The organism is Siccibacter turicensis LMG 23730, from assembly GCF_000463155.2.
Classification (GTDB): Bacteria; Pseudomonadota; Gammaproteobacteria; order Enterobacterales; family Enterobacteriaceae; genus Siccibacter; species Siccibacter turicensis.
Genome location: NZ_AWFZ01000030.1, coordinates 96098 through 197585 on the forward strand (window position 1 = coordinate 96098; position 101488 = coordinate 197585).

91 protein-coding genes, 1 tRNA gene, 2 pseudogenes and 1 riboswitch are annotated in these 101488 nt (G+C 59.5%); of the genes and pseudogenes, 42 read left to right on the forward strand and 52 right to left on the reverse strand.

Annotated features, from left to right (window positions below):
• Window positions 1-111: 111 nt before the first annotated feature.
• The 10 genes from DW58_RS10075 to thiM all read right to left on the reverse strand — a co-directional run bounded on the left by DW58_RS10075 (window position 112) and on the right by thiM (window position 10836).
• A complete protein-coding gene (locus tag DW58_RS10075; protein ID WP_024547720.1) occupies window positions 112-885 on the reverse strand; it encodes an ABC transporter ATP-binding protein in 774 nt (257 codons plus the stop codon).
• Between the two features lie 18 nt (window positions 886-903).
• Entirely contained in the window at window positions 904-1767 is an 864-nt protein-coding gene (locus DW58_RS10080) for an ABC transporter ATP-binding protein (protein WP_035885583.1), read from the reverse strand.
• Window positions 1739-2644, reverse strand: a complete 906-nt coding sequence (locus DW58_RS10085; protein ID WP_024547718.1) for an ABC transporter permease — start codon at window positions 2642-2644, stop codon at window positions 1739-1741. Before DW58_RS10085 ends, DW58_RS10080 begins: the two co-directional genes overlap by 29 nt.
• Complete coding sequence (locus DW58_RS10090; protein WP_024547717.1) at window positions 2641-3678, reverse strand: ABC transporter permease; 1038 nt, start codon at window positions 3676-3678, stop codon at window positions 2641-2643. The genes DW58_RS10085 and DW58_RS10090 overlap by 4 nt, the downstream gene beginning before the upstream one ends.
• Window positions 3675-5306 (reverse strand): ABC transporter substrate-binding protein, encoded by a 1632-nt coding sequence (locus DW58_RS10095; RefSeq protein ID WP_024547716.1) that lies wholly within the window; start codon window positions 5304-5306, stop codon window positions 3675-3677. The genes DW58_RS10090 and DW58_RS10095 overlap by 4 nt, the downstream gene beginning before the upstream one ends.
• A 67-nt stretch (window positions 5307-5373) precedes the next feature.
• A complete protein-coding gene (locus tag DW58_RS10100) occupies window positions 5374-6528 on the reverse strand; it encodes a mandelate racemase family protein (protein ID WP_024547715.1) in 1155 nt (384 codons plus the stop codon).
• Between the two features lie 296 nt (window positions 6529-6824).
• A complete protein-coding gene (fbaB, locus tag DW58_RS10105) occupies window positions 6825-7877 on the reverse strand; it encodes a class I fructose-bisphosphate aldolase (RefSeq protein WP_024547714.1) in 1053 nt (350 codons plus the stop codon).
• A 244-nt stretch (window positions 7878-8121) separates the two neighbouring features.
• A complete protein-coding gene (gene mscS / locus DW58_RS10110; protein ID WP_024547713.1) occupies window positions 8122-9009 on the reverse strand; it encodes a small-conductance mechanosensitive channel MscS in 888 nt (295 codons plus the stop codon).
• Between the two features lie 241 nt (window positions 9010-9250).
• Complete coding sequence (thiD, locus tag DW58_RS10115) at window positions 9251-10051, reverse strand: bifunctional hydroxymethylpyrimidine kinase/phosphomethylpyrimidine kinase (RefSeq protein ID WP_024547712.1); 801 nt, start codon at window positions 10049-10051, stop codon at window positions 9251-9253.
• A complete protein-coding gene (gene thiM, locus DW58_RS10120; protein WP_024547711.1) occupies window positions 10048-10836 on the reverse strand; it encodes a hydroxyethylthiazole kinase in 789 nt (262 codons plus the stop codon). Before thiM ends, thiD begins: the two co-directional genes overlap by 4 nt.
• Window positions 10837-10869: 33 nt before the next feature.
• A riboswitch (TPP riboswitch) is annotated at window positions 10870-10967 on the reverse strand.
• Between the two features lie 526 nt (window positions 10968-11493).
• On the opposite strand from thiM, the gene DW58_RS10125 reads away from it, so the two are divergent.
• On the forward strand, window positions 11494-12885 hold the full coding sequence (locus tag DW58_RS10125; RefSeq protein WP_024547710.1) for a PAAR domain-containing protein: 1392 nt from the start codon (window positions 11494-11496) through the stop codon (window positions 12883-12885).
• A 497-nt stretch (window positions 12886-13382) separates the two neighbouring features.
• Here DW58_RS10125 and DW58_RS20905 read toward each other — a convergent pair.
• Window positions 13383-14146, reverse strand: a pseudogene (locus DW58_RS20905) (integrase core domain-containing protein).
• A gap of 276 nt (window positions 14147-14422) precedes the next feature.
• On the opposite strand from DW58_RS20905, the gene DW58_RS10135 reads away from it, so the two are divergent.
• The 3 genes from DW58_RS10135 to DW58_RS10140 are packed head-to-tail and all read left to right on the forward strand — an operon-like array spanning window position 14423 to window position 15722.
• A complete protein-coding gene (locus tag DW58_RS10135; protein ID WP_024547707.1) occupies window positions 14423-14917 on the forward strand; it encodes an Hcp family type VI secretion system effector in 495 nt (164 codons plus the stop codon).
• Window positions 14917-15285 (forward strand): tlde1 domain-containing protein, encoded by a 369-nt coding sequence (locus DW58_RS20095; protein ID WP_071789219.1) that lies wholly within the window; start codon window positions 14917-14919, stop codon window positions 15283-15285. Before DW58_RS10135 ends, DW58_RS20095 begins: the two co-directional genes overlap by 1 nt.
• Window positions 15286-15287: 2 nt before the next feature.
• Window positions 15288-15722 carry a hypothetical protein gene (locus DW58_RS10140; RefSeq protein ID WP_035885503.1) on the forward strand — a complete coding sequence of 145 codons (435 nt, stop codon included), beginning with the start codon at window positions 15288-15290 and terminating at the stop codon, window positions 15720-15722.
• A 133-nt stretch (window positions 15723-15855) separates the two neighbouring features.
• Here the strand turns inward: DW58_RS10140 and DW58_RS10145 are convergent, their stop codons facing one another.
• On the reverse strand, window positions 15856-17091 hold the full coding sequence (locus DW58_RS10145) for an MFS transporter (protein WP_024562486.1): 1236 nt from the start codon (window positions 17089-17091) through the stop codon (window positions 15856-15858).
• A gap of 557 nt (window positions 17092-17648) precedes the next feature.
• On the opposite strand from DW58_RS10145, the gene DW58_RS10150 reads away from it, so the two are divergent.
• A complete protein-coding gene (locus DW58_RS10150; RefSeq protein ID WP_024550022.1) occupies window positions 17649-17978 on the forward strand; it encodes an RcnB family protein in 330 nt (109 codons plus the stop codon).
• Between the two features lie 25 nt (window positions 17979-18003).
• Here DW58_RS10150 and DW58_RS10155 read toward each other — a convergent pair whose 3' ends face one another.
• From DW58_RS10155 to DW58_RS10165, 3 genes are read right to left on the reverse strand one after another with little or no spacing between them, the layout of a single operon-like run.
• Window positions 18004-20169 (reverse strand): helix-hairpin-helix domain-containing protein, encoded by a 2166-nt coding sequence (locus DW58_RS10155; RefSeq protein WP_024550023.1) that lies wholly within the window; start codon window positions 20167-20169, stop codon window positions 18004-18006.
• On the reverse strand, window positions 20166-20930 hold the full coding sequence (locus DW58_RS10160; protein WP_024550024.1) for a PP2C family serine/threonine-protein phosphatase: 765 nt from the start codon (window positions 20928-20930) through the stop codon (window positions 20166-20168). The genes DW58_RS10155 and DW58_RS10160 overlap by 4 nt, the downstream gene beginning before the upstream one ends.
• Window positions 20931-20934: 4 nt before the next feature.
• Complete coding sequence (locus tag DW58_RS10165; RefSeq protein ID WP_024550025.1) at window positions 20935-21612, reverse strand: vWA domain-containing protein; 678 nt, start codon at window positions 21610-21612, stop codon at window positions 20935-20937.
• Window positions 21613-21965: 353 nt separating this feature from the next.
• Here DW58_RS10165 and DW58_RS10170 point away from each other — a divergent pair, with 353 nt between their 5' ends.
• Window positions 21966-22391, forward strand: a complete 426-nt coding sequence (locus tag DW58_RS10170) for a GNAT family N-acetyltransferase (RefSeq protein WP_024550026.1) — start codon at window positions 21966-21968, stop codon at window positions 22389-22391.
• A gap of 66 nt (window positions 22392-22457) precedes the next feature.
• On the opposite strand, the gene DW58_RS10175 is transcribed toward DW58_RS10170, so the two are convergent.
• The 6 genes from DW58_RS10175 to DW58_RS10200 form a co-directional block, all read right to left on the reverse strand.
• Window positions 22458-24257, reverse strand: coding sequence for a carbon starvation CstA family protein (locus DW58_RS10175; protein ID WP_024550027.1), 1800 nt, complete (start codon window positions 24255-24257; stop codon window positions 22458-22460).
• Between the two features lie 144 nt (window positions 24258-24401).
• Entirely contained in the window at window positions 24402-25121 is a 720-nt protein-coding gene (gene btsR, locus DW58_RS10180) for a two-component system response regulator BtsR (protein WP_024550028.1), read from the reverse strand.
• Window positions 25115-26803, reverse strand: a complete 1689-nt coding sequence (locus tag DW58_RS10185; RefSeq protein WP_024550029.1) for a sensor histidine kinase — start codon at window positions 26801-26803, stop codon at window positions 25115-25117. The genes btsR and DW58_RS10185 overlap by 7 nt, the downstream gene beginning before the upstream one ends.
• Window positions 26804-26992: 189 nt before the next feature.
• Window positions 26993-28102: an iron-sulfur cluster carrier protein ApbC gene (gene apbC, locus DW58_RS10190; RefSeq protein ID WP_024550030.1), complete on the reverse strand. Its 1110-nt coding sequence runs from the start codon at window positions 28100-28102 to the stop codon at window positions 26993-26995.
• A 133-nt stretch (window positions 28103-28235) separates the two neighbouring features.
• The gene (locus DW58_RS10195; protein WP_024550031.1) at window positions 28236-28574 is read right to left on the reverse strand and encodes a putative T6SS immunity periplasmic lipoprotein; all 339 of its coding nucleotides are present in this window, start codon (window positions 28572-28574) and stop codon (window positions 28236-28238) included.
• Window positions 28534-29046, reverse strand: a complete 513-nt coding sequence (locus DW58_RS10200) for a hypothetical protein (RefSeq protein ID WP_024550032.1) — start codon at window positions 29044-29046, stop codon at window positions 28534-28536. The genes DW58_RS10195 and DW58_RS10200 overlap by 41 nt, the downstream gene beginning before the upstream one ends.
• A 280-nt stretch (window positions 29047-29326) precedes the next feature.
• On the opposite strand from DW58_RS10200, the gene metG reads away from it, so the two are divergent.
• Window positions 29327-31360 carry a methionine--tRNA ligase gene (gene metG / locus DW58_RS10205; RefSeq protein WP_024550033.1) on the forward strand — a complete coding sequence of 678 codons (2034 nt, stop codon included), beginning with the start codon at window positions 29327-29329 and terminating at the stop codon, window positions 31358-31360.
• A 54-nt stretch (window positions 31361-31414) separates the two neighbouring features.
• Here the strand turns inward: metG and DW58_RS10210 are convergent, their stop codons facing one another.
• Window positions 31415-31891 carry a YehS family protein gene (locus DW58_RS10210; protein ID WP_024550034.1) on the reverse strand — a complete coding sequence of 159 codons (477 nt, stop codon included), beginning with the start codon at window positions 31889-31891 and terminating at the stop codon, window positions 31415-31417.
• 152 nt (window positions 31892-32043) lie between these two features.
• Between DW58_RS10210 and DW58_RS10215 the strand changes: the two genes are divergently transcribed.
• Both DW58_RS10215 and DW58_RS20910 read left to right on the forward strand, forming a co-directional pair.
• Window positions 32044-32772 (forward strand): MerR family transcriptional regulator, encoded by a 729-nt coding sequence (locus DW58_RS10215; RefSeq protein WP_024550035.1) that lies wholly within the window; start codon window positions 32044-32046, stop codon window positions 32770-32772.
• A 59-nt stretch (window positions 32773-32831) separates the two neighbouring features.
• Window positions 32832-32942, forward strand: a complete 111-nt coding sequence (locus DW58_RS20910) for a protein YohO (protein WP_024550036.1) — start codon at window positions 32832-32834, stop codon at window positions 32940-32942.
• Here the strand turns inward: DW58_RS20910 and DW58_RS10220 are convergent.
• The 5 genes from DW58_RS10220 to bglX form a co-directional block, all read right to left on the reverse strand.
• A complete protein-coding gene (locus tag DW58_RS10220) occupies window positions 32920-33651 on the reverse strand; it encodes an ABC transporter permease (RefSeq protein WP_024550037.1) in 732 nt (243 codons plus the stop codon). The genes DW58_RS20910 and DW58_RS10220 overlap by 23 nt on opposite strands.
• A complete protein-coding gene (locus DW58_RS10225) occupies window positions 33635-34591 on the reverse strand; it encodes an ABC transporter ATP-binding protein (RefSeq protein ID WP_024562503.1) in 957 nt (318 codons plus the stop codon). The genes DW58_RS10220 and DW58_RS10225 overlap by 17 nt, the downstream gene beginning before the upstream one ends.
• Complete coding sequence (locus tag DW58_RS10230; RefSeq protein WP_024562504.1) at window positions 34584-35741, reverse strand: ABC transporter permease; 1158 nt, start codon at window positions 35739-35741, stop codon at window positions 34584-34586. The genes DW58_RS10225 and DW58_RS10230 overlap by 8 nt, the downstream gene beginning before the upstream one ends.
• Window positions 35742-35757: 16 nt before the next feature.
• Complete coding sequence (gene osmF / locus DW58_RS10235; RefSeq protein WP_024550977.1) at window positions 35758-36669, reverse strand: glycine betaine ABC transporter substrate-binding protein OsmF; 912 nt, start codon at window positions 36667-36669, stop codon at window positions 35758-35760.
• A gap of 193 nt (window positions 36670-36862) precedes the next feature.
• Window positions 36863-39160, reverse strand: coding sequence for a beta-glucosidase BglX (gene bglX, locus DW58_RS10240; protein ID WP_024562505.1), 2298 nt, complete (start codon window positions 39158-39160; stop codon window positions 36863-36865).
• Between the two features lie 207 nt (window positions 39161-39367).
• On the opposite strand from bglX, the gene dld reads away from it, so the two are divergent.
• Entirely contained in the window at window positions 39368-41113 is a 1746-nt protein-coding gene (dld, locus tag DW58_RS10245) for a D-lactate dehydrogenase (RefSeq protein WP_024550474.1), read from the forward strand.
• A 110-nt stretch (window positions 41114-41223) separates the two neighbouring features.
• Window positions 41224-41778, forward strand: a complete 555-nt coding sequence (locus DW58_RS10250) for a GNAT family N-acetyltransferase (protein ID WP_024550475.1) — start codon at window positions 41224-41226, stop codon at window positions 41776-41778.
• 60 nt (window positions 41779-41838) lie between these two features.
• Here the strand turns inward: DW58_RS10250 and pbpG are convergent, their stop codons facing one another.
• Together pbpG and DW58_RS10260 are read right to left on the reverse strand one after the other, a co-directional pair.
• Window positions 41839-42756: a D-alanyl-D-alanine endopeptidase gene (pbpG, locus tag DW58_RS10255; RefSeq protein WP_024550476.1), complete on the reverse strand. Its 918-nt coding sequence runs from the start codon at window positions 42754-42756 to the stop codon at window positions 41839-41841.
• 171 nt (window positions 42757-42927) lie between these two features.
• The gene (locus tag DW58_RS10260) at window positions 42928-43515 is read right to left on the reverse strand and encodes a Yip1 family protein (RefSeq protein ID WP_024550477.1); all 588 of its coding nucleotides are present in this window, start codon (window positions 43513-43515) and stop codon (window positions 42928-42930) included.
• Window positions 43516-43693: 178 nt separating this feature from the next.
• On the opposite strand from DW58_RS10260, the gene DW58_RS10265 reads away from it, so the two are divergent.
• The gene (locus DW58_RS10265) at window positions 43694-44269 is read left to right on the forward strand and encodes a DedA family protein (protein WP_024550478.1); all 576 of its coding nucleotides are present in this window, start codon (window positions 43694-43696) and stop codon (window positions 44267-44269) included.
• A 14-nt stretch (window positions 44270-44283) separates the two neighbouring features.
• Here the strand turns inward: DW58_RS10265 and DW58_RS10270 are convergent, their stop codons facing one another.
• Window positions 44284-45057, reverse strand: coding sequence for an SDR family oxidoreductase (locus tag DW58_RS10270; protein ID WP_024550479.1), 774 nt, complete (start codon window positions 45055-45057; stop codon window positions 44284-44286).
• 203 nt (window positions 45058-45260) lie between these two features.
• Here DW58_RS10270 and yohP point away from each other — a divergent pair, with 203 nt between their 5' ends.
• Entirely contained in the window at window positions 45261-45344 is an 84-nt protein-coding gene (gene yohP / locus DW58_RS20100) for a small membrane protein YohP (protein WP_000698460.1), read from the forward strand.
• A gap of 14 nt (window positions 45345-45358) precedes the next feature.
• Here yohP and DW58_RS10275 read toward each other — a convergent pair whose 3' ends face one another.
• Window positions 45359-46297 (reverse strand): MBL fold metallo-hydrolase, encoded by a 939-nt coding sequence (locus tag DW58_RS10275; RefSeq protein ID WP_024550480.1) that lies wholly within the window; start codon window positions 46295-46297, stop codon window positions 45359-45361.
• Between the two features lie 75 nt (window positions 46298-46372).
• On the opposite strand from DW58_RS10275, the gene DW58_RS10280 reads away from it, so the two are divergent.
• The gene (locus DW58_RS10280) at window positions 46373-47335 is read left to right on the forward strand and encodes a LysR family transcriptional regulator (RefSeq protein WP_024562507.1); all 963 of its coding nucleotides are present in this window, start codon (window positions 46373-46375) and stop codon (window positions 47333-47335) included.
• Here the strand turns inward: DW58_RS10280 and dusC are convergent.
• Window positions 47293-48234, reverse strand: a complete 942-nt coding sequence (gene dusC, locus DW58_RS10285; RefSeq protein WP_024551038.1) for a tRNA dihydrouridine(16) synthase DusC — start codon at window positions 48232-48234, stop codon at window positions 47293-47295. The two genes, DW58_RS10280 and dusC, sit on opposite strands and share 43 nt — an antisense overlap.
• 198 nt (window positions 48235-48432) lie before the next feature.
• Here dusC and DW58_RS10290 point away from each other — a divergent pair, with 198 nt between their 5' ends.
• From DW58_RS10290 to DW58_RS10320, 7 genes are all read left to right on the forward strand, one after another.
• Window positions 48433-48834, forward strand: coding sequence for a CidA/LrgA family protein (locus tag DW58_RS10290; protein ID WP_024551037.1), 402 nt, complete (start codon window positions 48433-48435; stop codon window positions 48832-48834).
• Window positions 48831-49523, forward strand: coding sequence for a CidB/LrgB family autolysis modulator (locus DW58_RS10295; protein WP_024551036.1), 693 nt, complete (start codon window positions 48831-48833; stop codon window positions 49521-49523). Before DW58_RS10290 ends, DW58_RS10295 begins: the two co-directional genes overlap by 4 nt.
• Before the next feature lie 223 nt (window positions 49524-49746).
• Window positions 49747-50631, forward strand: a complete 885-nt coding sequence (gene cdd, locus DW58_RS10300) for a cytidine deaminase (protein WP_024562508.1) — start codon at window positions 49747-49749, stop codon at window positions 50629-50631.
• A 103-nt stretch (window positions 50632-50734) separates the two neighbouring features.
• Window positions 50735-51448, forward strand: coding sequence for an outer membrane permeability protein SanA (gene sanA, locus DW58_RS10305; protein ID WP_024550929.1), 714 nt, complete (start codon window positions 50735-50737; stop codon window positions 51446-51448).
• 88 nt (window positions 51449-51536) lie between these two features.
• Entirely contained in the window at window positions 51537-52652 is a 1116-nt protein-coding gene (locus tag DW58_RS10310) for an AI-2E family transporter (protein WP_024550928.1), read from the forward strand.
• Between the two features lie 130 nt (window positions 52653-52782).
• Window positions 52783-52977 (forward strand): hypothetical protein, encoded by a 195-nt coding sequence (locus DW58_RS10315; RefSeq protein WP_024550927.1) that lies wholly within the window; start codon window positions 52783-52785, stop codon window positions 52975-52977.
• Between the two features lies 1 nt (window position 52978).
• Window positions 52979-53740: a hypothetical protein gene (locus DW58_RS10320; RefSeq protein ID WP_024550926.1), complete on the forward strand. Its 762-nt coding sequence runs from the start codon at window positions 52979-52981 to the stop codon at window positions 53738-53740.
• Between the two features lie 45 nt (window positions 53741-53785).
• Here the strand turns inward: DW58_RS10320 and mglC are convergent, their stop codons facing one another.
• The 7 genes from mglC to DW58_RS10355 all read right to left on the reverse strand — a co-directional run bounded on the left by mglC (window position 53786) and on the right by DW58_RS10355 (window position 61985).
• Window positions 53786-54796, reverse strand: a complete 1011-nt coding sequence (gene mglC, locus DW58_RS10325) for a galactose/methyl galactoside ABC transporter permease MglC (protein ID WP_024550925.1) — start codon at window positions 54794-54796, stop codon at window positions 53786-53788.
• Between the two features lie 15 nt (window positions 54797-54811).
• Window positions 54812-56332 (reverse strand): galactose/methyl galactoside ABC transporter ATP-binding protein MglA, encoded by a 1521-nt coding sequence (mglA, locus tag DW58_RS10330; protein ID WP_024550924.1) that lies wholly within the window; start codon window positions 56330-56332, stop codon window positions 54812-54814.
• An 85-nt stretch (window positions 56333-56417) separates the two neighbouring features.
• Complete coding sequence (gene mglB / locus DW58_RS10335) at window positions 56418-57416, reverse strand: galactose/glucose ABC transporter substrate-binding protein MglB (RefSeq protein ID WP_024550923.1); 999 nt, start codon at window positions 57414-57416, stop codon at window positions 56418-56420.
• 295 nt (window positions 57417-57711) lie between these two features.
• Entirely contained in the window at window positions 57712-58734 is a 1023-nt protein-coding gene (galS, locus tag DW58_RS10340; protein WP_024550922.1) for an HTH-type transcriptional regulator GalS, read from the reverse strand.
• Between the two features lie 152 nt (window positions 58735-58886).
• Window positions 58887-60044 carry a DUF418 domain-containing protein YeiB gene (gene yeiB / locus DW58_RS10345; RefSeq protein ID WP_024550921.1) on the reverse strand — a complete coding sequence of 386 codons (1158 nt, stop codon included), beginning with the start codon at window positions 60042-60044 and terminating at the stop codon, window positions 58887-58889.
• A gap of 15 nt (window positions 60045-60059) precedes the next feature.
• The gene (folE, locus tag DW58_RS10350) at window positions 60060-60731 is read right to left on the reverse strand and encodes a GTP cyclohydrolase I FolE (RefSeq protein WP_024550920.1); all 672 of its coding nucleotides are present in this window, start codon (window positions 60729-60731) and stop codon (window positions 60060-60062) included.
• A 126-nt stretch (window positions 60732-60857) separates the two neighbouring features.
• Window positions 60858-61985 carry a YbfB/YjiJ family MFS transporter gene (locus tag DW58_RS10355; protein ID WP_024550919.1) on the reverse strand — a complete coding sequence of 376 codons (1128 nt, stop codon included), beginning with the start codon at window positions 61983-61985 and terminating at the stop codon, window positions 60858-60860.
• Window positions 61986-62138: 153 nt separating this feature from the next.
• On the opposite strand from DW58_RS10355, the gene fghA reads away from it, so the two are divergent.
• Entirely contained in the window at window positions 62139-62972 is an 834-nt protein-coding gene (gene fghA, locus DW58_RS10360; protein ID WP_024550918.1) for an S-formylglutathione hydrolase, read from the forward strand.
• Between the two features lie 131 nt (window positions 62973-63103).
• Here the strand turns inward: fghA and cirA are convergent, their stop codons facing one another.
• The 3 genes from cirA to yieE form a co-directional block, all read right to left on the reverse strand.
• On the reverse strand, window positions 63104-65077 hold the full coding sequence (gene cirA / locus DW58_RS10365; RefSeq protein WP_024550917.1) for a catecholate siderophore receptor CirA: 1974 nt from the start codon (window positions 65075-65077) through the stop codon (window positions 63104-63106).
• Between the two features lie 327 nt (window positions 65078-65404).
• On the reverse strand, window positions 65405-66874 hold the full coding sequence (locus DW58_RS10370; RefSeq protein WP_024550916.1) for an amino acid permease: 1470 nt from the start codon (window positions 66872-66874) through the stop codon (window positions 65405-65407).
• Between the two features lie 162 nt (window positions 66875-67036).
• Complete coding sequence (gene yieE, locus DW58_RS10375) at window positions 67037-67903, reverse strand: DNA-binding transcriptional regulator YeiE (protein ID WP_024550915.1); 867 nt, start codon at window positions 67901-67903, stop codon at window positions 67037-67039.
• Window positions 67904-68024: 121 nt separating this feature from the next.
• On the opposite strand from yieE, the gene DW58_RS10380 reads away from it, so the two are divergent.
• On the forward strand, window positions 68025-69074 hold the full coding sequence (locus DW58_RS10380) for a YeiH family putative sulfate export transporter (protein ID WP_024550914.1): 1050 nt from the start codon (window positions 68025-68027) through the stop codon (window positions 69072-69074).
• A gap of 77 nt (window positions 69075-69151) precedes the next feature.
• Entirely contained in the window at window positions 69152-70009 is an 858-nt protein-coding gene (nfo, locus tag DW58_RS10385) for a deoxyribonuclease IV (RefSeq protein ID WP_024550913.1), read from the forward strand.
• A gap of 480 nt (window positions 70010-70489) precedes the next feature.
• On the opposite strand, the gene fruA is transcribed toward nfo, so the two are convergent.
• The 4 genes from fruA to DW58_RS10405 all read right to left on the reverse strand — a co-directional run bounded on the left by fruA (window position 70490) and on the right by DW58_RS10405 (window position 74794).
• Window positions 70490-72184, reverse strand: coding sequence for a PTS fructose transporter subunit IIBC (fruA, locus tag DW58_RS10390; protein ID WP_024547538.1), 1695 nt, complete (start codon window positions 72182-72184; stop codon window positions 70490-70492).
• Between the two features lie 16 nt (window positions 72185-72200).
• Window positions 72201-73139: a 1-phosphofructokinase gene (fruK, locus tag DW58_RS10395; protein WP_024547537.1), complete on the reverse strand. Its 939-nt coding sequence runs from the start codon at window positions 73137-73139 to the stop codon at window positions 72201-72203.
• Entirely contained in the window at window positions 73136-74269 is a 1134-nt protein-coding gene (gene fruB, locus DW58_RS10400; protein WP_024547536.1) for a fused PTS fructose transporter subunit IIA/HPr protein, read from the reverse strand. The genes fruK and fruB overlap by 4 nt, the downstream gene beginning before the upstream one ends.
• A gap of 270 nt (window positions 74270-74539) precedes the next feature.
• On the reverse strand, window positions 74540-74794 hold the full coding sequence (locus DW58_RS10405; RefSeq protein WP_024547535.1) for a YkgJ family cysteine cluster protein: 255 nt from the start codon (window positions 74792-74794) through the stop codon (window positions 74540-74542).
• Window positions 74795-74958: 164 nt separating this feature from the next.
• Between DW58_RS10405 and yeiP the strand changes: the two genes are divergently transcribed.
• Window positions 74959-75531, forward strand: a complete 573-nt coding sequence (yeiP, locus tag DW58_RS10410) for an elongation factor P-like protein YeiP (RefSeq protein WP_024547534.1) — start codon at window positions 74959-74961, stop codon at window positions 75529-75531.
• 46 nt (window positions 75532-75577) lie between these two features.
• Here the strand turns inward: yeiP and uxuA are convergent, their stop codons facing one another.
• A complete protein-coding gene (gene uxuA / locus DW58_RS10415) occupies window positions 75578-76768 on the reverse strand; it encodes a mannonate dehydratase (RefSeq protein WP_024547533.1) in 1191 nt (396 codons plus the stop codon).
• Between the two features lie 206 nt (window positions 76769-76974).
• Here uxuA and DW58_RS10420 point away from each other — a divergent pair, with 206 nt between their 5' ends.
• The 9 genes and pseudogenes from DW58_RS10420 (at window position 76975) to yejF (ending at window position 88671) form a co-directional block, all read left to right on the forward strand.
• Window positions 76975-78438, forward strand: coding sequence for a mannitol dehydrogenase family protein (locus DW58_RS10420; protein ID WP_024547532.1), 1464 nt, complete (start codon window positions 76975-76977; stop codon window positions 78436-78438).
• A gap of 131 nt (window positions 78439-78569) precedes the next feature.
• Complete coding sequence (locus DW58_RS10425) at window positions 78570-79553, forward strand: CobW family GTP-binding protein (RefSeq protein WP_024547531.1); 984 nt, start codon at window positions 78570-78572, stop codon at window positions 79551-79553.
• Between the two features lie 33 nt (window positions 79554-79586).
• Window positions 79587-80306 carry a phosphatase PAP2 family protein gene (locus DW58_RS10430; RefSeq protein ID WP_024547530.1) on the forward strand — a complete coding sequence of 240 codons (720 nt, stop codon included), beginning with the start codon at window positions 79587-79589 and terminating at the stop codon, window positions 80304-80306.
• 421 nt (window positions 80307-80727) lie between these two features.
• Window positions 80728-81297, forward strand: a complete 570-nt coding sequence (gene mepS, locus DW58_RS10435; protein WP_024547529.1) for a bifunctional murein DD-endopeptidase/murein LD-carboxypeptidase — start codon at window positions 80728-80730, stop codon at window positions 81295-81297.
• Window positions 81298-81480: 183 nt separating this feature from the next.
• Entirely contained in the window at window positions 81481-83037 is a 1557-nt protein-coding gene (locus DW58_RS10440; RefSeq protein WP_024547528.1) for a cyclic di-GMP phosphodiesterase, read from the forward strand.
• A gap of 106 nt (window positions 83038-83143) precedes the next feature.
• Window positions 83144-84949: an extracellular solute-binding protein gene (locus tag DW58_RS10445; protein ID WP_024547527.1), complete on the forward strand. Its 1806-nt coding sequence runs from the start codon at window positions 83144-83146 to the stop codon at window positions 84947-84949.
• A gap of 9 nt (window positions 84950-84958) precedes the next feature.
• Entirely contained in the window at window positions 84959-86059 is a 1101-nt protein-coding gene (locus DW58_RS10450; protein ID WP_024547526.1) for a microcin C ABC transporter permease YejB, read from the forward strand.
• Window positions 86056-87081, forward strand: a complete 1026-nt coding sequence (locus DW58_RS10455; protein ID WP_024547525.1) for a microcin C ABC transporter permease — start codon at window positions 86056-86058, stop codon at window positions 87079-87081. The genes DW58_RS10450 and DW58_RS10455 overlap by 4 nt, the downstream gene beginning before the upstream one ends.
• A gap of 1 nt (window position 87082) precedes the next feature.
• Window positions 87083-88671, forward strand: a pseudogene (yejF, locus tag DW58_RS10460) (microcin C ABC transporter ATP-binding protein YejF).
• A 1-nt stretch (window position 88672) separates the two neighbouring features.
• Here yejF and DW58_RS10465 read toward each other — a convergent pair.
• From DW58_RS10465 to rsuA, 3 genes are all read right to left on the reverse strand, one after another.
• Complete coding sequence (locus DW58_RS10465) at window positions 88673-89017, reverse strand: YejG family protein (RefSeq protein ID WP_024547524.1); 345 nt, start codon at window positions 89015-89017, stop codon at window positions 88673-88675.
• Between the two features lie 339 nt (window positions 89018-89356).
• Complete coding sequence (locus DW58_RS10470) at window positions 89357-90550, reverse strand: Bcr/CflA family multidrug efflux MFS transporter (protein WP_024547523.1); 1194 nt, start codon at window positions 90548-90550, stop codon at window positions 89357-89359.
• 15 nt (window positions 90551-90565) lie between these two features.
• Window positions 90566-91273: a 16S rRNA pseudouridine(516) synthase RsuA gene (gene rsuA / locus DW58_RS10475; RefSeq protein WP_024547522.1), complete on the reverse strand. Its 708-nt coding sequence runs from the start codon at window positions 91271-91273 to the stop codon at window positions 90566-90568.
• 181 nt (window positions 91274-91454) lie between these two features.
• Here rsuA and DW58_RS10480 point away from each other — a divergent pair, with 181 nt between their 5' ends.
• Both DW58_RS10480 and rplY read left to right on the forward strand, forming a co-directional pair.
• A complete protein-coding gene (locus DW58_RS10480; protein WP_024547521.1) occupies window positions 91455-93215 on the forward strand; it encodes a DEAD/DEAH box helicase in 1761 nt (586 codons plus the stop codon).
• A gap of 126 nt (window positions 93216-93341) precedes the next feature.
• Window positions 93342-93626 (forward strand): 50S ribosomal protein L25, encoded by a 285-nt coding sequence (gene rplY / locus DW58_RS10485; RefSeq protein WP_024547520.1) that lies wholly within the window; start codon window positions 93342-93344, stop codon window positions 93624-93626.
• A gap of 77 nt (window positions 93627-93703) precedes the next feature.
• Here the strand turns inward: rplY and yejK are convergent, their stop codons facing one another.
• Complete coding sequence (gene yejK / locus DW58_RS10490) at window positions 93704-94708, reverse strand: nucleoid-associated protein YejK (RefSeq protein WP_024547519.1); 1005 nt, start codon at window positions 94706-94708, stop codon at window positions 93704-93706.
• 133 nt (window positions 94709-94841) lie between these two features.
• Between yejK and DW58_RS10495 the strand changes: the two genes are divergently transcribed.
• The 5 genes from DW58_RS10495 to eco all read left to right on the forward strand — a co-directional run bounded on the left by DW58_RS10495 (window position 94842) and on the right by eco (window position 98137).
• Window positions 94842-95069: a YejL family protein gene (locus tag DW58_RS10495; protein WP_024547518.1), complete on the forward strand. Its 228-nt coding sequence runs from the start codon at window positions 94842-94844 to the stop codon at window positions 95067-95069.
• Window positions 95070-95088: 19 nt separating this feature from the next.
• Window positions 95089-96852: an LPS biosynthesis-modulating metalloenzyme YejM gene (yejM, locus tag DW58_RS10500; protein WP_024547517.1), complete on the forward strand. Its 1764-nt coding sequence runs from the start codon at window positions 95089-95091 to the stop codon at window positions 96850-96852.
• 77 nt (window positions 96853-96929) lie between these two features.
• Window positions 96930-97006, forward strand: a tRNA-Pro gene (locus DW58_RS10505).
• A gap of 214 nt (window positions 97007-97220) precedes the next feature.
• A complete protein-coding gene (locus tag DW58_RS10510) occupies window positions 97221-97448 on the forward strand; it encodes a YgdI/YgdR family lipoprotein (RefSeq protein WP_024547516.1) in 228 nt (75 codons plus the stop codon).
• A 194-nt stretch (window positions 97449-97642) separates the two neighbouring features.
• A complete protein-coding gene (eco, locus tag DW58_RS10515) occupies window positions 97643-98137 on the forward strand; it encodes a serine protease inhibitor ecotin (RefSeq protein ID WP_024547515.1) in 495 nt (164 codons plus the stop codon).
• 36 nt (window positions 98138-98173) lie between these two features.
• On the opposite strand, the gene mqo is transcribed toward eco, so the two are convergent.
• On the reverse strand, window positions 98174-99820 hold the full coding sequence (mqo, locus tag DW58_RS10520) for a malate dehydrogenase (quinone) (protein WP_024547661.1): 1647 nt from the start codon (window positions 99818-99820) through the stop codon (window positions 98174-98176).
• Between the two features lie 452 nt (window positions 99821-100272).
• Here mqo and DW58_RS10525 point away from each other — a divergent pair.
• Window positions 100273-101488 (forward strand): SulP family inorganic anion transporter (locus DW58_RS10525; protein ID WP_235810694.1); only part of this gene is annotated, 1216 nt, incomplete at its 3' end.

Consider the following 101488-nt stretch of genomic DNA (forward strand, 5'->3'; position numbering starts at 1 on the left):
TCAAGCGTTCTATGGAAGTACGGTGCCAGAGTGAACGGAACCCTCACCGCAATAACATAAACGCCATACCTTACGCTGCACTCCTCCAGCCCCCTACAGGCAGCACCACAATCAATACGCCGCCACCTCCCTCGCCATCTCCCGGGAGTACTGCTGGCTGGCGTTCACCAGCATCCGCGTATAGTCCGACTCGGCTGCATCATTCACCAGCGCATCGGTGGTGAGGGTTTCGAGGATCTTCCCGTACTGCATCACCGCCACCTTCTGGCACAGATGCGCAATCACCCCGAGATCGTGGGTCACCATCAGATAGGTGAGCTTCGACTCCTTTTGCAGATCCCCCAGCAGATTGAGGATCTCCGCCTGCACCGAGACATCCAGCGCCGAGGTGGGCTCATCGAGCAACAGCACCTGGGGTTCGAGGATCAGCGCTCTGGCAATCGCCACGCGCTGGCGCTGGCCGCCCGACAGCTGATGGGGATAGCGGTCGCGGAAGGCGCGGTTCAGCCCCACCTTATCCAGCCAGGCGTTGATGCGCTGGTCGCGCTGGGGCAGACCGTGAATGTGCAGCGGCTCTTCGAGAATATCGCCGATGGTGTGCCGCGGATGCAGCGACCCGTAAGGGTCCTGAAACACCATCTGCACCAGCCGGCAGCGCTCCCGGCCAATGCGGTGCTCAAGCGGCGTGCCGTTGATGGCCAGCTCCCCCTGCCAGTGGGTAAACAGCCCGGCCAGGCATTTCAGCACCGTGGTTTTCCCGGAGCCGGACTCCCCCACCAGCCCGAAAATTTCCCCCTGCTGCACCGCGAAATCGACGTCGTACAGCACCTGGTTGCGCTTCTCCCCTTCCCCGAAGGCCAGGTTGAGGTTACGAACTTCAATCATATTTCCCATGGTCGCTCCCTAGTCATTCATCCAGCTGGCCTGGCGTTGCAGTACCGGCAGGTGCTCCCGGCGGTGATGAATATCCGGTAGCGCGTTAATCAGCCCTTGGGTATAGGGGTGCTGCGCCTTATCCAGGTCGCGGGCGGCAATGGACTCCACCACGCGCCCGGCGTACATCACCAGCACCCGGTCGCAGAAGCTGCGCACCAGATTGATATCGTGGCTGATAAAGATCAGCCCCAGCCCGCGCTCGCGCACCAGGTCATCGAGCAGGCCGAGCACCTGCAGGCGCACCGACACATCCAGCGCCGAGGTCGGTTCATCGGCGATCACCAGTTCCGGGTCGGTGATAAGCATCATGGCAATCATGATGCGCTGCCCCTGACCGCCGGAGATCTCATGGGGATAGAGCTGATAAACCCGCTCCGGCTGGCGGATGCGCACCACGTTGAGCATCTCCATCACCTTCGCTTTCGCCTCGGCTTTTTTACCGGGGTGATGGGTGAGCCAGGCTTCGGCAATCTGGTCCCCGACGCACACCACCGGGTTCAGCGAGTATTTCGGGTCCTGCATGATCATCGAGATACGCTTCCCGCGAATGCCGCGCATCTGCGCCTCGCTGACGGCCCGGAGGTCGACGTCGCCAAACTGCATGCGCGTCGCGGTAATACGCGCCTTTTTCGGGTGCAGGCGCAGCAGCGCGCGCCCGACGGTGGATTTCCCGGAACCGGATTCGCCAACGATGGCGAGCTTCTCACGCCCGAGTTCGAAGGAGACGCCGCGCACCGCGTTGGTCACCGCGCGTCCGTTGATAAAGTCGACGTGCAGGTCGCGCACGTCGAGCAGCGGCGCACTATTCACTGCGAGGATCGAGGATGTCACGTAGGCCGTCTCCTAAGAAGTTGAACGCCAGGCTGTTGATCAAAATCGCCAGCCCCGGAATGGTCACCACCCACCAGCACTCCATCATGTAGGTGCGGCCGCTGGAGATCATCGCTCCCCACTCCGGCTGCGGTGGCTGCGCGCCGAGGCCGAGAAAGCCCAGCCCGGCGGCGGTGAGAATAATGCCCGCCATGTTCATGGTGATGCGGATAATCACCGACGGCAGGCAGAGCGGTACGATATGACGCCACAGCACCCGCGCCGAGGAGGCGCCCTGCAGCCGCACCGCCGAGATAAAGTCGGCCTGGCGCAGCGACAGGGTTTCGGCACGCGCCAGACGCGCAATCGGCGGCCAGGCGGTGATGGCGATGGCGATCACCACGTGCTCCAGCCCCGGCCCGAGGGCGGCGACGAACGCCAGCGCCAGCACCAGGCTCGGGAAGGAGATGAAGATATCGGTGACGCGCATCAGCACGGTGTCAATCTTGCCGCCGAAGTAGCCTGCGGTAACGCCGAGCAGCAGCCCAAGCGGCCCGACGGTTATCGACACCAGCAGCACGATGTAGAGCGTGATGCGCGAGCCGTACACCAGGCGGCTGAAGATATCGCGCCCGAACTCGTCGGTGCCGAACCAGTGCGTGGCATCCGGCGGTTGCAGGGCGTTGTTGAGATCCTGCACCAGCGGATGGTAGGGCGCGATCCACGGGGCAAAGACCGCCACGATGAGCAGCAGCAGAACAATGCCGCCGCCGATGGCGGTCAGCGGGTTGCGCGCCATGCGGCCCAGAAAACCAAACGAGCGGGTGGCCATGCGGCGCAGTCGCTGGCGGCGTTCGCCCGCCGCCACGCGCACCGGAGAATCGAGGGATACCGTCATGATTTCGTCCTCGGGTCAAAGAATTGATACAGCATGTCGGAGAGCAGGTTGAGCATCACGAAGATCACCCCCACCAGCAGTACGCAGCCCATCACCGCGTTCATGTCGCCCAGCAGCAGGCTGCCGGTGAGGTAGGAGCCAAAGCCGGGCCACGAAAAGACGGTTTCAATCAGCACCGCCCCCTCCAGCAGCGAGCCGTAGGCCAGCGCTACCACGGTCAGCAGCTGCACCAGAATATTGCGGAACGCGTGGTTCCAGATCACCTGTCGCTCGGTCAGCCCCTTCACCCGGGCGGTGATGATGAACTCCTGGGAGAGCTGGGCCAGCATAAAGCTGCGCGTCATGCGGCTGATGTACGCCAGGGAGTGGAAGCCAAGCAGCGACGCCGGGAGCACCAGATGGTTGATGGCGTTCCAGAACACCGTGCCGTTACCCGCCAGCAGCGCATCCACGGTCATTAACCCGGTACGACGCGGCACCACGCCGTCAAGGCCAAGATCCAGCCGCCCGGCGCCGCCCACCCAGCCAAGCCAGGCGTAAAACAGCAGCAGCCCCATCATCCCGACCCAGAAAATAGGGGTGGAGTAGCCGGCCAGGCTGATGATGCGCACCACGTAATCCGCCACGCTGTTGCGCCGCGCCGCGGCCAGCACGCCGAGCGGAATCCCGAGGCCGGCACCCACGATAATCGCCATGGTTGCCAGCTCAAGGGTGGCCGGGAAGACGCGGATGATGTCATCCATCACCGGTTTACCGGTGAGCAGCGCATTGCCGAGATCGCCATGCAGCAGCGCGTTCAGGTAGATCCAGAACTGGGTCAGCAGGGATTTATCAAACCCAAGCTGCTGGTACACCTGGTCATAGGTGCTCTGATCGGCATCCGGCCCGACAATCGCCAGCACCGGGTCGATGGGCATGACGCGGCCAATAAAGAAGGTCAGCAGCAGCAGACCGAACAGCGTGACCGCGACCTGCATCAGCCGTTTTGAGAAGCGTCGGGCGCGGGAGCCCGGGGCGAGAATGGCGGTGGTCATCCTTTGTCTCCTCCTGCATCAGCGGGCTGCTTGTAGACCTCGCGCAGCCAGGTGGTGGCCGACGGATGCGGCTGGTAGTGTTTCACCTCGTTACGCACCACCACTGAATCCACCATCTGCGACAGCGGGATCATGGCCGGGATCAGCTGGTCGTAGCGCGTCTGCACTGCCTGGTAGAGGGCCACCTGCCTGGTCGGGTCCTGTTCCAGCAGCGCGTTATCAATCATCTTATTCAGCGGGGCGTCGTAGAAGCTGGTGCGCCAGCCCTGGAAATTGGTCAGCCGCGCCTGGTCGCTGTTGTCAGGGTTGTACACCAGCGCGCGCAGGCTGGAGTGCGGATGCGGCTCCACGCCGCTGCCACCGCGCCCCACCAGCATGTCGAACTTACGCTCGCGCATCGCGCCGTAGATCTGGTTCCCGGTGCCGGTGATGATTTTGGCGTTAATCCCGCCCTGCATCAGGGTGGACTGCACCGCAATGGCGATATTCATAAACGGCTGATCCGCCAGCACGCGCAGCGTGGTATCAAACCCGTTCGGGTAGCCCGCTTCCGCCAGCAGCTTTTTCGCACGCGGGATATCCAGCCGGTAGCCGGGGTCCGGCAGCGTGGCCGCCATGCCGGACTGAATCGGCCGCTGGTGCAGTACGCCGTAGCCCGGCATCAGCGCCTTGTTGATGCCCTGATAGTCGATCAGGTAACGCACCGCTTCGCGCACTTTCGGGTTGGCGAAGTGCGCCTCCTTCATGCTCATTGCCACGTAGTAGATGGTGCCCTTTTTCACCGCGTCCACCGTGACGTTCGGGTCGTCGCGCAGGGCGTTAACGTCGGACACCGCCATATTGCTGGCCACGTCCAGATCGCCTTTGGCAATCATCAGGCGCAGGGTCTGGGACTCCTGAAAATGACGCAGCACCACGCGGTCAAGCTTCGGTGCGCCGCGCCAGTAGGTCGGGTTACGCTTCAGGCGCAGCACGTCCTTGGCCTGCCACACCTCCAGGGTGAACGGCCCGGACCCGGCAGCATGGGTGGTCAGCCAGCGGTTGCCCCAGTCGTTGTTCACCTCGTGGGTCTGCACCGTTTTGCGGTCCAGCACCCCGAGATTGCCGAGCGCCGCCAGGGAGTAAACGACCAGTTTCGGGTCGTTGGGCTTAGGCAGACGCAGCGTCACGGTGTACGCGTCCGGGGCAGCGATCTGCTGGTCGATATTGGTTTTGCTGAAGCCGTAGGATTTCCACACCGAGGCCTGAGCAAGGTTCAGGTGCAGCAGGCGACGCATCGACCACACCACATCCTCGGCGGTCAACGGGTTGCCGGAGTGGAAGGTCACGTCCTTGCGCAGATGAAAGGTGATGGTGCTGCGGTCCGGGCTGATATCCCAGGATTCGGCCAGCGCCGGACGCACGTTGGTCAGCCGGTTGGGGTCCAGCTCCACCAGCGAATCGTAGAGATTCACCACGATGCCAACCACTTCGTTGCCGGTCATCGCCGCCGGGTCGAGGGTAAGCAGGTTGTTCATGTTCATGCCCATGATGAGCTGGTCGGGCGGGGTTTTCGCCTGCGCCACACCGCTCCCCATCATGAGCGAGAGCGTCAGCAGGCACGCCCCCGCAACGGAGAATGTTTTCATCGCTATACCGCCGTGTAGGGTAAACCCCGTCTTCGCCGCAGCGAATCGGGGTTGAGGTTTTTATGGGTCAGTCGTGGCTGAGGGTATTGGCGTCGATATACGCAAAGTTAATGTCTTCCCCGAGGCCCGGACGCGTGGGCAGATGCACCATGCCGTCGCTGTCCATCGGATCAACGATGCTGTTGAGGTAGGCCGCCGGTTCGTCGTAGTCGAGGAACGGGTGCAGCAGGCCGCGCTCGTACCAGCGGCAGTTGCGGATCGCCCCCACCACCGCCAGGCTTGCGGCGCCGTTGCCGTGTACTTCACAGTCCATGCCGAACGCTTCGGCCAGATGCGCCACCTTCAGGGTCGGGGCAATGCCGCCCACGCCGTTGGCCCCGGCGCGCAGAATGTCGCAGGCGCCCGCCTTCACCCAGTCGGCGCGGCTGTGGTGTTTTCCACCGAGGCTTTCCGGCCCGATCACCGGAATCGACAGGTTCTCCGCCAGCCAGGCGTAAGAGGACATGCTCTCCTCCTCCATCGGCTCCTCGAACCAGGCGAAGTTGAGTTTTTCCAGCTCCTTGCCGATGTACAGGGCTTCGGTGCGGCTGTACCAGTGGTAGCCGTCAATCATCAGGTCGATATCCGGTCCCACCGCTTCGCGAACCGCCGCGCAGGCCTTAACGTCCATTTTCGGGTTCGGCGCAAAGGCCACCGGCGGCATCCAGGTGTGCAGCTTGATGGCTTTATAGCCGCGCGCCACTAACGTTTCGGCAAACTGGGCGTACTCGTCCGGCGTCGACAGCCCGCCCTTGAGTTCGTCCCCGCACATGGTGCTGCCGTAAGCGGGCACCCGGTCGCGGTAGCCGCCGATAAGCTTCCACACCGGCAGATTGAGTTTGCGTCCCGCCAGATCCCACAGCGCCTGCTCCACGAACGACAGCGCGCGCTCGGTCAGCTGATGGGCGCTCCCGCGCTGCCAGTGCACCAGATCCTGCCAGATGCGCTCCCGGTCAAAGGCGTCCTGGCCCACCAGCACTTTGCGGAAAAAGGCATTGACCACAAAGGGGCGCACCACTTCCGGCGGCGCGAAGGAATAGCCTTTGCTGCCGTCTTCGGCGGTGATGGTCAGCATCGCCATCTTTGCGAGGCTCTCCTCGCCGGGGTGAGAGTGGCCCGCGCTGTCCGAGACGCGGCGCGTGGGATAAGTAAAGACGGTGACGTTCACTGATTCGATCTTCATTACGGGTCCTTAACGACAACAGAGAGAGCAGGTCAGGCCGTTACCTGATAGCGCAATACATTTCCGTAACAGCTGAACAACTACGGTGGGCAAGGTATATATTTTGAAAAAGCGTTTCAGAACTAAATCTAAGCACAAAAAGTATTCGTTGCCTCGGACAAAGCGCGTGAATGAAACACCGTTTTTCGGGCATATGCACAGCGGGGAGTGAGCCTTTTCACAAAAGGGAGGCTAACTGTGAAGGCGATCGGTTTGTTAAAAAAGGGGAAAAACGCCTCCGCAGAGGCGTAAGGGGATCAAGCGATGGTGATGCTGTTATCGAGATAGACATCCTGTACGGCGTTAATTAGCTTCACGCCGTCGGCCATCGATTTTTTGAACGCTTTACGGCCGAGGATCAGGCCCATGCCGCCGGCACGCTTGTTGATGACCGCCGTGCGTACCGCGTCGCCCATGTCGGTGTCGCCGCCGTCTGCGCCGCCGGAGTTGATAAGGCCGGCGCGGCCCATGTAGCAGTTGGCCAGCTGGTAGCGCACCAGGTCGATGGGGTTATCGCTGGTGAGTTTGCTGTAGACCCGCTCGTCGGTATAGCCGAACTTCAGCGCGGTGTAGCCGCCGTTGTTTTCCGCCATTTTCTGCTTCACTATATCGGCCCCAATGGTGGCGGCCAGGTGGTTGGCCTGCCCGGTCAGGTCGGCGGAGGCATGATAGTCCACGCCGTCTTTCTTGAAGGCGCTGTTACGCAGGTAGGCCCACAGCACCGTCACCATACCCAGCTCGTGGGCGCGCTCGAAGGCGGCGGCGATCTCCTCAATCTGGCGGCGCGACTGCTCGGAACCGAAGTAAATGGTCGCCCCGACCGCCACCGCGCCCATGTTGAACGCCTGCTCTACGCTGGCGTACAGCGTCTGGTCGTACTGGGTCGGATAGCTCAGCGTCTCGTTATGGTTGATCTTCACCAGGAACGGAATGCGGTGCGCGTAACGGCGGGCCACCGAGGCCAGCACCCCGTAGGTCGAGGCCACACAGTTGCAGCCTGACTCTAGCGCCAGCTCCACGATGTTTTTGGGATCGAAGTACATGGGGTTGGCGGCGAACGACGCGCCTGCCGAGTGTTCCACCCCCTGATCCACAGGCAGAATAGAGAGATAGCCTGTCCCTGCCAGCCGCCCGGTGTTGTACAGCGTCTGCATATTGCGCAGCACGGCCGGTGGGCGGTTGTTATCCACCATGACGCGATCGACGTAGTCATGGCCCGGTAAATAAAGCTGCTCTGCTGGAATCGTCATACAGCGATGCTGTAACAGGCTGTCGGCATCTTTGCCCAGCAACTGCACGATATCTGTCATAATAAGCTCCCGAAAGTTACGCCTTGCATGATGCGCGGCGAACATGGATTGTCCTCGCCCGTGACATTACGGGCACAGGTAATCCTGGCCCTGACCATGCAGAAATACCATCCACCTGCGCATTTTTTGGCCCTTTTCACTGTCAGGTTGCCTTAACGCCCTGTAATGAGGGGCTCAACGGGAAACGGGAAAGGGTTGTCCGCCGCGACACACTGCGGCGGAGCGGGATCGGGGAAAGAAGAGCTTAACCGGCCCGGGCTATGTCGGGCTGCACCGCTTCAGGACGCGGTACGGCGGCGTGATGCATATGCACATCCATCTGCGGGAACGGCATGTCGATACCGTGCTCGTCGAGGGCGTTTTTAATATTTTCCATCAGATCGAAATAGACGTCCCAGTAGGCCGCGTTTTCAGTCCAGACCCGCACCACGAAGTTCAGCGACGAGGGCGCGAACTCATTCAGCCGGATGGTGTGACCTTTGCTGTGAATAATGCGCGGGTCGCTTTTCACCACCGCGTCGAGCACCTGTTTCACCTCGGCAATCGCCGACCGGTAGGAGACGCCGACGGTAATATCCACGCGCCGCTGGCTCTGGCGGGAGTAGTTAATAATCTCACCGGCGATGATTTTGCCGTTGGGGATAATTACCATTTTATTATCTGAGGTGCGCAGGGTGGTGGAGAAAATATGCACTTCCTCAATGACCCCGGCGACGGACCCGACGCTGGCGTACTCTCCTGCGCGCACCGGACGCAGCGTTACCAGCAGCACCCCGGCGGCGAAGTTCGCCAGGGAGCCCTGGAGCGCCAGGCCAATCGCCAGCCCGGCGGCACCGATAATGGCAATGATCGAGGAGGTTTCCACCCCGATACGCCCCAGCGCGGCGATAAGCGCAAAGGCCAGCAAGGCATAGCGCAGCAGCGTGGTGCAGAACTGGGTAATGGTTTTATCGACGTTGCGCTTCAGCAATAGCTGCTTGAATCCACCGCTGGTGACGCGCGAAATAAATACGCCTACGGAAAAAATAATTAACGCGCCAATAAGATTAAACGCGCCCTGAATTATCGCCGCCTGATTATTAACGACCCAGTGCAGCAAATGGCGAATGCCGGGAAAGGCAATAATATCCATATATCAACTCCCTGTTTGTTTGAGCGCTACAGGGTAATCAGGCGCAGGATGCCAGGCAATTATAAGCCGCTCAATATTTGTAACAATCTGTCGCAATAATAACCCAAACAAATAATAAATTTAATTCGATATTAAATTTATATTGATTAACGCGCTTATTCGCCATTCCGCCGAAACATTATCTCTGTGCCCTGCCAGCAATACGGCTGGCAGGGTTCCCTGTTTATTTGCTTCCGGGCGCTTACCACCAGGCGTGGAAGTGATGCACCGGCCCGATACCTGCGCCCACCTCCAGCGTATCGGCCTTAGCCAGGGCCTGGGTCAGATAGTGCTTCGCGGCCGCCACGGTGCTCTCCCAGTCGTGATGGCGCGGACGCAGCGCAGCGAGCGCCGCGGAGAGTGTGCATCCGGTACCGTGCGTATTGCGGGTCACGATGCGCGGCGTGGTAAAGCGGACTTCCCGGTCGCGGGTAATCAGCCAGTCCGGGCTTTCCTCATCATCCAGATGCCCGCCCTTCATCAGCACCGCCCCGCAGCCATACTCCAGCAGCGCCCTGCCCTGCCTCAGCATCTCCTGCTCGCTGTCGGCAGGCCGGGTGTCCAGCAGCGCGGCCGCTTCGGGAAGATTGGGAGTGATAAGCGCGACCTGCGGCAGAAGCAGCCTGCGCAGGCTTTCTACCGCATCGGGCATCAGCAGCGGATCGCCGCTTTTCGCCAGCATCACGGTGTCGAGCACCACGTGAGTGATGCCTGCGCGCTGCAGGCGGCCAGCCACGGTTTCAACGATGGCGGCGTTGTCCAGCATGCCGATTTTTACCGCGTCGATGCGCACATCGCTCAGCACCGAATCGATCTGCTCCCCGACAAACCCCGGCTCAAGGTGATACACCGACTGCACGCCGCGGGTGTTCTGTGCCACCAGCGCGGTAATCACCGAGGTGCCGTACGCCGCCAGCGCCGAGAAGGTTTTCAGATCCGCCTGGATACCGGCCCCACCGCTCGGATCGGTACCGGCAATGGTCAGGGCGTTAATGCGCGTCATGCTGCCACCTCCCGATGCAAACCATACAGCGCATCGAGAAACGCGCTGGCAAAGCTCCCCGGCCCCGTCGCGCGCGACATGGCCTGTGAACCAGCGCGCTTCATGATCCAGCAGGCGCCCGCCACGTTCTTCAGTCGGTCGCCGGGCAAGGCGCAGCAGGCGGCCACTACCGCCGAGAGCGCGCAGCCGGTGCCCACTACCCGGGTCATCAGCGCATCCCCGCCGCTTACCGCCAGAGTATGGGTGCCGTCGGTGATGTAATCCACCTCTCCCGTGACGGCCACCACCGCGCCGCTTTGCCGCGCCAGCGCGACGGCCGCGTTCAGCGCGTCGTGTACGCTGTCGGTGGTATCGACCCCGCGCCCGCCGGTGCTTTCCCCAGCGAGGGCGCGGATTTCCGAGGCGTTACCGCGAATCGCCGCCGGGCTGAGCGCGACGATCTCGTGGGCGAAATCGGTGCGCAGACTGAGCGCGCCGACCGCCACCGGGTCGAGCGTCCAGGGCGTGGCGTGCTGGCGTGCGCTGTGGATCGCCGCCCGCATCGCCTCGCGCTGAGGGTGCGTCAGGGTACCGAGATTGATCAGCAGCGCATCGGCCACGGCGCTGAACTGCGCGGCCTCGTCGGGATCGACCACCATCGCGGGCGACGCGTTGAGCGCCAGCAGCACGTTAGCGGTAAAGGTTGTCACCACGTCATTGGTCAGGCAGTGCACCAGCGGTGAGCGGGTGTGGAGGTGGTCGAGTACGCGCAGGGCAACGGCGTCACTCAGCAGGTCAGGTTGCATAGCAGGCTCCTGTCCGGCGCGAAGAAGGGATACCGGACAGGCATCTGACTTCCCTACGCTGGCATTATCCAGATCAGGTGGTACGGGTATTTCTCAGCCTTCAACGAAGAAGGGCACCCCGAGTCATTTACTACAAATTAGCTTACTTTCTGGAAGCTTAGGGGAAGTGACTTGCTGTTGCAAGGTCGTCTATCCGGTTATCGCTTCTTCACGCAGTACCCCACCTCGTACCTCAGTTTGTACCCCACTACATTCACAACCATTGATCAAATACCGACCAATAAAACCAGTGTTATCACCTATGAGTTAAGTAAACGAAGTCACTTGAGTAGCATAAAATTACGCTAATGATGCAGCCCGCCGTACTGCGTGTGGGGGATGCCGTCGCGTTACGTTTCGACGAAGCGATCAATGGTGAGATTGACATTGAAGAACAGAAGACACGAAGATTTGCATCTACAGCAATGCCAACTTTACGGAGACGGTGACGATCGGACCGTCCGAACAGTGCAAATACACCAGAACATTTGAGGAGGAGTATCTCCTTTACCTGTTGTTACGAAAAGCAGTTTTACTTAAGTCTAATACTTGTTGCGCAGGTGGTCATTGTTTATAAAATGACCGCTGTGATTATTTCAATAACACGTAGAGGGACTTATGGCGACAGGCATTGTGCTTTGTCAGGGTGACAGAACAACATGCGGAGGCAGAATCATTGTGGGCTCCGCTTTAGGTATTGCTTTTGGTAAACCGATAGCGAAAGAAGGCGACCTCGTAACCTGCGGCAAAGATGGCAAGAAATACAAGATTATTGGCGGGATCTCGATTATTAGGGATGGCGAAGATAACAGACGTGTAGCGGGTTCGCTTGATAGCTACAGCTCATGCCCCTGCAAGGCAAAAATACTTCCCTCTAACGCTTACCCTATGTATGAGCAGGGAGAACCACGGACCTTTGGAAACGCGGGCTTAGCATCAGCAGCTCCACTTCCCGTTTCAGTCGTGCCAAACGTTTATTCAGAATCTGAGCCAGAACAACACGCCCAGACAGCGAAGAAGAAAACTGGCATTGACGCAGGTTTTGCCGTTCTCCCCTATGGCGGCACTACAGAAGCGTGGCAACGTCTGCTATTCACTGGAAACCCGCCAGCAGGAGCCAAGAAGCTATTCTCTACGCTGAACGGTGCAGACGAAAGGTATAAGGCCGGTTCGATTATGCTTCTGGTTGATCCTGAGAAGCAGGACGACGAACAGATTGCCCACATGAAAGCAGCTAAACAGCGCATTGATACAGCACTGGAACCGCTGACGCATGAAGAGGCTAACTTACTGCATAAGCACTATGCAACCATAGCTAATTTCACCAGCTACGCTGATACAGGGATTGGTCTTGCTGCTGATCCTGTTGGAAAATACTTTGAGAGCATTGAAAAAATACTCAAGGAGATCCAAGAGACGTATAAAAACACCTACATAACACGCGGTGCATTAATTGGTGAACAATTTTATGTCCGACGTAGCCAGTTGTTTAAAGAGCTTAAATCCATACTCAAAGTCAACTTCCTGAATAAGACTATGAAATTCGGAGAGTATACCAAAATAAAAAATGCACTCGGCCTGTCCAGCAGTTCTATTACCCACAAATGGAATGAAACGGGGATCAGTGACATTGAAGGTTATGCTACCCACATCGAACGGGCAGCTAAATACGTAAAAGCCATGCGTTACACTGGTTATTTAGGCATTGGTTTTAGCGGACTCCATTCTCTTAACGAAATCCATGAGGCATGTTCTGTTGGTCGCGAAGCTGAGTGTACCAAGAAAAAGTATACTGAGATTGGTAGCTTTTCTGTAGGTACGGGGGTTGGTGTTGCTGGTGGCTATTTAGCAATACCTCTTTGTATCGCTATCGGTATTGGTGCTGCTGGTGTCGGAGGGCTTGCTTGCTCTGTGATCGCTGGGGCTGGTTTAGGCTATGTCGGTAGTAGTGCAGGTGGCGCATTCGGTGAATGGGGTGGAGAACAGCTGTATGAAATTTTCGGTAATTAATTTTATAATTATGCATCGAAACTCGATTGGATTGGTATTGTGTCTGTGCCTAATACTTACGGGTATTATTTCAATTATTTACGATCGTATTTCGAAAAATAAATTCATTACTCTCTGTTCGCTATTTGTTGAAAAATTTGGAGCAAGGCCAGTTGAGGTTTTAATTTATCAGGACGGGGGGTTCTTTTTCTCGTTTATGCGTGATGCATTCTTTATTAAAGCATTATACTTTAAAGAAAACTCATTCCATACGCGAGGAATGGATAATGAACAAATTCGATTCATTAAAGAACTTCCTAATCAGTACACCGATTGGTTACGTGTAAAAGTGCGCCTTTCCATCGTCAGTATTATTTTTCTATTCATGATGTTATCAGTATTTTATTTGCCATCATTTATTTAACGAAAATAAACTAAATAGCCAAGCGCAGAACTTGGCTATTTTATTCACTCCCAATCAATACCATCTGACCTGCCCCCAGTACCAGGTACCACCATCAGTAAGTAATGTCGGTTTGTTTACCTTCACATTTCCCATTCCGCCACCGTGCTGCAAACTCTGATGACGTCTGATAATTCAGTGCCGAATGTGGACGATACTCGTTATAATCCTGCCGCCAGTCATTAACGATTTTCCTGGCGTGAACGATATCGCTGAACCAGTGCTCATTCAGACATTCATCGCGAAATCGTCCGTTAACGCTCTCAATAAATCCATGCTGCGTTGGCTTGCCCGGCTGGATTAAGCGCAACTCAACACCAGGCTCAAAGCCCATTGTTCAAGTGCGCGGCAGGTAAACTCCGGCCTCTGGTCAGTTCTTATCGCCAAAACGTATTCGTTCGAGTGCCAGTTCTGTGATACGCCCTGATAAATGTGCATCAGCCGCTGGACGCTGAGCCTCATAGCGCCAGGTCGACAGGGACAGACCTGCCCGACGTTGCGACAGACCGGTCGCATTACACATAAACTCAACGGCTTCCCGCTTCTGGTCTGTCGTCAGTACTTTCGCCCCAGAGCCACCTGAAGGGCCTCCTCATCCAGCATGGCTTCGGCAGGCAGCTTATTAAGTCTGGTGTTCTCTTCCTCAAGCGGCTTCAGGCGCTTAACCTCGGGCACCTCCATACCGTCACACTTCTTGCGCCAGCTATGAAAGATGGCGTCGGAAATGGCGTGCTTACGGCACAGCTCACGGGCAGAAACCCCGGCTTCAGCCTCGCGGAGAATACAGATGCTCTGTTCGTCGGAAAAACGCTTCTTCATAGGGATGTCTTCGTGTGGCTTATGAAGACATTACTAACATCGGTATGTATTAATCAGTGGGGAGCAGGTCAACTATTCTCTGAATCTTCATCGTTCCTGTGTTCCCTTCCCGTTATCACTACATCTGGCTGACGGATGGTATTAATACTAACACCAGACACGATTTAACTTAAGACGCAATAATTTCAGAAAGTTACATGGGAAAACGCCTCCCGTTCACATTCAGACAGGCGTACGATTGTGGTTCCATACCCATACAAGCAAGAGGGACTTTATATGGCAATACCTGTGTATCTTTGGCTTACCGATGATGCAGGAAATCAGGTTAAGGGTAGTGTGGATCTGCATGGCAGAGAGGGTTCTATAGAGATTGTAGAGCTTATGCATAATGTAGAGTTACCCATGGACGACAATACGGGAAAGCTCACCAGTAAGCGCCAGCATGGAGATTATGCACTAATTAAAGAATTCGATTGTGCATCCCCTTACCTCTATCAAGGCGTATCATCTGGCAGAAAGTTTAAACAAGCCGTATTGAAGTTTTACCGTGTAAATTACAACGGGCAGGAAGAAGAATATTTCCGTGTAACAATGAACAACGTCAGGATAAATGAAATCGAGCCTTTCATGTTCGACATAAAAAATCCCGTATTTGAAAAGCATAACCATCTTGAAGCTCTCTATTTAGCATATGAAAAAATCATCTGGCACTACCTTGATGGAAATATAATTCATTCTGATTTATGGAATGGCAATGAGGAGACGGCATAATGACATGGGTTTATAAAGTCAGCACGCATCGTTTTTATCTCGATGGAACGTATCAGTTTGACGCTAACTATGCTGGAAGACCTGGATATAAAAATGATTCTGCTAATGAGTGTGTAAAAGATAATGGCCCACTTCCTCGAGGCACTTACACTATCGGCCCGGCTTTCTACCATCGTAGAACCAGAGCATGGACCATGAGACTTACGCCATATGGTACAAATCAAATGTGTGGACGTGATGGTTTTATGATCCATGGTGAGAGTGCAGCACACCCCGGTGAAGCATCTGATGGGTGCATCATCCTTAACTTACCCTATCGAAAAATCATTAACGCCAGCCGTGATAAAACGCTGGTAGTGGAAGATTAAGAATGTTCAGACAATTGTTAATTGTAACCCTGGCTGCAATCTCTGCTATCTCATACGCAGGATGCGAATCTGTTGGCTTGTCTATGGAGTCGACTCTGTTTAATTCTGTCGCAAAAGAGTTAAATATTGATACCTCTACAGTCCAACGCAATCAAACTACAGTAGAGGTAATTGATAAATCCGTCGTATCTGAACGCTATGCTAAATCACTGGCTACTTTTGATCATGCGGATGCAATAGATAAAGGTAAAGCCACGCTACCAGAAAAGGATTATTTCACGAGTTATTATGGCAATAATACGCAGTCGCTCACCGCAAAGTACACGTATATCAATAAAGACAAAAAGAAAGATGTCTTTATCGCTTCCAGTATCATCAGTGCCGATGAATGCTCAATCCGATTTAATGGGTATATCACGTTATCAAGAGAGTTCTAATGCTCATGGGGCTGCAACGCCCCACTTGAACGCCTCCAACAGGGCAACTTTCTTAATAGCGCGCTCGCGGCCCGGTGTCATTCAGTTCCCCACGATTACCAATGCTCAGGTATGGGGTGCAGGATTGCCGCACTCACCCCCCTTCCCTACGCACCACCACGCCATTCTCATGCCGGCGAATAGACGGGATACAGGCGGCTGCCAGGGTGGCGATGACCACCGCGGCGGCGCAGGCCAGCAGCACGCCGGTAATGCCGAAGTGCAGGGTCAGCGGCCCGGCGGCCAGCTCGCCGATGGGGATAGCAACAAACGAACCGATGGCGTCCCAGGCGTAGACCCGGGCCAGCTTCTCCGGTGGGATATGGGTTTGCAGAGAGTGCGCCCACACCACGCCAAACTGCCCGAAGCCAACGCCCGCCACAAAGAAGGCCCCCATCAGCGCGGGCGTCGAGGGATGCTGGCTTAATACAACCATTGGCAGGGCGCAGAAGGCCACCAGCAGCACGCCAATATAGAGGTCGCGGCGCGGCTTCCAGCGCAGGGCGATGAGCGAGCCGACGATCAGTCCAATGCCCTGCGCGGCCAGCGCAAAGCCCCAGCCGGAGCGGCCAAACGAGGCGTCGGCGACGATGGGCCCGACAATCATCGTCACACCGCTGAAGGCCGCATTGATAATGGTAAACTGCACCACGATGCCCCATACCCAGCTGCGGGCGATGAACTCTTTCCAGCCGTCGCGCAGGTCCTGCAGGATGTTGGTCTGGCTGTCGGCGACCTGGGTTGCGCTGGCCCGGGTGAGCAGATAGAGCGGCGCGGCGCACAGGAAGCCCAGCGCGTCGACCGCCAGCCCCCAGCCCGGCCCGACCAGGCTTGTCAGAATCCCGCCCAGCGAGGCGCCGACCACCGTGCCGCCGTTAATCCCCAGCTGAATAAAAGCATTGGCTTCACGCAGGGTGTGGACCGGCACGGTCTGGGGCACCATCGCCTGCGAGGCGGGTAGCGCGATGCCGGCAGCCGCGCCGTTGACGGTCCCGAGCAGCGCCAGCAGGGCCACGGTGGCGGAGCCATCCAGCACCAGCCAGGCCACCACCGCCTGAGAGAGCGCGGCAATGACCGACGACCACACCAGCACTTTGCTGCGCGAGTAGCGGTCGGCCAGCACGCCGCCAATCAGCAAAAACGCCACGTTAAAAATGGAGCGCGCCGCCACCACCAGGCCGAGATCCCCCGCCGAACCGCCGATATCCAGCACCGCAAACGCCAGCGCGATGGGGGCGATGCCGTTACCGAGTACCGTTAACAGGCGGGCGAAAAACAGATAGCGAAACGGCGCATAGTAGAATGCCCGCCGGGCGCGGGTCGCGCTCACGGCGTCACGTCCCGATTGTTTTGCCGGGCAGCGAACAGGGCCTGGGACCCGAGCCTCTCCTTCATGAACTCTCCTGTAACGGGGTGGTGGCGCATCAATCAGCGGGTTTAGCTGCGATCCGATGCTGCGTGTTAAAAGCCCTGAATCAGGCTGGTGAGTCGTCAGAATAATGACAGGGCGAACTCCTGCTCTTCGCCATGGCGCGTAGATTCCAGGCGATCTGACAAGATAAAAACATTATGCCAATATCAATCAACATGTCACACCTCTTCTTCCGCGGCGTGTTAACGCTGCACAGACGGTGCGGCGGCGACGTCCCGTTTACCATTACGGGATGCGCTTCTCATGCCTCGCCCCACGGGTCACATTGCCTGCCTGGTTATTCCTGCTTCGCCGCCGGCGTACCGGTACGCCGGGCCGGAATTGGCTGATTTATGTTACAAAAACGGGGGTTTACTAACAATTCAGGGGTTGTCCGACTTTACGCCGGGCGCGGATGATGCAACGCTTAGAAAGGGTTTAACAATAATAAACAGCCAACATACCGTGGAGATATCATGGCTAAAACAAAAATGCTGTTGATGGGCGCACTGCTGACGCTGGCGTCATCAACCTTTGCTGCACCGCAGAGCGTAGCGCCGACGGGTATTGATGCTTACGAAATCAAGGAGTTTGTTGCCGACTTTACCCAGTTCCATATTGGCGACCGGGTACCCGCTATGTACCTGACCGACGAATACAACATCACCAAATGGCAGCTGCGTAATCTTCCGGCCCCGGAAGCCGGCGCGCGCTGGACCTATATGGGCGGGAACTACGTGCAGATCACCGACGCCGAAGGCAAAATCCTCAAGGCCTACAACGGCGATATCTTCTACCACCGTTAATCGCCCCTCCTCCACACACGCCCGCTTAGATCGGGCGTGTGCCGTTACATCCCGGATAGCGTCCACATCCCCAGAAGGCCCGGCCATTTCCCGGCCCGCGACGCGCAACGCGCCGCACCATCGGGCTTTGACAGCGCGGGCATAACACCGGCGCGGGCTGGGCGATGGTCGCTGCCTGTTGAAACGACGCCAGCGTCGGGGCGGCAATCGGGTTCAGCGGCGGGCGCGGCGGCACCTTCAGCCCCAGACAGCGGATATCCGCTTCGCACTGGGCAAGCCGGGCAAACAGCGCGGTCAGCTCGCTGTCTACCGAGTTTTTCCAGCGGTCCGTTTCCAGCGCCAGGCTCTGGAAAACGCTGAGGCTTTTCTTGATGCGCTCCTCCATCCCCTGCTGCTTAATCAGGATCTCATTCTGGCGCGTGCGCACCTGATGGTGATCCACCGCGGTCCAGGCGCTGCGATAGCTGAAGCCGCGCTCCAGCTCCTGAAGCCAGGTGTGCAGATTGGCGCTTTTAATCGGCCCAATGCCCGGCACCACGCGCACGTTCTGCTGCTTAATATCCAGCGCGGTGGTGAATCCCCAGGAGGCGAGGGTCGCGCAGTCGGTGGTGGTAATCCGCGACAGCGTGGCGCGCCGGATCTGCTGGCGCACCAGATGGTCATCAAGCTGCTTTGTGCGGCGCTCGCTGTCCCACTCCGCGGCCTGCTGGCTGAAAGCGGTGGAGAGGTGGCGGAACTGCTCCACCGCCTCGTAAATCTCCGCTTTCACTTTGATCGCCCGGCTTAGCGGTGCCGCCTGCTGGAGGGTCGCGACGCGCGCCACGATCTCGCCGCACAACTGCTGATGCCGCGCGAGGTAGCGGTCAGCACTGAATTTCACGCCGAGCGGCGTCAGGCCGAGCGCGGCCAGCGCCAGCCCATAAAACCACGGCATACCGAGATAAACACCCAGCGCGGCCAGCGGCACCAGTGCGGCGCCGACCCCACGCGCCACCGGCAGCGCACGGCGTTTCAGGCGCAGCAGGCGGGCGTTGTCCTGGGGCGGCGGTGCGGCGCTGACCGGCGGGAGCGGCACGCTGATTGCTCCCGGCAACGGAACGCCGTTTACCGCCGCCATCAGGGCCGCAAGGTCAAGCACCAGGCCGTGACGGGCATCCCGCTGTCCACCGGCCAGGTGCATGCGTGAGTAGTCGCTGTTGAGGAACAGCGGACGGCCGTAGCGGCTCTCCATGCGGCACCACGGACACTCCGTAGCGTGGCGCGCATAGTGGTGCAGCTTGTTGCGGCTGCACATGCGCAGCTCGCCTTCGAACGCCTGCATCGCGGCGACCCAGTCGGCGGCGGCAGGACGTTTGCCGACGTTCGCCGGCGAGAACGCCTCTTCAAACAGCTGATGCACGCTGGCGGGAAAGTCCTTCAGCCGGACGGTGCCGGGCGGCGGCTCCATGCCGGTCGCGCGGGCGGAGTAGGCAAAGCGAAACTCTTCGATCGCCTTCTCCAGCGGCATCTCGCCCTCCCCGGTATAGCTCCCGGAGAACGGATGACGATCCATGCACAGCAGCTGGAACAGGCAGACCGCCAGGCCGAACGCGTCGTGATCCGCGGTGCGAACGATGGCTTTGAGGGTTTTGCCCTGCAGCTCCGGGGGCGTGTACTCCGGCACGCCGACGGCGCACAGCCAGTCGCGTCCGCCCGCGTTGACCTGGAAACTGTCGGCATCGATCAGCACCACCGTCGCTTCCGGCGACACCAGAATACCGCGCTGGTTGATGTCGCCCACCACGCAGCCCTGCGCGTGAAGCTGGGCCATCACCCGGGCAACGTTCAGCGCCACGCGCACGATAAAGCGGTAGTCGGCCTTAGGAAAATGTTTTTGCCGCGAGGTGGGGGTTTGCAGCTCGTGGATCTCTTTGTGCTTGTCCACCAGCCGCATCAAAAATCCGACAAACTTTCCCTGCTTGTTCTCCACCACCTGGCAGGGGAACGCCACCGTGGGAACGCTATCGGCCAGCTGGCTGGCGACAAGGGCGCGAATTTTCGGTTCGCGCTCGGCGGCCAGGGCGTTGAGGTAGCGTTTGACCGCGTAGCCCGGCAGATTGCTGACGGAGAACACCTCCCCCTCCCCGCCTTTCCCTACCCGCTTGTCGAGGGTCAACGCCCGTCCGTTGGCGTAGAGCGGCTCGTGACTCATTTGCTCACCGCTATCACCAGGGTTTTATCGTCGTCGGTACGTTCATTGAGCCGGGGGCTGGCGAGGAACTGCGTCAGGCTACGGCTGAGCGCCAGATCGTTGCCGGTGGCCTGGGAGCTGTCCAGCGGTCGCGCCATCGGAGTAAAGAAGCCCGGCGCGGCGCGCCCGCTGGCGCTGTCGATCACCAGGCTTTCAATGCCGTCGCTGAAGGCCGCAAAGGCGCTGAAGTCGTTAGCCAGGCGGGTGAAACGCACCCGTGGCCCGGGGGCATCGGTAATAAAGAATGTGGTGGAGGCATATTCCCCGTGCTGTGGTGCACTGGCGACGCGCCACTCACCGCTGGTTTTCTCCCGGCAGACCACCGCCCCGTCACCGACGTGCGCCACCAGCACCGTTTCCGGGCTGACCATCAGCATCACCAGCGTGGCGGCGAAGTCGCGCGGGGTCAGCGCCCGTGCGCGGGCCGCCTCGTCGATGCGGGTGCGCACCTGGGCTATCCAGCCGCTAAGCGTGGCATCGTCGGGCGCAGCGGCGTGGTCTGCCAGATAGTCGCGGGCAAGCTGGCCCAGGGTATGGCACACCAGCGATGCGCCCTGCCCGCCGAAGCTTGCCGAACCGGCCCCGTCAGAGACGATAGCCACGAACCAGGGCGCGCCGTCAACGTCGTCCGTGACAAAGCAGCGGCGCGCATCCTGAAGACGCGTCCCGCTGCGCAGATGTGAACTGCCGATGGCAGAGGCCGAGGCGTAGCACCATTTCATCGGCTTAACCGGCCACGGCCCAGCCGTCCGGCGCGGTAGGGTTCTCAAGCGGCACTTGCTCGCCCGGATTGGAGCGCGACATGGCGCTCAGGGAGTTGGACAACCACTGGAAGAACTCGCTGAACTGCAAGCCCTTAAGCTTGAGCGGATGGCGCACGGCAATCTGGGAGAGCGTTGACATGTCGGCATTTTCGACGCCCACGGCGTAGAACATGAACGACTTCGCCGCTTCGCCCTCGCGCACCAGCTGCGCTGCGCGCTGCCAGCTGTCGGTCGGCGCACCGTCGGTGATGAGAAACACCCACGGCCGGTAGAAGCTGACGCCGTTGGCGCGGTAGCGCTCTTTGCGCTCGCTCAGCATCTGCAGCGCAGTTTCGATCGCTTCGCCCATCGGCGTGTTGCCCTGGGTTTCCAGATGCGGAGGGAAGAACTGGGTGGCACTGGTGAAATCCACTTCGGTTTTCACCGGGCCGAAGGTCACGATGGCAAACTCCACGCGCTTCGCCGCGAGGCTGTCGCTCTGGATCTCCTCCTGGAGGTGCAGCAGCCCCTGGTTCAGCTGCTCCATCGGCGCGCCGGTCATCGAGGCCGACACGTCCAGCAGCAGAATGCAGGGGCAGCGCGCCTGCGGATTATCAAGAAACTCGGCGTCCGCGAACGGCTGTTGCGTAAAGTCTGTCATTTACCCTCCCAATGGATCGTTAGCATGTACCGCTTTCGCAACCGGAGCTGCGTCGGTATGGCGTCTACGCTGGCGCGACAAATCGCCTTCGTATCACGCGAAGCCGTTATCGTTTATGGCGCAAACCCCATGGATATACCAATTGAGCGCGGCGTTATCAACCACTCACTGAATCCGCAGCCATAATTTGCATTAAGGCGACAAGTTTCTGTGATTTCAGGTATTTTCACTGCCTGTTAGCGACACTTAACCTAAATTCATTTGGACGGATTTATCTCCTCTCGCCAGCGCGGCTTGTGGGTTTACGTATTGGCGTTAACACTGAAAGAGAAGCAGACAAACAAGGAGTTAACGTGGAGATTCGACCCTGGCAGGAGAGCGACCGCCCTTTTCTGCGCACCCTCTATTTACACGCCCGACGCGAAGCCTGGCCCTGGCTCGACGGCAGCGACTGGCAGCTGGAGGATTTTGACGCGGCAACGCGCAACGAGCGGATTTACGTCGCGCTGGAAAACGGCCACCGCGTCGGTTTTGCCTCCCTCGACCAGAACGGGAATTTCCTGCACAACCTGTTCATTGACCCGGCGTGTCAGGGGCACGGCATCGGCAGCGCGCTACTGGAGCACGTTCAGAAGCAGTTCACCGGCACCGGAGCGCTGAAGTGCCTGGCGAGAAACCAGCGTGCGCTGGCGTTTTACCAGCGGCACGGCTGGCACAGCGAAGCCACGGGCGATTCCCCGGACGGCGAGTATGTGCTGATGCACTACCGGCTGGGGTGAGCCCCGCGCATAAAAAAGGCCAGAGTTGCCTCTGGCCGTAACAGGAGAAGGGGATCAGCAGCAGGCTCAGGAGAGCGCTTCCGCCTGGGCTGGCTCGGCGCGGGCGCGCCAGAGCACAGTCCAGCGGTGAATCGACGACACCATGATCGCCAGCCCCAGCGCCACCATAATGATGGAGATGGTGCCGTTAAAGACGTTAAATCCCTTCGCCGCGCTGTTGAAATACACGTTCTTCACCATCCAGTACGCGGCGTAGTTGACGGTAACGTACAGGTAGGAGAGCGGCACCAGGCAGGTCAGCACGTACCAGCGTTTTTTCCCGAGGCGCAGAATGATGGTGGCACCGATCATCAGGCCGATGGACGCCATCAGCTGGTTCGAGACGCCGAACAGCGCCCACACCGAGTTGATGTCACCCGAGTTAAGCAGATAGCCCCACAGCAGGCAGGCGACGATGCTGCAACCAATCGCGCCCGGCATCCAGTTCGTGCGCTTGAGCGGTGCCCAGAGATCGCCGAAGAAGTCCTGGAGCAGGTAGCGCGCCACGCGGGTGCCGGAGTCCACGGCGGTCAAAATAAACACCGCTTCAAACATCACCACAAACTGGAAGAAGTAGGACGCAAGATGGCTGAACCACGGGATGCGGGTGAAGATGTCCGCCATGCCCACCGCCAGCGTGACCGCACCGCCGGTACGGCCGTACAGATCCAGACCGATCTCCTCGCTCAGCTTCGGCAGGTTGACCACGTCCATTCCCAGCCCGGCAAACACCTGCGGAGCGGAGTTGATGGCGAAGTAGTCCGCCGGATGCAGCGCGGTGGCGGCAATAAGCGCCATCACGCCCACCACGCACTCCGCACACATAGCGCCAAACGCGACCGGCAGAATGTCGTTCCATTTGTCGATCTGCTTCGGCGTGGTGCCGGAACCGATAAACGCATGGAAGCCTGAAATGGCCCCGCAGGCGATGGTAATAGAGATAAACGGCCACACCGGGCCGGCCAGCACCGGGCCGTTACCGTGAATAAACCCGGTCACCGCCGGGAACTGAATTTCCGGGTTGATGAACACCACGCCAATCACCAGCGCGCCAAACACGCCGATTTTCATAAAGCTCGACAGGTAGCCGCGCGGCGTCAGCAGCATCCACACCGGCAGCGCGGTGGCGAAGAAGGCGTAGAACGGCAGCAGCAGGCTTACGGTGGAGGCTTGCAGGCTCAGCCACTGGCCGAACACCGATGCCTGAATCGACGGACCGGCAATCACGCAGGCGAAAATCACCAGGATACCCACCCAGGTGGCACCGCGCATGCTGCCGGTAAAGCGCTCCCACAGCCCAACGCCGATGGCCACCGGAATGGTCATAAACACCGCGAAGGTACCCCAGGGGTTACGCTCCAGGGCATGCACCACCACCATCGACAGGCCCGCCATGGTGATGGTGATAATGAACAGCATCGCCAGCCCGGTACACCACCCGGCCACCGCGCCGAGTTCCGATTTGGCGACTTCGGACAGCGATTTGCCCTGATGCTTCATGGAGGCGAACAGCACCACGGTATCGTGTACCGCTCCGCCCACCACGCAGCCCACCAGCAGCCAGAGAAAACCGGGGAAGTAGCCGTACTGCGCGGCCAGCACCGGGCCAACCAGCGGACCGGCAGCGGCGATAGCGGCAAAATGGCTACCGAAATTCACCCATTTTTTTGTCGGGACGTAGTCTTTACCGTCCTCGTAGACGTGCGACGGGGTAACCTCGCTGTCATCGGCGTTCAGCACTTTACGCACGAAAAACACGCCGTAGAGGCGATAGCAGATGGCGAGGATACACAGGGTCGCTATTACAAACGTCAGTGCGTGTGACATAGCTTAATGCTCCAGAGAGAAGAAAAATCGCGTCATCCTGGCATGGCTGCGTCACACGAGCGGGGAGTAACTGGCCGAGCGGTCACATAGCGGCGTGAGTGGTTAAAAAACGCCGCCCAGCGGCGGCGTAATCGCTGAGGAGGCTTACAGACCCAGCGCCTCTTTGAGGCCCTTGAGGTAGCGGCGGCTGACCGGGATGCGCTGCCCGCCGCGCAGCAGCAGTACGGCCTGGCCGCTCTCTTCAAAGCGGATCTCATTGAGGTGCGCCAGATTCACCAGGTACTGCCGGTGGCAGCGCAGCAGCGGCGTCCGGGTTTCAAGCGTGCGCAGCGTCAGTTCGGTAAAGCCCTCCTGCCCGCTCAGGCTGGTGACGTAGACGCCGCTCAGCCGGCTGCTGACGAAGGCCACCTCCTCAAGCGGCAGCAGCCAGATCCGGCTGTGTCCGGTGCAGGGCAGGTATTTCAGATGCTGTTCGCCCTCGCGCAGCAGCGACACATCCTGCGGGGTGCGCTCGCTTCGCAGACGCGTCAGGGTTTTCTCCAGCCGCGCCGCCTCAATGGGCTTTAACAAATAATCGAACGCATGCTCCTCAAACGCCTTTACCGCGTACTCGTCATAGGCGGTGAGAAACACAATGCCGGGCCGGTGACGCGGGTCGAGCATGCCGACCATCTCCAGCCCCGAGATGCGCGGCATCTGAATGTCGAGAAACAGCACGTCAGGCGCCAGACGGTGGACGGCGCTGAGGGCCTCCACCGCGTTGGCGCACTCGCCGACAATCTCAACGTCCGCGTGCGCCGCCAGCAGCACGCGCAGGTTCTCACGCGCCAGCGGCTCGTCATCGACCAGCAGCACTTTTAACATGGGGCCTCCACTTTCGGTAATGCCAGCGTAATGCGAGTAAAACGCGCCGGTTCGCAGCGTATCGTCATGGCGCAGCGTTCGCCGAAGCGGGCGCGTAGCCGTTTCTCCACCAGGCTCATGCCCAGCCCACCACCGGTGGAAGCCGGCTGGTACAGGCCGGCGTTGTCTTCGATTTCGATCACCAGCTGCTCCTCGTCGCAGTGGGCGCGCAGGGTGATTTTCCCGGTTTCCAGCATCTGCGATGTGCCGTGTTTGATGGCGTTCTCCACGATCGGCTGAAGGGTAAACGCCGGCAGGCAGAGATGGCCCAGCGCCGCCGGCAGAGCAAGATCCACCTGAAGATGCGACTGAAAGCGCGCCTTCTCAATTTGCAGGTAGGCGTTGACGTGCTCGATCTCGTCGGCGAGGGTCACCACCTCCGAGGGGCGCTTCAGGTTTTTGCGAAAGAACGTCGAGAGATACTGCACCAGCTGGCCCGCCTGATCGCTGTCGCGGCGGATCACCGCCATCAGCGTATTGAGCGCGTTAAACAGGAAGTGCGGATTGACCTGGGCGTGCAGCAGTTTGATTTCCGACTGGGTGAGCAGGGCTTTCTGCCGCTCATATTGCCCGGCGAGGATCTGCGCCGACAGCAGTTGGGCGATGCCCTCCCCCAGCGTGCGGTTGATGGAGCTGAACAGACGGTTGCGGGCCTCATACAGCTTGATGGAGCCAATGACGCGCTGGTTCTCGCCGTACAGCGGGATCACCAGCGTCGAACCGAGCTTGCAGTGCGGGTGCAGTGAGCAGCGGTACGGCACTTCATTGCCGTCGGCATAGACCACCTCCCCGGTTTGCAGGGCGCGCAGCGTGTAGTCTGAGGCGATGGGCCGCCCCGGCAGATGGTGATCGTCGCCGATGCCGGTAAACGCCAGCAGCTTGTCGCAGTCGGTGATGGCCACCGCGCCGACGTTGAGCGCTTTCCAGATCACCTCCGCCACCCGGGCGCTGTTCTCTTCGTTAAAGCCGAGCCGCAGTATCCCTTCGGTGGAGGCGGCGACCTTCAGCGCGGTCGCGGAAAACGCCGAGGTATATTTTTCAAACATGGCGCGCTTATCGAGCAGAATACGCATAAACAGCGCCGCGCCGACGGTATTGGTGACGATCATCGGTGCGGCAATGCTTTCCACCAGCAGCAACGCCTCATGCCAGGGCCGGGCGATAAGCAGAATAATCGCCATCTGCACCAGTTCGGCGATAAAGGTGACGATACCCGCGGTGAACGGGTCGAACAGCCGGTCGCTGCGCCCCCGCCGCAACAGCAGGCTGTGCACCAGGCCACCAAGCAGCCCTTCCACAATGGTCGAAACCATACAGCTTACGGCGGTCATCCCGCCCAGGGCGTAGCGGTGCAGCCCGCCGGTCAACCCCACCAGACCGCCGACTACCGGCCCGCCCAGCAGGCCGCCCATCACCGCGCCAATGGCCCGAGTGTTGGCGATGGAGTCATCAATGTGCAGCCCGAAATAGGTGCCGAGAATGCAGAAGATAGAGAACGTGACATAGCACAGCAGCTTGTGCGGCAGGCGCACCGAGACCTGCATCAGCGGAATAAACAGCCGCGTTTTGCTCATCAGCCAGGCGATGACCAAAAACACGCACATCTGCTGTAGCAGCAACAACACCAGCGTAAACTCGTACATATCGACACCGCGCGGGAGTGAAAAGCGCGTACGATACGCAGCGTCAGGTGGGCTTTCCTTGAAGATGCACAAAAAAGTGTCGAATGCGCGGCGCGAAATGCGCAGTTCGGAATCAACTTAACAGATATAAAAAAACCCGGCCCACAAGGAGGACCGGGTTTGTCTGCAACCCGCGAACCGGGCTTAGGATCAGACCGCGCGGAAGGCGATCTCACCGGGGATAACTTCCCCCTGCCAGTAGAGCTGAGCGGCGACGCGGCCTGCCAGCTGGCGGTAGATCGCCGTGAACTCGCTGTCCGGACGGTGCACCACGGTGGGGGTACCGGCATCGAGATCTTCACGCAGCTGAATGTGCAGCGGCAGCTGACCAAGCAACGTGGTGTGGTACTGCTGCGCCAGCTTCTCGGCACCGCCCGTGCCGAAAATCGGCTCGTGGAAACCGCAGTTGCTGCAGATGTGCATGCTCATGTTTTCCACCACGCCCAGCACCGGGACTTCCACCTTCTCGAACATCACCATGCCTTTGCGGGCGTCAATCAGGGCGATGTCCTGCGGGGTGGTGACCACCACCGCGCCGGTAACCGGGATGTTCTGCGCCAGCGTCAGCTGGATGTCGCCGGTGCCCGGCGGCATGTCGAGCACCAGGTAATCCAGATCCGGCCACATGGTTTCCTGCAGCAGCTGGAGCAGGGCTTTGCTGGCCATCGGGCCGCGCCACACCATGGCGTTATCATCGGTAACCAGATAACCAATGGAGTTGGTTGCAAGACCGTGCACCTCGATTGGCGCCATCCGCGTGCCGTCTGGTGAAGTCGGACGCTGGTTTTCGGTGCCAAGCATGGTCGGAATTGACGGGCCGTAGATATCCGCATCGAGGATACCGACCTTCGCGCCTTCCGCAGCCAGGGCCAGCGCCAGGTTTACCGCCGTGGAGGATTTCCCGACCCCGCCTTTACCGGAGCTGACGGCGATGATGTTTTTCACGCCGTTGACGCCGGGCTGGTTCTTCACGCGCTTCAGGGTGGCGATACTGTGCGACAGCTTCCAGTCAATCGCGCTCGCCCCGGTGATGCGCAGCAGATCGGCGCTGCACTGCTCTTTAAGTTCTTCGAACGCGGTGCGCCAGGCAAACGGCATCACCAGTTCAATGTGGATGGTGTCGTCCATCCAGGCGACGTGGTGCAGCGCTTTCAGCGCGGTGAGGTTGTGCTTAAGCGTTGGGTGCTGAAAATTTGCCAGTGTACCGGCGACCATGGCGCGCAGGGCTTCCGGGGATCTGGCCTGGGATTGCGAACTCATCCCGACTCCTTTGTTGTTCTGATGTTAAAAAATTGAAGTCTGAGAATCATACCAGAGTCGGGGGGCGTTAGACGACATTAAACGCCCGGCGTGCTTTGGCGGGATGTGCTCTGAACCCCGGCGCAGCGGGCTGTCAGGGGGCAATAAACTCAACCGAATATCTGCGCAGCGCCCCGCCGGGTTTCATCAGGATGTACTCCGCGGCCCAGGTTTTCCCCGATTCATAGTTGCGGTTCGGCAGGCACGCCCGGTAAGCCGGCAACATAATCGCGTGCCGCTCAGGATTCATTTCCTCGATGGGATAAATAGCGTACTGGGTAAACGCATCGCCCGGCTCGGCATCACGGGTATAGAGGCAGACATCACCCTTAACGATATTTATATTACCGGTGCGATCGAATGTCGCGCGATCCTGAGTACACCCGGTCACGCTAAAAAGCGCCAGCAGGGAAACCGCTAATAACCTTTTCATATTTGGCAACCACGCTTTTTTTATCCGAGAATGAGAATGACCCGAGGTATTTTTTATAGATAGCCCATTGCTGAAGGGTCGTCTGCATCAGTAGCCAGTAATCAGCGATAATGCATGCCTGTTGCTCGAGAGGATAAGCGTGCAAAGGCAGATTATCGAGATCGTAATAGTAACTTCTGAAGCCAGAAAACATTCCGCGTGTCCTCACGGCGTAACCATGCTGGTGCTGCCAGACGTGCATCATTTCATGAATAAATAAATGTTTTGCGTTCAACGATGATACTGAAAAGTCTGGGTGATAATCATTAATGAAATATATATTACCGTCCGGCGCCATTGCCGTATTGGAGTTCTGCAAACCGAACGGCAAGTAACTCCCTCTGAAGAGCGTGACCGCACGGTAATTAATTGACTGCCCAAATGCCTGTTGCCCGAGACGTATCTCGCCCTGGGTTAATGCCCTTGAATACATTGATTTGCCCTGCTCAGTGCGGCGACATACCGTCACGCCATTTTGAGTCGGTCGGGTTCGGGAATACATTTTTTATCGCTGTGTTCGCTATAAATTCAGAATGCCGCGTGTTTTTTGATTAACGCTCAGAGAGACCCTAACCCCCCCTTCTGACGCCTTCGTGTCAGCGCATGCGTCCCGATCGACTTTTTCCCGGCTTTTACCGCCTCGCGGTACTCAACACGGGTGGATTCGGGTACTATTACCCCCCCCATTTGCCACAGAAGACGTAATACTCACTATGACTCAAGTCGCGAAAAAGATTCTGGTAACGTGCGCACTGCCGTACGCCAACGGCTCCATCCACTTAGGCCACATGCTGGAGCACATCCAGGCTGATGTCTGGGTCCGTTACCAGCGAATGCGCGGCCACCAGGTCAATTTCATCTGCGCGGATGACGCCCACGGTACGCCGATCATGCTGAAAGCCCAGCAGCTCGGTATCACCCCGGAGCAGATGATCGGTGAGATGAGTCAGGAGCATCAGACCGATTTCGCGGGCTTTGACATCAGCTACGACAACTACCATTCGACGCACAGCGACGAAAACCGCGAGCTGTCTGAGCTGATCTACACCCGTCTGAAAGAGAACGGTTTTATTAAAAACCGCACCATCTCTCAGCTCTACGATCCGGAAAAAGGTATGTTCCTGCCGGACCGTTTCGTCAAAGGCACCTGCCCGAAATGTAAATCACCGGATCAGTACGGCGATAACTGCGAAGTGTGCGGCGCGACCTACAGCCCGACCGAGCTAATCGAGCCGAAATCGGTGGTGTCCGGTGCCACGCCGGTAATGCGCGACTCCGAACACTTCTTCTTCGACCTGCCGTCCTTCAGCGCCATGCTGCAGGCCTGGACGCGCAGCGGCGCGTTGCAGGAGCAGGTCGCGAATAAAATGCAGGAGTGGTTCGAGTCCGGGCTGCAGCAGTGGGACATCTCCCGCGATGCGCCTTACTTCGGCTTTGAAATTCCTGACGCGCCGGGTAAATACTTCTACGTCTGGCTGGACGCGCCGATTGGCTACATGGGCTCGTTCAAAAACCTGTGCGACAAGCGCGGCGACACCGAGAGCTTCGACCTGTACTGGAAGAAAGACTCCGACGCCGAGCTGTATCACTTTATCGGCAAGGACATCGTCTACTTCCACAGCCTGTTCTGGCCGGCCATGCTGGAAGGCAGCGGTTTCCGCAAGCCAACTAACCTGTTTGTTCACGGCTACGTGACGGTGAACGGCGCGAAGATGTCCAAATCGCGCGGCACCTTTATCAAAGCCAGCACCTGGCTCAATCACTTCGACGCCGACAGCCTGCGCTACTACTACACCGCCAAGCTCTCGTCGCGCATCGACGATATCGACCTTAACCTGGAAGATTTCGTGCAGCGCGTGAACGCCGACATCGTCAACAAAGTGGTGAACCTGGCGTCGCGCAACGCGGGCTTCATCGCCAAACGTTTTGACGGCGAACTCGCCGCTGAACTCGCCGACCCGGCGCTGTACCAGACCTTTACCGATGCGGCAGCCTCCATCGGCGACGCCTGGGAGAGCCGCGAGTTTGGCAAAGCGGTGCGTGAAATCATGGCGCTTGCCGACGTGGCGAACCGCTACGTGGACGAGAAAGCCCCGTGGGTGGTGGCGAAGCAGGAAGGCCGCGATGCCGAGCTGCAGGCTATCTGCACCATGGGCCTGAATATGTTCCGCGTGCTGATGACCTGGCTGAAGCCGGTGCTGCCGCAGCTGGCTGCCCGCGCCGAAGCGTTCCTCAACACCGAACTGAGCTGGGATGCTATCCAGCAGCCGCTGCTCGGCCACAAGGTCAACACCTTCAAGGCGCTCTACAACCGTATCGACATGAAGCAGGTCGACTCCCTGGTCGAGGCGTCTAAAGAGGAAGTGAAGGCCGCTGCGGCACCGGCGACCGGTCCGCTGGCGGACGATCCGATTCAGGACACCATCAGCTTTGATGACTTCGCCAAAATCGATCTGCGCGTGGCGCTGATTGAAAACGCCGAGTTCGTTGACGGCTCCGACAAGCTGCTGCGTTTAACGTTGGATCTCGGCGGCGAGAAGCGCAACGTGTTCTCCGGCATCCGCTCCGCCTATCCGGAGCCGCAGGCGCTGATTGGCCGCCTGACGGTGATGGTAGCGAACCTCGCACCGCGTAAGATGCGCTTTGGTATCTCGGAAGGCATGGTGATGGCCGCCGGCCCCGGCGGGAAGGATATCTTCCTGCTGAGCCCGGACAGCGGCGCGCAGCCAGGTCAGCAGGTCAAATAAGCAAAACGCCCTCGCATGAGGGCGTTTTTTTACGTCGCGGTCCGGCGCGGCTGGCTACACGCCAGCGCTTTTCACGTTATGACGCGCCGCCAGCCCGCGCAGGAAGTAGCGCAGGACCTGGTCGCCGCATTCACGGAAGTTTTTATGGTCCGGGGCGCGCATCATGGCGGTGATCTCCGGCATTGAGACGCGGAACTGCTGCTCGGTGAGGATGGCCAGGATGTCGTCGGTTTTCAGGGAGAACGCAATGCGCAGCTTTTTCAGCACGATGTTGTTATTGATGCGGCGCTCGGCGGTCAGCGGCGCAGCGCCTTCGTCCCGACCACGTTTGTCGTAGATCAGTCCGTTGAGAAAACTTGAAAGAATGATATCGGGGCAACGCTGGAAGCCCTCTTCCTCTTCTTTCTTCATCCAGATATCGATCTGCGCAGGCGTCGCCTCAACCTCGGCAAGCGCCAGAATGCGCACCAGACCCTGGTTGTTGGTTTTGAGGGTGTAGCGCAGGCTACGTAAAATATCGTTATTCAGCATGGCGTCTTAAGTTTTATCATTGCGGTCGCGCAGTGTATCACTTTCAGCGTCGCCATGCCGTGTGAGATTCAGCACAAAACCCGCGCGAGGCTTCCAGTGACGATATATCGCGGCTACATTTAACGGGGAACCAGTAAGGTCAGAGAGAAGAGATGACATTTTACACAATTGGGGAAGTGGCAGAGTTGTGCAATGTCAACCCGGTAACGCTGCGTGCCTGGCAACGGCGTTATGGATTACTCAAACCTCAGCGTACCGACGGTGGGCATCGCCTCTTTACCGAGGAGGATATCGAGCGCATTCATCAGATTAAGCGCTGGATAGAGGGCGGTGTTCAGGTCAGCAAAGTGAAAGCGCTGCTCAATGAAGAGGCCGATGACCAGCAAAGCGGCTGGCACGATCATCAGGCGGTGCTGATGCAGCAGCTCCAGCTGGGCAACCCGGCGGTACTGCGCAGCTGGCTTGCGGAGATCTGCCAGCAGCATGACGCCCAGGCGCTGGTGAAACACCTGTTTGTGCCGCTGCGTCGCCGTCTGCACGGCCAGCAAAGCGCGCTGGCCAGCATGCTGAGCCTGCTTGACGGGGCGCTGATTGCCCATGTCGCCATCAGCCTCGCGCTGGCACGCCGGAAAGCCGGGCGCGATGCGCTACTCGTCGGCTGGAACAGCGGCGATGCGACGCGGCTGTGGCTCGAAGCCTGGGTGGCGTTAGAACAGGGCTGGCGCTGCGATGTACTGGCGCATCCGCTCGTCCAGCTGCGCCCGGAGCTGTTTCCGGGTCAGACGCTGCTGGTGTGGTGCGGCGAGGAGCCCACCGCGCTGCAGAAAAATCAGATCCTCGCCTGGCAGCAGGAAGGCCTGCCGGTCAGCCTGCTGGGTTAAACGGGTGCATTTGTACACCGGTTACCCGTATAATCCCCCGACTGAATAAGGAGCACACCATGAAATTAACGAAAGTCGCCGTGGTAACGGGCATGCTGGTGATGGCAATCGGCGGTATCGGCGGCGTCATGCTGGCGGGCTACACCGTTATCTTACATGCCGGGTCATAAGCCGCAGTAACCGTTCAAACCCCCGATCGACAATAATGGCCAGCAGGGCCACCAGCAGCGCCCCCTGCATCACATAGGCGGTGTTAAAGCCGCTCAGACCGATAATAATCGGCGTGCCGAGGGTGCTGGCGCCCACCGTTGAGGCGATGGTCGCGGTGCCAATGTTAATGATCACCGAGGTCCGTACCCCCGCCAGAATCACCGGTGCCGCCAGCGGAAGCTCCACTTTATAGAGCTGCTGCCAGCGGCTCATACCTATCCCGGTCGCCACCTCTTTTGCCCCCTCCGGCACCGCGCTCAGCCCGGCCAGCGTCCCCTGCACTACCGGCAGGAGACCATACAGCGTCAGCGCAATCAGCGCCGGCTCACGGCCAAACCCCATCACCGGCACCGCCACTGCCAGCACCGCCACCGGCGGGAAGGTTTGCCCGGCTGCCACCACGGTTTCCACCAGGGTGCGAAACTCGCGGCCCCAGGGACGGGTTACGACGATCCCAAGCCCCACGCCGATCGCGACCGCCGCCACGCTCGAGATCGCCACCAGCCACAGGTGCGCCAGCGCCAGGTTGATGAAGGTTTCCTGAAGGTAGACCGGGCGCGGCTGCTGGGGAAACAGCCAGTGAAACAGCGCCTCGCTGTGCGGCATCGCCACCAGCAGGCCGATAAACACCGCCGCCAGCCACAGGAGCGGATCACGGAGCAGGCGCACGGTTCGCCTCCGGCATATTCTCCAGCAGATCCCGGAAGTGCAGGACGCCGCACGCCTCACCCTCTCCGGTCACCACCGGCAGGCGATCGCACTGGCGCTCAACGAAGTGCGACAGCGCTTCACGCAGCGTCAGGTGGGCGACCACCCCTTCCCCGCTCAGGCGCTCGTCGGGGCGCAGGTACTCCCCGACGGTGCGCAGCGAAAGCAGCCGCACGCCCAGCTCGCTGCGGCCAAAGAAATCGCGCACGAAGGCATTTTCCGGCTGGGTCAGCAGCTGCAGCGGCGTGCCCTGCTGCACCACGCGGCCGTTATCCATCAGCACCAGATGGTCAGCCAGCTGGAGCGCTTCGTCGATGTCGTGGGTGACCAGCACGATGGTGCGGCCCAGCAGCTGGTGTATGCGGCGCATCTCCTGCTGAAGCGCGGCGCGCGTCACCGGGTCGAGCGCGCCAAAGGGCTCATCCATCAGCAGCACCGCCGGGTCCGCCGCCAGGGCACGGGCCACGCCGACGCGCTGCTGTTGCCCGCCGGAGAGCTCATGGGGATAGCGCCCGCGAAACTGCGCCGGGTCGAGGCCCAGCAGAGCCAGCAGCTCGTCGATGCGCGCCGCGATGCGCGCTTTCGGCCACTTCAGCAGCGCCGGCACGGTGGCGATATTCTGCGCCACCGTCCAGTGGGGAAACAGCCCGATGGACTGAATGGCGTAACCCATCTGACGCCGCAGCGCCTGGAGGGGATAGTCGCGGATCGGTTTTCCCGAGAGCAGGATGCGCCCGCTGCCATGCTCTACCAGCCGGTTAATCATTTTCAGCGTGGTGGATTTCCCGGAGCCGGAGGTGCCGATAAGCACGGTGAACGCCCCTTCGTTGAAGCGCAGCGAGACGTTATCCACCGCGGCTCTGCCGCCATAGACCTTACTCACCTGGTCAAACTCAATCATGGTGTTTTGCCTCCAGCGCGGCGATAACAAGGTTGAAGAGTGCGTCCATCGCCACGGCCAGGGCGATCACCGGGATCACCCCCAGCAGCACCAGATCCAGCGCGCTGCTGAGCAGCCCCTGGAATACCAGCGCGCCAAATCCGCCGGCGCCGATAAGCGCGGCAATCGCCGCCATCCCCACGGTCTGGATCGCCACCACCCGCAGGCTGCGCAGCAGCACGGGCAGCGCCAGCGGCACCTGGGCTTTCACGAAGATCTGGCGGCTGGACATGCCCATGGCGCGGGCGCTCTCCAGCACGTCGCGCGGTACCTGGGCCAGACCGGCCACCACGCCGCGCACCAGCGGCAGCAGCGCGTAGAGCACCAGGGCGATCAGCGCAGGGGCCAGACCGATACCGGAAATGCCCCACTGCCCCAGCAGCGGCAGCGCGCTCGCCAGCCCGGAGAGCGGCACCATCAGCAGCCCGAACAGCGCCACCGAGGGCACAGTCTGAATCACATTGAGAACGGCGAAGACCGAGGGTTGCACGCCCGGACGGCGATGACACCACAGGCCGAGGGTTATCCCGATGAGGAGCGCCGGGATCAGCGTCCCGAACAGCAGGGTCAGATGCTGGCCGAAGGCATCGTGAAACACCTCCTGCCGGTTCGCATACTCTTTCAGCAGCGACAGGGAATCAAACCAGCCGGCGAGCAGCATCGCCACCGGGATGATTAACAGCTGTAAATGGAGGAGGACCCGCCCCAGTCCCGAGGAGATAAGGCGCTGTGCCGCATCGCTGAACATCAGCAGCGTCAGGGCCAGCAGCAGCCACTGCCCGCTGCCCACCGACGCGCGCGCCACGGGGCCGCTGGTGGCAATAAGCTGCTGGGCGGCATGGCCGCTCCACCACAGCAACAGCGCAAACAGGGCTTCGCTCACCAACAGCGTGGCGGCCAGCGGCCAGCGTCCCGGAAGAAACGCCAGCGCAGCCAGAACCGCCCACAGCAGCGCCGGCTGCCAGAGGGCAGCCGGCGCGATGTCGGTCAGGGGCTGCGGTATGCCGGACACCAGCCGGTTAGGTGCAAGCGTAATAAAGGGCAACAGGGTAGCTGCTGCCATGACGATCAGCAGCAGCAACAGCACCCGGTTATAACAACGTATCGGCACGCAAAAATCCTTTGGCTTACTTCACAAACCCTTTCTGCTTCAGGTAGTCGCTCGCCACTTTCTTCGCATCCAGCCCCTCAACGGCGATGCTGGCGTTCAGTTTTTGCAGGGTTTGCTCATCCAGGCTGGCAAACACCGGCTTCAGCCAGCTCTCCATCTCCGGGTACTGTTTGAGTACCGCTTCACGCACCACCGGCGTCGGGGCGTAGATAGGCTGCACGCCTTTCGGGTCGGTCAGGGTTTGCAGACCCAGCGCTGCAACCGGGCCGTCAGTGCCGTAGGCCATCGCGGCGTTTACCCCGGAGGTCTGCTGGGCGGCGGCCTTAATGGTTACGGCGGTATCCCCACCGGCCAGGGAGAGCATCTGGTCCTGACTGAGCGTAAAACCGTAGGCTTTTTCGAAGGCCGGTAGCGCATCGGCGCGTTCGATAAACTCCGCAGAGGCCGCCAGTTTGAATTCACCGCCCTCTTTCAGGTAGCGGCCGAGATCCTCAAGCGAGGCGAGTTTGTTTTTCTGCGCCAGGTCCTGACGCACGGCTATGGTCCAGGTATTGTTTGCCGGGGCTGGCGTCAGCCACACCAGCTTGTTCTGCTGCGCGTCGAGCTGCTTCACTTTCTCATAGCCCTGCTGCGCGTTTTTCCAGGCAGGATCGTTCTCCAGCTTAAAGAAGAACGCGCCGTTGCCGGTGTATTCCGGATAGATATCCAGTTCGCCGGAGGTGATCGCCCCGCGAACTACCGGCGTGGTGCCGAGCTGCACTTTATTGACGGTTTTGACGTCGTGGCTCTCCAGCACCTGAAGAATGATGTTGCCCAGCAGCGCCCCTTCGGTATCGATTTTCGAGCCCACTTTCACCGGATCGGCGGCCTGCGCGACGCCCACCACCATCAGCCCCGCAAACAGCGGCGCAAGTTTCCACACTGGCATTGTCATGCTCGTTCCTCATTATTTTCCGGCCCGGTTCATGGGCTTACGAAAAAAGCGTAGTCGATATCTTTGCGACGCGCCTCGCTAATTCAACGGGATGTGCTATGTAGCGCTACGGAAGGGAGTGGGTGCGGGGAAAAAGAGAGAAAAAAGGGCCGGTTCCCCGGCCCTGTAGCATTTACGCAGCGATGCGCTATTTCAGCACAAACTCACCCTGCTTCACGCGGGCGGAGTCCAGGCCGATAAACACGTTGAAGGTGCCCGGCTCCGCGTCGTATTTCATACGCTGGTTCCAGAATTTCAGCGCGTCGACGTCAATCGGGAAGCTGACGGTCTGGGTTTCACCCGGTTTCAGCATCACTTTATCGAAGCCGCGCAGCTGCTTCACCGGACGGCTCACCGAGGCGGTCACGTCCTGGAGATACATCTGCACCACCGTCGCACCGGCACGTTTCCCGGTGTTGGTCACCTCTACGCTGGCGGTCAGCGTCCCGTCACGGGTCATCTCCGGTGCGGAGAGCTTCACGTCCGAGACGGTGAAAGTGGTGTAGCTCAGGCCATAGCCGAAGGGATAGAGCGGCCCGTTGGCTTCGTCAAAGTAGCGCGAGGTGTACTTGTTAGGCTTCTCCGGATTGTACGGACGCCCGGTGTTGAGATGGCTGTAGTAGACCGGAATCTGTCCCACCGAGCGCGGGAAGGAGATCGGCAGCTTGCCCGACGGGTTGTGATCGCCAAACAGCACGTCGGCGATGGCGTTACCGCCTTCCGTACCGGCATACCAGGTCTCCAGCAGCGCGTCGGCTTGCTGATCCTCTTTCACCAGCGCCAGCGGACGACCGTTCATCAGCACCAGCACCAGCGGTTTACCGGTGGCTTTCAGCGCGGCGATGAGATCGCGCTGGCTCTGGGGCAGAATGAGATCGGTACGGCTGGAGGCTTCGTGGGCCATGCCCTGCGCTTCCCCTACCGCCGCGACAATCACGTCGGCGTTTTTCGCCGCGGCGACCGCCTCGTCAATCATCGCCTGCGGGGTGCGCTTATCCACTACCACCGCCGGCTCGTACTTGTTAAGGAAATCGACGATGCCTTTATCGTCGGTGACGTTAGCGCCCTTCGCATAAACGATTTTAGCGTTATCGCCGACGGCGTTTTTAATGCCGGTCAGCAGGGTGACCGACTGATCCGTTACCCCGGCCGCCGACCAGCTACCCATCATGTCGCGCTTGCTGTCGGCCAGCGGGCCGACCACGGCGATGGTGCCAGATTTCTTCAGCGGCAGCGTGTTGAGACGGTTCTTCAGCAGCACCAGGCTTTCACGCGCGACGCTGCGCGCCTCTTCACGGTGCAGACGGCTCTCGGCGTTGGTGTCCTGCGGGTCGCTCTCTTTCGGTCCGAGATGGCTGTACGGATCGTTGAACAGGCCCATGTCGTATTTAACGTTCAGCACGTGGCGCGCTGCGTCATCCAGCTCTTCCGCGGTGACTTCACCGCTCTTCACCAGTTCAGGCAGGTACTTGCTGTAGTACTCGTCGCTCATGCTCATGTTGATGCCGGACTTGAGCGCCACGCGCACCGCGTCTTTCGGGTCGGACGCGGTACCGTGTTTGATCAGCTCTTTGATCGCCCCGTGGTCGGAGATGGTAATGCCCTTGAATCCCCAGTCGTCGCGCAGCAGCTCTTTGAGCAGCCAGGCGTCCGAGGAGGCCGGGGTGCCGTTGAGCGAGTTAAGCGCCACCATCACCCCGCCGCTGCCGGCATCCAGCGCGGCTTTGTACGGCGGCATATAGTCGTTGAACAGGCGCTGGGCGCTCATGTCCACGGTGTTGTACTCTTTCCCGCCCTCTACCGCGCCATAGGCCGCAAAGTGCTTCACGCTGGTCATCACCGAGTAGCGATCCGCCGGGCTTTTACCCTGCATCGACTCCACCATGGTTTTGCCCATGATGCTGGTGAGCCAGGTGTCCTCGCCGAAGCCTTCGGATATACGGCCCCAGCGCGGGTCGCGCGAGACGTCAACCATCGGCGCCCAGGTCATGTTCAGACCATCATCGGCCGCTTCGTAGGCCGACACGCGGCCCACGGTTTTCACCGCGTCGAGATCGAAGGAGGAAGCCAGCCCGAGGCTAATCGGGAACACGGTGCGCTGGCCGTGCAGCACGTCATAGGCGAAAAACAGCGGGATTTTCAGGCGGCTGAGCTGCATCACCTGATCCTGCATGGCGCGAATGTCCTGGCGGGTGACGGTGTTAAAAATCGCCCCCACCTGGCTCTCTTTGATCATGTCGCGGATCGCCTCTTTCGGGTTATCCGGGCCGACGCTTATCAGACGCAGCTGGCCGATTTTTTCATCGACCGTCATTTTTTTCAGGAGATCCGTGACGAAGGCGTCCCGCGCTTCCGGGGTTAATGGACGATCGCCAGCGGTGTCGGACGCCATTGCTGGATGCAGCGCAAGGCTGACGGCAACACCTACAGAACAGAGCCATTTCATGTAGTAATTCTCTCGGTTAGACGGTCTGATAGTGTGAGCTGCTCGTGATGAGCATGATGTAAAGGATGCAGTGTGCCATAAGCGTAAACGGGTAAGAAGCGTCACGCCACGGCGGTTCTCTGATTTTTCCGTGATTTATCACGGCCGCTTTGCCGCGTGAGGGCTATGATTAAAGGCGATATTTTTGCCTGACCACAAGGAGTGGACATGTCCCGCACCGCACGCTCTTCGCTGATTACCGAACTCGCCCGCCTGGTGGGCAACCCGCATCTGCTTACCGATCCTGAAAAAACCGCCCGCTACCGGAAAGGCTTCCGTTCCGGCCAGGGTGACGCCGCCGCGGTGGTGTTCCCCGGTTCACTGCTGGAGCTGTGGCGGGTGCTCAACGCCTGCGTGGCGGCAGACGCCATCATTCTGATGCAGGCGGCCAACACCGGCCTGACCGAAGGCTCGACGCCCAACGGTAACGACTACGACCGTGAGATCGTTATTATCAGTACGCGTCGGCTGGATAAGCTTCAGCTGCTTGACGAGGGCAAACAGGTGCTGGCCTTCCCCGGCACCACGCTCTATCAGCTGGAGAAAGCGCTCAAGCCATTGGGCCGCGAGCCGCATTCGGTGATCGGCTCCTCGTGCATCGGGGCATCGGTGATAGGCGGCATCTGCAACAACTCCGGCGGTTCGCTGGTGCAGCGCGGCCCGGCCTATACCGAGATGGCGCTCTACGCGCGCATCGACGAGCAGGGCAAGCTGCATCTGGTTAACCATCTTGGCATCGATCTCGGCACCACCCCGGAGCAGATCCTCTCCACCCTGGACGATGACCGCCTGAAAGCCAGCCAGGTGCGGCACGACGGGCGTCTGGCCTCGGATCACGATTACGTGTCGCGGGTGCGCGACGTCGATGCCGCGACCCCGGCGCGCTTTAACGCCGACCCGGACCGTCTTTTTGAGGCCTCGGGCTGCGCCGGGAAACTGGCGGTGTTCGCAGTGCGGCTCGACACCTTCGAGGCTGAAAAGCGCCAGGAGGTGTTTTATATCGGCACCAACGATCCCGCGGTGCTGACCACCCTGCGCCGCCATATCCTCGCCAACTTTACCACCCTGCCGGTGGCCGGGGAGTATATGCACCGGGATATCTACGATATCGCCGAGCGCTACGGGAAAGACACCTTCCTGATGATCGACAAGCTCGGCACCGACAAAATGCCGTTCTTTTTTAACGTCAAAGGCCGCGCCGACGCGATGCTCGAAAAGGTGCGCGTCTTCCGGCCCAACTTCACCGACCGCGCCATGCAGAAGCTCGGCAACCTGTTTCCGAGCCACCTGCCGCCGCGTATGCGAAGCTGGCGCGAGAAGTATGAGCACCACCTGCTGCTGAAGATGGCCGGGGACGGCATCGCCGAGGCCCAGGCCTGGCTGTCGGACTATTTTAAAACCGCCGAGGGCGATTTTTTTGCCTGTACGCCGGAAGAAGGCAGCAAAGCGTTTCTGCATCGCTTCGCGGCGGCCGGGGCAGCGGTGCGCTATCACGCGGTGCATCACGACGAGGTGGAGGACATTCTCGCGCTGGATATCGCCCTGCGCCGCAACGACACGGCGTGGTTCGAACATCTCCCGCCGGAGATCGACAGCCAGCTGGTACATAAGCTCTATTACGGCCACTTTATGTGTCACGTGTTCCATCAGGATTACATCGTGAAGAAAGGGGTGGACGTGCATGCCCTGAAAGAGCAGATGCTGGCTCTGCTGCGCGAGCGCGGCGCGCAGTACCCGGCGGAGCACAACGTGGGCCACCTGTACGAGGCGCCGCCGGCGTTAACCCGTTTTTACCGGGCCAACGACCCGACCAACAGCATGAATCCCGGCATCGGCAAGACCAGCAAGCTCAAATACTGGGGCGAGGCTGCGGGCGCGCAGCAGAGCACGACGGTTAAGCCTGGAGCAGAGTAGAAAAATGCCGTGCTGACGGGCTATTCGGCGGGGCAACTCCGTACTACATTATCAGCATCTCGCCGAGGATATATTCTTCGGCACTTCCGATAATGACAGGAACCCCCGCTATGTCCGTAGTTGACGTTTTGCCGCTGGTGGATATTGAAATTCGCGAGGCTACGCTGGACGACAGCCCTGCTATCGCCAGCATCTATGCCTGGCACGTACTGCACGGACGCGCCTCGTTTGAAGAGGTACCGCCTACCGACGACGAGATGGCCGAGCGCATCCGGGAGGTGCAGGCGAAAGGGCTGCCGTGGCTGGTGGCGATGTACCGCGGGATCCTGGTCGGCTACTGCTATGCGGACAGCTATCGCCCGCGTCAGGCCTATCGCTATACCCTGGAAGAGTCCATCTATGTGGATGCCAGCATGACCGGGCGCGGCATCGGCAGCGGTCTACTGATGGCGCTGATTGCGCGCTGTGAGACGGGGCCGTGGCGACAGCTGCTGGCGGTGATCGGTGACGGGGAGAACAACCCTGCGTCGCTGCGCCTGCACAAGCAGTCTGGCTTTGTGAAAGCGGGTCAGCTGCGCAGCGTCGGGTATAAAATGGGTGCCTGGCGCGACACCATCATCATGCAGCGGCCGCTCAACGACGGCGACTGGACGCTGCCGGAGTAACAGCCGCTTCCTCTCTTACCCCGGCGCGCTCTCGATGAGAGGCGCCGGATTCATCGCACGTTACTCGACGCTCGCCATTTGCGCCGCTTTCTGGCGCTTATAGCTCAGGGCCGCGGCCGGCACCGGCGTGACCTTGCCGGTTTCAATCCAGGTACGCAGTCGGCTGGCGTCGGCAAAGTGCGTGTACTTGCCAAAGGCATCCATCACCACCAGCGCCACCGGACGATTGTTGATCAGGGTGCGCATCACCAGGCAGTGACCTGCCGCATTGGTAAAGCCGGTTTTAGTCAGCTGAATATTCCAGTTATCGCGATACACCAGATGGTTGGTATTGCGGAACGGCAGGGTATAGGCCGGGTTAGCGAAGGTCGCCATCTCTTCACGGGTGGTGCTGAGCTGGCCGATGAGCGGATACTGCTTGCTGGCAATCAGCAGGCGGGTCAGGTCGCGCGCGGTGGAGACGTTCTGAATCGACAGCCCGGTGGGCTCGACGAAACGCGTATGGGTCATGCCCAGCGCTTTCGCTTTGGCGTTCATCGCCCGAATAAAAGCGTCATACCCGCCCGGATAGTGGTGCGCGAGGCTCGCCGCCGCACGGTTTTCCGAGGACATCAGCGCCAGCAACAGCATATTTTTGCGGCTGATTTCGCTGTTCAGGCGCACGCGGGAGTAAATGCCTTTCATCTCCGGCGTATGGCTGATATCCACCTTGAGTTTTTCATCCAGCGGCAGGCTGGCGTCCAGCACCACCATCGCGGTCATCACTTTGGTGATAGACGCAATCGGACGCACCAGATCGGGATGGCTGGCGTAAATAACCTTATTGGTGTTCAGGTCGACAATCATCGCACTGCCCGAGGCGATTTCCGGCTGGGAGGCCTGCACGGCGGGTGTGGTTTTAGCAACGGCCTGCGGCATCGCGGGCACGGCCAGAAACAGGGCTAAGCTAAGCAAAGAGAAACGGATAGTTTTCGGCATGGCGGTCATTCTGTCGATTATTCATGTGCGTGATGGCGCACGCCGCATCCGTTTACGCTGTGAATAACGGAGCTGGCGCCGGCATGATACTCCGGCGTCCTGCTCTACCGCTACTGGAGAATCGTGATGAAACGCTACGCGCAGGCGCGATATAACGCACCTGCGCGTCATTCAGAATAGACGATATCCGTAACCCCACAAAATAACCGTCAGCGCCAGCAGCACCTCAAGCAGCAGCACGCCAATCGCCAGGGTTGAACTGGAGAAGCTCAGCCCCTCTTCACGGTCGATATTGAGGAAGGTCGGGATGCCGAGATAGAGCAGATAGCCGGTGTAGAACAGCGCCACGGTACCCACCAGCGCACACAGCCACACCAACGGCCAGAGCGCCACGACCCCACTTAAAAACAGCGGCGTGGCAACGTAGCCGGCGAAGACCATACAGCGTGCCAGGGTTGGCCGCTGCGGATAGCCGCGTGCCATCCACCAGATGATCCGCCCCATTACCGCAACCCCGGCCAGCATCAGGCCATAAAACAGCACCGCCAGAGAGAAACCGGTAAACAGCGACAGCTTCACAACGTTGCCATCGCCAAAATTCCAGCCGATCTGGGTGGTGCCGATAAAGGCGCACAGCACCGGAACGGCGGCCATGATCAAAACGTGATGGGTATAGTGATGCGAAACGGTTTCGTTTTCGCGCTTGATAGACTGCATTTCACGAACGGGATGGGAGAAGAGTCCCCAGACATGGTTCATATAACCCCCTCAGGTGGTCATGCAAAGGCGCGTGGGATCAGAGGCCGGCGCGACGTGTCCCTGAAAGTATAATCCAGATTTCGATTATTTTTTGAACGCCTGTCGGGCGCGCGCCTGGCCGCACGGGTGCGAGGGTGTATGCTAAAAAGAAATGCTGACAGGGAGAGAGATAAGTCTGGTGGATATTAATCAACTGATTTCGCAGTACGGTTATGCGGCGCTGGTCATCGGCAGCCTGGCGGAAGGCGAGACGATCACCCTGCTGGGCGGCGTGGCGGCGCACCAGGGGCTGCTGCGTTTTCCGCTGGTGGTGTTGGCGGTAGCGCTCGGCGGGATGATCGGCGATCAGCTGCTCTATCTGCTGGGCCGCCGCTACGGGGAACGCATTCTTCAGCATAAGCGCCTGCGGCGCTATCAGGATAAAATCGAACACGCCCGGACGATGATCACCCGCCACCCCCGGCTGTTTGTCATTGGCACGCGCTTTATGTACGGTTTTCGGGTGATTGGCCCGCTGTTGATTGGCGCCAGCCGCCTGCAGCCGCACGTCTTCCTGCCGCTCAATATTGTGGGCGCCCTGATCTGGGCCACGATTTTTACCACGCTTGGCTATGTGGGCGGTCAGGTAATTGCCCCCTGGCTGCACGCGCTCGACCAGCACCTGAAGCATCTGGTCTGGGTGGTCGGGGCAGTGGCGCTGGTGTGGCTGGTGCGCTTCGGGATTCGCCGCTGGCGGGCAACGCGCCGACCGTAGCCGGCGCGTTGCGCTTAGCGCTCGGCGTTAAACTGCGGATTGGCGAGCATGAAGCCGCCGTCCACCACGAACGACTGGCCGGTGGTGTAGGTCGCGCCCTCACCGGCAAGCCAGACGACCAGGCTGGCAATCTCCGCGGTCTCCCCTGGACGCGCCATCGGCACAATCGACAGAGAACCGGGTTTTGCATCGCCCTCATCCATGTCGTTCATCGGCGTCGCAATGGCCCCCGGCGCCACGGCGTTCACCAGAATGCCGTGCTGCACCAGTTCCAGCGCCATCGACTTGGTCAGGCCACCAAGAGCGTGCTTCGCCGCGGTGTAGGCGCTCGCCTCGGGCAGCGGGGTATGCTCATGCACCGAGGTGATGTTGATGATGCGCCCGCCCTGCCCCTGCTTCACCATCGCTTTAGCGGCAATCTGCGAACAGAGAAACGCGCCGTCGACGTCCACGGTAAAGATGCTGCGCCAGTCCTCGAAACTCAGCTCCAGAAACGGCGCTTTGGACATCGCCCCGGCGTTGTTGACCAGCACGTCGATGCGCCCGAAACGGTCGATCAGCGTCTGAATGGCATTCGCCCCGTCCGGGAGGTGCCCTAAATCGAGCTGGATAAGCTCGGCGCGTCGTCCCAGGGCTTCCACCTGCTGCGCCGTCTCTTTCGCACCGGCATCGTCCGAGTGCCAGGTGATACCAATATCAAACCCCTGCTCCGCCAGCATCAGGGCGCACTTCTTTCCGATACCCGAATCGGATGCGGTGACAATCGCCACTTTATTGCCTGAACTCATCTTGACCTCCGTCGTAGACCGTAAAGCGGTAAGTATAGGCGGCGGTCATTACGTAACCAGAAATATGGGAAAATCCCGGTATTTACGGCTGTTTAACCCTGGTTTAACCATTGGGGAGGCAATCGGCGTCGCAGCGTCTACACTTTTCTTGTCTGGACTTTTCATAACGTAAACAAGACATTTGCGACAAGAGGGAGTAAGGGATGAAGATTTTACTGTGGGCAATTTTGATTATTTTCCTGATCGGTTTGCTGGTGGTTACCGGCGTGTTCAAAATGATCTTCTGAACACGCCCCACCTGTCAGCGCTGCGTAAGCGGCGCTGGCATCCAGCGATAACCCTCACCGTTTTTCACCACCTTCCCTATTCCCGGAAAAGCAATATGCGCTGAGGCAATCCAGTCTCCGTCACGCGCCGCCTGGGCCAGCACCTTCTCGCGGGTTGCCACCGCTTTCTGCTGATCGACGTCAAACCGAATCGCCACCTTCGGCTCCGGCATCTGCACCGGCTCGGCATGAATTATGTCGCCCCACACCAGCAGCGTCTCCCCGCCGTGCGAGACGCGATAGATCACGCTGCCCGGCGTATGGCCGGAGGCCGGAATGGCCTCAATCCCCTCGGCCAGCGTGGCCGGCGCGCTGAAGGTTTTCAGCTTACCCGCGTCAATAACCGGACGCAGCGAGCGTTCCGATTCGGCAAAGGTGTGGCGCTGGTCTGGCTCCACCTGTGGGGCATGGGCCGGATTGAGCCAGAAATCGACGTCCTTCTGGTCAACCCGCACGGTGGCATTGCGGAACACCGGTTTACCGTCGTGCTGTACGCCGCCGGAGTGATCGGCGTGAATGTGGGTCAGAAGCACCAGGTCGATGGAGTCCGGGTCGATGCCCGCAGCGCGCAGGCGCTCCGGCAGATGCCCGCCGGCGTTGCCAAACAGCGCGCCCGCCCCGGTATCCACCAGAATGCGCTGGTGGCCGGTATCGATCACATAGGCGTTAATCGCGGCATCGGCCTGAGGCGTCTGGCCCACGGCAGCCATGCGCTTCACCAGGTTTTCCGGGGTGATGTGGGTGAGCAGTTTATCAAGCGGCACCACCACCGTGCCGTCAGAGACGGCGGTAATGCGCCAGTCGCCCATATTCATCTGCCACGAGGTGGCGTGGGCGGGTTCGGTGCTGGCCGCCAGGGCGTGAAGGGAAAACAGTGAGCTGAACAGGCCCGCGAGCACAAAAGACGATTTCATATACCACTCCAGTCAGGAAAACATTGCTGAAGTATTCTTCACTGGCTACTATCGATCCAATTGATTGGAGCCATAATGACTATCAAAGAAAACGATTTTCGTAAAATCGACCTGAACCTGCTTATCGCCTTCGCGGTGCTGTTTCGCGAGCAGAGCGTGTCGGGTGCGGCGGACAAGTTGCATCTCGGCCAGCCGGCGGTGAGCGGCGCGCTGTCGCGCCTGCGGGATATGTTCGACGATCCGCTGTTTATCCGCAGCGGCCACCGGATGCAGCCCACTGCCCGGGCCATCAGCCTGCACACCGAGCTGATGCCCCTGCTGGAGCAGCTCCAGTCGGCCCTGTTCCAGCAGGCCGAGTTTCACCCGGCGCAGGCGCAGGTCACCGTCACCCTCGGCATGACCGACTGGGTTGAGATGTGGCTGATGCCGGTGCTGATCCCGGCGCTAAGCGCCGTGGCACCGGGCGTGCGGCTGAACGTGGTGGCAAGCGATCCGTTCAGCGATGCCGAACGGCTGGAAGCGGGCGAGCTGGATATGGCGGTAAGCGTTGCGCCTGGCGGGCCGCGCTGGCTGGAGCGCGAGCCGCTGACCACCATGGGGTTGACCACCCTGTGGCACCCGGCGCAGCTGAAGATTGACGGCGCGCTGGAGGTAAACACCTTCTGCGATCACCCGCATCTGCTGGTGAGCTACCGCGAGGCCAACAGTAGCCAGATTGACACCCTGCTGGCGAAGCAGGGGCTGGCGCGTTACGTCAGCTACACCACGCCGCATTTCGCCGCGCTGCCGGGCCTGCTGGCAACCCAGCCGGTCTTCGCCACGGTGCCTGCCGGGCTGGCGCAGGGCTGGTGTCATACCTGGGGATTCGTCGCGGCGGCGGTGCCGGTTGAGGTGCCACCGTTTGAACTGTCGCTGCTCTGGCACCAGCGTCATAACTCCGATCCGGCGCTGATGTGGCTGCGGGAGTTCATCCGCAGCCGGATGGCGCAGGCCGGTTATGCTACCGACTGCGCGTCGATGACCGCCGCGATGGCCTGAGAGGTTTTCAGGGCGCGGATGGTATCAAACAGCGCGCCCGCTTCGGTGTACTCCTTGCGCAGATAGCCCAGCCACTGCTTGATGCGTGCAACGTGATACATCCCGGTGTCGCCCTGCTTTTCCAGCCGGACATATTTTTGCAGCAGGGTCACCACCGCAGGCCAGGGCATCCGCGGTTCGTTATATTTGATCACCCGGCTAAGATTCGGCACGTTCAGCGCCCCACGCCCAATCATCACCGCGTCGCAGCCGGTGGCCGCCAGACAATCCTGCGCGCTCTGCCAGTCCCAAATCTCACCGTTGGCAATCACCGGAATCGTCAGCCGCTGGCGGATCTCACCGATGGCCGCCCAGTTGATGCGCTCGGCCTTATACCCGTCCTCTTTGGTGCGACCGTGCACCACAAGCTCGCTGGCGCCGGCCTGCTGCACCGCATCGGCGATTTCAAACTGCCGCGCCCCGCTGTCCCAGCCAAGCCGAATTTTCACCGTCACCGGCAGGTGCGACGGCACCGCTTCGCGCATCGCTTTCGCTCCGCGATAGATGAGATCGGGGTCCTTGAGCAGCGTCGCGCCCCCGCCGCTGCCGTTCACCAGCTTCGACGGACAGCCGCAGTTGAGGTCCACGCCCCAGGAGCCCAGGTCCACGGCACGGGCCGCGTTTTCAGCCAGCCACGCCGGATGCTGGCCCAGCAGTTGAATGCGCACCCGTGTACCCGACGGCGTGCGACTCTGGTGACGCAGCTCCGGGCAGAGCTTATAGAAGGATTTTGCCGGCAGCAGCGAGTCCACCACCCGCAGAAACTCGGTGATGCACAGATCGTAGTCGTTAACCTCAGTTAAAATTTCACGCACCAGGGAGTCGAGGACGCCCTCCATCGGTGCCAGCAAAACGCGCATAGTGCTACCCGGAGAAAAAAGAGGCGCTATGGTAGCGCCTACGCCCGACGGGTGCCAGTGCGGCGCGCGGGGCTAAGCCTGGTCATCTGCCTGACGCGTCCGGGCGTAAAGCTTGATATGCTCAATTGAGCGTTGTGATCGGTAGCACAGAATAATTTTTAATTGTATGATGAATGCGGACTACTAAGGGTTATCGCTATGAATAACTGGCTTATCAGCTGCTGGCACTTTGTGCGCGCGTTTATTGTTCTCTACGCCTGTCTCTATGCGGGGATTGGCCTTGCCTCGCTGCTGCCGGTTGCCATTCCCGGCAGCATTATCGGCATGTTAATCCTGTTTGTACTGCTGTCGCTGCAGATTGTGCCTGCCAAATGGGTGAAGCCGGGCTGCCACGCCCTGATTCGCTACATGGTGCTGCTGTTTGTGCCTATCGGCGTTGGCGTGATGCAGTACACCGACGTGCTGCGCGCCCAGTTCGGGCCGGTGGTTGTGTCATGCGCCATCAGTACGCTGGTAGTCTTCCTGGTGGTGAGCTGGAGTTCGCATCTGGTTCACGGTGAACGCCGCATTGTCGGTCAGCGCGAGCGGGATAAAAAATGAGTGAAATCTGGTGGTCGCTACCCCTGACCCTTATCGTCTTTTTTGCCGCCCGCATGCTGGCGGCGCGGGTGAAAATGCCGCTGTTGAACCCGCTGCTGGTGTCGATGGCGGTGATTATCCCGCTGCTGCTGGTGACCGGCGTCTCCTACGAGCGCTACTTCGCCGGGAGTAAAATCCTCAACGACCTGCTGCAGCCTGCGGTGGTGGCGCTGGCGTTTCCGCTCTACGAGCAGCTTCATCAGATCCGCGCGCGCTGGAAATCCATCATTATTGTCTGCTTTATCGGCAGCCTGGTGGCGATGTTCACCGGCACCTCGGTAGCGCTGTGGATGGGCGCCTCGCCGGACATCGCCGCCTCGGTACTGCCGAAATCCGTGACCACGCCCATTGCCATGGCGGTAGGCGGCAGCATCGGCGGCATTCCGGCCATCAGCGCCGTGTGCGTGATTTTCGTCGGCATTCTGGGGGCGGTGTTCGGCCACACCCTGCTTAACGCGATGGGCATTACCACCAAAGCCTCTCGCGGGCTGGCGATGGGCACCGCGTCGCACGCCCTGGGCACCGCCCGCTGCGCCGAGCTGGATTACCAGGAGGGCGCGTTCAGCTCGCTGGCGTTGGTGATCTGCGGAATCATTACCTCCCTGCTGGCGCCGTTTATCTTTCCGCTGATCCTCGCGCTCTGGGGCTAAGTCCCCCACTTCCCTTTCAGCCTGACCGTTCAGCCTTCGCCTCGCGCGGAGGCTGAAAAGGCATTTACCGGTCAAAAACTTGCGATGCGTCGCGCAATTTTGTTTTTAATTTCATTTATTACATTTTCAGCGCGATAGAGATCACATATAAAGAGCCAGACGGTCCGTACACTACCGATCCATTCGTTTTGTGATTTTACTACTTTCGCTAAGAGGCCCAGTCATGCATTCACGTTTTCACTCATCGTTTGACGCGCTGGCGGAAAATCTGCGCACCGCGCTGGCACCGCTGCTGAGCGACGATCGTTTTCCGGGAATGTTTACCGCCGCCCAGGCCGCTGAAATAAAACAGCGCAGCGGGCTGGATGACGACGCGCTGGCGTTTGCCCTGCTGCCGCTGGCGGCCTCCTGCGCCCGCACCGGCATTTCCCACTTTAACGTCGGCGCCGTGGCGCGCGGGGTGAGCGGCAATCTCTATTTTGGGGCAAATATGGAGTTTCCCGGCACCACCATGCAGCAGACGGTGCACGCCGAGCAGAGCGCCATCAGCCACGCCTGGATGCGCGGTGAAACGGCGCTGGTGGCGCTGACGGTAAACTACACGCCGTGCGGCCACTGCCGTCAGTTTATGAACGAGCTGAACAGCGGATCGACGCTGCGCATCAACCTGCCGGGCCGTCCGAGCGCCACGCTTGGCGACTACCTGCCGGATGCGTTCGGGCCGCGTGACCTTGAGATCACCCACCTGCTGATGGACGAGCAGTCTCACGATCTGCATGCCGACGGCGATGCGCTGTGTCAGGCCGCAGTGGCCGCTGCCAACCGCAGCCACACGCCTTACAGCCAGTCCCCGGCGGGTGTCGCTATCGCCATGCAGGACGGCAGCGTGTTTACCGGCAGCTATGCCGAGAACGCGGCGTTTAACCCGACGCTGCCGCCGCTGCAGTGCGCGCTTAACGTCCTGAGCCTGAGCGGGTATCACTATGCGGATATCACCCGCGCCGTGCTCGCCGAAAAAGCCGGGGCGACGCTGACCCAGTGGGACGCCACCCGCGCCACGCTGCAGGCCATTGGCTGCGACAACGTGGAGCGCCTGGTTATCGCCTGAGGCGAATGCTGAAATTTAACGCAACCACATCGCCAATTCTTGCCGAAACCCCTCGGTTCCAGTAGCCTTGGGGTGAAATTTCATCAGTTTTTGAGTCACTTCCATGTTAAAGCGTGCGTTATACAGCCTGTTAGTCATTGTCGGCTTGCTGCTGTTGACGGCGCTGGTGCTCGATCGCTGGATCAGCTGGAAAACGGCCCCGTTAGTTTTCGACGAGCTGCAGGATCTCCCCTATCGCCAGGTCGGCGTGGTGCTCGGCACCGCCAAGTACTACCGCACCGGCGTCATCAACCAGTATTACCGCTACCGCATTCAGGGCGCGCTCAATGCCTACAACAGCGGCAAGGTGAACTACCTGCTGCTCAGCGGGGATAACGCCCAGCAGAGCTACAACGAGCCGATGACCATGCGTAAAGACCTGATTGCCGCCGGGGTCGATCCGGCGGATATCGTGCTCGACTACGCCGGTTTTCGCACCCTCGACTCCATCGTGCGCACCCGCAAGGTGTTCGACACCAACGATTTCATCATTATCACCCAGCGCTTCCACTGCGAGCGCGCGCTGTTTATCGCCCTGCATATGGGCATCCAGGCGCAGTGCTATGCCGTGCCGTCGCCCAAAGATATGCTGACGGTGCGGGTGCGCGAGTTCGGTGCCCGGCTCGGGGCGCTGGCCGACCTCTACCTGTTCAAACGCGAGCCGCGCTTCCTCGGGCCGCTGGTGCCTATTCCCGCAGCGCATGAGGTGCCGGAAGATGCGCAGGGCTACCCTGCCGTGACCGCCGAACAGCTGCTTGAACTGCAGCAGCGTAAATAACCTCCCTTCCCTTTTTTCTGACGCCGTTTAGCCGTCGGGCGCTTTTGCGCCATACTCTGTATAACATGCCGATTTATAAGGAAGACTCATGCTTACAGGAAGAACGTCGAAAGTTCTCTTTGCGCTCATTCTCGCGCTGGTCACGCTGGCCTTTTTCAATATTCTGCGCCCTTACGTCTCGCCGGTGCTGTGGGCAGCCATTCTGGCGGTCATCTTCTATAAGACTAAAATCTGGATCGGCCGCGCCACGGGCGGCCGAAACGGTATCGCTTCGCTGCTCACGCTGCTGCTGATCTGCCTTATCGTCTTTACGCCGCTGGTGATTGTCACCTCCTCGCTGGCAAGCGAACTGAACACCGTGTACCGCACGCTGCAAAACGATAACGCCAGCATGTCGTCACTGTTTAACGACGTGGTGAGCTATCTGCCGGACTGGGCGCGCCGCATCATGGCCGACTATCAGATAGATAACCTGTCGGCTATCCGCAGCAAGCTGTCGGCGATGGCGTTGCAGGGCAGCCAGTACGCCGCTGGCAGCGTGCTGCTGATCAGTCGCAACACCTTCAGCCTGGCAATCGGTTTTGGCGTCATGCTCTACCTGCTGTTTTTCTTCCTCAAAGACGGCGCCCGGCTGGTAGAGATGATCTTCAAAGCCATTCCGCTGGATAACCACATGAAGTACCGCCTGTTTGCCCGTTTTGCCGCAGTGGCCAGGGCCACGGTGAAAGGCACTATCGTGGTGGCAGTGGTACAGGGCGTGCTCGGCGGCATCGCCTTCTGGGCGGCCGGGATTGAAGCCAGCCTGCTGTGGGGCGCGCTGATGGCGTTCCTGTCGCTTATCCCGGCGGTGGGCACGGCGCTGATCTGGGTACCGGCCGCCATCTACCTGTTTGCCACCGGGCTGCTGCTGAAAGGCATTCTGCTGACGCTGTGGTTTGTGGTGGTGGTCGGGCTGTCGGATAACCTGCTGCGTCCGCTGCTGGTCGGGAAGGACATCCGCATGCCGGACTGGCTGATCCTTATCGCGACGCTTGGCGGCCTCAGCGTCTACGGCATCAACGGCTTCGTAATCGGGCCGCTCATCGCCGCCCTGTTTGTGACCTGCTGGAACTACTTCTACCTGGCGGACAGCGAGAAGCGCCGCATTACCGGTGACGACCCGCTGACGCCGGGGCAGAAAGAGGCCGGCCCCACCGGCGACTGACCTGTGCGGGAGGGTCCGGCTGCGGCCTTCCCGTTTATCCCTCTTTTTTCCAGGAATATTCTTTAACCCGGCGGGATACCGCGTCTCACCGGGTAGACCTCCTATACTTCTTCTCCAGGAGGTTTAGCGCATGAAATTTTTTTGGTCACTTTTTACCAGCCCGGAAAAGCTGGTGCAGGTTATGAGCAGGGAAGATGTGCAGGATGATATTGATGATGGCGCGCGGATTGTCATTGATGAGGATGGCAATGCGCGGGTCAATATCCACTGTAAGGCGGTTAAAGAAGACTTTGCCCGTCACGTCGAATCACTAAAGAGGGCATGACGTGGGAACGGCTATCTTCATGGTATTAATGGTTTGCGGCTACTGGTACACCAGTACCGACCTCTCCACCCGCTTCAAATTCAAACGCACGTCCGGCTGGGACGTCTATTTTCTGGTGGCGCTGTACGGCTGCATCTTTGTCCTGCAGGGCATTCTTGCCACCGCGCTGGTGTGGATAACGCTGCTGCTCGCCTCGCTGTTGATGAACGCCCTGCCCGGCTGGTTTGGCCCGGAGGATCATAACTTCCATATTGATTTTATGACCTGGAGCTTCCTCGGCATTCAGGCGCCGGTGGTGATCATGCTGTCGTTTGCGGTGCTGTTCTGCCTCTACCGCTCTAACTGGGCGGGCAGCGCGCGGCTCGACAGCCAGGGGCGCCGCAAGCTCTACAAACACCTGTCGCGCACCAACGGTTTTGAAGGGCTGCTGTATCAGTGCATGGAGACCGGGCAGCTGGCGTGGGTGACCCTCAAGTCGCAGCGGGTCTATATCGGCATGGTGCATCGCGGCACCTTTGACAGTTTCGACACCAACAACCTGGTGCTGATCCCGATGCTGAGCGGCTATCGCGATCGCCACAAGGGCAGCTTTGTGGTGGAGAACAACTACAGCGCCTGGTACGCCAGCCACGATATCGACCTGACCTCTGACCCGCAGTCGGCGCTCGACTTTCGCAAAGTGGTGCTGCTGAGCGAGGTAGAAAGCGTCTCGCTGTTTGACCCGGCCCACACCCTGGCGCTGGGGATGCAGAGCGCGGAATAAAAAAAGCCCCCGCAAGCGGGGGCAGGACGATAACACTTCACTTTCTTATTTTTTACGCGCGTATTTCAGTGAATCAAGGGCAACGGCGAAGATGATGATGCCGCCCTTGATGATGTACTGCCAGTACGGGTTGACGCCGATATAGGTCAGGCCGTAGTTGATAACCGTAAAGATAATAACCCCGGTCACCACGCCAAATACCGTACCCACACCGCCGCTGAAGGAAACCCCGCCCACCACGCAGGCGGCGATGGCATCCAGCTCATACATAAAGCCGAGGTTGTTGGTCGCGGAGCCGATACGCCCGGCTTCCAGCAGACCGCCGAAGGCGTAGAACACACCGGACAGAGCGTAGATCATCAGCAGGTTCAGCGCCACGTTAACGCCGGATACTTTCGCCGCTTCCGGGTTACCGCCGATGGCGAAAATGTTTTTACCGAAGCGGGTTTTATTCCACAGCACCCAGACAAACGCCACCGCGATTAGCGCATAGAAGGTGATATACGAGAGCCTGAAGCTGCCCATGGCGATAAAGCCCTGGGTGAAGGTCGAGAAGCCGCTGTCGAAGCCCGAAATCGGCGACGCTCCCACGAAGTCGTAGTACAGGGAGTTGATACCGTAAACGATAATCATGGTGCCGAGGGTGGTAATAAACGGCGTCACGTTCAGATAGGCGATGATAAGACCGTTGATCAGGCCAATCACCGCGCCAATAGCGCACACGATCAGGATAACCAGCGCAATCGGCATGGTTGCCATCTCAGGGAACACCTTGTTGGCGTTCTCCATCGACTGCAACAGCGTGGCGGCCACTACCGCCGCCAGTCCGACCTGACGGCCCGCCGAGAGGTCGGTCCCTTGGGTCACAATAAGCCCCGCCACACCGAGGGCGATAATAATACGCACCGACGACTGGGTCAGGATGTTACTCAGGTTGAGCAGGCTTAAAAAGGTTGGATCCTGGAAAATAATAATGGCTAATAACACTAAAAGGACGACGTAAATTCCGCCTTCTTTCAGATAAGTGAGAAAACTTTTCTTATTTAACGCACTCATGAGGAGCCCCTGATCTTAAAGGTGCAATGACGCAAGACGGAGAATTTCGTTTTGCGTTGTCGTTTTGGTGTCAACAATCCCGGAGACGAGGCCATTGCTCATTACCAGAATACGGTCGGTTATCCCTAACAGTTCCGGCATTTCGGAAGAGATAATAATGATCCCCTTCCCTTTTTTCGCCAGCTCAGCGATAAGCTGATAAATTTCAAACTTCGCGCCAACGTCAATTCCGCGGGTCGGTTCATCCAGCATTAATATTTCCGGCTGGGTTAACAACCAACGACCGATAATCACCTTCTGCTGGTTACCGCCCGACAGCGAACCAATTTGCGTGTGGTGTCCCGGCGTTTTCACGCGCATGGCATCGATCACCCACTGGGTGTCGCTTTTCATGCGTGCGTTATCGAGCAGGCCGATTTTGCTTTTGTAGTTGCGGATGTTTGAGATTAACGAGTTAAACCCGATATCCAGGTAGGCGTAAATCCCCGTGGAGCGGCGCTCCTCGGTGACCAGCGCGAAGCCGTGGTTAATCGCTTCGTTCGCGGTATGGTTATTGATCTGCTTACCGTGCAGCGTAATGGTGCCGCTCGACTTTTCGCGGATGCCGAACAACGTTTCCACGATATCGGTACGCTTGGCCCCCACCAGCCCGGCAATGCCGAGGATCTCACCCTTGTGCAGATCGAAGGACACATCACGGATTGAGGGCTGACGCAGCGAGGTCAGATTGCGCACTTCGAGGATCACCTCGCCCGGATGGTTTTCTTTGTCCGGGAAACGCTGGTTGAGCGAGCGGCCCACCATCATGGCGATGATCTTGTCCATGTCCAGCCCTTCAAGCGGCTGGGTGGCGATCCACTGTCCGTCGCGCAAAATCGTGATTTCATCGCACAGCTGGAAGATCTCTTCCATTTTGTGCGAGATATAGACGATGCCGCAGCCGCGATCTTTCAGCTTGCGGATAATCGAAAAAAGATGATTAACCTCTTTTTCCGTCAGCGATGACGTAGGCTCATCCATGATGACGATTTTGGCATCGTAGGAGAACGCTTTGGCAATTTCGATCATCTGCATCTGCGATACCGACAGCGTCCCTACGCGGGCGCGCGGGTCGATATCAATATCCAGCTCGTCGAAAATGGCTTTGGTATCACGGTACATTTTGTCCTGATCGACAAATACACCTTTGGTCGGATAGCGGCCCAGCCACATGTTATCCATGACCGAACGCTGCAATACCAGATTAAGCTCCTGGTGTACCATCGAAATACCGTTTTCCAGGGCTTCTTTTGCCGACTGGAAATCAATCTCTTTTCCCTGAAAAAGAATCGTACCGGAATCTTTTTTATAGATCCCAAAAAGGCATTTGAGCAATGTCGATTTGCCCGCGCCGTTCTCACCCATCAGGGCGTGAATAGAGTGCGGACGAACCTTAAGATTAACATTATCGAGTGCCTTAACGCCGGGGAAGGACTTGTTGACACCACTCATTTCCAACAAGTATTCGCCTGCCGATTGCATATTATTGCTGACCATAGTTATACCTGACGGCGTATATTATGCTTACGCGTGAGCGTCTAAAAGGGCGCACAACGTGCGCCCAGGAATATCGTGCTGACAATTATTTATTGCTGAACTGCGACAGGTTTTCTTTATCAACGCCGACGTAAGGAATACGGACCACTTTGTTTTCGATTTTCCAGTCGGTACCGGCAGCGGCTTCTTTACCGTCAGCCAGGTTTTTGGCCAGATCGAAGGTGGCTTTCGCCTGGTTGTTGGCATCGTTCAGCACGGTACCGGCCAGCGCACCGGATTTCACCAGCGCCAGTGCTTCTGGCAGCGCATCCACGCCGAATACCGGAATGCTGGATTTGTTGTGCGCTTTCAGCGCTTCAACCGCACCCATTGCCATCGCATCGTTGTTGGCGATCACGACTTCAATTTTGTTGGCGTTCGGGCCAGAGAGCCAGGCGTCCATTTTGTCTTTCGCCATGGCGGTATCCCACATCGCGGTATCCATCTGCAGCTGCTGGGTTTTTAGGCCCTTGTCGTTCAGCTCTTTGATAACGTAGGTGGTACGCGCCTCTGCATCCGGGTGGCCCGGCTCGCCTTTCAGCAGCACGAACTGAACCTGACCGTCTTTGTTCAGATCCCAGTTCGGGTTGGCCGCCCAGTGCTTGGCAATCAGGTCGCCCTGGATGATGCCGGATTCTTTAGAGTCGGTACCGACGTAAAACGCTTTGTCATAGCTGTCGAGCGCTTTGCGGGACGGCTCTTTGTTGAAGAATACGATCGGCACATTCTGGCCGCGTGCTTTCTCAATAACGGTACCTGCGGCAGCCGGGTCAACCAGGTTAATCGCCAGCGATTTAACCCCTTTAGCCAGCAGCACGTCGATCTGGTCGTTTTGTTTGGACTGGTCGTTCTGGGAGTCGTTCATCAGCAGCTGAACATCCGGGGAGGCTTTTGCGTCATTCTCAATCGCCTTACGCACAACGGACATGAAGTTGTCGTCGTACTTATAGATGGTCACACCGATGCGGGTATCAGCAGCGTGGGCAGCCGCACCAAACAACATGCAAGACATCACGGCGGACAGGGTTAACACCTTCTTATTCATGGTATCTCCGGTTTTATGCAGGGTAGTTCGAGTGTATAACTGGCGGCATGACAGCAGTGTTAATAAGATGTTACTGAATGCCGAAGTTCACTGACTAAAGTTTTATTCTTCCGTGTTCGGTAACGCTCCAGAACTGCGTTTTTTTGGTTGTTTTAAAGGTAATGACTATGGTTAAAGTGATTAATCACCGTTACATAGCGTTTCAGCCCTGAAAACGCTGACATCATAGTCACCGCCTTGTTAATATACTGTGAATTTACTCACAGATTGAAAACGGTTACATCACTTCAGATAATCAGTTAGTGATCGGCACCACACTTTGTTTCATCGCCACCGAATGGCGTCTGACGAGGGTCGGCATAAAACAGTGTTTTGCTTCGCGATCCAGCGTCCCTGCGGCGCCCTGTAGCGCCAGCTCGGTCGCCAGACGCGCCATGGAAACGATGGGATAGCGCACCGTGGTAAGTTGCGGATCGGTGTAGCGGGCAATGGGGATATCATCGAAACCGATGAGTGACAGCTGCTGTGGCACCGCAATGCCGTTATCTTTGAGGGTGGTGAGCGCCCCGGCGGCCATGCTGTCGTTATAGGCAAACACCGCGCTGAGCTGCAGGTTGCGCCCGAGCAGCTCGACCATGGCCGCCTCGCCGCCCTGCATATCCGGCGAGCCGGTGCCGACCCAGCTTTCCGCCGGTACAATGCCCTGCTCCGCCAGCGCCCGCAGCCAGCCCTCACGGCGCTGATCGTTATCTTCGATGCTGTGGCTGGACGCCAGATACCCTACCCGCTGATGGCCCTGCGCGAGCAGCATACGCGTCGCCATCATCGCGCCGGCGACGTTATCCAGCCCGACACAGCGGTGCTCATAGCCCGGCACAATGCGGTTAATCAGCACCATACCCGGCATGTGTTCGAGGAAAGCCGCCAGTTCGTCATCGCCCAGCGCCTTGGAGTGCACGATCAGCGCGCTGCAGCGTTGGCGGATCAGCACCTCGATGGCGTGCCGCTCCTTCTCCGCTTCATGGTAGCTGTTACCGATCAGCACGTATTTGTTGTGCTGCTGAGCCACCATGTCCACGGCTTTGACCAGCGCCCCGAAGAAGGCGTCGGACACGTCCATCACCACCACACCGATGGTATCGCTGACCTGGGTTGCCAGCGCCTGGGCATTCGCATTGGGTCGGTAGCCAAGCTGGGAGACCGCCTGCATCACCGCTTCACGGGTATCAGGGCTCACCAGCGCGCTGTTATTGAGCACGCGGGAGACGGTCGCGACGGAGACGCCCGCCTGACGAGCGACATCACGGATGGTGATCATAGATATCACCCTTTTGAATTGAGCAACGCACAGGCACCCCCCTGTTTCGGACGAGGGGCTATTCTGGCAGCGCGCAGGCTAACGCTGCGTGAGGCGAATCACACGCTTGAAAACGGTTACATCCATTTTGTTAATGATTGTGATCTTGATCGTTATCTGGATGTATCGGTTTGCGTTGTCCCGGCGGCGAGCAGCGTGAGTCGACGCCACGCCCACTCGACCGGTCCCTGGCGGAAATAACGCAGCCAGAGCACGGAAAAGGCAAGGTTGACAGCCCAGACGCCGGGCACAAACGCCAGCAGCGTGAAGCGATCGAACTGCATAAACAGCCCGACGCGATAGAACAGCGTGGTGCAGATGAGGGTTTGCAGCAAATAGTTGGTCAGCGCCATGCGGCCCACGCAGGCCACGGCAGCGGTGAGGCGCCAGCGCACCAGCTGCGGCCAGTAACCGTAGATCAGGGCGGCGTAGCCGATGGTCTGGAACGGCGCGCTCAGCTCGCGCGGGGCCTGGAGCAGGAAGCCGCACCAGCGGAAATCCCACCCCAGCTGCCACTGGGCGATAATCGCCGGGAGGTTGATCGCCATTCCCAGCGGGATTAACAGCGCCGCACAGCGTCGGTAGTGGCCGGGGCTAAACTCCCCACGCAGCCAGCCGCTGCGCATCAGCGCTGCGCCGATGAGCATCATGCCGGCAAGCTGCCAGCCGTACTGCGCCCCAAGCGCCAGCAGGTTGTTCGCCAGCATATCGAGCCGGTTATCAATGGCCTCTGCCCCGCCGTTCAGCTTCCACAGGTGCTCATATTGCAGGTTCGCCATGTCCGGCACCCAGGAGCGGCTGGTCTGGTTCCCGGAAATAAGCCCGAGCAACACCAGCACAAACACCCCGGCCAGATAGAGCACCACGCCCATGTTGAACAGCGATCTGCCGCTCGGCGCATCGCGGATAAGCCGCCAGATCACCAGCCCCACCAGACCGTAGGCCAGCAGAATATCGCCGTCCCACAGCAGCACGGCATGTGCAAAACCAAGCAGTAACAGCAGCGACAGGCGCGCCTGGATCCAGCGTTTCCCCCGGCCAAGCAGCATTTGCAGGCCGGCACCAAACAGCAGGGCGAACAGCGTCAGGAATTTTACCTGTGCAAACAGGTCAAGAATGGCCCAGGTCCAGGCATCGCGGGAGGTGATATCGCCATACCAGGCGGGATTGAGGTACGCCGCCTTCGGCAGGCCAAAGGCGACGATATTGAGCAACAGGATACCCAGGATGGCAACGCCACGAACCACATCCAGCGTGACATTTCTCTCCATGCGTATCCTGCCCTGTTAGTTGGTGTGGTGACGTACCGCGCGCAGGAATTCCTGACGGGTATTCTGGCTCGACTTAAACAGCCCGCCCAGCGAGGTGGTAGTGGTCGCGCTGGTCGCATCGCGCACCCCGCGCGCTTTCACGCAGTAGTGAACGGCATCCATCGAGACCGCGACGTTATTGGTGCCAAGCAGCGTTTGCAGTGCGATCAGCACCTGCTGGGTCAGTCGCTCCTGCACCTGCGGGCGCTGGGCGAAGAACTGCACGATGCGGTTAATCTTCGACAGACCGATAACGCCGTCCTTAGGAATATAGGCGACCGTGGCTTTACCGTCGATGGTAACGAAGTGGTGTTCGCAGGTGCTGGTGAAGGTGATATCGCGCACCGTCACCATCTCATCCACCTTCATTTTGTTTTCAATGATGGTGATTTTCGGGAAGTTCGCGTAGTCCAGACCGGAGAAGATCTCATTCACGTACATTTTGGCAATACGGTGCGGCGTTTCTGCCAGGCTGTCATCGCTCAAATCCAGATTCAGCAGCTGCATAATTTCGGTCATATGACCGGCGATAAGGCTGCGGCGCGTTTCATTATCCAGCTCCTGGACAGGCGGACGCAGCGGGGTTTCCAGGCCGCGGGCAACTAACGCCTCGTGTACCAGGGCGGCTTCTTTACTGAGTGATGGCATGACGTAATCTCCGGCAGGTGGCGCAACCTCTGCCCTGCATGGGACAGAGTGTGGCGATATTGTGCGTGAGCGCGTTTTCAGAATCCAGCTATTCATGGTGATAATTATTGAAATTGCTGAATCCTTTTATTCATCACGTCGCCACACCAGCAGTCCGCCGATAAACAGCGCCGCACCCGCCAGCCACAGCGCCGGTTCGAGGCGGTGCAGCAGCGCGGTGGAGAGCGATGAGGTGACCGGGCCGACCAGCTGCCCGAGCGCGTAGCCGGTGGTCAGCAGCCCGGCCATATAGCGACTGTGGGCCGGGGCCAGCTCGCGGCCATACTGCATGGAGAGCTGCACCGCGCATAAAAACCCGCCCCCCACTAACAGTGCGCCGGTCACCAGCCCGCCGAGGCCCGGCAGCACGGCGGCAGCCAGCACGCCAATCCCCTGCAACCAGAGCACCAGCGCCAGCCGCTGATTGCTTTGCATGCAGTGGCGCAGCGCGATGCCCAGGGCGATCCCGATAATCGCCGCGCCGCCAAACACCGGCCAGACAAACTGGGCGAACAGGCTGCCGGGAAAGCGTTGCGCCGCCATCTGGGATAAAAAGGTGGCCGGCAGAATGTAGCCGAAACCGGCGAGGCTGTAGCTCCACACCAGTTTTTTCAGGCCGGGGGTGAGCACCAGCGGCGGCGGCGCGCGCTCCGGGCGGTGAAGTTCGCCGCGCGCCGGAAGATTACGGGCGATGAGGCTTATCAGAGTCAGCGCCAGCACGCCATACACCAGCCAGCCGCCCCAGGCCGGCAGGCCATACGACTGCACCCCAAGCGCCAGCAGGCCGCTCACGGCGATGCCCGCCCCCGGTCCGGCGAATACCGCGGCGCTGAGGCCCGGTTTACCGTGGTGCGCCAGCTGTTCGTTGGTCCAGGCGGCCACCAGCACCAGCCCCCAGCCGCTCATGCAGCCGATAACAAAACGCAGCAGGCCGTGTAACAGCGCATCATTGGCGGCCGCTGACAGCAGCGTGAGCGCCACCGCGCCCCATACGCCGCCGTGTAACCGCCACTCAACGCGGGTGGTGGCGCGCATCGCATCCCAGGCGCCCACCAGGTAGCCCAGATAGTTGCAGGCGGCGACCAGCCCGGCCGAGGTCAGGGTCAGCTCCCCGTCGCGAATCATCAGCGGCACCTGGGGCGTGAAGGCAAAGCGCCCGATCCCCATCACCACCACCAGTGCCAGAAAACCCGTTATTGCGATACGCAGCGCCACAGCCGGCTCCTTGTTATATTTTTGTTATCAGCATGATGCCGCAGCGCGCCGGTGAGGAGAAGTGAAACCTGCCGCGGCGCGATCCATTTCTTGCGTTCAGGCCAAACCACACGGACACTTAGCGGATGCCATTAATAAATGAGGAGAACCCGGATGGAAATGGTTGAAGAACATCAGATTTTCGCAGGCAAACAGCAGCGCTGGCGCCATACCTCGTCGGTGCTCCAGTGCGAGATGACATTCAGCATTTTTATCCCGCCCGCCCGCAGCGAGGCGCCGCCGGTACTGTACTGGCTGTCGGGACTGACCTGCAACGATGAAAACTTCACCACCAAGGCGGGCGCCCAGCGCGTGGCGGCCGAGCTGGGCGTGGTGCTGGTGATGCCGGATACCAGCCCACGTGGCGATGCGGTGGCGGATGACGACGGGTACGATCTGGGGAAAGGCGCAGGGTTTTATCTCAACGCAACGCGCGAACCCTGGGCGGCGCACTACCGCATGTATGACTACCTGCGCGATGAGCTGCCGGCGCTTATCCGCAGCCACTTTACCGTGGGCGAGCGCGCGTCAATTTTCGGTCATTCGATGGGGGGCCACGGGGCGCTGATCATGGCCCTGAAGAATCCGGGGCGTTTCTGCTCGGTTTCCGCCTTCGCGCCGATTGTGAACCCGGCCGCGGTGCCATGGGGTGAGAAAGCGTTCAGCGCCTATCTGGGTGAGGATCGCACAGCCTGGCAGGCGTGGGACAGCTGCGCGCTGATGCAGGCCGCCGGCCCGGAAGCCGTGTTGCCAACGCTTATCGATCAGGGCGAAAGCGATAACTTCCTGACCGGCCAGCTAATGCCGGAGCGTCTGGCGGCGGTGGCGAACGCGAAGAACTGGCCGCTGGAGTTACGCATGCAGCCGGGCTACGACCACAGCTACTACTTTATCGCGACCTTTGTGGAAGACCACCTGCGCTTCCACGCCCAGCATCTGTTTGCCTGATAACGCGGCCTTAGGCCGTATTCACCGGTGAATACGATAACGGCGGGTGCCTGTGCTCACCCGCCGTGTTGCATCGCGTTAATCCCGGAAGGTGGGTACTCACCGCGCGCCCACCTTCACACCAGCCCCTGTCAGAAGCGGTAGTCCATCGCCAGGAAGTAGCGGCGACCATCCTCGTTGTAGCTGTAGTCGTCCCGGCTGAGATCCTTATCGCCCAGGTTCATTACCCCGGCGCGCAGCTTGACGTTTTTCGTCGCCTGGTATGCGCCGCCCGCGTTCCAGATAACGTACCCGCCCGGCGTCGGACCGTCGGTGGTGGTAGTGCGCTTCTCGCCGGTGTAGTTGGCGGAGACGTAGAACGACCAGTCCGCCAGCGGCTTCCAGTCCACCGTTCCGTTGGCCGTGTGCAGCGGCAGTTCCGAGAGAGGTTTGTTGCCGCCGTCGCTCAGATCGCGCCCGTCGTTATAGGTGTAGTTCAGCGTCAGCTTCCACTGGTCGTCGAACGGGATTTTCAGCTCGGTTTCCACGCCGCGGATCCGCGCCTTGTTGACGTTGTAGTAGCGGAAGACTGGATTACCGCTGTCCGGATCAAAGCCGACAAAGTTGTCATAGGACGGCGCCAGCCCGCGATTCGACGTGCGGTTAATGCCGATCATGTCGTCAATATCGTTCTGGAAGGTAGTGATGCTGGCATTGACGCCCTCCAGCCAGCCCTCTTCCCCGGCGTAGTAGAGGCCGATTTCATAGCTTTCGCTGGTTTCCGGCTTCAGCTCCGGGCTACCGACAATCTGGCAGCTTCCGCGGCATGAACCGGTGGTCCAGTCGGGGCTGAGCTGCAACAGCGACGGGGCTTTAAACGCCGTTGACCAGCCGCCCTTCACCGTCACGGTGTCGGTCGCGTTATAGACCAGGTAGGCGCGCGGGCTCCAGTGATCGCCGTAGGTGTCGTGATCGTCCATGCGCAGCCCGGCGGTCAGCGCCAGCGGGTCGATGATGCGCCACTCGTCCTCGATAAACAGGGCGTACTGGCTGGAGGAAGTTTCGCTGCTGCTTCCACCGGTCAGGTTAACCGGATCGCTAAGCTTATCGTGACGCCACTCTCCGCCGAAGGTCAGCATCTGGTTGATCTCCCCGAGCGGCAGCACGTACTTCCCGTCAACCGTATTGCTTTCGGAGGTAATCCCATCGCTGCCCGGATTTTTGTTGTCCACCTTCTCACCGTAGAACTTCAGCTCGCTGTTGCCCAGATCCCAGCGGCCGTTGTGCCCGAGGGAGTAGTTCTGGCGTTCGATGCGGTTTTTATCCAGCGAATCGGAATCGCGATCCTGGCGGTCAAATCCGTACCCCAGGTTTACATCGTGGTTCTCGTTGGGCGTCAGGGTAAATTCGACGTTGGCGTCGCGGCTGGTAAAGCCTTCGATGCGCGGGCTTTCGCCGGTGGCGCTGGAGGCCGAGGACTGCTGGTCATCCTTTTCACGCTTCGACAGATTGCCATAGACCTTGACCCCCAGCAGATCGTCCACCAGCGGGCCGCTGGTAAAGAACTGGCCGTTGTAGGTGTCGCCGCGATCGCGGTGTTCCTGAACGGTGGTGTCGGCGGTCACCGAGCCGTGCCAGGCGCTGCCAATTTTTTTGGTGATAATGTTCACCACCCCGCCCAGCGCGTCGGACCCGTAGAGCGACGACATCGGGCCGCGCACGACCTCGATGCGCTCGATGGCGTCCACCGGTACCCAGTTGAGATCGAAGTCGTTGTGGCGGAACACCACGTTGCGTGAGTTGACGCGCTTGCCGTCGACGAGGATCAGCGTATAGCTGCTGCTCAGGCCGCGCAGACTGACCCCTTTGCGGTTGTCGCCCTCGTTAGTGAGCTGAACGCCGGGGATCTCCTGCAGCACGTCCTTCAGGTTATTAACCGGACGACGGGCAAGATCTTCCTGCGTAATGACGCTGATGCTGGCCGGCGCGTCTTTCAGATTCTGTTCCGTGGCTGACGCGGTGACCACCATCGTATCGGCATTGTCATCCACGGCCAGCGCAGGCAGCGCCAGGGTAAACAGAGACGCGCACAGGCCTCCGCGCATAACAGCATTCAACCTAAACATTCCATTTCTCCATGAGGTAAACACAACGGCATAAAAGGAATTGCTCACAGCACCGTATGCCGTTCTGCGACGGCAACGTAATGTTCTGTAACAGGCCCTGACGTTGTTTAACCCCATGAATGGGATGTTTATTTAGAAGAATGGACGCCTGTTTTTTACGTCCTGTTACAAGTGCGCACACCATAAAGGAAATGATAATGCTTATCAATACAGTAACTGTAAAGATACGGTCAGCTGATGGGATTAACGGCAACGGACGGGATAACGGGCGGAAAAAGCGGCAGGCGAAAGCCCATCCCCTTCTGCGGGCGCAGAAGGGGATAACGGTTATTTGGTGAAGCGCTCCGGGAACTCCATGTCGCGATAGGAGACGAAACGGGTACCGCGGCTGAACTTGTAGCCAAACCAGATAATCAGGAACAGCGGAATGCCAATATAGGTCGCTGCTACGCCACCCCAGTCGATGGTGTCAGACAGGAAGGCTTCGTAGTTCTGGCCCAGCGTAATGATCAGGCACAGCACGAACGCGAAAATCGGCCCCAGCGGGAAGAAGCCCGACCGGTACGGCAGATTATCCAGCGAGTGGCCCTGCATCACATACCCGCGACGGAAGCGGTAGTGGCTGATGGCGATACCAAGCCAGGCGATAAACCCGGTCATACCCGAGGTGTTGAGCAGCCACAGGTAAACCGTCTGGTTACCGAACATTGAGGTCAGGAAGCACAGCCCGGCGATAACGGTGGTGGCATAGAGCGCATTGCGCGGCACGCCGCCCTGGGAGAGCTTCGAGAAGATGCGCGGCGCTTTGCCATCGCAGGCCAGGGTGTAAAGCATACGCGTTGACGCATACATCCCCGAGTTCCCCGCCGACAGCACCGCCGTCAGGATCACCGCATTCATAATGGCCGCCGCACCGAGCAGCCCGGCGTGTTCGAACACCAGGGTGAACGGGCTGACGCTGATGTCTTTCACATCGTTACGCAGCAGGCTCGGATCGGTATAGGGGATAATCAGGCTGATAATCAGGATCGCGAACACATAGAACAGCAGAATACGCCAGAACACCTGCCGCACCGCGCGCGGAATGTTCTTCTCCGGGTCTTCCGATTCGCCCGCGGCAATACCGATAAGCTCGGTGCCCTGGAACGAGAAGCCGACGATCATCGCCACGCCAATCATCGCCGCAAAGCCGCCGGCAAACGGCGCTTCGCCGATAGACCAGTTGCTCCAGCCCGCCGGTTTGGCGCCCTGGAAGATGCCAACGATCATCAGGATGCCGACAATGATAAAGATAATCACCGTGGTCACTTTGATGAGCGAGAACCAGTACTCCGCTTCGCCAAAGCCCTTCACCGAGATCCAGTTGAGCAGGAACATCACAGCCAGGAACAGTGCGCTCCAGATCCAGCCCGGCGTGTCCGGGAACCAGTAGGACATCACCAGCTGCGCGGCGACCAGGTCAACGGCAATGGTCACCGCCCAGTTGTACCAGTAGTTCCAGCCCAGCGCGAAGCCGAAGCCCTCTTCAACATACTTCTGCCCGTAGGTGGCAAACGAGCCGGATACCGGCATGTAGGCCGCCAGTTCGCCGAGGCTGGTCATCAGGAAGTAGACCATCAGGCCAATCAGCATATAGGAGAGCAGCGCCCCGCCCGGCCCGGCCTGGGAAATGGTGGCGCCCGAGGCGACAAACAGGCCGGTACCAATCGATCCGCCAATGGCGATCATGGTGAGATGGCGCGCCTTTAACGCGCGTTTTAGCGCAGGCTGTTGTGTGGTTTTAGATTCCGAAACCATAGGAATATATTGTCCATCTAAAAAATGAGGCGCGATTGTAGCAGACCAAACCGCAGGTTCCTGGCATAAATACGCGGTTATAAGAGAGCTTCATGATCGCGGGTGGATTATAAGTAAAGCAGGAATGGCGCGGTTCGCTAGCCGCCGCGCCGGAGAGGAAAGTTAGCTGTCGCAGTAGCGCAGAAAGCGCATCAGGGCGTTGGAGAGGTGTTTTTGACGGTGGCGAATGCGATACAGCCGGCGAACCAGACGCGGCAGCGGTACCGGGACCTCCACCAGCGAGCCGCTTTCGAGCTGCTCGGCGATAACGCGTCTGGAGAGGCAGCTGATGCCCAGCCCATGCCGCACCGCATGCTTGATGGCTTCCGAGTTGCCCAGCTCCATGCCGAGCCGGAACTGCGGCAGATGGGACAGCAGCAGATAATCGACGATCTCCCGCGTTCCCGACCCGCGCTCGCGCAGGATCCACTGTGCCGTTGAAAGGGTTTCCAGCGTCACCGGCTGCTGCAAAATAGCGCTGCCCGGTGCGGCAAACACCACCAGCTCATCCTCAAGCCACGGCTCGGTGACGATATCGGCGGTGTGGCACGGGCCCTCAATCAGGCCGATATCGACGCGAAAATCGGCCACCGCATTGATCACATCCTGACTATTGCCGACGCTCAGCTCCAGCGGCAGCTCGGGGAAGTCCCGGCGGTAGCGGGCGATGATTTCCGGCAGGATGTAGTTGCCGATGGTGCTGCTGGCATAGACGCGGATGGCACCGTTATCGTCGCGAAACAGCTGCTCGATCTCTGCGGCCTGCTCCAGCAGCGCCACCACGCGCGGATACAACAGTCGCCCATGTTCGTTCACCACCAGCCGCTTGCCGACCCGGTCAAACAGCTGCACGCCGAGCTGTCCTTCAAGATCCGCCAGCGCGGCGCTGACCGCGGACTGTGACAGGGCCAGCATCTGCGAGGCCTGGGTAGTAGAGCCGCTTTTCAGGACTTCAGCGAACACGTCCAGCTGGCGAAGGGTGATATGCATGGGCGATCCCACAAGGTATGAGGGGGTAGTTACCACTTATAATGGTTGATTATAAATATATAATCAATTTCATTTTTAACGCCGTCCGTCTTACGCTTGGCACAGCTAAAGGAGACGGGTTATGACGACGTTAACACTACACCATACTGGCCGCACGCTGCGGCATCTGGCCCCCGGTCTGGCCTTTACCGCCGTAATCACTGCGCTGGCGGTCTACGCCGGGACGTTACCCACGCTTTCGCATGCCGGGCTGAGCGCCCTGACGCTCGCCATTCTGGTGGGCATGATCGTCGGGAACACCTTCTGGCCGCGGATCAGCGCGCCCTGTGAGCCTGGCGTACTGTTTGCCAAACAGCACCTGCTGCGGCTGGGGATTATTCTCTATGGTTTTCGCCTCACCCTGAGCGATGTGGCGGGCATCGGCGCCAGCGGGCTGGTGATCGACATTTTCACCCTGAGCAGCACCTTCTTCCTCGCCTGCTGGCTGGGGCAAAAACTCTTTAAGCTCGACCGACAGACCAGCTGGCTTATCGGTGCGGGTAGCAGCATCTGCGGGGCAGCGGCGGTGCTGGCGACCGAACCGGTGGTAAAGGCCCCGGCCGGTAAAGTAACCGTAGCCATCGCCACCGTGGTCATTTTCGGTACCCTGGCGATCGGCGTTTATCCCCTGCTCTACCCCTGGCTGGCAACGTGGTTTGGCCCACAGGCCTACGGGGTGTTTATCGGCTCGACGGTGCACGAAGTGGCGCAGGTGGTTGCCGCCGGTCAGGCCATCTCAACGGATGCGGGTAATGCGGCGGTCATCGCCAAAATGCTGCGCGTCATGATGCTGGCCCCGTTCCTGCTGTTTCTCGCCGCGCGGGTAAAACAGCTGGCTCCTGCCGGGCAGGACGCGGCTGGCAAGATTACCATTCCGTGGTTTGCGCTGCTGTTTATCGTGGTGGCAATGGTGAACTCCCTGCACCTGTTGCCGGCGCAGGCGGTGAGTATGCTGGTGACGCTCGATACCGTACTGCTGACCATGGCGATGGCCGCGCTGGGTCTGACTACCCACCTGAGCGCGCTGAAACAGGCGGGGGTACGCCCTCTGCTGCTGGCGCTGGTGCTGTTTATCTGGCTTATCGTCGGGGGTGGTGCCATCAACCTGCTGGTCAACGCGTGGCTGGGGTAATGCGTGGCGACAGTGGGCGGGGATTATGGGTATCATAGCCCCTTTTCCCCCCAGCGGGTTGCGAGGAGAGACGAGAGATGAAGTTTATTGGAGCGCACGTCAGCGCCTCAGGTGGCGTGGCAAATGCCGCCATCCGCGCTGCGGAAATTAACGCCACGGCCTTTGCGCTGTTTACCAAAAACCAGCGCCAGTGGAAGGCAGCAGCGCTCACCCCGCAGGTGATAGATGAGTTCAAGCGCGCCTGCGAAAAACACAACTTCCAGTCCGGGCAGATTTTGCCCCACGACAGCTACCTGATTAACCTCGGGCATCCGCTTCAGGAGGCGCTGGATAAATCCCGCGCCGCCTTTATCGATGAAATGCAGCGCTGCGAACAGCTCGGCCTGTCGCTGTTGAACTTTCACCCCGGCAGCCACCTGACGCAGATTTCCGAAGAGGCGTGCCTGGCGCGGATTGCCGAGTCTATCAATATCGCTCTGGATCACACCGAGGGCGTAACGGCGGTTATCGAGAATACCGCCGGTCAGGGCAGCAACCTCGGGTTCCGCTTTGAGCATCTGGCCGCCATTATCGACGGCGTGGAGGATAAATCCCGCGTTGGGGTGTGCATCGACACCTGTCACGCCTTTGCCGCCGGCTACGATCTGCGCAGCGAAGAGGCCTGCGAACGAACCTTCGCCGAGTTCGAGCGCATTGTCGGCTTCCGCTATCTGCGCGGCATGCACCTCAACGACGCCAAAAGCGCCTTCGGCAGCCGGGTTGACCGCCACCACAGCCTCGGCGAAGGCAACATCGGCCATACCGCCTTCGCCTGGATCATGCGCGACGCGCGGTTCGACAACATCCCGATGATCCTTGAAACCATCAATCCCGATATCTGGGCAGAAGAGATCGCCTGGCTGCGGGCGCAGCAGCACGCGGAAACCAACGCCTGATCGGCTACGCCGGGCGGCTAGTGGCGTTTCGGTAACTGACATTGTGTCCGCCGGGAACCTGTCGCTGCTGCCGTCTGGCGCTAACACCAAAAATAGCCCTCGAAGCATGGCGCGGTCCGGCATCAAAACCGCCGCGCCGCAGGCGTTGAGTCCGGGCTGGCGGTCGGGAACCGCCAGAGGGCGCGAGCCCCGGGATGGGGTATCGCGACCGACCGGAGCGAGACGCCGGAGGCAAGGGCAGCCCGCAGGGCCGGTTTTACTGGCCGGGAGCCGGGATTGCAAAGGGGGCGGCGGCGAGCCCCCTTTGCCCGTTCACAGGCGGCCTGAGTGGCATGGAAATGCGACGTGGCGGTGAACGGAACCGCCGCCGCACTACCATAATCTTCACGCCTCACGTAACAGGCGCACTGCGCTACCCCACCACCACCCATAAAAAAGGGCCGATTCTCATCGGCCCTTTTTCACTGTCTGAACGCTCCGTTACGCCGCTTTTGCCGCCAGCTCGCTTTCAGGACGTTTCAGGAAGGCATACGCCAGACCCGCCACCAGCGTACCGGCAATAATCGCCAGCAGGTAGCCCAGCACCGGCGTGATCGCCCCTGGGATCAGCAGCACGAACAGACCACCGTGCGGTGCCATCAGCTTCGCGCCAATCGCCATGGAGATGGCCCCGGTCAGCGCCCCGCCAACGATACAGCACGGCAGAACGCGCATCGGATCGCGGGCAGCGAACGGGATTGCCCCTTCGGAGATAAAGCACAGGCCCAGCACCAGCGCCGCTTTACCGCCTTCCTGCTGGCCTTTATCAAACTTACGACGCGCAACCAGCGTCGCCAGCCCCATCGCCAGCGGTGGCACCATACCTGCCGCCATGATGGCCGCCATCGGTGCGTAGGTCTGGGTACTCAGCAGGCCAACACCAAATGCGTAAGCCGCTTTGTTCACCGGGCCGCCCATGTCGGTACACATCATGCCGCCGAGGATCGCGCCGAGCAGTACCGCGTTAGCAGTACCCATGGTTTGCAGCCAGTGGGTCAGACCCGCCAGGATACCGGAGACCGGTTTACCGATGACGTAGATCATCCCCAGGCCCACCACCAGGCTTGAGATAAGCGGAATAATCAGGATGGGCTTCAGGGCTTCCATGCTGTTAGGCAGCTTCAGTTTGGTGCTGATGGCACGCGCCACGTAGCCCGCCAGGAAACCAGCAATGATACCGCCGATAAACCCGGAGCCGGTGCTCACCGCCAGCATCCCGCCGATCAGACCCGGCGTCAGGCCCGGACGATCCGCGATGGAGAAGGCGATATAACCCGCCAGTACCGGCACCATCAGCGCAAAGGCTGAACCGCCGCCGATCTGCATCAGCGCCGCCGCCAGCGTGCCTTCCTGCTTAAATGCCTCGATACCGAAGACGAACGACAGCGCGATCAGCAGACCGCCTGCCACCACCATCGGCAGCATATAGGAGACGCCGGTCAGCAGGTGACGATACGGGCCCGCGCTTTCTTTCTTCGCGGAGGTCGTCGCGGCACTGCTCTGCCCTGCAGGCTGATACGGCGTCGCTTCAACGAGCGCCTTATCAAACTCCTGGGCGGTTTTCTTCAGCGCCAGACCGGTGGAGGTACGATACATTGGCTTACCGGCAAACTTCGCCAGATCCACTTCGATATCCGCCGCCACGATCACCAGATCGGCCTGGGCAATCTCTTCCGGCGTGATGGCATTCCCGGCCCCCACGGAACCGCGGGTTTCCACCTTCGCCCACCAGCCGCGTTTTTTCGCTTCGGTTTCGATGGCTTCCGCCGCCATAAAGGTGTGCGCGACCCCGGTCGGGCAGGCCGTCACGGCCACGATACGCTTCGCACCACCCGCCGCAGGCTGCGGAGCCGATACGGCCGCCGGCGCCTTGTACAGCTGCGCGTTGTCTTTGGCTTCGCCCAGGAACAGCTCCGGGTGCGCCACGGCGCGATCGATATCGCCGAGGTAGACCTTTTTACCATCCAGCGCGCTGTCGGTCGGCAACGCTGTGCCGATGACGATAGCCAGCTCGGCATCGTTCGGGTTGTCAATAATCTCAAGGTGCGCTTTCTGCGCCGCGGCGCTGAGCAGGGTTTTCGCGACGTACGCGCGGGCCTGGCCCAGACCGGATTCAATAATCAGCAGCGTTTTCATTATGCCTCTCCTGCTGTCAGTTAAAGGGTTTAAGGTCGACGCGCGCCATCATTGCGGCCAACTGAGTTCTGTCGGTAATACCGACGTTGCTCTGGCTCACCGCCAGCGCCGCGACGGCCGTTGCCAGACGCAACGTGTGCTCGCTTGATTCACGCATCAGCAGGCCGTAAATCAGTCCCCCCACCATCGAGTCGCCTGCGCCTACGGTGCTGACCACTTCTACTGACGGCGGTGTGGCAATCCATTCGCCTGAGGCGTTAACCCACAGCGCGCCCTCTTCGCCCAGCGAAATCACCACGTGGGCAATCCCCTGCTCGCGAAGCGCGTGCGCCGCGTCAATCACATCTTTGAGCTCCGGCAGCTTGCGGCCCGCCCAGATTTCCAGCTCGCGACGATTCGGTTTCACCAGCCACGGCGAGGCTTTCAGCCCGGCCACCAGCGCATCGCGGCTGCTGTCGAAAATAATGCAGGGACACTGGCTGCGCAGACGCGTCATCCAGTCGGTAAAGGCTTCCGGGCTGACGCCGGACGGCAGGCTGCCGCTGACGCAGACCATGTCGAACTGACCGAGCCAGCTCAGGGAGTCGGTGACAAAGCGTTCCCAGTCAGCCGGGGTCACTTCGAAGCCGGAGAAGTTAAGGTCGGTGACTTCGCCGTCTTTTTCCGTCAGCTTAACGTTGATACGGGTACGGCCCTGCACCACCTGGAAACGGTTAGCAATGCCCAGCTCGCTGAACAGCTGCTGAAAGCCATCCTGGTTGTCTTTGCCGAGGAAGCCGCCGACGGTGACGTCGATGCCCAGATCCTTAAGCACTTTGGCAACGTTAATGCCTTTGCCCGCGGCGTGCAGACCGGTGGTACGCACCAGGTTCACTTCGCCGCGCTCGATGTCCGCGCAGTAGCCGACCAGGTCATAGGCCGGGTTCAGGGTGATGGTGGCGACGCGTCTGCTCATGCTGCGCCCTCCCCAAGACCCGCGGCGATGGCATCGCCAATCGCTTTCAGCGCCTGTTCAGCATCTTCGCCCTGCGCGGTAAAGCGCAGACGGTGGCCGTGCTTCACGCCCAGCGCCACGACTTTCATCAGGCTGCGACCGTTCGCCGGCTTGCCGCTGCCGTCAAGGTTGGTCACGGTGATATCGCTGTTGAACTGCTTAATGGTGTTGACCAGCACGGTGCCCGGACGGGCGTGCAGGCCATGCTCGTTACGCACGGTAAACTCGGCGCTCAGCACGTCCTCAGCCAGCGCATCGTCGCTGGTGAGCAGCGCCAGCAGCGTCGCGCTGTCGGCGTTCAGCAAGCGGTCAGCTTTATTTGCCAGCAGCAGATCGCTCAGGCGATTCAGAACCGCCAGCGGCTGATCGTCAACCACCGCGGCGCTCAGCAGCAGACCGACGGTGGCACCCTGATGTTCAAACGGTGCGGCCGGGCGGCTGACGGCAATGGCGCTCGCCAGATTGCCTTCCGGGCTATCGTTCAGCCAGATGCCCTGCCCCAGATTCAGCGGCTTGCCGGTGATAACGTTCGCCACGAAGGTGGTATCTACCGCGCCGGCTTCGCTCAGTCGTCCGGCGTTCAGTGCCTGAAGGGTCACCAGATCCTGGGTCGCCACGTCGAGGGAGAACAGGGTGTTATCCAGTTTCAGACCGGCAACCTGCTTTTCACCCATCAGCAACGCGCGCAGCTCTTCTGCCGTGGAGGCGGTTTTCAGCGCCTCGGCCACGTTGTCGTCGCTCAGAACGTGCGTGAGCTGACGCAGCAGGCCGAGGTGCTCGTCGGAGCTGGCGGCAATACCGATGGCGACGTAAGCCACCTGATCGTCGCCCCAGTTGACGCCCTGCGGGAACTGAAACACCTGCACACCGGTTTTCAGCACCTGGTCGCGGGTGTCGGTGGTGCCATGGGGAATGGCGATGCCATTGCCCAGGAAGGTTGAGGTCTGCTGCTCGCGCGCCAGCATTCCGTTCACGTAGCCGTCAGCCACGTTGCCCGCCTGCACCAGCGCAGCGGCAACCTGACGTATCGCGTCTTGTTTATCCGCGGCCTGCATGCCGGGATGGATGTCCTGCACAGATAATTCGAACATGATTCTCCTCGCTTGCTGAAATTGAATCGTTTCAGCTGTTCTGCGAATGATAGCGCCAGCCGGTTCTCTGACATCACGCCGGCTACGCTGAAACGTTTCAAGGAGTTTCATGATAACCCGCATAGCTGGCAAGCAAAGTCGTGAATAGCGTGGCAAAATTTAGATATGCCGCACAATTCTGATTTTAGTTGACGAATTAGCTGAAGTTGAGCGAAGCGATGGATAAAAAATTCAGCTTAGGTTCAGCGAAGGGGCGGAGGAAGGGGGAAGTCAGGGCGCCGTCAGCGCTTCGAGGTGGATCAGGTATTCCATTGCCTGATGGCGCGTGCTGCCACACATCTCGGCGGACGGCTGTAATCCGGCGCATACCGCCGGGCGCAGCGGCGAGCGAAAGAGTTTACAGCGCTGGTGCTCATCGAGCTGAACGCAGGGCATGTTGGCCGGTTTGCCGTCGGGCATGCCGGGGATCGGGCTGGAAATGGACGGCGCGGTACAGCAGGCACCGCAGTCGGAACGGCACTCCATCTGGAGTCCTCCTGGCTATTTTTTTACGACGCGCAGGCGCCTGACGCTGCGCACACTACCCTGTTTAGTGATGCAACGCAAAAGCCGCGAATTCCGCTTGCCTGACAATGGCGCCGCGAGTACCGTGACGCGATATTTTTTGCCAATTTAAGGGATGTATTTTTATGCCAAGAGCGAACGAAGTAAAAAAAGGTATGGCCATCAATTACAACGGCAAACTGCTGCTGGTGAAAGATATTGATATTCAGGCTCCGAGCGCCCGTGGCGCGGCCACGCTGTACAAAATGCGCTTTGCCGACGTGCGTACCGGTCTGAAAGTGGAAGAGCGCTTCAAAGGCGACGATATTCTCGACACCATCAGCCTGTCGCGCCGTCAGGTGACCTTCTCCTACGTGGACGGCAACGAGTACGTCTTTATGGATAACGAAGACTACACGCCGTTCACCTTCAATAAAGAGCAGATCGAAGAAGAGCTGCAGTTTATTCCGGAAGGCGGTATGCCGGGCATTCAGGTGCTGACCTGGGACGGCCAGCTGCTGGCACTGGAGCTGCCGCAGACCGTGGATCTGGAGATCGTGGAAACCGCGCCGGGCATCAAAGGCGCGTCCGCCAGCTCGCGCACCAAACCGGCCACGCTCTCCACCGGGCTGGTCATTCAGGTGCCGGAGTATCTGGTGACCGGTGAGAAAATCCGCATTCATATCGCGGAGAAGCGCTACATGGGCCGCGCCGACTAATAAAAAAAGGGACAGCCCAGGCTGTCCCTTTTTACGTTCAGCAGCGTTACAGCAGATCCGGGAACAGGGTTTTCTTCAGCGCCAGCTCCACGCCACGCACTTCCGCCAGCCCCTTCAGACGGCCAATGGCCGAATACCCCGGATTGGTTTTTTTACGCAGATCGTCCAGCATCTGATGACCGTGATCCGGACGGAACGGAATCGGACGCCGATCCCCTGCCCGCTTGCGGCGCTGCTCCTCTTTAAGAATCGCCGCTACGACCGCCACCATATCCACATCGCCGCCAAGGTGAGCCGCTTCGTGGAAGGTTTTCGGGTTCGCTTCCCGGCAGGTGGCGCGCAGATGGGTAAAGTGAATGCGGTCCCCGAAGGTTTCCACCATTTTCACCAGATCGTTGTCCGCCCGTACGCCGTACGACCCGGTACACATGGTGAAGCCGTTATGGATGCTGTCTACCGTCTCCTTCAGCCACTGCATGTCCTCAATGGTCGACACAATGCGTGGCAGCCCGAGGATCGGACGCGGCGGATCGTCAGGATGCACCGCCAGCCGCACGCCCACCTCTTCCGCCACCGGCACAATGGCACGCAGGAAAACGGCCATGTTGTCGCGCAGCGCCGCCTTGTCGATCCCGGCGTATTCATTGAGGCGTCCGCGGAACTGCTCCAGGGTATAGCCCTCTTCCGCGCCCGGCAGGCCGGCGATGATATTGGCCACCAGCTTCGCGCGATCGGCTTCGCTTGCCGCCTCGAACCAGGCTTTGGCGTCGCGCTGTTCTTCGGCCGTGTAGTCCGCTTCTGCGCCCTCACGCTTTAGAATGTGCAGTTCGAAGGCGCCGAACGCCGCCTGGTCGAAACGCAGCGCTTTTGAACCGTCCGGCAGCTGATATTCAAGATCGGTGCGGGTCCAGTCGAGGATAGGCATGAAGTTGTAGCAGACGGTGTCGATGCCGCAGGCCGCAAGGTTGCGGATGCTCTGCTGATAGTTGGCGATATGCTTCTGGTACTGCCCGGTGTGGGTTTTGATCTCTTCGTGAACCGGGATGCTCTCGACCACCGACCAGGTGAGGCCTTTTTCCGCGAGCTGGGCCTGACGCGCTTTGATCTCCTCTACCGGCCAGACTTCACCGTTAGGAATGTGATGCAGAGCGGTGACCACTCCGGTTGCGCCCGCCTGACGCACATCGTCCAGCGAGACCGGATCGGCAGGGCCATACCAACGCCAGGTTTGTTCCATTTGGTGCACCTCTTAAGTTGTTATACCAATTTTTCGTAACAGCATGACGACTACCATACATGCTTTGCGAAAACGGTCAATTTTGCCCGCCGCATTGGTTGATCAATCTCACATTCTGGGGTTATTTACGGCTTACCAATTCAATTTGTTGTCATATAACTTTACACTGGGCTTTGTTAATCAATGGTTAATCAGGTATGAACTAAATGAAGACAATCGCCTCTCAGCCCCTTCCGGAACAGGTTCAGCAACCGCGCTACGATCGCTCAGCGTTACAAAATCGCATCGTTCACTTTGGCTTTGGCGCGTTTCACCGTGCCCATCAGGCGCTGCTGACCGACCGGGTGCTCAATCTGCAGGGCGGCGACTGGGGGATCTGCGAGATCAGCCTGTTCAGCGGCGAACAGCTGATGACCGCGCTGCGCGAGCAGGATCATCTCTATACCGTGCTGGAAAAGGGTGCCGACGGAAATCAGGCCATCGTGATTGGCGCCGTCAACGACTGCCGCAGCGCGACGCTGGATGGCCTCGAAGCCGTACTGGAGGCCTTTTGCGAACCCCAGGTGGCGATTGTTTCTCTGACCATTACCGAAAAAGGCTACTGCATCGATCCGGCCACCGGAAAACTGGACGTGACCAATACGCGCATTGCCCACGATCTCGCCAACCCCGCCGCGCCGCAGTCCGCCCCCGGCATTCTGGTAGAGGCCCTGCATCGCCGTCGCAGCCGCGGTCTGCCGCCGTTTACCGTCCTGTCATGCGACAACATTCCTGATAACGGACACGTGGTGAAAAACGCCGTACTGGGTATGGCGGAGACGCGCGACCCGGCGCTGGCCCACTGGATTGCCGAACACGTGACCTTCCCCGGTACGATGGTCGATCGCATCGTTCCCGCCGCCACGCCGGAATCACTGGCGGAAATCACCGCCGCGCTTGGCGTGGAGGACCCGGTGGCCATCAGCTGCGAGCCTTTCATACAGTGGGTGGTGGAAGACCATTTTGTTGCCGGGCGCCCTGCCTGGGAGAAGGTCGGCGTGCAGCTGGTGGACGACGTGCTGCCGTGGGAAGAGATGAAGCTGCGGATGCTCAACGGCAGCCACTCGTTCCTGGCCTGGCTCGGCTACCTTGCCGGGTATCAGCACATCAGCGACTGTATGGCCGACCCGCATTTCAAAGCCGCCGCGCGCCAGCTGATGCTCACCGAGCAGGCCCCGACGCTTAAGATCGCCGGGGTGGATCTCCACGGCTACGCCGACAGCCTGATCGAACGTTTCTCCAACCCGGCGCTGCAGCACCGTACCTGGCAGATCGCCATGGACGGCAGCCAGAAGCTGCCGCAGCGTATGCTGGAGGGTATCCGCTGGCATCTGCGCGAAGAGCGTCCCTGGCCGCTGCTGGCGCTGGGCATCGCAGGCTGGATGCGCTACGTCAGCGGCATCGACGAGCGCGGGGAGCCTATCGACGTGCGCGACCCGCTCATTGAGGCGATCCAGGCGCAGGTTGCCGGCAGCAGCGAGGCCGACCGCCCGGCGGCCCTGCTGCGCCTGAGCGCGATTTTCGGCAGCGATCTGCCCGCCGACCCGCGCTTTGTCAGCGCCGTGCAGCAGGCGTGGCACGACCTGTGCGAGTATGGCGCCCGTGAGGCGGTGGCCCGCCTCGTGCGTTAATCTTCCCCCTGAACGACGCGCACGCCGGCCCTGGCGTGCGCATCGGACTTCTCTTTCTTCGCGTTTTTCGCCAGGATGTTCCGACATTTTTTCGCGCCACGCCCGTGGCCTGAGTAACGTCTGGAGTAACTGTGACCAAAACCAATCTGATTACCGGTTTTCTCGGCAGCGGCAAAACCACCACCATTCTGCATCTGCTGGCGAATAAAAATCCCGATGAAAAATGGGCTGTGCTGGTCAACGAGTTTGGCGAAGTCGGCATTGACGGCGCGTTGCTGGCTGACAGCGGCGCACTACTCAAAGAGATCCCCGGCGGCTGCATGTGCTGCGTTAACGGTCTGCCGATGCAGGTCGGGCTGAATACCCTGCTGCGCCAGGGCAAACCGGATCGCCTGCTGATCGAACCCACCGGGCTGGGGCATCCGAAGCAGATCCTCGATATGCTCACCGCCGCCGTCTACGAACCGTGGATCGACCTACGCGCCACGCTCTGCCTGCTCGATCCCCGTCAGTTGCTCGACGCGCAATACAGCGAGAATGATAACTTCCGCGATCAGCTCACCGCCGCCGACGTCATTATTGCCAATAAAGAGGATAAGGCCGACGACCGCAGTCGCGCCGCGCTCACGCAGTGGTGCGAGACGCATCTTGAAGGGCGCGAGCTGCGCTACGCCTCCCGGGGTGCCATCGACGGCGCGCTGCTCGATCTGCCGCGCAGTGGCCGTCAGGTGCCCGCCAGCGCGGCGCATCAGCATGGGCAGAACCTGGAGCGCGGCCTCGGCGCACTCAGCCTGCCGGCACACCAGCGCTGGCGTCGCAGCCTCAACAGCGGTCAGGGCTATCAGGCCTGCGGCTGGATCTTCGACAGCGACACGCAGTTCGACACCATCGGCCTGCTGGAGTGGGCGCGGCTGGCGCCGGTTGACAGGGTAAAGGGGGTGCTGCGTATTCCGGAGGGGCTGGTGCGCGTTAATCGCCAGGGCAACGATTTTCATATTGAAACCCAGAGCGTCGCACCGCCGGACAGTCGTATTGAGCTGATTAGCGCGACGGAGACCGACTGGAACGCACTGCAATCCAGTTTGTTGACGCTTCGTTTAACCATGCCAGACTAAGTTTGCGACTAAGAAATGACTTAGTGAACCGTTATGACGAAAACACGCTTGCTTACTATCCTGCTGCTGAACGCAGCGGGTTTTTTACTTTTTTTCTCCTGGTATCTGCCTGCCGGACACGGTTTCTGGTGGCCGATCGATAGCGGACTGTTCCATTTTTTCAACCATAAAATCGTCGAAAACCAGACGTTTCTCTGGTTTGTTGCGGTAACCAATAACCGCGCGTTCGATGCCTGCTCGCTGCTGTGCATGGGGCTGTTGATGCTGTGGTTCTGGCGCGGTGCCGACCCGGCTGGCCGCCGTCGGGTAGTGCTGATTGGCCTGACGATGCTGATGACCGCCGTCGTGCTCAACCTGCTGGGTCAGTCGCTGATTCCGGTACAGCGTACCAGCCCGTCATTAAGCTTTGACGATGTGGTGCGGGTGCGCGATCTGCTGCCGACTGTGCCCACTAAAGATGCTTCCCGCGACTCGTTCCCGGGCGATCATGGCATGATGCTGCTTATTTTTGCCGGCTTTATGTGGCGCTATTTTGGTCAAAAAGCGTTCATGGTAGGTCTGGCTATATTTATTGTTTTCGCCCTGCCGCGAATGATGATTGGCGCGCACTGGTTTACCGATATTTTCGTCGGTTCTCTTTCCGTGGTGTTAATTGGACTTTCATGGGTTTTATTAACCCCACTGTCGGACAGGGTTATTTCGCTGCTTAACCGCACGCTGCCGGGCAAATATAAACAAATTAATAACAATTAATTCATTTTACATAACAAAAATCATCAGATATCTCGTCGCGATCTGATGATTTTTTAGCAGCGAAACGGCGATTTTTAGCCCACTTTCCAAAAAGTCACACGTTTGTAAGGGGATAGCGCCCAGCCCGCATGGCATCTGGGCTGCCGCAAAATAACCCGTTCACATCTTGCATCACATTTTCTTATTAAAAATCACGTAAAAACTCTCGCATTGACTATGTCGATCGGGTAGTCTCACCTTCGTTTTGCCGTTCAGGCATGATTTGATGCATCTATTGGTAATAGTCTGAATTTTTTTTGTGCGTTCACCCACAGATTCGCATTCAGGTAATTGTTTGCATCATCGGCGCTAATTAGTCTCGTCACGTTTGGCATTTTTATAACGAATTTTTCGTTAAGGACATCAAGGGATAATAAACAACATGGTCAGATCTCAGCCGATTTTGAGATATGTATTGCGGGCAATCCCCGCTGTAGCAGTTGCAGTTCTGCTCTCCGCATGTAGCTCAATGAACACCGCGAATAACATGCATTCTGAGACGCATGCAGTGAATGAGAAAGATGGTTTTCTACTGCAAGCCTCTCAGGATGAATTTGAAGAGATGGTCCGCACGCTGGATGTAAAAACCCGCCTGATGGATCAGTACGCCAGCTGGAAAGGCGTTCGTTACCGTATGGGTGGCAGCACCAAAAGCGGTATCGACTGCTCCGGCTTCGTACAGCGCACCTTCCGCGAACAGTTTGGCCTGGAATTACCGCGTTCTACCTATGAACAGCAGGAAATGGGCAAATCCGTCTCCCGCACCAGCCTTCGCACCGGCGATCTGGTTCTGTTCCGTGCCGGTTCTACCGGACGTCACGTCGGTATCTATATCGGTAACAACCAGTTTGTTCACGCGTCCACCAGCAGTGGCGTGATGATCTCCAGTATGAATGAGCCGTACTGGAAAAAGCGCTACAACGAAGCGCGCCGGGTGCTTAGCCGCTCGTAATATACCGTTGACGTTCATTCCCTTGATGCCAACGAGACGCTCTAAGACGCTGCTTATGCAGCGTTTTTTTATGGGCGTTAGCTGATAATCCTGAGACGTGCTGCCGTAATCTGGGCTATAGTCTTGCAGGTATATCTCTTACCCTGACGCCGCCTCAGGGAGGCGACCGAGGATGCCGTACCTATGCTCACCCGCTATTTGTCGAGCCCAAAAAAGACACTTATCCTGAGCCTGATCTATGGCCTGCTGGCCGCGTTGCTGGTTGCCAGCGTGCACGCGTGGTATCAGCACGCCAACCGTGAACAGCGCTATCTCACGCTGATGAACGATCTCAGCGCCTATGTCGAAACCTATTTCCACGGGCTGAAAGCCACCGCCGATACTATCCAGCCGCTGACCGCCTCGGGCTGCGAAGCGGTCGCCAGTGAACTGACTTCCCGTTCCGCCTTCCATATTAACGTGCGCGCGTTTTTGCTGGTAAAGGATGATGTCGCCTACTGCTCGTCCGCCACCGGCGCAATGCGGCTGCCGCTCAGGGAGCTGGTGCCGGGCATCGACATGGACAAAGAGGTGGATATCACCCTGATGCAGGGCACACCGAAACTGCCGGGCAAGCCTGCCATTGCGGTATGGTTTCGCAACCCGCTGCTGGATGCGCGCGGGGTATTTACCACCCTTAACGTTAACCTGACGCCCTATCTGATCTATACCTCGCGCCAGCACGATATCGCAGGCGTGGCGCTGTTCGTCGATGATAAGGTGCTCTCCACCTTCGCCCCCAATGTGCTCACCACCGCCGACCTGCCGGATAACCAGGTCGGTATCAGGGCGCTGTCCGATTATCCGGTAAAACTGGCGCTCTACGGTGACATGTGGCCTGCGGATGATGTCCAGCTGTCGGTGCTGCTTGGCCTGTGCGTTGGCATTCTCACCACCCTGGCCAGCGGCTATGTGCTCAATACCCGCTCCCAGCCAGGCCGGGAGATCCTGAGCGGCATCAAGCGCAACCAGTTTTCGGTAGTGTGGCAGCCGGTGGTGGAATCCTCCGGCTTGCGGGTGACCGGGGTTGAAGCGCTGCTGCGCTGGCAGCATCCGCAGGCAGGCGCTATTCCGCCCGATGCCTTTATTGGCTATGCCGAAGCGCAGGATCTGATTGCGCCGCTGACCCAGCATCTGTTTAAGCTGATTGCCGCGGACGCCGCGACGCTGAAAAGCGTGCTGCCGCCCGGCGCCAAAATGGGCGTCAACATCGCGCCGGGGCATATGCACTCCCCCACCTTTAAGGACGACGTCACCCGCTTCGTCGCCTCGCTGCCACCGGGCTATTTCCAGCTGGTGTTTGAGATAACCGAACGCGACATGCTGCAGGAGAAAGAGGCGGTTTCGCTGTTCTCATGGATCCACGAGCAGGGCATTGAGATTGCTATAGATGACTTCGGCACCGGGCACAGCGCCCTTATCTACCTCGAACGGTTTACCCTCGATTTTCTGAAAATCGACCGGGGATTTATCAACGCCATCGGCACCGAAACCGTTACCTCCCCGGTGCTTGATGCGGTGTTAACCCTGGCAAGCAAGCTCAACATGACCACGGTCGCCGAAGGGGTGGAAACCCCGGAGCAGGCGAAGTGGCTGCGCGCGCGGGGCGTGAACTACCTGCAGGGCTTCCTCTTCAGCCGCCCGCTGCCGCTCCGCGATTTCGTTCTCTGGCAGCGCAACCGCATCCCACCGGAAGCGTAACGATGGCGTTCCCAATCGGCGCGGCGTCACTTATCATGCATCCGGCTGGGCGCGCACCCGCGCTGCCCGTGGTGAATATGCTCTGCTTAATAAGGAAACGCCTGCCATGATTGCACGTGCAGCGATAGTGCTGATGAGCCTGGTGGCTCTGCAAAGCCCGGCGGCGACCATCAAGGAGGCCGAGGCCTTTGCGGTTATCGGCGAGCCGAAATACGCGGTTAACTTCAGTCATTACGATTACGTGAACCCGGCTGCGCCGAAAGGCGGCCAGATTACCCTCGCGAAAATCGGCACCTTCGATAACTTCAACCGCTTTGCGATGCGCGGCAACCCCGGGGAACGCACCGGGTCGCTCTACGACTCCCTCTACACCACCTCGGACGATGAGCCCGGCAGCTACTATCCGCTGATTGCGGAATCGGCCCGCTACGCCAGCGACTATGCCTGGGCGGAGATAACGCTCAACCCACGGGCGCGTTTTCACGACGGCAGTCCGATTCAGGCCAGCGACGTTGCCGCGACCTTTCAGAAATTCATGGCCGAGGGCGTGCCCCAGTTCCGGGTGTTCTATAAAGGCACAGTGGTAAAAGCCATCGCCCCGCTGACGGTGCGCATTGAGCTGGGGGAGCCGGGAAAAGAGAAGATGCTGAGCCTGTTCACCCTGCCGGTGCTGCCGGAAAAATACTGGCGCAGCCGCAAGCTGAGCGACCCGCTCCCCTCTCCGCCGCTGGCCAGCGGGCCGTACAAGATCACCGCCTGGCGCATGGGGCAGTACATCGTCTATTCACGGGTAAAAGACTACTGGGCGGCGAACCTGCCGGTGAACGTCGGCCGCTGGAATCTGGATACCGTACGCTACGACTACTATCTGGACGATAACGTGGCGTTTGAAGCGTTCAAGGCTGGCGCGTTTGATTTTCGCGCTGAGCCGAGCGCCAAAAACTGGGCGACGCGCTACACCGGACGCAATTTCGCCAGCGGGTATATCGTCAAGGAGGAGCAGGAGAACACCTCTGCCCAGGACACGCGCTGGCTGGCGTTTAACATCCAGCGCCCGCTTTTCAGCGACCGTCGCGTGCGCGAGGCCATCACGCTGGCGTTTGATTTCGAGTGGATGAACAAAGCGCTGTTCTACGGCGCGTACAGCCGCGCCAACAGCTATTTCCAGAATACCGACTACGCCGCGCGTGGCTACCCGGATGCCGCCGAGCTGACGCTGCTGGGGCCGATGAAGGCGGACCTGCCGCCGGAGGTGTTCACCTCTATCTATCAGCCGCCGGTGTCCAGAGGCGATGGCTTCAACCGCGACAACCTGCTCAAGGCTGCGGCGCTGCTTAAAAGCGCCGGCTGGGAGATGAAAAACCGGCAACTGGTGAACGCCAACACCGGCAAGCCGTTTCGCTTCGAGCTGCTGCTCTCCGCCGGAGGCAACAACCAGTGGGTGATCCCCTTCCAGCATAATCTGGAGCGGCTTGGCATCACGCTCGATCTGCGTCCGGTGGACAACTCGCAGATCACCAGCCGCCTGCGCAGCCGTGATTACGACATGATCCCTACCCTCTACCGGGCGATGCCGTTCCCGAGCGCTGACCTGCAAATCTCCTGGGCGTCCCAGTACATTGACTCCAGTTACAACTCCCCCGGCGTGCAGAATCCGGTGGTGGATACGCTGGTGGCGAAGGTGATGACCAGCCAGGAGGACAGCGCGGCGCTGCTGACCCTGGGCCGGGCGCTCGACCGGGTGCTGACCTGGAACTACTACATGATCCCGATGTGGTATATGCCGTCGGACCGCTTCGCTTACTGGAACAAATTCTCGCGTCCCGCCGTGCGGCCCGTCTACGATTTGGGGCTGGATAACTGGTGGTATGACATCAACAAGGCAGCCACGCTGCCTGAAGCACGGCGCTAAGGAACCGCTATGGGAGCCTATTTACTTCGTCGCCTGCTGCTGCTGATCCCGACCCTGTGGGCCATTATCACGATTAACTTTTTCATCGTACAGATTGCCCCTGGCGGCCCGGTAGATCAGGCGATCGCCGCGATTCAGTTCGGCGACAGCAGCGCGTTGCCGGGCAGCGGCGGCGGGGACGGAATGGGCAGCACTCACGCCCGTACCGGCGTCGCGACACCCGGTGACAGCCAGTATCGCGGCGCGCGCGGCCTCGATCCGGAGATCATCGCCGAAATCACCCACCGATACGGCTTTGATAAGCCGCTGCACGAGCGCTATTTCCAGATGCTGTGGAACTACCTGCGCTTTGATTTTGGCGACAGCCTGTTCCGCAGCGCGTCAGTGGTGCAGCTGATTAAAGACAGCCTGCCGGTGTCGGTAACCCTCGGGCTGTGGAGTACGCTTATCATCTATTTTGTCTCGATTCCGCTGGGTATCCGCAAGGCGGTACACAACGGCAGCCGCTTCGATATCTGGAGCAGCGCGGCGATTATTATCGGCTACGCCATTCCGCCCTTCCTGTTCGCGGTGCTGCTGATCGTCTTTTTTGCCGGCGGTAGCTGGTTCGATCTTTTCCCGCTGCGTGGCCTGGTGTCGGCGAATTTCGATACGCTGCCGTGGTACGGCAAAATTACCGATTACCTGTGGCACATCACGCTGCCGGTGCTGGCCACGGTGATCGGCGGCTTTGCCGCCCTGACCATGCTGACCAAAAACTCATTTATGGACGAGATCCGCAAGCAGTACGTGGTCACCGCCCGAGCAAAGGGCGTGCCTGAACGGCAAATCCTCTGGGGCCACGTGTTTCGCAATGCCATGCTGCTGGTGATCGCCGGTTTCCCGGCCACCTTTATCAGCATGTTTTTCACCGGTTCGCTGCTGATAGAGGTGGTGTTCTCCCTCAACGGCCTGGGCCTGCTGGGCTACGAAGCCACGGTATCGCGCGACTATCCGGTGATGTTCGGCACGCTCTACATCTTCACGCTGGTGGGCCTGCTGCTTAATATTCTGAGCGATTTAACCTACACGCTGGTCGACCCACGCATTGATTTCGAGGGGCGCGGATGAGCAGACTCAGTCCTGTTAACCAGATGCGCTGGACGCGCTTTCGCCACAACCGCCGCGGCTACTGGTCGCTGTGGATTTTCCTGGTGCTCTTTATTCTCAGCCTGTTCGCGGAGCTGGTGGCAAACGATCGCCCGCTGGTGGCGCATCTCGACGGGCGCTGGTACTTCCCGGTGGTGAAAACCTACAGCGAAAGCGACTTCGGCGGGCCGTTTGCCTCCGCCGCCGACTATCAGGATCCGTGGCTGCGCCAGCGGCTGGATGACCACGGCTGGGCCATCTGGCCGCCGGTGCACTTCAGCGGCAGCTCTATCCACTTCGCCAGCCGCCAACCGTTCCCCTCCCCGCCCTCCAGCGAGAACTGGCTCGGCACCGATGCCAACGGCGGCGACGTGCTGGCCCGCACGCTCTATGGCACGCGCATCTCTATTTTGTTCGGCCTGATGCTGACCCTGTTTTCCAGCGTGATAGGCGTGACGGTGGGCGCGATTCAGGGCTACTACGGTGGCAAGATCGATCTGCTCGGCCAGCGGTTCATTGAGATCTGGTCGGGGATGCCGACCCTATTTTTGATCATTCTGCTGTCGAGCGTGGTGCAGCCTGATTTCTGGTGGCTGCTGGGGATCACCGTGCTGTTTGGCTGGATGAGTCTGGTGGGGGTGGTGCGCGCCGAGTTTCTGCGTACCCGCAACTACGACTATATCCGCGCCGCCCAGGCGCTCGGGGTCAGCGATCGCAGCATTATTTTCCGGCATATGCTGCCCAATGCGATGGTCGCTACCCTCACCTTCCTGCCGTTTATTCTCTGCGGCTCCATTGCCCTGCTCACCTCGCTCGACTTTCTCGGCTTCGGTCTGCCACCCGGCTCGGCATCGCTGGGCGAACTGCTGCTGCAGGGGAAAAATAACCTGCAGGCGCCCTGGCTTGGCCTTACCGCCTTCTTCTCGCTGGCGATCCTGCTGTCGCTGTTGATTTTCATTGGCGAAGCCGTGCGCGACGCTTTCGACCCCAGTAAGGCTGCCTGATATGACCGCTCCGCTGCTGACCATTGATCATCTCTCTGTCGCCTTCAGGCAAAACGGCGTTGAGCGCCGGGTGGTTGACGATCTCTCCCTGCGCATCGCCGCCGGGGAGACGCTGGCGCTGGTGGGGGAATCCGGCTCCGGCAAGAGCGTCACCGCGCTGTCGGTTCTGCGTCTGCTGCCTTCGCCGCCGGTGGTTTATCCCCAGGGCGACATCCATTTTCGCGGCCAGTCGCTGCTCAACGCCGATGAGCGCACGCTGCGCGGCATCCGCGGCAACCAGATTGCGATGATCTTTCAGGAGCCGATGGTGTCGCTCAATCCGCTGCATACCCTCGAAAAGCAGCTCTATGAAGTGCTGGCGCTGCACCGGGGGATGCGCCGCGAAGCCGCCCGCGCCGAAATGCTGACCTGCCTTGACCGGGTGGGGATCCGCAACGCCGCCGCCAGGCTTAACGACTACCCTCATCAGCTTTCCGGCGGCGAACGGCAGCGCGTGATGATTGCGATGGCGCTGCTGACACGCCCGGCGCTGCTGATTGCCGATGAGCCGACCACCGCGCTCGACGTCTCGGTGCAGGCGCAGATCCTCGCCCTGCTCGACGAGCTGAAGCGCGAGCTGAACATGGGGCTGCTGTTTATCACCCATAACCTGACGCTGGTGCGCCGCATTGCCGACAACGTGGCGGTTATGCATCAGGGCCGCTGCGTGGAGCGTAATACCAGCAGCGCGCTGTTTAGCGCCCCGCAGCACCCCTATACCCAAAAGCTGCTGGCCGCCGAGCCGGACAGCGATCCTGTCCCGCTCCCGGCCGATGCGCCGGTGCTGCTGGAGGTGCGTAACCTGAGCGTGGCGTTCGCCATACGCAAAGGGCTGCTGCGCCGCACGGTCGGGCATCATCACGCGTTGCGCGCGCTGAGCTTCACCCTGCGCGCCGGGGAGAGTCTGGGTCTGGTGGGCGAGTCCGGATCGGGCAAGAGCACCACCGGTCTGGCGCTGCTGCGCCTGATTCAGGCCGGGGGCGAGATCCTGTTTGACGGGCAGCCGCTGCACCGAATGAACCGCAAGCAGCTTTTACCGGTACGCCGCCGGATTCAGGTGGTGTTTCAGGACCCTAACTCCTCCCTCAACCCGCGGCTCGACGTGCAAAACATCATCGCCGAGGGGTTACGGGTGCATCAGCCGACGCTCAGCGCCGCGGCGCGGGAAGCGGCGGTGATTACCGCCTTACAGGAAGTGGGACTGGATCCGGACTCCCGGCATCGCTACCCGTCGGAGTTTTCCGGTGGCCAGCGCCAGCGTATCGCCATTGCGCGCGCGCTGATCCTCAAGCCGGAGCTGATTATTCTTGATGAGCCGACGTCGTCGCTGGACAGGTCGGTGCAGGCGCAGATCCTGACGCTGTTAAAAACGCTCCAGGCGCGCCACGGCCTGACCTATGTGTTCATCAGCCACGATCTGCAGGTGGTACGCTCGCTGTGTCATCAGGTGGTGGTGCTGCGCCAGGGGAAGTGGTCGAACAGGGGCCATGCGACGCGATTTTCGCTTCGCCAGGGGCAGACTACACGCGCGAGCTGCTCGCGCTGCGTTAACTCAGAAGGGGTTATGGCTTGAGAAGCTCTCGGCAATGGCTACGCCGAAATTTTTAAGACGCCCGGTGGCGGCGAACTCATCCTGGCGTCGAACGAACAGGCAGGGTTCGCCGTCGCACTCCAGCACCGTGCACTCTACGGAGATATCGCTCAGCGCCTGGCTGAGCTTCTGCATTACGCCCCAGGCGTTTTCCCCGTCCGCGCTCAGTAGCTTCAGGCCGATCAGGCTGTTATCCCCGCCCTGACCGTTCTGCGGAATCGGTTCAACTTTAGTCCCTGCGGAACCCGCCAGCCAACGAAAGCTCTGCGGCAAGCGATGGACGATGGAGAGTTGTAACGTATTCAAAATGGTGTCCCCGGATAGCAAAAACAATGGCGCAGCATACGCCCGGCAAAGTTAATACAATGTTGCATTATTGTGCGTTTTTCGCAACATTTTTGCCCGCCTGCCACAGCACATTTTCGGTTACCCTTTCACTATCAGGGTGTTATTTTTGTGCTCTGGCACGCATTTTCGCGCTATATGTAACGCGTTCTGAGCGCTAACTCAACCTTTTTTACCTACAAACCGGTGACTTTTTTCTCCAGGCTGCTTTACATTCACGAAACAAATATCTCCCTCGCGGGCGACCTGCGAGCGTAAAAAGGGGACCCGGAAGTCCCCTTTTCATCGTCGGCGACATGCTCAGGCTTTACGTTTTGGACGACTGGCGTAGAGGTAGAAAAAGATCGAGCAGCTGGCGCACAGCGCAATCGACAGCAGCATCGGCCAGGCGGTGGTAAAGGTCGCCAGCGACAGCAGCGCGCCGGTAATCGCCCCGATGCCAAAGCGGAAGGTCCCGGCCAGCGACGACGCGGTGCCGGCCATGTGCGGGAACTCATCGAGAATAACCGCCATGGCGTTCGAGGCCACCATCGAGATACAGCCGACGAATACCGCGATGCCCAGCACCAGCGACCAGAAACCCACGTCCAGCAGCGCGGTCACCACCATCCAGACCGCCATCGCGAACTGGATCCACAGCCCGGTACGGAACATATTGAGCGCCCCGACCCGGCGCACAAAGCGGCTGTTGATGATGGTCATAATGAACAGGAAGACGATGTTCAGCGCGAAGTAGTAGCCGAAGTGCTGCGGCGACACATGGTTCAGCTCAATATAAACAAACGGCCCGGCGCTGAGGAACGAGAACATCGCCGCAAAGCTGAAGCCGCTCGCCAGCATGTAGCTCAGGACGCGTTTATGGCGAAACAGGGTGGCGAAGTTACCTACCGTGGTGCGCAGATGGAACTTCTGACGCCGCTCCACCGGCAGGGTTTCATGGATCAGGAAGTAGATCATGCCGCAGGCCAGCAGCGCCATCACCGCGAGGATCCAGAAGATGTAGTGCCAGGTAAACCACACCAGCACCGCGCCGCCAACCATGGGCGCCACCAGCGGTGCGACGGTAGTGACCAGCATGACGAAGGACATCATGCGGGAGAACTCTTCTTTCGGGTAGATGTCGCGCATCAGGGCGTTGATCACCACGCTGGCCGCGGCGGCCGCCAGGCCGTGCACAAAGCGCATCGCGATCAGCTGGTCGATGGTGCTGGAGAGCGCGCAGGCCATCGCCGCAAAGGCGAAAATCAGCGTCCCGCCGAGCACCACCGGTTTACGGCCAAAGCTGTCCGCCATCGGGCCGTAAAACAGCTGCCCCACCGCAAAGCCCAGGATGTAGGTGCTGAGCGTCATCTGGGCGCTGCCCGCCGGTACGCCGTACTCGGCCGCAATGACCGGCAGCGCCGGGAGATACATGTCGATAGACAGCGGCATCAGCATGGCCAGCAGGCCAAGAATAAATACGATCCCCAGCGATGAGTTCTGCCTGGATGTCACGGTGTTCTCCTGAAATTAACGTGAGGGCACGACGGCGAGGGCGATCTCGTCTTCGGTCAGCGGGCGGTACTCCCCAGGCGCCAGCTCAGGGTCGAGCACCACCTCGCCGATACGCTCGCGGTGCAGACCCACCACGTGATTGCCCACCGCGGCGAACATGCGTTTTACCTGGTGGTAGCGCCCTTCGCTGATGGTCACCCGCGCTTCGGTCGGGGTGATAATCTCAAGCGTTGCCGGTCGGGTGAGATCTTTTTCATTGTGCAGTTGAATCCCTGCCGCGAACTGCGCCACGGTCTCGTCGTTCAGCGGCGCGTCAACGGTCACCAGATAGGTTTTCTCGCAGTGGTGGCGCGGCGAAGTAATGCGGTGCGACCACTGGCCGTCGTCGGTCAGCAGCACCAGCCCGGTGGTGTCGATATCCAGTCGTCCGGCGGCATGCAGTTTGTACGCCATCGGCTCCTCCATAAAGTAGAGGATAGTCGGATGATCCGGATCGTCGGTGGAGCAGACGTAGCCTTCGGGCTTGTTGAGCATGAAATAGCGCGGGCCGTGCTGCTGGGCCAGGGTATTCCCCTCGTAGGCCACCTCATGCTCGGGTTGAATTTTGAAGGCGCTGTCTCTGACAATTTCACCGTCGATGGTGACGCGGCTGGCGCGAATTTCACGCCCGGCCAGCGCGCGGCTGATTTCGAGCTGCTGGGAGATAAACTTATCGAGTCGCATTAAATCTGATTGCCTGTTGCGGCGTTTTACCCGGTTGAAAGGGGCAAAACGCTTAGATGAAGAAGGTATAGGGAATAACGCCTCCAGTATAACGAGACTGCGTACGCTCACAAGGCAAAAGCCATATTTCCCCGGCTTTTCATGCCATAATGGCACGGTGTGATCATTATTACGGTTTACGATGTCTTTTACGTTACGCCCCTATCAGCGCGAGGCCGTGGACGCCACGCTGCGCTACTTCCGACAGCATCAGACGCCCGCGGTTATCGTGCTGCCCACCGGTGCCGGCAAAAGCCTGGTTATCGCCGAACTGGCGCGGGTGGCGCGCGGCCGCGTGCTGGTGCTGGCCCATGTGAAAGAGCTGGTGGCCCAGAACCACGCCAAGTACTGTGCGCTGGGACTGGAGGCGGATATCTACGCCGCCGGGCTGTCGCGCAAAGAGAGTCAGGGAAAAGTGGTGTTCGGCAGCGTGCAGTCGGTCGCCCGTAATCCCGAGCATTTTCGCGGCGCCTTCTCCCTGCTTATCGTCGATGAGTGCCACCGCATCAGCGACGATGACGACAGCCAGTACCAGCAGATTATCTCCCATCTGCGCAGCGCCAATCCGCAGCTGCGCCTGCTCGGGCTGACCGCCACCCCCTATCGTCTCGGTAAGGGCTGGATTTACCAGTTTCACTATCACGGCATGGTGCGCGGGGATGCGAAAGCGCTGTTCCGCGACTGCATCTATGAGCTGCCGCTGCGCTATATGATCAAGCACGGCTATCTGACGCCGCCGGAGCGGCTCGATATGCCGGTGGTGCAGTACGACTTCAGCCGCCTGAGCGCCCAGTCAAACGGGCTGTTCAGCGAAGCGGATCTCAACCGCGAGTTGAAAAACCAAAAACGCATTACGCCGCATATTATCAGCCAGATCGTCGAGTTCGCGCAGACGCGCAAAGGGGTGATGATTTTTGCCGCCACCGTGGAGCACGCCCGGGAGGTGCTCAGCCTGCTGCCCGCCGATGAGGCGGCGCTGATTACCGGCGATACCCCAGGCCCGGTGCGCGATGAGCTGATTTCGGCGTTCAAAGATCAGCGCTATCGCTATCTGGTGAACGTGTCGGTGCTGACCACCGGCTTTGACGCCCCGCATGTCGATCTGATCGCTATCCTGCGCCCTACCGAATCGGTCAGCCTCTACCAGCAAATTGTGGGCCGCGGGCTGCGGCTGGCGCCGGGCAAAATCGACTGTCTGATCCTCGACTACGCCGGCAACCCGCACGATCTCTACACCCCGGAAGTGGGCAGCCCGAAAGGAAAAAGCGATAACGTGCCGGTGCAGGTCTTTTGCCCCGCCTGCGGCTTCGCCAACACTTTCTGGGGAAAAACCACCGCCGACGGCACGCTGATTGAGCACTTTGGCCGCCGCTGTCAGGGCTGGTTTGAGGACGATGATGGCACCCGCGAGCAGTGCGACTACCGCTTTCGCTTCAAGAACTGCCCGAACTGCAATGCGGAGAACGACATCGCCGCCCGCCGCTGCCGGGAGTGCGACCAGGTGCTGGTGGACCCCGACGACATGCTGAAAGCGGCGCTGAAGCTTAAAGACGCGCTGGTGCTGCGCTGCGGCGGCATGGCGCTGGCCGCCGGCGCGGACGAAAAAGGCGAGTGGCTGAACGTTACCTACTACGACGAAGAGGGCGCGGACGTCAGCGAGCGTTTTCGACTTACCACTCCTGCCCAGCGCACCGCGTTTGAGCAGCTGTTTATCCGACCGCACACCCGCACCCCCGGCGTGCCGCTGGCCTGGAAAACCGCGACTGACCTGCTGGCCCAGCAGGCGCTGCTGCGTCATCCCGACTTTGTGGTGGCGCGTAAAAAAGGCCCCTACTGGCAGGTGCGCGAAAAGGTGTTTGACTATCAGGGACGCTATCGCCGCGCCAATGAATTGCGCGGATAGGCCTGTTTTCATTGCTGCTGCGGGCAAACGGATCTATAATGCCGCCCGCTTTTGCATCCGCAAAGCAGAACAATCGCCTGTTGCTGGGTCGCCTGTAACAGGTTTTTTATTTGAAGAGAGACAGAAATGTTCACTATCGAAGCACAAGCACGTAAAGAGCAGGGTAAGGGTGCGAGCCGCCGCCTGCGCACAGCGAACAAGTTCCCGGCCATCATCTACGGTGGTTCTGACGCTGCAATCGCCATCGAACTGGATCATGACAAAGTGATGAACATGCAGGCGAAGCCTGAGTTCTACACCGAAGTGCTGACCCTCGTTGTTGACGGTAAAGAAGTTAAAGTTAAAGTTCAGGCTGTACAGCGTCACCCGTACAAACCTAAACTGGCTCACATGGACTTCGTTCGCGCGTAAGTGCTGATGAAACCAGAAAAAACGCCGCTTATGCGGCGTTTTTTTATGGCTGAATGCGGGCGGCGAACCGCCCTGCGTTATTTGCCAGAAGTGCGACGCTGCAGCTGGTCGCGCAGGTTCGGCGGCGTTCCCTTGATGGTCAGGGTATCGGTGGCCGGGTCCCAGAAGATGCGCTCGCCAAGCAGCATGGCGTCGAAGTTGATGGTCAGCCCACCGCCGCTGCCGGCGTATTTGGTCAGCTGACGCAGCGTGCTGCGATCCGCCGGGAAGGTCTCTTCCAGCTCATAACCCTGATCGGCCGTGAACTCCTGGAAATTCTTCTCGCCAAAGCTCGGCAGCTCTTTTGCCAGTTCAGAGAGCGCAATCTCCTCCCCCGCCTGAAGCTGCTCGTTGCAGTAGCTGTACACCTGCTGACGCACGTTCTGACGCTCGTTTTTATCAAGCTGCGCTTCCGCGGTGTAATCATCCACCGCCTGCAGCAGGCCACGGTTCTGGGCTTTGGTATCCAGCCCTTCGCTGGCACCGAGGAAATCCATAAAGAAGTCGGACACCTTGCGGCCCACGCGCCCTTTCAGGAACGTCAGGTAGCGGGTCGATTCCGGGTTGGTTTCCCACTCGGTGAGATCGATACGCGCAACGATATCGGCATGGGCGATGTCCAGATAGTGCGTCGAGCTGATATCCAGGTTTTCGTTGACACGCATGCTGCTGAGGTTGGTGAGCACCGCCACCAGCAGATACTCCACCGCCAGATAGCGGTAGTGGCAGAACAGCACCACGCCGCCGTCGGCGAACGGGTATTTGGCCAGCTCATCGCGCAGGCGCGCGGTGGCAGCCCGGCTGAACGGCAGAAATTCCTCTTCGCCCTGACGCTGCAGGCGCAGCGCCTGCGCCAGTTCGCTCTCTTCGGCAAACAGCCCGTAGGCTTTGCTTTTCGCGCTGTAAACCCGATGCAGCTCCGCCATCATTTCATCAACGGCGGCGTTGGTTTCCAGTAATGAATCGCGCAATACCAGCTCAAGGTTCTGCTCATCACGCTTGATAAGCTGGTGTATGGCAATCTGGTTGATATCCAGACTCATGGTAAACTCTCCTTTCAGACCGGCCGGTATTCAACCACCGCCCGCCGCCTTGTGCAACCGTTGATAAAAAAGCGGAAAAAAAGCCTCTGCTACGGTAAGATATCGGACTTCCTGAACAAACTGATTTTGAGTTATGCCACAACAATCCCGCTATAGTGACGAACACGTCGAACAACTGCTGAGTGAGCTGGCCCAGGTGCTGGAAAAGCATCAGACGCCAACCGACCTTTCCCTGATGGTACTGGGCAATATGGTCACGAACCTTATTAACACCAGCGTCTCCTCCGCACAACGCCAGGCGATTGCGCGCTCTTTCGCGCAGGCGTTACAGTCTTCCATCCACGAAGACAGCAAGCACTAAGGGATATTAACGACTCGTTATGGTGACTAACCGCCAGCGCTACCGTGAAAAAGTCTCCCAGATGATTAGCTGGGGGCACTGGTTCGCCCTGTTCAATATTCTGGTTGCCATTGCGATAGGAAGCCGTTACCTGCTGGTGGCCGACTGGCCCGCCACCCTGACCGGGCGCGTCTTCTCCTGGATTAGCCTGGTCGGCCACTTTAGCTTCCTGGTGTTTTCCGCCTATCTGCTGATCCTCTTCCCGCTGACGTTTATCGTCATATCGCAGCGGCTGATGCGTTTCCTGTCCGCGGCGCTTGCCACGGCCGGGATGACGATGCTGCTTATCGACAGCGAAGTCTTTACCCGCTTCCACCTGCACCTCAATCCGGTGGTGTGGGAGCTGGTGATAAACCCCGATCAAAGCGAGATGGCCCGCGACTGGCAGCTGATGTTTATCGGCGTGCCGGTTCTGCTGCTGATAGAGATGCTGTTCGCGACCTGGAGCTGGCAGAAGCTGCGCAGCCTGAGTCGTCGTCGCCACTTCGCGCGCCCGGTGGCGACGGTGTTCTTCGTGTCGTTTATCGCCTCGCACCTGATGTACATCTGGGCAGACGCCAACTTCTATCGCCCGATTACCATGCAGCGCGCTAACCTGCCGCTCTCCTACCCGATGACGGCACGCCGCTTCCTTGAGAAACACGGCCTGCTGGATGCGCAGGAGTATCAGCGCCGGCTGGTTGAACAGGGTAATCCGGAAGCGGTGTCGGTCCAGTATCCGCTTAACGATCTGCGCTATCGCGATATGGGCGCGGGTCAGAACGTGCTGCTGATTACCGTCGACGGCCTGAACTACGCCCGCTATCAGAAAACGATGCCGCAGCTGGCGCAGTTCGCCGGGCAAAACGTCTCCTTTACCCAGCACATGAGTGCCGGGAACTACACCGACAACGGCATCTTTGGGCTGTTCTACGGTATTTCGCCGGCGTATATGGATGGCGTGCTGTCGGCGCGCATTCCGGCGGCGCTGATCACCGCGCTGAACCAGCAGGGTTACCAGCTGGGCCTGTTCTCCTCCGATGGCTTCAACAGCCCGCTCTATCGTCAGGCGCTGCTCTCTGATTTCTCCCTGCCGCCGGCGAAAACCCAGTCCGACGTGCAGACCGCCAACCAGTGGATCAACTGGCTGGGCAAATACGCCGCCGAGGATAACCGCTGGTTCTCCTGGGTGTCATTCAACGGCACCACGGTTGACGAAGACAGCAATCAGCAGGGCTTTACCCGCCGCTACGAGCGCGCGGCCCAGAACGTTGACGGCCAGATTGCACGCGTGCTGGATGCGCTGAAAGCCGCGGGCAAGCTCGATAACACGGTGGTGATTATCACGGCCGGGCGCGGCGTGCCGCTGGGCGAAGCGCGTGAAAGCTTTGCCTGGGATCGCTCACGCATTCAGGTACCGCTGGTGATCCACTGGCCGGGCACCCCGGCGCAGAGCATCAGCAAGCTGACCGATCACCAGGACGTCATGACCACGCTGATGATGCGTCTGCTGCACGTCAGCACGTCGCCGGCGGACTATTCGCAGGGCGAAGACCTGTTTGCCGCGACCCGTCGCAACAACTGGGTGATCGGCGCTGACAGCAACACCCTGGCGATCACCACGCCGCAGATGACGCTGGTGCTGGATAATAACGGCAACTACCGCACCTGGGACGCTAACGGGAATCGCATCCGGGATGAAAAACCGCAGCTTGGCCTGCTGTTGCAGGTGCTGACGGATGAAAAACGCTTTATCGCTAACTGATTGATTAATTATAATCCAGTCAGTCTGCCCTACCCTTGCAATCGGTCCGGAAATGGGTAGTATTAGCCTCCACGTGTCGGCACGTAGCGCAGCCTGGTAGCGCACTGTCATGGGGTGTCAGGGGTCGGAGGTTCAAATCCTCTCGTGCCGACCAAATCTTCCCCGAAAACCAGCCCTCAGCGGCTGGTTTTTTTATGCCTGCATTTCCCCTCTGCTGTACTGCTCAGCGCGTTCCGCCACTCCTTCTGTAAGCGCGGCATCTTTTAGCATTTGGTGCGATTTCTTTACAATTTAGCGCCACAAACCACTGATAAAAAATCCTCTGCTATAATAAAACCTAAGCAAAACAACCAATAGAGAGGATGGAAATGAAAAAGACCCTGATCATTCCTTTAGCCGCACTGCTGGCTGTAACCGCACTGTCAGGTTGTACGCGCACAAGCTACGCTATCCACACTACGGACGGGCGTACCATTATCAGTGATGGAAAACCGAAAGAGTCTGATGCTGGCCTGCTGGGCTATACCGATGCCAACGGCGATAAGCAGCAGATCAACAAATCTGAAGTTGAAAAGGTATCGGAAGTGCCACACTGATACCCGAGGCCCCTGCGGGGGCTTTTCTTTACCCGCCGTCGAATCAACCTCTCCCCACCCTTCCGCCAGCGTTAAATTTCACACTATTCATACAGACCAGCATAACGCCCCGCAAATATACGTAAACCTGAACGAATACGTGGCATCACTGTGCTATCCTGCGCCCATTGCGACATTTGCATTAAGGAGAAGTGATGAAAAACGCAATGATGCTGTTGATCGCCGCGTGCGCAAGCGGTGCCGCCCTGGCCAATACCGCCCCCACCACGCCGCAGCCGCTGGAAAAAATCGCCCCCTACCCGGCGCCAGAAAAAGGCATGAAGCGCGTGGTGATTGACCTTCCCGAACAGGAAGATGAATACAGCTATCGCGTGGAGCTACTGCCTGGCAAGATGATGGACGTGGACTGCAACCAGTTCCGTATGGGCGGGCAGCTTGCCACCAAAACGCTGTCAGGCTGGGGATATGACTATTACGAGCTGAGCCACGTCAGCGCGCCGGCATCCACCATGATGGCCTGTCCGGAAGGCACGAAAACGCAGAAGTTTGTGACGGTGCATCTGGGCGACGCGGGACTGCTGCGCTACAACAGCAAGCTGCCCGTGGTGGTCTATGCGCCTGAGAATATTGAGGTGAAGTATCGGGTGTGGAAAGCAGACGAGACGCTGAAAACGGCCGTAGAACGATAAGCATAAAAAACCCCGCCGCGGCGGGGTTTTTGTTTATTACAGCGCGATATCAGATACCGCGTTGACTTCCTGGTCCGGCATCTTGCCTTCCGGCTTCGGCGCCGGAGAGACCGCTTTCGGTGCCTGGTACTTGAGGCCCAGTACACGGCTGGTGTTTTCCAGCTCGCGCTCGGTGGCCTCAACGTTACCGTTCAGCTTCGTGCCGTAGGATGGAATGATAGTTTTCAGCTTCGCCTGCCACTCTGGGGTCGCAACCTTATCCTTAAACACTTTTTCCATCAGGTGCAGCATGATAGGGGCCGCGGTAGACGCACCCGGTGACGCGCCGAGCAGCGCAGCTACGGTGCCATCTTTGTCGCTTACCACTTCGGTGCCTAAACGCAGCACGCCGCCTTTCTCTTCGTCACGCTTGATGATCTGCACGCGCTGACCGGCCTGCCACAGACGCCAGTCCTCTTTCTTCGCCTGCGGGTAGTACTCTTTCAGGGCGTCGAAACGATCGTCGTCGGAGAGCATGACCTGGCTAATCAGGTACTTCACCAGATCGAAGTTATCCATGCCCACGTTCATCATCGGCATCACGTTAGAAGTGGTGGTGGCGCTCAGCAGATCCCACAGCGAACCGTTTTTCAGGAACTTGGTGGAGAAGGTTGCAAAGGGTCCAAACAGAACCACGCGCTTGCCGTCCAGCATACGGGTATCGATGTGCGGAACGGACATCGGCGGTGCGCCGACAGAGGCCTGACCGTACACTTTCGCCAGGTGACGATTCACCACTTCCGGGTTCTCAGACACCAGGAACTGACCGCCCACCGGGAAGCCGCCATAGTTATCCGCTTCCGGAATACCGGTTTCCTGCAGCAGCTTCAGCGCGGCGCCGCCGGCACCGATAAAGACGAACTTCGCCTTAATGGTACGTTCCTGCTCGTTGTTTTTCAGATCCGCAACGGTGACGGTCCAGGACTTATCGTCGTTACGTTTGAAACCGCGAACTTCGGTGCTGAGCTGCAAGGTGAACTTGTCGTTCTTCTTCAGGGAGGACACCAGCTGACGGGTGATCTCACCGTAGTTTACGTCGGTACCGATTTCGGTACGGGTCGCGGCCACTTTCTGGTTCGGGTCGCGCCCTTCCATCACCAGCGGTGCCCACTGCTTGATCTGCTCGTGATCTTCAGAGTAGAGCATCCCGCGGAACAGGGAGCTTTTCTGCAATGCCGCATAGCGGGCGCGCAGGAAGTTCACGTTCTGGTCGCCCCATACAAAGCTCATGTGCGGTACGGTGTTGATGAAGGTTTTCGGGTTAGTCAGCACGCCCAGGTTAACCTGGTGCGCCCAGAACTGGCGGGAGATCTGGAAAGCTTCGTTGATCTCGACCGCTTTCTCGATGCTGATGCTGCCATCGGAATTCTGCGGGGTGTAGTTCAGCTCCATCAGCGCCGAGTGGCCGGTCCCGGCGTTGTTCCAGCCGTTCGAGCTCTCTTCCGCGACGCCGTCCAGACGCTCGACCATGGTCATTGACCAGTCCGGCTCCAGTTCATGCAGGTAGGTGCCCAGGGTGGCGCTCATTACGCCGCCACCGATGAGCAGAACGTCCGTCTGCTCTTCTTGCGCGGCATTAGCCATTCCGGAGAGAAGCCCGGTTCCCATCGCTGCGGCGAAGAGAATGGCAGATAAGTTTTTCATATTTATAGCCTTATCGCTTTCCAGCGCCGTATTACGACGCTTACAGGGTCTTTGCAGGTCAATGCTATCGTCGCGGCCACGCGCACGTGCGGCCCCGGTTACGTTGACACTTCCATACTTAAGGGGGGCTAAAGTTAACATTGATGCGAAAAGATTTAAATAATGTTTAAAAATTAAATTAATATTTGTCTTAAGTTGTTAATCCGTTGTTTTTATGAGTATTTACGAAACGCCGACAAAATGATTTCCGTAAGAAACTGATATAAAAGCAATAATGTTGCTTATGCACCGTTCGTGGAATGCATTTTTTGCCGTAAAAAACTGTGACACAGATAACAGTGGCGATGATTGTTGCAGACTTGTAAGATAGCGCGCGCCGCGCCATGCGGCCCGCTTGTTGCCGTTACGACGGCGACGTTGACCGTTAACCTCCCGATCCCTGCGAAAATAAAATGTCTGATAACAACATCGCGACGGTTGCTGGCGTCCTGCGTTCGCCGCGTCTGCTGGTAAAAGAAACGCTGGCGGGCGTCATCACCGCGCTGGCGCTCATTCCTGAAGTCATCTCCTTCTCCGTCATTGCCGGCGTCGATCCCAAAGTCAGCCTGATTGCATCGGTAGTGCTCTGCCTGGTGATGTCGGTACTGGGGGGACGCCCGGCGATGGTAACGGCGGCAGCCGGCTCCGTGGCGCTGGTGATCGGGCCGATGGTGCACCAGCACGGCGTCGGGTACATCCTGCCCGCCGTGGTGCTGGCCGGGATCATTCAGATCCTGTTCGGCGTGTGCGGCCTGGCGCGCATGATGCGCTATATCCCCCGCTCGGTGATGACCGGGTTCGTTAACGCGCTGGGCATACTGATCTTCGTGGCCCAGGTTCCGCATATCTGGGGCCAGTCGCCGCTGGTGTGGGGCCTGTTCGCCCTGACGCTGATTATCGTCCTCGGCTTGCCATACGTGGTGAAAAGCATCCCCTCCCCGCTGGTCGCGATTGTGGCGATCACCGCCATCACCATGTGCTTTGGCCTGATGACGCCGACGGTGGGCGACGAAGGGCCGATGTTGCCGGGACTGCCGGGCGTCACCGAACTGCTGGTACCCCTTAACCTGCAGACCCTACAGATCATCTGGCCCTGCGCCCTGAGCGTGGCCTTTGTCGGTCTGATGGAGTCGCTGCTGACGGCCAAACTGGTCGATGAGATCACCGATACGCCGTCAGGCAAACGGCGGGAGTGCTGGGGCCTCGGCGTGGCGAATATTGCCGCGGGCTTTTATGGCGGGATCGCGGGCTGCGCGATGATCGGCCAGACCATTGTCAACGTCGGCCTGGGCAAAGCGCGCTCTCGCGTTTCAACCGTCGCCGCCGGGGTGGTGCTTCTGCTGCTGGTCACCGTGCTGAGTGAGATCATGGCGCAGATCCCTATGGTAGTGCTGGCCGGGATCATGATGATTGTGGCGGTGAAAACCCTCGACTGGCACAGCGTGAAACCCGCCACGCTGAAGCATATGCCGCTCCCCGAAACCCTGGTTATGCTGGTAACGGTGGCAGCCACGGTCGCCACCGGAAACCTGGCCATTGGCGTTGCCGGCGGGGTGGGATTTGCGATGGTGCTGTTCGCACGCCGGGGGGCGCATGTGGTTCACGCTGAACGCGCGCTGGCTGCAGACG

Excerpts from the sequence above, each read along its gene's own strand:
- DW58_RS10075 (WP_024547720.1), bottom strand. The coding sequence starts at position 885 with ATGATTGAAGTTCGTAACCTCAACCTGGCCTTCGGGGAAGGGGAGAAG.
- DW58_RS10085 (WP_024547718.1), bottom strand. The coding sequence starts at position 2,644 with ATGACGGTATCCCTCGATTCTCCGGTGCGCGTGGCGGCGGGCGAACGC.
- DW58_RS10090 (WP_024547717.1), bottom strand. The coding sequence starts at position 3,678 with ATGACCACCGCCATTCTCGCCCCGGGCTCCCGCGCCCGACGCTTCTCA.
- DW58_RS10095 (WP_024547716.1), bottom strand. The coding sequence starts at position 5,306 with ATGAAAACATTCTCCGTTGCGGGGGCGTGCCTGCTGACGCTCTCGCTC.
- DW58_RS10100 (WP_024547715.1), bottom strand. The coding sequence starts at position 6,528 with ATGAAGATCGAATCAGTGAACGTCACCGTCTTTACTTATCCCACGCGC.
- fbaB (WP_024547714.1), bottom strand. The coding sequence starts at position 7,877 with ATGACAGATATCGTGCAGTTGCTGGGCAAAGATGCCGACAGCCTGTTA.
- mscS (WP_024547713.1), bottom strand. The coding sequence starts at position 9,009 with ATGGATATTATTGCCTTTCCCGGCATTCGCCATTTGCTGCACTGGGTC.
- thiD (WP_024547712.1), bottom strand. The coding sequence starts at position 10,051 with ATGACGCGCATTAACGCCCTGACCATTGCCGGTACCGATCCGAGCGGT.
- thiM (WP_024547711.1), bottom strand. The coding sequence starts at position 10,836 with ATGCAACCTGACCTGCTGAGTGACGCCGTTGCCCTGCGCGTACTCGAC.
- DW58_RS10125 (WP_024547710.1), top strand. The coding sequence starts at position 11,494 with ATGGCGACAGGCATTGTGCTTTGTCAGGGTGACAGAACAACATGCGGA.
- DW58_RS10135 (WP_024547707.1), top strand. The coding sequence starts at position 14,423 with ATGGCAATACCTGTGTATCTTTGGCTTACCGATGATGCAGGAAATCAG.
- DW58_RS20095 (WP_071789219.1), top strand. The coding sequence starts at position 14,917 with ATGACATGGGTTTATAAAGTCAGCACGCATCGTTTTTATCTCGATGGA.
- DW58_RS10140 (WP_035885503.1), top strand. The coding sequence starts at position 15,288 with ATGTTCAGACAATTGTTAATTGTAACCCTGGCTGCAATCTCTGCTATC.
- DW58_RS10150 (WP_024550022.1), top strand. The coding sequence starts at position 17,649 with ATGGCTAAAACAAAAATGCTGTTGATGGGCGCACTGCTGACGCTGGCG.
- DW58_RS10155 (WP_024550023.1), bottom strand. The coding sequence starts at position 20,169 with ATGAGTCACGAGCCGCTCTACGCCAACGGACGGGCGTTGACCCTCGAC.
- DW58_RS10160 (WP_024550024.1), bottom strand. The coding sequence starts at position 20,930 with ATGAAATGGTGCTACGCCTCGGCCTCTGCCATCGGCAGTTCACATCTG.
- DW58_RS10165 (WP_024550025.1), bottom strand. The coding sequence starts at position 21,612 with ATGACAGACTTTACGCAACAGCCGTTCGCGGACGCCGAGTTTCTTGAT.
- DW58_RS10175 (WP_024550027.1), bottom strand. The coding sequence starts at position 24,257 with ATGTCACACGCACTGACGTTTGTAATAGCGACCCTGTGTATCCTCGCC.
- btsR (WP_024550028.1), bottom strand. The coding sequence starts at position 25,121 with ATGTTAAAAGTGCTGCTGGTCGATGACGAGCCGCTGGCGCGTGAGAAC.
- DW58_RS10185 (WP_024550029.1), bottom strand. The coding sequence starts at position 26,803 with ATGTACGAGTTTACGCTGGTGTTGTTGCTGCTACAGCAGATGTGCGTG.
- apbC (WP_024550030.1), bottom strand. The coding sequence starts at position 28,102 with ATGAGTTCGCAATCCCAGGCCAGATCCCCGGAAGCCCTGCGCGCCATG.
- DW58_RS10195 (WP_024550031.1), bottom strand. The coding sequence starts at position 28,574 with ATGAAAAGGTTATTAGCGGTTTCCCTGCTGGCGCTTTTTAGCGTGACC.
- DW58_RS10200 (WP_024550032.1), bottom strand. The coding sequence starts at position 29,046 with ATGTATTCAAGGGCATTAACCCAGGGCGAGATACGTCTCGGGCAACAG.
- metG (WP_024550033.1), top strand. The coding sequence starts at position 29,327 with ATGACTCAAGTCGCGAAAAAGATTCTGGTAACGTGCGCACTGCCGTAC.
- DW58_RS10210 (WP_024550034.1), bottom strand. The coding sequence starts at position 31,891 with ATGCTGAATAACGATATTTTACGTAGCCTGCGCTACACCCTCAAAACC.
- DW58_RS10215 (WP_024550035.1), top strand. The coding sequence starts at position 32,044 with ATGACATTTTACACAATTGGGGAAGTGGCAGAGTTGTGCAATGTCAAC.
- DW58_RS20910 (WP_024550036.1), top strand. The coding sequence starts at position 32,832 with ATGAAATTAACGAAAGTCGCCGTGGTAACGGGCATGCTGGTGATGGCA.
- DW58_RS10225 (WP_024562503.1), bottom strand. The coding sequence starts at position 34,591 with ATGATTGAGTTTGACCAGGTGAGTAAGGTCTATGGCGGCAGAGCCGCG.
- osmF (WP_024550977.1), bottom strand. The coding sequence starts at position 36,669 with ATGCCAGTGTGGAAACTTGCGCCGCTGTTTGCGGGGCTGATGGTGGTG.
- bglX (WP_024562505.1), bottom strand. The coding sequence starts at position 39,160 with ATGAAATGGCTCTGTTCTGTAGGTGTTGCCGTCAGCCTTGCGCTGCAT.
- dld (WP_024550474.1), top strand. The coding sequence starts at position 39,368 with ATGTCCCGCACCGCACGCTCTTCGCTGATTACCGAACTCGCCCGCCTG.
- DW58_RS10250 (WP_024550475.1), top strand. The coding sequence starts at position 41,224 with ATGTCCGTAGTTGACGTTTTGCCGCTGGTGGATATTGAAATTCGCGAG.
- pbpG (WP_024550476.1), bottom strand. The coding sequence starts at position 42,756 with ATGCCGAAAACTATCCGTTTCTCTTTGCTTAGCTTAGCCCTGTTTCTG.
- DW58_RS10260 (WP_024550477.1), bottom strand. The coding sequence starts at position 43,515 with ATGAACCATGTCTGGGGACTCTTCTCCCATCCCGTTCGTGAAATGCAG.
- DW58_RS10270 (WP_024550479.1), bottom strand. The coding sequence starts at position 45,057 with ATGAGTTCAGGCAATAAAGTGGCGATTGTCACCGCATCCGATTCGGGT.
- yohP (WP_000698460.1), top strand. The coding sequence starts at position 45,261 with ATGAAGATTTTACTGTGGGCAATTTTGATTATTTTCCTGATCGGTTTG.
- DW58_RS10275 (WP_024550480.1), bottom strand. The coding sequence starts at position 46,297 with ATGAAATCGTCTTTTGTGCTCGCGGGCCTGTTCAGCTCACTGTTTTCC.
- DW58_RS10280 (WP_024562507.1), top strand. The coding sequence starts at position 46,373 with ATGACTATCAAAGAAAACGATTTTCGTAAAATCGACCTGAACCTGCTT.
- dusC (WP_024551038.1), bottom strand. The coding sequence starts at position 48,234 with ATGCGCGTTTTGCTGGCACCGATGGAGGGCGTCCTCGACTCCCTGGTG.
- DW58_RS10290 (WP_024551037.1), top strand. The coding sequence starts at position 48,433 with ATGAATAACTGGCTTATCAGCTGCTGGCACTTTGTGCGCGCGTTTATT.
- DW58_RS10295 (WP_024551036.1), top strand. The coding sequence starts at position 48,831 with ATGAGTGAAATCTGGTGGTCGCTACCCCTGACCCTTATCGTCTTTTTT.
- cdd (WP_024562508.1), top strand. The coding sequence starts at position 49,747 with ATGCATTCACGTTTTCACTCATCGTTTGACGCGCTGGCGGAAAATCTG.
- sanA (WP_024550929.1), top strand. The coding sequence starts at position 50,735 with ATGTTAAAGCGTGCGTTATACAGCCTGTTAGTCATTGTCGGCTTGCTG.
- DW58_RS10310 (WP_024550928.1), top strand. The coding sequence starts at position 51,537 with ATGCTTACAGGAAGAACGTCGAAAGTTCTCTTTGCGCTCATTCTCGCG.
- DW58_RS10315 (WP_024550927.1), top strand. The coding sequence starts at position 52,783 with ATGAAATTTTTTTGGTCACTTTTTACCAGCCCGGAAAAGCTGGTGCAG.
- mglC (WP_024550925.1), bottom strand. The coding sequence starts at position 54,796 with ATGAGTGCGTTAAATAAGAAAAGTTTTCTCACTTATCTGAAAGAAGGC.
- mglA (WP_024550924.1), bottom strand. The coding sequence starts at position 56,332 with ATGGTCAGCAATAATATGCAATCGGCAGGCGAATACTTGTTGGAAATG.
- mglB (WP_024550923.1), bottom strand. The coding sequence starts at position 57,416 with ATGAATAAGAAGGTGTTAACCCTGTCCGCCGTGATGTCTTGCATGTTG.
- galS (WP_024550922.1), bottom strand. The coding sequence starts at position 58,734 with ATGATCACCATCCGTGATGTCGCTCGTCAGGCGGGCGTCTCCGTCGCG.
- yeiB (WP_024550921.1), bottom strand. The coding sequence starts at position 60,044 with ATGGAGAGAAATGTCACGCTGGATGTGGTTCGTGGCGTTGCCATCCTG.
- folE (WP_024550920.1), bottom strand. The coding sequence starts at position 60,731 with ATGCCATCACTCAGTAAAGAAGCCGCCCTGGTACACGAGGCGTTAGTT.
- fghA (WP_024550918.1), top strand. The coding sequence starts at position 62,139 with ATGGAAATGGTTGAAGAACATCAGATTTTCGCAGGCAAACAGCAGCGC.
- cirA (WP_024550917.1), bottom strand. The coding sequence starts at position 65,077 with ATGTTTAGGTTGAATGCTGTTATGCGCGGAGGCCTGTGCGCGTCTCTG.
- DW58_RS10370 (WP_024550916.1), bottom strand. The coding sequence starts at position 66,874 with ATGGTTTCGGAATCTAAAACCACACAACAGCCTGCGCTAAAACGCGCG.
- yieE (WP_024550915.1), bottom strand. The coding sequence starts at position 67,903 with ATGCATATCACCCTTCGCCAGCTGGACGTGTTCGCTGAAGTCCTGAAA.
- DW58_RS10380 (WP_024550914.1), top strand. The coding sequence starts at position 68,025 with ATGACGACGTTAACACTACACCATACTGGCCGCACGCTGCGGCATCTG.
- nfo (WP_024550913.1), top strand. The coding sequence starts at position 69,152 with ATGAAGTTTATTGGAGCGCACGTCAGCGCCTCAGGTGGCGTGGCAAAT.
- fruA (WP_024547538.1), bottom strand. The coding sequence starts at position 72,184 with ATGAAAACGCTGCTGATTATTGAATCCGGTCTGGGCCAGGCCCGCGCG.
- fruK (WP_024547537.1), bottom strand. The coding sequence starts at position 73,139 with ATGAGCAGACGCGTCGCCACCATCACCCTGAACCCGGCCTATGACCTG.
- fruB (WP_024547536.1), bottom strand. The coding sequence starts at position 74,269 with ATGTTCGAATTATCTGTGCAGGACATCCATCCCGGCATGCAGGCCGCG.
- DW58_RS10405 (WP_024547535.1), bottom strand. The coding sequence starts at position 74,794 with ATGGAGTGCCGTTCCGACTGCGGTGCCTGCTGTACCGCGCCGTCCATT.
- yeiP (WP_024547534.1), top strand. The coding sequence starts at position 74,959 with ATGCCAAGAGCGAACGAAGTAAAAAAAGGTATGGCCATCAATTACAAC.
- uxuA (WP_024547533.1), bottom strand. The coding sequence starts at position 76,768 with ATGGAACAAACCTGGCGTTGGTATGGCCCTGCCGATCCGGTCTCGCTG.
- DW58_RS10420 (WP_024547532.1), top strand. The coding sequence starts at position 76,975 with ATGAAGACAATCGCCTCTCAGCCCCTTCCGGAACAGGTTCAGCAACCG.
- DW58_RS10430 (WP_024547530.1), top strand. The coding sequence starts at position 79,587 with ATGACGAAAACACGCTTGCTTACTATCCTGCTGCTGAACGCAGCGGGT.
- mepS (WP_024547529.1), top strand. The coding sequence starts at position 80,728 with ATGGTCAGATCTCAGCCGATTTTGAGATATGTATTGCGGGCAATCCCC.
- DW58_RS10440 (WP_024547528.1), top strand. The coding sequence starts at position 81,481 with ATGCTCACCCGCTATTTGTCGAGCCCAAAAAAGACACTTATCCTGAGC.
- DW58_RS10445 (WP_024547527.1), top strand. The coding sequence starts at position 83,144 with ATGATTGCACGTGCAGCGATAGTGCTGATGAGCCTGGTGGCTCTGCAA.
- DW58_RS10450 (WP_024547526.1), top strand. The coding sequence starts at position 84,959 with ATGGGAGCCTATTTACTTCGTCGCCTGCTGCTGCTGATCCCGACCCTG.
- DW58_RS10455 (WP_024547525.1), top strand. The coding sequence starts at position 86,056 with ATGAGCAGACTCAGTCCTGTTAACCAGATGCGCTGGACGCGCTTTCGC.
- rsuA (WP_024547522.1), bottom strand. The coding sequence starts at position 91,273 with ATGCGACTCGATAAGTTTATCTCCCAGCAGCTCGAAATCAGCCGCGCG.
- DW58_RS10480 (WP_024547521.1), top strand. The coding sequence starts at position 91,455 with ATGTCTTTTACGTTACGCCCCTATCAGCGCGAGGCCGTGGACGCCACG.
- rplY (WP_024547520.1), top strand. The coding sequence starts at position 93,342 with ATGTTCACTATCGAAGCACAAGCACGTAAAGAGCAGGGTAAGGGTGCG.
- yejK (WP_024547519.1), bottom strand. The coding sequence starts at position 94,708 with ATGAGTCTGGATATCAACCAGATTGCCATACACCAGCTTATCAAGCGT.
- DW58_RS10495 (WP_024547518.1), top strand. The coding sequence starts at position 94,842 with ATGCCACAACAATCCCGCTATAGTGACGAACACGTCGAACAACTGCTG.
- yejM (WP_024547517.1), top strand. The coding sequence starts at position 95,089 with ATGGTGACTAACCGCCAGCGCTACCGTGAAAAAGTCTCCCAGATGATT.
- DW58_RS10510 (WP_024547516.1), top strand. The coding sequence starts at position 97,221 with ATGAAAAAGACCCTGATCATTCCTTTAGCCGCACTGCTGGCTGTAACC.
- eco (WP_024547515.1), top strand. The coding sequence starts at position 97,643 with ATGAAAAACGCAATGATGCTGTTGATCGCCGCGTGCGCAAGCGGTGCC.
- mqo (WP_024547661.1), bottom strand. The coding sequence starts at position 99,820 with ATGAAAAACTTATCTGCCATTCTCTTCGCCGCAGCGATGGGAACCGGG.